We start from the raw sequence: 111,772 nt of genomic DNA, 5'->3' as shown, positions 1-111,772 counted from the left end.
GGTTCCTGACCCGCGTGCCCCGGCCGGTTCCGGCCCGGACGGGCCCCGCACATCCCCACGGTGTGCGGGGCCCGCCCCCGTTCTGCCGTACTGCCGTTCGCCGTCAAGCGCGTGCCCTGATGCGGAATCCCCTCTCCCACTTCCCTCCGGCCCGTAATCCCCTTGCCACCACTACAACCGAAGTACTAGAACTGGAGTGGTTACACCAGCGGCCGACAGCGACAGCTACGAAAAGAGACCGGCTTGCGCAAGCTCACCTACTTCATCGCCTGCTCCATCGACGGCTTCATAGGGGACCCGGACGGCGACGCCGCGGCGATGTACCCCTTCGTGGACCAGGAGTTCCTCGAGTTCCTCACCGCGGAGTACCCCGAGACCCTGCCCACCCAGGGCCGCCGCCCGCTCGGTCTCGACGACCTGCCGAACAAGCGGTTCGACACCATCATCCAGGGCCGCGCCAGCTACGAACTGGCGCTGAAGGAGGGCGTCACCAGCCCGTACGCCCACATGCGTCAGTACGTGGCCTCGCGCACCCTCGAGAAGTCGCCCGACCCCGCGGTCGCGATCGTCGCCGACGACCTGGCCGGCAGGGTCCGCGAACTGAAGGCCGAGGACGGCGAGTTCGGGATCTACCTCTGCGGCGGTTCCCAGGTCGCGGGAGAGCTGATCGACGAGATCGACGAACTCGTCGTCAAGACGTACCCGATCGTGCTGGGCAGCGGCATGCCGATGTTCGGTTCCGGCCTGGTGTGGGCCGTGGCCGTGGCGGTCGGGGGTGGGCTGACGGTGTGGCTGCAGGAGTCGGCCGAGCCGCCGGGGCCGTACCGCTGGGAGGAGGCGACTCCGACGCCGCTGCCGCGTCAGGGCCGGGAGGCCGACTGCCCCGAGGCGTCGGTGCCGCCGCGGGCCGGCGACGGCTCGTACGGCCTGCTCTGCGTCGTCAAGGCAGGCTAGGCATACCGCCCGTCTCAGGGTCCCGGCCGGTCAGGCAGTAGGTCCCGCCCGCCGGATCGCGCAGACCGTCCAGTGGGCGCCGGCGGCGACGGACCCACCACCTTGGGGGAGAACGCTGACGGGGCCCGGCCGCCAGTCGCGGCCGGGCCCCGTCGCCCGCCTCTGCGGCAGGCGGTGGCGCACCGACCGCCCGCCGTGCGCGAGGCGTCAGGCCTTCTTGGTCTCCCAGAAGATCTTGTCGATCTGGGCGATGTAGTCCAGGGCCTTCTGGCCGCTGGCGGGGTCGGTGGACGCCTTGGCGGCCGAGAGGGCCTTCAGGGTGTCGTTGACCAGTTGGTGCAGCTCCGGGTACTTCTCGAAGTGCGGCGGCTTGAAGTAGTCGCTCCAGAGCACCGAGACGTGGTGCTTGGCCAGCTCGGCGCGCTGTTCCTTGATCGTGGTGGCACGAGCCTGGAAGTGCGGGTCGTCGTTACCGGCCATCTTTTCCTGGATGGCCTTCACCGACTCCGCCTCGATGCGGGCCTGGGCAGGGTCGTACACACCGCAGGGCAGGTCGCAGTGCGCGCTGACCTTGACCTTGGGGGCAAACAGGCGGGAAAGCATGGAGCATTCCTTCCTCGTGATCGTCTTCTCAGGGGGGACATTACTCCCTGAGCGACGTGATTTCGCGAGTGCCCCCATGGGCTTAGGACAAAAGTCCGGGGTGACACTGAGACTGGTGGAGGATCGGACCGGGGAGGTGCCGGGGATGCCGGAGCTGTCGCAGGAGACCGAGCGCGGAAGGGGCGTCCCGCCCTTCGGACTGGCCGAGGTGACCGGGCCGTCCATGGTGCCGACGCTGTACCACGGCGACCGGCTCCTGCTGCGCCACGGCGTCCAGGTCAGGCCGGGTGACGTCCTCGTCCTGCGGCATCCCTTCCAGCAGGACCTGCTCGTCGTCAAGCGGGCGGCGGAGCGCCGCGAGGGCGGCTGGTGGGTGCTCGGCGACAACGCGTACGCGGGCGGGGACAGCACCGACTACGGTGTCGTGCCCGACGAGCTGGTTCTGGGCCGGGTCGTGTTCCGCTACCGCCCGCGCAAGCCGGATCAGCGTTCGCCGCTGGCCGTGCTGCGCTGGGCGCTCTCGGCGGCCAGGCCCGTCTTCGCGGGCCGGTCGGCCTCCAGGCGTTTGCGCGCCCGGTAGGCGGCCACGTTGGCGCGGGTGGCGCAGCGGTCGGAGCAGTAGCGGCGGGAGCGGTTGGTGGACGTGTCGAGGTAGGCGTTGCGGCAGGGGGCCGCCTCGCACAGGCCCAGGCGGTCCACGCCGTACTCGGTGAGGTGGAAGGCCAGGCCCATCGCCGCGATGGCCGCGTAACCCGAGGTCGCGTTCGACGGGTGGTCCGCGAGATGCATGTGCCACAGGGGGCGGCCGTCGTCGTCGCGATGGTCGTGGCCGGAGATCTGCGGGCTCACCGGGAACTCCAGCAGCAGGGAGTTCAGCAGGTCCACGGCGAGCGTCTCGTCGCCGCCGTCGGCAGCCTCGAAGACCGAGCGCAGCCGCCCCCGGACCGAGCGGAACCTGGTCACGTCCGCGTCGGTGGCGCGGCGGGCCGCCGACTGGTTGCCGCCGAAGAGCTCCCGAACGGCCTCGACCGAGGTCAGTGAGTCCTTGCCCCGGGCCGGCTCCTCGCTGTTGACGAGGCGTACGGCGTAGTCCGAGTAATAGGCCAGTTCCACTTGTAGTCCTTACAAAGGGGCTCTATGGTCATGTCTGCGGTCGCGTAACAGATGATCGTGCTTCCAGGGTATTACGCGGGTGAGTGGAGAAGGGGTTCCCATGACGACGAGCATCGGCACCGACTGGAGCGCCTGGCAGGAGAGCTGGGACCGGCAGCAGGAGTGGTACATGCCGGACCGCGAGGAGCGCTTCCGGGTCATGCTCGACATGGTCGAGGCGTTCGCCGGCACCGCCCCGCGGGTGCTCGACCTCGCCTGCGGCACCGGCACCATCACCGCCCGCCTGCTCGACCGCTTCCCCGACGCCACCAGCACCGGAATCGACCTCGACCCGGCCCTGCTCACCATCGCGCGCGGCACCTTCGACGGCGACGACCGCGTCACCCTCGTCGAGGCCGACCTGAAGGACCCCGACTGGACCGCCCGGCTGCCCCACGAGACGTACGACGCGGTCCTGACCGCCACCGCCCTGCACTGGTTCCACACCGAACCGCTTCAGGCGCTGTACGGCCGGATCGCCGGGCTCGTCCGGCACGGAGGCGTCTTCATGAACGCCGACCACATGATCGACGACACCACCCCCCGCATCAACGCCGCCGAGCGCACCCTGCGGCACGCGCGCATGGCCCGGGCACAGCAGGGGGGTGCCCTCGACTGGGCCGAGTGGTGGCAGCTCGCCGCCAAGGACCCCGCCCTCGCCGGACCCACCGCCCGCCGCTTCGAGATCTACGGCGACCACGCGGACGGCGACATGCCGTCGGCCGAGTGGCACGCGCGCGTACTGCGCGAGCAGGGGTTCGGGGAGGCGCGTCCGGTGTGGTGCTCGCCGTCGGACACGCTGCTGCTCGCGCTGAAGTAGCCCCGCGGACACGGAAAGGGGCGGTACGGAAATCCGTACCGCCCCTTCTGCGCGGGCCGTCCGCTACAGCACGTTCGACTTACAGCACCTTCGACAGGAAGGCCTGCGTCCGCTCGTGCTGCGGGTTGGTCAGGACGTCCCTCGGGTTGCCGGACTCCACGACCACGCCGCCGTCCATGAAGACCAGGCTGTCGCCCACCTCGCGGGCGAAGCCCATCTCGTGGGTGACGACGATCATCGTCATGCCGGACTCGGCGAGGTCGCGCATGACGTCGAGGACGTCACCGACGAGCTCGGGGTCGAGCGCCGAGGTCGGCTCGTCGAACAGCATCAGCTTCGGGTCCATGGCGAGGGCCCGGGCGATCGCGACGCGCTGCTGCTGGCCGCCGGAGAGCTGCGAGGGGTAGTTCCCGGCCTTGTCGGCCAGGCCGACCCGGTCCAGGAGCTCCATCGCCCGCACCCTGGCCTGGGCCCGGTTGGTGCCCTTGACCTGGATCGGCGCCTCGATGATGTTCTCCACCGCCGTCATGTGCGGGAAGAGGTTGAAGCGCTGGAAGACCATGCCGATGTCGCGCCGCTTCAGCGCGACCTCGCTGTCCTTCAGCTCGTACAGCTTGTCGCCCTTCTGGCGGTAGCCGACCAGCTCGCCGTCGACGTACAGGCGTCCGGCGTTGATCTTCTCCAGGTGGTTGATGCACCGCAGGAAGGTCGACTTGCCGGAGCCGGAGGGGCCGATCAGGCAGAAGACCTCGCCGGTCTTCACCTCCAGGTCGATGCCCTTGAGGACCTCGACGTGACCGAAGGACTTGTGGACGCCCTCCGCCTTGACCATGGGGACGGCGCTGTCCTTCACCGGGGTGCCCGTCTCCTGGACCTCGTCGGTGGTCCCGGTCGTCTCGTTCTTCTCGGTCTTCTCGGTCGTCTCGTTCTTCTCGTTCTTCTCGGTCATGCCGTGCCTCCCTTCGGGCGGCCGAGGGACAACATGTTGGCCTTGATCTTCTGCAGCGGCGTCGGCGGCAGCGAGCGGCTGGAGCCGCGGGCGTAGTACCTCTCGAGGTAGTACTGGCCGACGCTGAAGATCGAGGTCAGCAGCAGGTACCAGGCGGCCGCCAGGAACAGCATCTCGGCCGGGGCACCCGAGGTCTGGCCGATGTCCTGGGCGACGCGGAGCAGATCGGAGTACTGGACGACCGACACCAGCGAGGTCGTCTTCAGCATGTTGATGACCTCGTTGCCCGTCGGCGGCACGATCACGCGCATCGCCTGCGGGATGACGATCCGGCGCAGCGTCTTGGTGTGGCTCATGCCCAGCGCGTGCGACGCCTCGGTCTGGCCCTCGTCGACCGCGAGCAGACCGGCGCGGCAGATCTCGGCCATGTAGGCGGCCTCGTTCAGGCCGAGGCCGAGCAGTGCCGTCAGGAACGGGGTCATGAAGTCCGACCACTCGTCCCGGTAGACCGGCCCGAGGTTGATGTACTCGAAGACCAGGCCCAGGTTGAACCAGACGATGAGCTGGACCAGGACCGGGGTGCCGCGGAAGAACCAGATGTAGAACCAGGCGATCGAGGAGGTCACCGGGTTCCGCGACAGGCGCATCACCGCCAGCACGATGCCGCCGACGATGCCGATCAGCATGCACAGCACGGTCAGCAGGAGCGTGTTGCCCACGCCGCCGAGGATGCGTTCGTTGAAGAAGTAGTCCGGAATGGCCCCCCAGTTGATCCTGCCCTGGGAGAACGCGTAGATGACGCCGCCCAGCAGGGCGAGCGTGACGACGGCCGTGACGTACCGCCCGTAGTGCCGGACCGGGATGGCCTTGATGGCCTCCGGTCCGGCCGGGGGCGTGTCGGCCGGACCCGTCGTCTTGTCGATGTCAACAGTCACGGGTGTTGCCTTTCAGTGCCGCTGGTCGATGACCGCGCGGTCACTTGCCGCCGTTGATGGTGGCCTTGTCGACGGCGCCGTCCTCGACGCCCCACTTCTCTATGATCTTGTCGTACTCGCCGTTGGCGATGATCGCATCCAGGGCGGCCTGCAGGGCGTCCCGGAGCTGGGTGTTGTTCTTGGCCACGGCGATGCCGTACGGGGCGGCCTCGACCTGCTCGCCGACCAGCTCGAAGTCGTTGCCGCCACCGGAGGTCTTCACCGCGTACGCGGCGACCGGGAAGTCGGAGGAGCCGGCGTCGGCGCCGCCCGCGCGCAGGCGGGTCTGGGCCTGCTGGTCGTTGTCGAAGGCCTCGATGGAGAGCTTCTTGTTCTTCGGGCACTTCGCGGCCTCGGCCTTGGCCAGGTCCTCGGAGACCGTGCCGCGCTGCAGCACGATCTTCTTGCCGCACAGGTCGGACCAGGTCTTGATGCCCTGGTCGTCGCCCTTCTTGGTGTAGATCGAGACGCCGGCGGTGAAGTAGTCCACGAAGTCGACGCCCTCACCGACCTTCTTGCCGGTGTCGGAGTCGATGCCCTCCTGGCGGTCCTTGGTGTCGGTCATCGCGGACATGGCGATGTCGTAGCGCTTGGAGCGCAGACCGGTGAGGAGGGTGTCGAAAGTGCCGTTCTCGAACTCGAAGGTCACACCGAGCTGCTTGCCCATGGCGGCGGCGATGTCCGGGTCGATGCCGACCGTCTTGCCGGAGCTGTCCTTGAACTCGACCGGCGCGTAGGCGATGTCCGAGCCGACCTTGATGACGCCCTTGTCGCGGATCTGCTGGGGCAGCTTGTCGGCCAGCGGGGCCGCGCTCTTGGACGCGGTGTCCGTGCTGTTCGAGCCACCGCTCTCCGTCTGGTCACCGCAACCGGTGAGAAGCAGGGCGCCTGCGACCGCGATCGAGCCGACCGCTGCCAGCCTGCTGCGTGCGGCGGTCGTACGACGGGTGGAGCTTGCGGTCATGGTGGGTTCCTCCGGCGGATGGGTGAAGTGCCGATGGGCGGCAGTTGCCGATGGGTCGACGAGAACACACAGCTTCGGGTGTCGCGACCTCGTGTGATTACGGCATCTTGCCATTCGGACTGGCCCATTCAGGTGACCCGTCATGTCAAAATCGGATAACGGGTGCCCCCCGAACCGGACCACTCCGGTACATCACGACCGGAGCTTCTACGGGAATATGCGCTTCCGGCCGCAAGTCCTTCGGTGTGTCTCAGGATGTGGATGTACAGAAGCCGGTGTTTGGCGGCCATTGCGGCTTTGTCAAGGGCTTAACAGGTGCTTGTCCCCATATTCGGCCATGAGTCATGTCACTGGCATGTGATCTTCCCGTTATGGACTCGTCGGCGATGCCCTCCGTCCGGTAAGAAGGTTCTTTAACCCCTCATCCGGGGCTCAGGGCGCGTGTGCGGCGCGCCCGTCGCGTAGCTGCCCGAACGCCTCACCTCCTGGGCTCTGCGCGGTGCCCGCCCGCTCCTCACCAGGAGCGGAACCCACCCTCAAAACCATGAACACTTAAGGGGTCAGACAAAGTGGCAGCGGAGATCGTCAATCCTCGCAGCGACAGCGGCACGGAGCAGGAGGGAGGGGCCGCGGAGCCCCTCGATTCCTTCGATCCGGCGTTCGCGCTGCACCGCGGCGGCAAGATGGCCGTGCAGGCCACCGTGCCGGTCCGCGACAAGGACGACCTGTCCCTGGCGTATACGCCCGGCGTCGCGAAGGTGTGCACCGCGATCGCCGAGCAGCCGGAACTCGTGAACGACTACACGTGGAAGTCGTCCGTCGTCGCCGTCGTGACCGACGGTACGGCGGTGCTCGGACTCGGGGACATCGGGCCCGAGGCCTCCCTTCCGGTCATGGAAGGCAAGGCGATCCTGTTCAAGCAGTTCGGTGGGGTGGACGCGGTGCCGATCGCGCTCGCCTGCACGGACGTCGACGAGATCGTCGAGACCGTGGTCCGCCTCGCTCCCTCCTTCGGCGGCGTGAACCTGGAGGACATCTCGGCGCCGCGCTGCTTCGAGATCGAGCGCAGGCTCCAGGAGCGGCTGGACATCCCGGTCTTCCATGACGACCAGCACGGCACCGCGGTCGTGACGCTGGCCGCCCTGCGGAACGCCGCTCGGCTGACCGGGAAGACGCTCGCCGATCTGCGGGCGGTCATCTCGGGTGCCGGCGCGGCCGGGGTCGCGATCGCGAAGATGCTGGTCGAGGCCGGCATCGGGGACGTCGCGGTCGCCGACCGCAAGGGTGTCGTCTCCGCCGGCCGGGAGGACCTGACGCCGGTCAAGCGCGAGCTCGCCGGGTTCACCAACAAGGCCGGGCTCACCGGGACGCTGGAGGCGGCGCTGGAAGGCGCGGACGTCTTCATCGGCGTCTCCGGCGGTACGGTGCCGGAGGAGGCGGTCGCCTCCATGGCCGAGGGCGCGTTCGTGTTCGCCATGGCCAACCCGAATCCCGAGGTGCACCCCGATGTGGCGCACAAGTACGCGGCGGTCGTCGCGACGGGCCGGTCGGACTTCCCGAACCAGATCAACAACGTGCTGGCGTTCCCGGGGATCTTCGCGGGCGCGCTCCAGGTGCGGGCGTCCCGGATCACCGAGGGCATGAAGATCGCGGCGGCCGAGGCGCTCGCGGGCGTCGTCGGTGACGACCTCGCCGCTGACTACGTCATTCCGTCGCCGTTCGACGAGCGGGTGGCGCCTGCGGTGACGGCCGCTGTAGCGGCCGCGGCGCGGGCGGAGGGCGTGGCGCGCCGCTGAGGCTCGCTTGTGTGGCCCCGTCCTACTTGGGCGGGGCCATTTTTTGTCTCGTTCTCCACCGTCAGTTCGGGTCGTGGAGCGGGCGCCCAGGGTGGGGGTGGGCCGAGGGTGGGGGTCGGGGTGGGCCGCCGTTGGCGGGTGCGGGGCCGTGCGAGGGCGGTGTGGTGCGGGTGCTGGCGGGGCTGTGGGCGGGGCTGAGGGTGTGGACGGCAGTGAGGGTGTGGGCAGGGGTTGAGGGTGCGGGCGGGGCTGTGGGTGTGGGCAGGGGTTGAGGGTGCGGGCGGGGCTGTGGGTGTGGGCAGGGGTTGAGGGTGCGGGCGTCCGGGGTGGGCCGGGCGGTCTCCGGGTCGGCCGTAAGGGGTGGTCCTGGCAAGGGGGCATGTGTCACAGGGGTGTGCGGTTCCGTCCGGGCGGGGGCGGAGCCTATCGTCGGGCGCATGTTCGCTGTCTACGCCGCCCGAATCGACCGCGACCAGCCGCTCAGCGGCCTGGAGTTGGGGGAGCGCCCCGCCCCCGAGGCCAGGCCCGGCTGGAGTGTCGTCGACGTCAAGGCCGCCACCCTCAACCACCACGACCTGTGGTCCCTGCGCGGCGTGGGCCTCGCAGAGGACAAGCTGCCGATGATCCTCGGCTGTGACGCCGCCGGCGTCGACGAGGACGGCAACGAGGTCGTCCTGCACTCCGTCATCGGTCAGACAGGGCACGGGGTCGGCCCGCAGGAGCCCCGTTCCATCCTCACCGAGCGCTACCAGGGCACGTTCGCCGAACAGGTAGCCGTACCGACCTGGAACATCCTGCCCAAGCCCAAGGAGCTGTCCTTCGAGGAGGCCGCCTGTCTGCCGACGGCCTGGCTGACGGCGTACCGCATGCTGTTCACCAACGCCGGCGTGCGCCCTGGTGACTCGGTGCTCGTGCAGGGCGCCGGTGGCGGCGTGGCCACGGCCGCGATCGTGCTCGGCAAGGCCGCCGGGCTGCGCGTCTTCGCCACCAGCCGGGACGAGGCGAAGCGCAAGCGTGCCCTGGAGCTCGGTGCCGTGGAGGCGCTGGAGTCGGGGGCGCGGCTGCCGCAGCGCGTGGACGCCGTGATCGAGACGGTCGGCGCCGCCACCTGGTCCCACTCGGTGAAGTCGCTGCGCCCCGGCGGCACGCTCGTCATCACCGGTGCCACGAGCGGTGACCGCCCCGCCCACGCCGAGCTGACCCGCATCTTCTTCCTGGAGCTGAAGGTCGTCGGCTCCACGATGGGCACCAAGGACGAACTGGAGGACCTGCTGTCCTTCTGCGCCGCGACCGGTGTCCGCCCGGTCATCGACGAGGTGCTGCCGATGGACCGGGCCCGCGAGGGCTTCGAGCGGCTGGAGTCGGGCGAGCAGTTCGGCAAGATCGTGCTCACCAACGGCTGAGGCTCTCCGCCCGTCACAACGGCGGCCGGTCCGGATGCGGGCCGGCCGCCGTCTTGTCAACTTGGGTTGACAAGCATCGTCTGTCAACCTAAGTTGACACCATGACCGATGCCACGGAACTCGCCGAGCGAGCCGGTGACCGCGATCCGCGGGTGGGGCTGCGCGCCGTCGCCGCGCTGCGGAGACTGCTGGAGCAGTTGGAGGCCGTGCAGGTGCGCAGTGCGCGCCATCAGGGCTGGTCGTGGCAGGAGATCGCCGCGGAACTCGGTGTGAGCAGGCAGGCCGTGCACAAGAAGTACGGGAGGCGATGATGTTCGAGCGGTTCACGAGGGATGCGCGGGCCGTGGTGAAGGGCGCCGTCGAGCACTGCGAGGTGGCGGGGGCGCAGACCGTCGACGCGGAGCACCTGCTCCTCGCCCTGTTCGACCGCGGGACCGGCCGGGGCTCGTTCGCGCTGGCGGCGCTCGGGCTGGACCGGAGCCGGGATGCGGTCGTGCGGGCACTGGAAGAGGCTCGCCGGCGTGCCGGTCTGTCGCAGGCCGATACCGACGCGCTGGCCGGGCTCGGGATCGACGTCTCGGAGATCGTCTCGCGGGTGGAGGAGGCGCACGGTGTGGGAGCGATGGCCGGTGACCGGGAGGACCGGGGGTGGTGGAGCGGGCGGCGCACCTTCAGCCGCGGCGCCAAGGACGTGCTGGAGAAGTCCCTGCGCATCGCCGTCGCCCGCCGTGAACGGACCATCGGCGACGAGCACATCCTCCTCGCCCTGACGGCCCACCCGGGCGTCCCCGCCGAGGTGCTCGCCGAACACGGCGTCACGTACGAGTCGGTGACGCGCGTGATCGGCGGCGGAGAGGCCAGGGCGGGCTGAACCGGTGGCGCCGCCGCCCGCGACCGCGGTGCCGCCCGGCCGCAGCGCAGCGGGGCCGCGGGGATGGTGTCGGTGGCGGGTCCTACGGTGGGCGGGGTCGACGTCGTTTCCGGACGTCCTGTTGCCGAGGAGCTGCCATGACCGTGTCCGAGCCGGTGCCGCTCGCCTTCGTGCCGACGGCGGGTGCCGTACGAGAGGCGGTGACGAAGGCCGGGGGCCAGCCGGTGTGGCTGGCGGAGCCGCAGTGGCCGTTGTCGCGCGCGACCGGCGAACCCATGGAGTTCCTCGGGCAGTTCGCCCTGGGGGGCGGACGTCTGGCCTATCTCTTCATGTCGGGCGACGAGGACGACTTCGTCGACGGCACCTATGAGCCGGAGGCCGGTGAGAACGCGCTCGTGATCCAGCCCGGCGGCCGTATACCCGACTTCGTGACGGTGGACGGCCGGGCCGAGGGGCCGAGCGCGGGCGCCGACCATCTGCCGTGCGCGGCCGAAGAGGCTGATGGCGAAGAGGGGGACGACGGGCGGCCCTTTCAGTTCCTCGGCGGACCCGGCATCGAACCGAACTGGCTCCAGGGCGAGGAGCAGCCCGGTGACGGCTGGCGTCTCGTCGCCCAGCTGGATTCCTGCGACCTCCCCTTCGACGTCAACTTCGGCGACGCGGGTGTCGGGTACGCCTTCGTCTCGCCAGACGGCAAGGAGGGCCGCTTCCTCTGGCAGTGCTGCTGACCTCCGGGAGCAAGGCTGACGGTTCTCCTGGTCGTCATCGGCGCCGCGCGGTACGTACCTCGCGGCGCCGGTAGGCCTCTACGCCTTCGGTGCCCGCAGCAGCGCTCCGATCTGCGCCGCCGCCGTCGACAAATGACGCCGCGCGTCACGGAGCTGGTCCGGCGTCACCCCATGGTCGCGGGCCGCGTCGCGGATGTCGTCGCGGAAGCGGTCGAGGAGCCGGTCCAGGTCGCGGGCCGGGTCGTCGCCGGCGGAGTCCTCGTGGGCCCAGGCCGGCTGGTGTTCGGCCGGGAAGTCCTCCGGAGTCGTCGAGTACTCCGGGGCCGGCCTCGCCGCTCCACCGCGCCCGAAGCCGAGGTCCTTGCCGAACTCCTTGCCGAAGTCCTTGCCGAACTCGCCGAACTCCTTGGCGAGTTCCGTCAGCCCCTCGCGCAGCCCCGTCGGCCAGTCACCCCGCGCGAAGTGGTCCTGTACCTGCTCCTGCACCTTCCGGGCGATGCGCTGCATCTCCTCCTGGGCCTGCTCCCGGGCCCGCTCCTGCGCCTCGTTGGCCTGGCGCCGCGCCCGCTGGGCCTCCTCGCGGGCCCGGCGGCTCTCGTCCTTGGCGCGCCGGGCCTGCTCCTTCCATTCCTGCTTGACCCGCCGCATCTCCTCCTTCGCGGCGCGCCAGGCCTCCTTGTCGGTGTGATCGGTGAACTCCCCGGCCTCACCACCCGCCGTGCCGTTCCGGCGGGCCGCGGTCGCCGCCGCCCGCATCTCGCGCCGCAGATCGCCTGCCGCGCCCCGCACATCGGCACGGATCTCGGCGGCCAGCTCCGCCACCGACTCGCGGATCTCCAGCTCCAGGTCGGCCAGTTCACCACTGCGATCGGCCAGCTCGGCGCGTCCGGCGTCCGTGATGGCGTACACCTTGCGGCCGCCCTCGGTGGTGTGGGTGACCAGGCCCTCGGCCTCCAGCTTCGCCAGGCGGGGGTAGACGGTGCCCGCCGACGGGGCGTACAGCCCCTGGAAGCGTTCCTCCAGGAGGCGGATCACCTCGTAGCCGTGTCGCGGGGCCTCGTCGAGCAGCTTCAGCAGGTAGAGGCGGAGACGGCCGTGAGCGAAGACGGGGGGCATGTCAGAGCACCTTCTTGTCGGTCGTGCCATCGGCCGGGGCGCTGGTCGGCTGCACAGCCTCGCCCGGACCGGAATCCGGATTCTCCCCCGCTGCGTCGTGCCGCTCGTCCGCCGGGGCGGGCCACGGTCCGTCGTCCTCCACGGGCGGGCGGCGCAGCAGGGCGATGGAGCCCGAGACGGTCGTGGCCTTCAGCCGGCCGTTGCCCGCGCCGAGGCGGCCGGTGATGCGCTTGGCGCCCCACTGGCCGGTGACGCGGAGGTCCTCGAAGGCGTTGGAGACGGCCCCACTCGCGGTGTTGGCCTCCACCTCCGCGTCCGCGGGATGCGGGAGGCGGATCGCGATCTCGCCCGAGACGCTGGTCAGGCTGATGTCGCTGGGGCCGCCGGTCGGATCTATGTCGACGATCATCGAGCCGCTGACCGAGTCGGCCTTGACGGAGGAGCCGGCGCCCTCGACCACGGTCAGGTCGCCGGAGACGGAGTTGAACCGCAGGCCGCCGCTGAGCGCCTGGGCCTCCACGCTCCCGGAGACGGTGTCCGCGCGGACCGGTCCCGCGAGCCCGACGAGAGTGGTGTCCCCGGAGACGCCCTTGACCTCGGTGTGCCTCTCGATCCCGGAGATCACGGCGGCGGCGCTGACGGCGCCGACCTCCACGCGGGTGCCCGCGGGGACCGCCAGAGAGACCTCCGCGCTGCGGCGCCAGCCCTTGCGGTCGAGCCACTTGAGGAAGCCCTTCCAGGGCAGGTCCTCGTACGCCACCGTCAGCGTGCCGCCCTGCTGGGTGACGATCAGGGGCGGCCCCTCGATCCTGCCGATCTCCAGACGGGCGGAACCCTCGTCGGTGCCCACCACGTTCACCGTTCCGTTGACGATGCGGACGTGGAGCTCCCTCACGGGCTCGTCGAAGGTGAGCTTCCTCGGCTCGGCGACGGACCACTCGGGCATGGTGCTGACCTCCTCGAACCTGCCTGACCGCACACGGGAAGGGGCGGGCAGACCTCGACACGCCATATCGCGTCTTCCGTGATTCACGATATATCGTGGACCCGGGAAGTCAAGGCACTCTTTCCGGTGACCCGGTGCCGCTACGCGTCCCGCGAAGCGGGGCAAATTCGGACACATGCCCTACCGTGTGGGCATGCCGACGGAAGACCCCCAGGCCGGACCGCGCGCGTCAGACGCGCCCTCCACCGGCGCCCTGCTCCTCTGCCGGGCGGCCCCCGACGCCGTCGCCCCCGTCGCCCAGCTGCTCCGCGAGCGCATGGCCCTCGCCGGCGCCGGACACGACTGGAGCGTCCTCGTTCCCGAGGGCGGCCCCTGGCTGCGGGGTGCCGAACCCGTCGACCGCGTTCTCACCGGCTGGGCCACCGCCCTCGCCGTCGGCGCGCCCTGGCCCGCGCTCGCCCTGTGGTGGGACCCGCACCGCGCGGGCCTCGCCCTGGCCTGCGGCTTCCGTCGCCCTGTCGGCTACGACTGGCTGGCCGACGGCACCCCCGCGGGCGAGGACGAGGCCATGCGCACCTTCGCCGCCCGCCTGGACCTCGACACACTCCCCGGCGCGCAGGCCCTGGGCCGCCTCACGCAGCCGGACGCCGCCACCGACGCCCTCGGCCGCCTGCGCGCTCTGCTCGGACTCCTCACGCGCGCGGGCGTCGCACTGCCGCCCGGCCTCACCCCGGGTGCCGCGACGAGCCACCTCCTCGGCGCGGTCCAGGCCTCGCCGGGCACCCGCACCATCGAGGGGCCGGGGCGAGGCGGGACGGCTGCCGAGGCCGTCGCCGACGGTGGCCGCCTGATCGCCTGCCTGCCGTGGTCGGGCGACCCCAGGGCCAGTGCCCTCGCTCTCGCCCAGGTGGCCGCCGGTGTCCCGCTCACCGCCTGGGGCGTACGCCGCCACAGCCCCGGCTGGACCACCGCGGGCCTGCTGCTCCTCGCCCACGGCGGGCTGAGCCTGACGTACAACCTGGCCCACCCGCGCGACTGACGGCACGTCTCCGGCCGGGGAACCGACAGGCGCCCGCGGGCTACGCAGGTCCCCGCCCCGGCCACGGGCCCCAGATCGGCACCCCTGCCGCCCACGGGGCCTCCGGTGTCCGCCCTGTACCGGTCACGGGCCTGAAGCCGGCACACCCTCCCCGCCCCCACCGGCCGGGTCCGCCCCGCCCCGGCCGCAGGTTTCAGGTCGCCGCCCCGTGTCCGCCGCGGCCCCGAGGTGTTCGCCCCGCCCCGGCCGCAGGCCTCAGGTCGCCGCCCCGTCGGCGGGCCCCCGGCCGAGCCCTCGGCGCGGAGTCGTTCCGCCGGGCCCGTGCCCACACCCTTCCCGCCCCCACCGGCCGGGTCCGCCCCGCCCCTGCGCCCCGCCCCTACTCCTCGTCCTCGTCGTCCAGTCGCGCCAGCCATGTCGCCAGGCGTTCCACGGGCACCTCGAAGTCCGGGTTCAGGTCGACGAACGTGCGCAGTTGCTCGGCGAGCCACTCGAAGGTGACCTCCTCCTCGCCGCGCCGCTTCTCCAGCTCTTCGATGCCTCGGTCGGTGAAGTACATGCCTTCAGAATATGCGCCACCTGGCGAGTTAACGGCCTCCCCCGGGAGCGGTGCGGAAGGCTAGCCTCGTCGCACTCCAAGGGTGCGCCGGCTGTGGCCGGTTGGACGCAACGCAAGCTCGACGGGGGAACGCCGTGAGTCACATCCAGGACATCGAACTGCCCAACGGCATGGTGGTCACCGCCCGGGTCGGGAGCGCGGACGCCTACGGCGACCAGGAGGACGTCGGCTTCACGGACACCGTGCGGGCCAAGGTCGAACAACTGCACGAACTGATCACCGGTGTAGGCGCCACGGTGCTCGACGCCGCACGCGCCGCCGGACCCACCGAGGCCGCCATCACCTTCGGAGTGGAGCTGACCGCCAAGGAGGGTCTGGCCGTCGCCGTCCTCGCCCGGGGAGAGGCCAAGGCCTCACTCCAGGTCACCCTCACCTGGCAGCTCGACCGGCCGGCCGACACCCGTCAGGGACCCACCGGCGCATGACCGGGCCCAGCGAACGCCTGCACGCCCTGGCCACGGCCGCCACCGTGCACCTGCTCCCGGCCGGCGGAGAGGACAAGCCCCTGTGGGGCAGCGGCTTCTTCGTGGCCCCGGGCTGGGTGCTGACGGCGGCCCATGTGCTGCGCCAGCACCTGAGGGCGGACCGGGAGCTGGCCTTCCGGGTGCGGGGCGAGGGGATCGACGCCGCGGCGCGGCTGGCGGAGTGGCTGCTCACCGACCCCGACCGGCCCGTCGTACCGCTCGACGAGGACCTCGCGCTGGTGCGGCTGCTGGGCGACGCGGACGAGCAGCCCCACGAGTGTGTGTGGCTCGCCGACCGGGCCGTACGGCATTCCGGTCCCGTCAGGGTGTACGGCTACTACCCCGAACCTCCGCACACCCGCGCCCGCGCCGTGGACGCCGAGATCAACGGCCACGAGGACGAATACGGGCTGATCATCAGGCCCGACGTCGACTTCCCGGCCGGGGTCTCCGGCGGCCCGCTGCTCGACCCGGCCACCGGGGCCGTGGTGGGCCTGGTCAAGTCGCGGCGCAGGCAGCAGGACGGCGGCAAGGCGGTCGCGATCGCGGCGCTGCGCCGGTTCGGCGAGACCTACCGTGCCGTCGTCGCGGCCCACGACCGGTGGCACGGCACGGAGCCGGTCTCCGAGAGCGGGGACAACTGGATCGACCAGCAGTCCGGCCCGGTGGCCGACGCCGGCGCGGGGTGGACGCCGGCGGATCGCCGGGAGGCGCTGAGCCTGCTGGCCACGCTGCCCGCGCCACCGGACGCGCCCACCGTGGAGGCGCTCGCGACCCGGGCCCGCAGCGGCACCAGGCTGCCGGGCCCGCCGCCCGACCTGCGGACCTGGCGCGACGGCTACGGGCTGCTCTACGAGGGCGCGCACCCGCTCGACCCGCTCGCGTTCCTGCGTTACCTGCGGTTCGTCGACGCCTACGTGCGGGCCCGGGGTGAACCGTGCGCCCCGCTCGGCGCCTGGATCGAGCGGCGGCTGCGCCGCGATCCGCGCCGTGAGATGCACGCCTTCGTCCGTGACGTGCAACTCCCGGACGAGCTGGGCGCCGCCCCGGCTGAGCGGGCAGGGCGCGTCGTGATCCCGTATCCCGGCCCCGGCGAGGGCCCCACGGTCGCCGTCCTGCTCGACCCGGTGATCGGCTCGGAGCCCACCCGCTTCTTCTGGCAGATCTGGCTCGACGACGGCGACGGCACGGGTGATCCCGAGCTGCACGAGACCGACGACTCCGTGCACGGCCGGCTGCCCGGCGAACTCGTCCAGGCGCTGCGCAGGCCGCTCGGCGACCTGTTGCGCGCCAAGGACCGCAGGGACCGTCCGGTGCCGCTCGAAGTCGCCCTGCCCGCCGAGCACTTCGACATCGCGGTGCACCGCTGGCGGTTCGACGACATCGCCCAGCTCGACGACGCCGGGCACCTCGGGGCGCGCCGCCGGGTGGTACTGCGCTCCCTCGCGCGCCGGGGAGATCCGGACAAACTGTGGACCGACCGCTGGCAGGCCATGACCGCCCGGCAGCGCTTCGTCTCCTGGCGCACTCCGCAGCGCGGCGTCGTGACGACCGGCCGCGGCTACCGGGAGGCGGCCGTCGACCGCGTCCCCGTGATGTGCCGCCCCGCGGGCCGCGGTCCGGGGCGGGCCGCGCTGAAGCTCGCCCTGGAGAACGGGCACGGCGTCGCCCTGTGGCACATCGACGGCCATGCCACCCGCACCTGCGCAGAGGACTGCGACACCCTCCACGCCAAGGCGCAGGAACTGCTCGGCACCCTCGGTTCGCTGGCCGAACTCCCCGACCGGCTGAGGCATCTGAGGCAGGACATCAGCGAGCGGCGCGCCGGCCACACCTGGGCCGAACCGCTCGCGCTGCTCTATGACGACCCGCGCAGGCCGCTCCCGGCCGAGGAGACCGAAACCCTGGACGCGCCGCTGTGAGCACCCCGCCCGCCCGCGCCGCCGGCCGAAGGGCCCATCGTGGCGGGCGGCCGAAAAGATCGGTGCCGGGGGCCGGGCGTGGGTACATTTCCAGGGGCCCGTTGTGGGTGCGCGACGCCCCCGTCAGCCAGGACGTGGACCACCACCGACCGTCGACGAGGAGCGCAGCATGAGCGAGTGGTTCGTCTACCACGGCGACGGGCGTCCGGATCCGGACAGGATCGACCGGCTGCCCGGCCCGCCGCCGTGGCGTGCGTTCGACGCCCCGGTCGTGCCGTACGACGTCCCGGCCCTCGACTCCGCCACCCACCGCAGGCTGGGCGGCGACACCGCTCCGCTGCCGATCCAGGACTCCGGCACCCTCGAACTCGTCAACGCCGCCCTGTACCTGAGGCGCCCCCTGCTGGTCACCGGCGAGCCGGGAGTCGGCAAGTCGACGCTCGCGCACTCCGTCGCCCACGAACTCGGCCTCGGCCGGGTCCTGGAGTGGCCCATCGTGAGCCGCAGCGAGCTGCGGGACGGCCTCTACACGTACGACGCCATCGGCCGGCTCCAGGACGCCCAGCTCAGGCGGGCCGCCGAGAACCCCGCGCCGCGCCTGCGCCGCCGGAGTGCCCTCGCACCGGAGTCCGAGGACATCGGCCGGTACATCAAGCTCGGCCCGCTCGGCACCGCGCTGCTCGCCGCCGACCGCCCCCGGGTGCTCCTCATCGACGAGCTGGACAAGAGCGACATCGACCTGCCGAACGACCTGCTCCACGTGCTGGAGGAGGGCAGGTTCCCGATCCCCGAGCTGGAGCGGATCGCCGACCGGACGCCGGTGGTGCGGGTGCTCACCGACGACGGACGCAAGGTCGAGGTGACGGAGGGGCAGGTGCGCTGCCGCGCGTTCCCGTTCGTCGTCATGACCAGCAACCGCGAACGCGAGTTCCCCGCCCCGCTGCTGCGCCGCTGCATCCCGCTGGACCTCAAGGCGCCCCGCGACGAACGCCTGGCCGCGCTGGTCCAGGCGCACTTCGGCCAGGACGCCCACGAGGCCCACCACGACATCGTCGACCAGTTCACGGAGGCCGAGGCGGACGGTGCGCTGCGCCCCACCGACCAGCTGCTCAACGCCATCTTCCTGGCCCAGCACGCCGCCCGGGACGCGGTGCGGCGCGAGGAGATCGCGGAGCTGCTGATGCAGCCCCTGGACCGCGGGCCCAGGTAGCCGATGTCCGCGCGGGTCCCCGGCGTCCCGGCCGGCGCCGGGAGCGACGCGCTCGCGGCGCTGGTCGCGCGCCTGCGCGACGCGGGCGTCGCCCCCGACGTCGAGGAGCTCGCGGACGCCCTGTGGCTGGCCCGTCACCTGCCCGGCGCCGACCGGAAGCGGGATCCCGCCTCCGCCGTCCCGCCGTACGCCGCACCCGCACCCGCGGCCGGCGCGGACCGGATGTCCGCGTGGGCGGGGGCGTACGGCACCGCCACCGCCGGCGGCCCCGAACGGCAGCCCGACGGCGCCCGGCTGTTCGCCCCCGTCCCCGCCGGCGACTCCGCCGGCATCCGGACGGCACCCGTGAGCGTGCCCGCGGCACCGGTGCTGCCCGAACCCCTCGCCCTGCAACGCGGACTACGTCCCCTCCAGCGCTATCGCGCACCCGTACGCCCCGTGCCGCGCACCCTCGACGAAGGCGCCACCGCCGAACAGGCCGCCGAGTCCGGGATCGTGCTGCCCGTGCTGCGCACCGAGCGGCGCCGCGAGGCACGGCTGCTGCTCGTGATGGACGTCTCCACCTCCACCGTCGTGTGGCAGCAGGTGCTCGACGAACTGCGGCAGGTCTGTGAACGGGCCGGAGCCTTCCGCGAGGTACGGGTGCAGTACCTCCACGAGGCGCCCGGCGGGCTGCCCGGCTATGCCGCCGTCCCCGAGCGCGCCGGCCCGCTGCACGCCCCCGAGCAGCTCAGCGACCCGACCGGACGGCGTCTGACCCTCGTCCTCAGCGACTGCGCGGGCCCCATGTGGCGCAGCGGCCGGATGCAGCGGCTGCTGCACCGCTGGGCGTCGACCGCGCCCGTCGCCGTGATCCAGCCACTGCCGCAACGGATGTGGATGCGCACCCATCTGCCGGCCAGGCGCGGCATGCTGCGCCGGCGCGAAGGGCCCGCGGGAACGCTGGAGTTCCGGCCGGACAAGGGGCGCGTCGAGCGGGGCGCCCTGCCCGTCCCCGTGCTGGCGCTGCGCCGGGGCTCGGTGGAGGGCTGGGCCCGGCTGGTGTCGGGAACCACGGGGCAGTCGCTGGCCGCGGCGGCCGGCTGGGTGCACGCCGACCACCCCGAGTCCCGTGCGCCGGTGCGGGCCACGGAGGACGTCGGCGGCACCGACCGCGTCCGGGCCTTCTGGCGGGCCGCCTCCCCGGAGGCCCGCCGGCTCGCCGTGTATCTGTCGGCGGTGCCGCTGTACCTGCCGGTCATGCAGCTCGTCCAGCACGCCATGCTCGCCGGCAGCGGCCCCGAGGCGCTGTCCGAGGTGCTGCTCGGCGGGCTGCTCAGGCGCCGCGAGGACGCGGACGACCCGCGGGCCGTGCGCTACGACTTCCTGCCGGGTGTCGCGGTCGAGCTGCGGTCGCGGCTCACCCTGGACGAGGCCCAGCTCCTGTTCAAGCACTGCTCCGAGTACGTCGACCGGAAGTTCGGGCGCAGCGCCCGCAACTTCCCGGCCCTGGCCGGGGCGTTCCTGCGCGGTGCGGTGGACCCGGACGTGCAGGGGCCGCCCGTCGGGCCGGTCGAGGACGAACCGTCCGCGCTACGGGCGTTCGCCGAGGTGTCGGCCGCGGTCCTGCGGGACCTCGGGGCGCGGATCCCGGCGGCCCCCAAGCGCCCGGAACTCACCGCCGGAGAGCTCCTCGGCAAGGGCAGGAAGGCCATACGCCGGTTCGAGGGCGAGGGCCTCACCCGCGAACTGGACGCCGCCATCCGGTATCTGCACCAGGCGGTGGAGGCCTCGGCACAGGCCCCGCAGCGGCTGTCCGCCGCCGAGGAACTGGCCAACGCCCTGCTGGTGCGCTGGCGGGTGCGGCGAGTGGGCGACGACCTGCGCGACGCCTGGGAGGCGATCAGGGCCCCGGACCGCCTCGGTGCCTCCGGAAGCCTCACCCGGGGCCTGGTGTGCTGGGCGCTCGCCGGTGAGCTGAGCGGCCGCGGCCTCGACTTCGAGGGCGTCCCGCCCGGACTGCGGGAGTGGGCGCGCGGCGCGGCGGACGGCCGGTACCGGGCCGAGGAGTTCGCACGTGCCGTGCTGCTGTACGTGGCCGACCGGGACCTGTCCCTGGCGATGGGCGGGGCGGGCTCCTGCCCCGAGGGCCTGAACGGCCCTCGGACCGCCGCGGCGGCCCTGCCGTACGTGCGCCGGGCCGTCGCGGAGGCGGGCGCGGAGCACCCCGGGGCGGACGGGCCGTACCGGGCGCCCGACGCCGAGCAGTGGTACCTCGCACACCTGCACCGGGCCGTCGACGCGGCCGACGTACGGCTGGCGTTCCCCAGCCGGGAGCGCGCGCAGGTCGTACGGGGGCAGCTGCTGCTGGACCTGGCGCGGCAGTACGCCGGCGACGGGCGGGTGCGCACGGTCCGGCCGCTGCCCGAGCGGGCCGCCGAGCTGGCGGTGCGCGCCATGGACGACTTCCGGGTCGCGGCCCGCGGCAGACGTGACCTGTCGGACGAGGAGCGCTGCAGGGCCTGGCTGGCGGTGGCGTCCGCCTGCGAGCTCGCCCGGCCGGAGGACGACGAGGACCGGGAGCGGCACACGCTGTACGCCGTGGACCAGGCGCTCCGGGCCGCCGGAGAGGACCTGGCACTGCGGCGCGAGTGCTACGCGCGGGCGGCGCGCATCTACCGTGGGGTCTACGACAGGACCCGTGACGACGAGCAGCTGGACCGCGCGGTGGAGGCCTGGGCGCAGGCCGAACGGCTGCTGGACGACGACGATCCGGGCCGGGCCGGGCTGTTGTACGACTACGGCACGGCCCTGACGGACAGGAGCACGGCGCGCGGGTCGGCCGACGACGCCGTGCGGGCCGTCACCCTGCTGCGCACCGCCCTGCAGGAGACCCCGCCGGGCGATGCCGCCGTCCCGTTCCGGTGGGCCGGTCTCGCGCAGGCCCACCTCAGGCGCTACACGATCCAGCACGTGCCGTCCGACCTCCACGAGGCGGAGTGGACGATGGGCGAGGCCGTCCGCGGCTCGGAGGACCCCGCATTCCTCGCGCGCTGCTGGATGATCAGGGCCTCGATGCTCGCCCTCCTGCACGTCGAGGCGGAGGGCCCCAGCTATCTGGACCGGGCGATCGAGGCCTACGGGCACACCGCCGAGCACGCGAGGAAGGCGGGCCTGCACGAGGAGCTGGCCGAGGCACTGGAGGAACGTGCCCGCCTCGCCGGGCGCGCCGAGGACACCACCCGCCGGGTACGGCGAAGGGCCCTGCCCCCGGGGTCGTGAACCCCGGGGGCAAGGCCCTGCTAGGCGCTCGTGGAGTGCCGTGAGCCGGAGCTCACCGGCTCACGCCTCGAACACCTCACGCACCAGCTGCTCCTGCTCCGCCTGGTGCCGCTTCGCGGAGCCCACGGCGGGGGACGAGCCGTGCGGACGCGAGATGCGGCGCAGGCGCTCGTCGTGCGGGACGTCCGCGCCGACCGCCAGGTCCAGGTGGTCGATCAGGTTGAGCGCGATGAACGGCCAGGCACCCTGGTTCGCCGGCTCCTCCTGGGCCCACAGGTACTTCTCGGCGTTCGGGTACTTCTTGATCTCCGCCTGGAGCTCGGTGCCGGGCAGCGGGTACAGCCGCTCGATGCGGATGATCGCCGTGTCCGTGACGCCGCGCTTGACCCGCTCGGCCTCCAGGTCGTAGTAGACCTTGCCCGCGCAGAAGACGACCTTCTTCACGGCGGCCGGGTCCACCGAATCGTCGCCGATGACCGGGCGGAAGCCGCCCGTGGTGAACTCCTCCGCCTTCGACGCGGCGGCCTTCAGGCGCAGCATCGACTTCGGGGTGAAGACGACCAGCGGCTTGTGGTGCGGGTTGTGCACCTGCCACCGCAGGAGGTGGAAGTAGTTCGACGGCGACGTGGGCATCGCGACCGTCATGTTGTTCTGGGCGCAGAGCTGGAGGAAGCGCTCCGGACGGGCGGACGAGTGGTCCGGGCCCTGGCCTTCGTAGCCGTGGGGGAGGAGCAGCGTCACGCCGCTGGTCTGGCCCCACTTCTGCTCCGCCGACGAGATGAACTCGTCCACGACGGTCTGCGCACCGTTGACGAAGTCGCCGAACTGAGCCTCCCACAGCACGAGTGCGTCGGGGCGGGCCAGCGAGTAGCCGTACTCGAAGCCCATCGCGGCGTACTCGGACAGCAGCGAGTTGTAGACGTTCAGACGTGCCTGGTCCTCCGACAGGTACTGCAGCGGCGTGTACTCCTCGCCGGTGCTGCGGTCGATGATGACCGCGTGCCGCTGCCCGAAGGTGCCGCGCTGGGAGTCCTGGCCGGCGAGCCGGACCGGGACACCCTCCAGCAGCAGCGAGCCGAAGGCGAGGGTCTCGCCCATGCCCCAGTCGATCGTGCCGTCCTCGACCATCGACGCCCGGCGCTGCAGCTGCGGCAGCAGACGCGGGTGGACGGTGATGTGGTCGGGGATGTTGACCTGGGACTCGGCGATCCGCTTGACGATCTCCGAGGAGACGGAGGTGTTCACGGCGACCGGGAACTCGGCCTGCGCGTCCGGGGTCTGGACCGTCGCCGGCTGCGAGGTGGCCTCGCGGACCTCGGTGAAGACCTTCTCCAGCTGGCCCTGGTAGTCCTGCAGGGCCTGCTCGGCCTCTTCCAGGGTGATGTCGCCGCGACCGATCAGGGACTCGGTGTAGAGCTTGCGCACCGAGCGCTTCTTGTCGATCAGGTCGTACATCAGCGGCTGCGTGAACGCCGGGTTGTCCGACTCGTTGTGACCGCGGCGGCGGTAGCAGATGAGGTCGATCACCACGTCCTTGTTGAACGCCTGGCGGAACTCGAAGGCCAGACGGGCGACACGCACGACGGCCTCGGGGTCGTCGCCGTTCACGTGGAAGATCGGCGCCTCGATCATGCGCGCCACGTCCGTCGCGTACATGGAGGAACGCGAGGACTCGGGCGCGGCGGTGAAGCCGACCTGGTTGTTGATGACCACGTGGACCGTGCCGCCGGTGCGGTAGCCCCGCAGCTGGGACATGTTCAGCGTCTCGGCCACCACGCCCTGGCCCGCGAAGGCCGCGTCGCCGTGGATCGCCACGGGCAGGACCGTGAAGTCCGTGCCGCCCTTGTTGATGATGTCCTGCTTGGCGCGGGCGATGCCCTCCAGGACCGGGTCGACCGCCTCCAGGTGCGAGGGGTTCGCGGCCAGCGAGACCGTGATCTGCTCGCCGTCCAGGCCCGTGAAGGTGCCCTGGGCGCCCAGGTGGTACTTCACGTCGCCGGAGCCGTGCATCGACTTCGGGTCGAGGTTGCCCTCGAACTCGCGGAAGATCTGGGCGTACGACTTGCCGACGATGTTGGCCAGCACGTTCAGCCGGCCGCGGTGGGCCATGCCGATGACGACCTCGTCCAGGCGGGACTCGGCCGCGCTGTCGATGACCGCGTCCAGCAGCGGGATGACGGACTCGCCGCCCTCCAGGGAGAAGCGCTTCTGGCCGACGTACTTCGTCTGCAGGAAGGTCTCGAAGGCCTCCGCGGCGTTCAGCCGGCGCAGGATGCGCAGCTGCTCCTCGCGCTCCGGCTTGGAGTGCGGGCGCTCGATGCGGTCCTGGATCCACTTGCGCTGCTTGGGGTCCTGGATGTGCATGAACTCGACGCCGGTGGTGCGGCAGTACGAGTCGCGCAGCACGCCGAGGATGTCGCGCAGCTTCATCAGGGACTTGCCCGAGAAGCCGCCGACCGCGAACTCGCGCTCCAGGTCCCACAGGGTGAGGCCGTGCTCGGTGATGTCCAGGTCGGGGTGCTTGCGCTGGCGGTACTCCAGCGGGTCGGTGTCCGCCATGACGTGGCCGCGGACCCGGTAGGAGTGGATCAGCTCGAAGACCCGGGCGGCCTTGGTGACGTCGTCGTCGTGCGAGGCGTCGATGTCCTTGAGCCAGCGGACCGGCTCGTAGGGGATGCGCAGCGCCTCGAAGATCTCGTCGTAGAAGTTGTTCTCGCCGAGCAGCAGGTTGGCGACCTGGCGCAGGAACTCGCCGGAGGCGGCGCCCTGGATCACCCGGTGGTCGTAGGTCGACGTGAGCGTCATGACCTTGGAGATGCCGAGCTTGTTCAGGGTGTCCTGGGAGGTGCCCTGGAACTCCGCCGGGTAGTCCATGGAGCCGACGCCCATGATCACCGACTGGCCGGGCATCAGGCGCGGCACCGAGTGGACGGTGCCGAGACCGCCCGGGTTGGTCAGGGAGACCGTCACGCCGGTGAAGTCGTCCATCGTCAGCTTGCCGTCACGGGCGCGGCGGACGATGTCCTCGTAGGCCTGCCAGAACTCGAAGAAGTTCAGCGTCTCGGCCTTCTTGATCGCCGCTACGACGAGCTGGCGGTCGCCGTTGGGCTTGACCAGGTCGATGGCGAGGCCGAGGTTGATGTGCGGCGGCTTGACCAGGGTCGGCTTGCCGTCCTTCTCGCCGAACGAGTGGTTCATCGCCGGCATGGCCTTGATGGCCTGCACCATCGCGTAGCCGATCAGGTGCGTGAAGGAGATCTTCCCGCCCCGGGCGCGCTTGAGGTGGTTGTTGATGACGATGCGGTTGTCGAACAGCAGCTTCACCGGGACCGCGCGGACCGAGGTGGCCGTCGGCAGCTCCAGCGAGGCGTTCATGTTCTTCGCGACGGCGGCGGCCGGGCCGCGCAGCGTGACCAGCTCGGGGCCGTCGGCGGGGCCGGCGGCGGGCTCGGCGGCCTTGGCCTTCGGCTGCTGCGGCTTGGCGGCGGCCGGGGCGGGAGCCGGGGCCGGGGCCTTGGGCTGCGCAGGGGCCGGGGCAGGAGCGGCCGCGGCGGGCTTCGGGGCGGCAGGCGCGGCCGGAGCGGCCTGGACGGGCGCCTGAGCGGCGCCGGTGGTCTCCGCGGCCCCCGCGGCCGCGGGGGCCGCAGGCGCCGGGGTGGCAGCCGCCCCCGGCTTGTAGTCGGCGAAGAAGTCCCACCAGGCGCGGTCTACCGAATTCGGGTCCTGGAGGTACTGCTGATAGATCTCGTCGACGAGCCACTCGTTCGGACCGAACGCGGCCGCGGGATTCTTGCCCGCTTGGTCTGCGTCGGTCGAGACACTCGATGCGTTACTGGGGGACTGTGGCGACACGGCGGCAACCGCCCTCTTCCGCTTCACAAGGTGATGGACAGCGGGAATCAAGGCTACGCCTCCATGACCGGGAAGGTGAGGCCGGGCCCGTTCAACGTCGTGCAAGTCACATCGAAGGGCGTGTTTCGGGGTTTGAAATGGCGGGAAACAAGCGTGGTTCCGGTGCGAAAGGGGTGCGGCGACCCGGGCCCGGCGCGTACGCGGCGCGGGCCTCTGCCTGATCACACGTGTCCTGCTGTGCGGACGCCCGTGGATCTTGCGGCTCCGCTTCGAACTTTACGTCAACTTGGCACAGAAGGCAGACCTGGAAGAGTGATGAGAATCCGGCAACCTCGCTCGGATTCGGCCACTCCGATCCGGCCGCCGTGCAGATCCACCGCCCAGCGGGCGATCGCCAGGCCGAGGCCGGTGCCGCCGTCGCTGCCGGGGCCGTGCGGCCGGCTGACCGCACCCCGGTTGAACCGCTCGAAGACGCGATGCCACTCGGAGCGGGGGATTCCCGGGCCCTCGTCCAGGACCTCCAGCTCCAGCGACTCCGGCAGCGAGCCGCGCCGGGCCTTCACCGTCACACGGCCGTGGGGCGGGCTGTGCTTGACCGCGTTGTCGATGAGGTTGGCGACGACCTGGTGGATCCGCTCCGGGTCGGCGTGCGCGGTCAGCTCCGGCGGGGAGACGTCGAGGTGCAGATGGACGTCCGTACGGGTGTGACTGCCCGACCCGGAGGCGATGGCCGCCCGGGCGGAGGCGACCATGTTGGCCTCCTTCAGCACCCCGGACAGGTACGGCCACACCTCGAACCGCCGCTGCTTCAGCGGTACGACGCCGTTGTCCAGGCGGGACAGGTCCAGCAGCGTCTCGACCAGCCGCCCCAGCCGCTCGGTCTGCTGCAGGGCCGTGCGCATGGTCTCGGGGTCGGCACGGGTGACGCCGTCCACGATGTTCTCCAGCACGGCGCGCAGACCCGCGATCGGGGTCCTCAGCTCGTGCGAGACGTTGGCCACCAGCTCCTTGCGCTGGCGGTCCTCGGCCTCCAGGTCGTCGGCCATGCGGTTGATGGTGACGGCCAGGTCGCCCAGCTCGTCCCAGCGGTTCTCCCGCACCCGGCGGGTGTAGTCGCCGTGCGAGATCGAGCGGGCCACCGCGTTCATCTCGTCCAGGGGGGAGGTGAGCGAGTGCGCCACGAACTGCGTTATCAGCAGTGTGGCGATCATCGAGAAGACCGTGATGAAGCGCAGCTCCGTCTCGGTGCGCAGGGCGATCATCATCAGGCCGGTGGTGATCAGCACCGAGATGACGACCAGCGCACCCAGCTTGGTCTTGATCGAGAACGGGCGTACGCCGCCCCAGGGTTCCCCGGGGCTCCTCCGTGCGGCCGGCCGCCCTTCGCTCATGGCGTCGGTGTCTCCAGCGCGTAGCCCACGCCGTGCACCGTACGGATCCGCTCGGCACCGATCTTCCGGCGCAGCGCCTTGATGTGGCTGTCGACGGTCCGGGTGCCGGAGGCGTCCGCCCAGTCCCACACCTCGGCCAGCAGCTGCTCGCGGGAGAGCACCGCGCGCGGGGTGTTCGCCAGGCATACGAGCAGGTCGAACTCGGTGGGCGTGAGGTGCACGTCCTCGCTGCGCACCCGGACCCGGCGCTGCGCGTGGTCGATCTCCAGCTCGCCGAGGCGCAGGATGCCGCTGCGGGGCGTGGCGGCCGCGACCGCGGCCCGCTCCACGCGGCGCAGCAGCACGTGCACGCGTGCGGCCAGCTCACGCATGGAGAAGGGCTTCGTCATGTAGTCGTCGGCGCCGACGCCGAGTCCCACCAGCATGTCGGTCTCGTCGTCGCGCGCGGTGAGCATCAGCACCGGCACCGGCCGCTGGGCCTGCACACGCCGGCAGACCTCCAGGCCGTCGAAGCCCGGCAGCATGATGTCGAGGATCAGCAGATCGGGCTGCCATGCCTCGGCGGTGTCGACGGCGGCCGGACCGTCACCGGCGGTCTGCACGAGGAATCCCTCGGCGCGCAGGCGGGCCGCGATGGCGTCGACGATCGTCGGGTCGTCCTCGACCACCAGAACCCGGCGCTGAGCGCCCGGGGTGGCCGCCGCAGTGCCGTTGTGGGAGGTGTGTGTCTGCTCCATCGCCCGCCCCTGAAGTGTGCTTTCCGGAATCCGTGGGGTGATCCCATGACTGCGATTGACGCTTGAATGATCGGCGTCAGGCAAGCAGAGTACGGGGAGTCGCCGCAGCTCGGCTATTCAGGTCGTACGCCGAGGTGCACGACGTCGGGAACGCCCCGGGCAACCGGGATCTCTTCGGTACGCACATGCCGGAAACCGGCATTCCGCAAGGTTCCTTCAAATTCCGGGGAAGGTTTCGCCGACCATACGGCGAGCACCCCGCCGGGCCTCAACACCCGTGCGCAGCCTGCGAGTCCGGCCTTCGAGTACAGCCCCGAGTTGGCCTCCGTGACGGTCCAGTCGGGCCCGTTGTCGATGTCCAGGCACAGTGCGTCGAACGTGTCGCAAGTCTCATTGACGTAATCGATCAGATCCGCTTCGACGATCCGGGTGCGCGGGTCGGCCAGGGCTTTGCCCGAGATGATGGAAAAGGGCCCCTCGCGGTGCCAGTCGATGACCGCGCGCTCCCGCTCGACCACCGTGATCCGGCCCCAACGCGGGTTGCCCGCGGCATGTGCGAGCGAGAATCCGACGCCGAGGCCGCCGATCAGCACGTGCGGGTCGGGACGGTCGCCGAGTGCGTCGCGCGCGGCGTCGACCAGCAGGCGTTCCGAACGTCCGTCGGAGGTGTCCATCAGGAAGCAGCCGTTGGCGATGATCTGGAGCAGCGCACCGTGCCGTCGCAGTACCACCTCGCCGTAGGGGCCGTCGCGACGGTCCAGGACTTCGGGGATGTCGTGGAGGGTGGGCATCCGTCCATCCTGGCACTCCTCTGACGGAATGTTGACGGAATCACGGAGACCGGGTGGACGGAGGGTTACGGACGGGCTCGCCGGATGCCCTCCTGTCCCGCGCCGTTCCTCATCGGCCTCTCACCAGCCCTTCCTCTTGATCGCTCATAGCGAACGCGGCCGGGGGAACAATGCGTCAGGTCCGAGCATTGAGTCGGCATAGCTCAACTTGACTGCCGAAGGGAAGATCATGGCTGCTGAGTCCACGGCGTTCACTCCGCTCGTCCTGCCCGTGCTGCCGCTCGACGGCGAGGTCGTCCTGCCCGGCATGGTGGTTCCGCTGGATCTGAGCGACCCGGACGTCCGGGCCGCGGTGGAGGCCGCGCAGGCCGCCGCCCGTGCCACGCCCGGCAAGCCCCGGGTGCTGCTGGTGCCGCGCAACGACGGCAGTTACACGGCCACCGGGGTGCTCGGCACGGTCGAGCAGGTCGGACGGCTCGCCGACGGCGACCCGGGCGCCCTGATCCGGGGCCGGAGCCGGGTGCGGATCGGCGCCGGGACGACCGGGCCGGGTGCGGCGCTGTGGGTCGAGGGGACCGGCGTCGACGAGACCGTTCCGGACCCGTTGCCCGGGCACGTGACCGAACTGGTCAAGGAGTACAAGGCACTGGCCTCCGCCTGGCTGAAGAAGCGCGGCGCCTGGCAGGTCGTCGACCGGGTCCAGGCCATCGACGACGTGTCCGCGCTCGCCGACAACTCGGGGTACTCGCCCTTCCTGACCCTCGACCAGAAGATCGAGCTGCTGGAGACCGCCGACCCGGTGGCCCGGCTGAGGCTCGCCACCCAGCAGCTGCGCGACCACATCGCCGAGCAGGACGTCGCCGAGACCATCGCCAAGGACGTCCAGGAAGGCGTCGACAAGCAGCAGCGGGAGTTCCTGCTGAGGCGTCAGCTGGAAGCCGTCCGCAAGGAGCTGCGCGAGCTGAACGGCGAGCAGGAGGGTGAGGAGCCGGACGACTACCGGGCCCGCGTCGAGGCCGCCGACCTGCCCGGGAAGGTCCGTGAGGCCGCGCTCAAGGAGGTCGACAAGCTGGAGCGTTCCTCGGACCAGTCGCCCGAGGGCTCCTGGATCCGCACCTGGCTCGACACCGTGCTCGAACTGCCGTGGAACGAGCGGACCGAGGACGCCTACGACATCCAGGGCGCGAAGGCCGTGCTGGACGCCGAGCACGCCGGCCTCGAGGACGTCAAGGAGCGGATCACCGAGTACCTGGCGGTGCGCAAGCGGCGTGCCGAGCGGGGGCTCGGTGTCGTCGGCGGGCGGCGTGGCGGTGCCGTGCTGGCGCTGGTCGGCCCGCCCGGCGTCGGCAAGACGAGCCTCGGCGAGTCCGTGGCGCACGCCATGGGACGCAAGTTCGTGCGGGTCGCCCTCGGCGGCGTGCGCGACGAGGCCGAGATCCGTGGACACCGGCGCACCTACGTCGGCGCGCTGCCGGGCCGTGTCGTCCGGGCCATCAAGGAGGCCGGGTCGATGAACCCGGTCGTGCTGCTCGACGAGATCGACAAGGTGGGCTCCGACTTCCGGGGCGACCCGGCCGCCGCCCTGCTGGAGGTCCTGGACCCCGCGCAGAACCACACGTTCCGCGATCACTACCTCGAAGTCGAACTGGACCTGTCCGACGTGGTCTTCCTGGCCACCGCCAACGTGCTGGAGGCCATCCCGGAAGCGCTGCTGGACCGTATGGAGCTGGTCCGCCTCGACGGATACACGGAGGACGAGAAGGTCGTCATCGCCCGCGACCACCTGGTGCCGCGTCAGCTGGAGCGCGCCGGGCTGGAGAAGGACGAGGTGACCCTCGACGAGAGCGCGCTGCGCAAGCTGGCCGGCGAGTACACCCGCGAGGCGGGCGTGCGCAACCTGGAGCGGTCCGTCGCGCGGCTGCTGCGCAAGGTCGCCGCCCAGCACGAGCTGGGGGAGCGGAAGCTGCCCTTCACCGTCACCGACGAGCACCTGCGGGACCTGATCGGCCGGCCGCACCACGTCCCCGAGTCCGCCCAGGACCCGGCGGAGCGGCGCACGGCGGTGCCGGGTGTCGCGACCGGGCTCGCGGTCACGGGTGCCGGTGGTGACGTGCTGTACGTCGAGGCGTCGCTGGCCGACCCGGAGACGGGCGCGGCGGGCCTGACCCTGACGGGCCAGCTGGGCGACGTGATGAAGGAGAGCGCCCAGATCGCGCTGTCCTTCCTGCGCAGCCACGGCGCCGAGCTGGAGCTGCCGGTCGCCGACCTCAAGGACCGGGGCGCGCACATCCACTTCCCGGCGGGCGCGGTGCCGAAGGACGGCCCGAGCGCGGGCATCACCATGACGACCGCGCTGGCCTCGCTGCTCTCCGGGCGCCTGGTCCGCACGGACGTGGCGATGACCGGCGAGGTCTCGCTGACCGGCCGGGTGCTGCCGATCGGCGGGGTGAAGCAGAAGCTGCTCGCCGCGCACCGGGCGGGTGTCACCACCGTGATCATCCCCAAGCGCAACGAGCCCGACCTGGACGACGTCCCGGCGGAGGTGCTGGACAAGCTCGACGTCCACGCCGTCACCGATGTCCGTCAGGTCCTGGAGCTGGCGCTGTCGCCGGCCACCAACGGCGCGGCGCCGGAGGTTCCGGTCGCGGCGTGACGGACGCGATCGGAAGGGCAAGGCCCGGGTCCCGTGAGGGAGGCCCGGGCCTTTGCCGTATCCGGGATTCATAGAGGCGTCAAGTCCCGAGTCGTCGGAACGTGACCGCGTTCCGTCGTTCCTGCCTACTTGAAGTGCGGGCCACACCGGAAACACCGGAAAAGGCAAGGGCCCCTCGGAAAGGCAGGAGAAAAACCATGACTCGTACGAACGAAAACAAGCAGGAATCCCGGCAGAAGCGCGGAATCCGTATCGCGACAATAGTGGCATCGACCGTGGTGGCCGTCGGAGGTGTAATTCTGCCGGCGAGTGCGGCCTCCGCGTCCTCGACGCCCACTTCGTCGGTGACCGCGATTTCCCAGCATGACAAGCACGAGCACAAGAACAAGCACGACGACCACAAGTGGAAGGACCACAAGAAGGACAAGAAGGACCACAAGAAGGACAAGCACAAGAAGGGCGACCACAACAAGGGCGGGACCGGTGGTGCCGGTGGCAACGGCGGTGCTGGTGGTGTCCGGGGCGGTGACGGCGGCACCGGTGGCAATGGTGGGACGACCGGTGGTGCCGGTGGTAACGGCGGTGCTGGTGGCGTCGTAGGCGGCGACGGCGGTAACGGCGGCAACGCCGAGTGACCCCGAGCGGCGGGGGGGGGGGGGGGGGGGGGGCCCCCCCCAACCCCCCCCCCCCCCCCCGCCCCGTCTCACCTACCTGGAGAACCTCATGTCATTCCAGCTCCGGCGACGTTCGATCGCCCTTGCGCTGGCCGCCCTCGCCTTCGCGGCAGGCGCCGCCTGTGCCCCCCGCGCGGGCTCGGACCCCGCACCGGACCACCGGTCCACGACTACGGAGGACGCTTCCGTCTCCACCGATTCCGCGGGATGCGGCGCGGGCGGCGACGGCGGCAGGGGAGGGGACGGCGGCGACAGCGGCCGACCCGGTGAACCCGGTGAACCCGGCACCGACGAATGCACCGAGTACAGCGACCTGCCGGACAAGGCGAAAGCGGACCTCTCCGTGGCGGACAAGGTCCGAGTCGTACTCGTCCTGATCAACGACGGCGCCACCGAGGCCCAGATCGCCGATAAGTACCACATGCCGAAGAGCGAGGTCGAGGCCTGGCGAAAGGCATATCTCGAACGCGACTGGTCCGTACTGACAGGGAAGTAGCTCTCATGGAACACAAGGCTTGCGCATACACAATGACCACCGTCGCCTCCATTCTCCTCGCGGCAGCCGGCGTACTCGTACCGGCCGGCACGGTGTCCGCCGCACCCGCGGCCCCCCATCAGGTCCAGTCGATCGAATTCGGCGACCAGAAGAAGCACGGCGACCAGAAGAAGCACGGCGACGAGAAGAAGCATGACGATCACAGGGAGAAGAAGCACAAGAAGAAGCACAAGAAGAAGGACCGTCACGACCGCCACGACGACTACTGCCGCCCCGGCGACGGAGGCGACGGCGGCAACGGCGGCGACGGCACGGGCACCGTCCCGCCCGTCTGTACCGCGCCGGGCCAGAGCGGCACAGGTGGCAACGGCGGCCGCGGCGGCCGGGGCAACTGCGGCGGCCGGGACGGCCAGGACGGTCGCGGGGGCAGTGGCAGCGGTGGCGGCAACGGCCGGCCGTGCCCCGACGGCCACCCCGACGGGTCCGCCCCCGGCAAGCCGGGAGACACCGGCAGCGGCTCCACCGACACGCAGCCGGCCCCTGCTCCGGCTCCGCAGCCGGCCCCGGCCCCGGCCCCGGCCCCTGCCCCCGCTCCGGCCCCTGCCCCCGCTCCCCAGCCGGCCCCGGTGCCTCCCCCACCTGCCCCTGACGGCTCCGGCGGTGTGGTCGTCAAGTGAGCACACCCGACCGGCCTCACCGCACGGCCCCGCCGCCCCGCCGCCCCTTCCCGCCCCGGCGGGGCGGGGCGGCGCTCCCGCCGATGCCCGTCCACGGCGGTGCGGGGGTCCGGAGGCTGCCGTCGGTCCCTGGCTGCGAAATACTGACAGAGCTGCGGTGATGACCGCCGTCGGCGGCAACTTTCACGACCAGGAATACGGATCAGGTGCTGACGTGCGCGAGGGTGGAAACGACGGCAGGCAGCACGACGAGGCGGACGCCTCGCGAAGTGGTGTGGACCACGAGTTCCTGGAGCTGGAACGCGAACTGACGGTGTTCCTGCGGCGGGCCCGCGCCAACCAGGGCGAGATGGCCCGCGAGGTCCACCCCGACCTGGAATCCGCGGCGTACGGACTGCTCGTACGCCTGGACGAGTGCGGCCGGCAGCGGGCCACGGACCTCGCCGCCTACATCGGGATCGGCAAGGCCACCATGTCCCGTCAGCTGCGCGCCCTGGAGGAACTGGGCCTGGTGGCCCGCGAACCCGATCCGGCGGACGGCCGCGCCTGGCTGGTGCACCTCACCGAGGAAGGGCGCACCCGGGTGCAGCGGGTCCGGGAGGCCCGCCGTGCCCGTTACGTCAGCAAGCTGGACCACTGGGACCGCCGTGAGGTGGCGGAACTCGCCCGGCTGCTGCACCAGCTGAACTCCGGGATGGAGAAGTAGCGCCGGCGCTCACAGCTCCGCGTACACGACCGTCGCGTCGTCGTGGGTCTTGCTGCGGCCCAGGTACGTCCGTTCCTCGCGGTCGGCGGTCTCCAGCGTCCGTACCCGGTCGATCAGGGCCTCGGCGCCCTGCTTGCGGACGAAGGTGAACAGGTCCGTCCAGTCGCCCTCGCGGAACGTCTCCGTCCACCGGCTCGCGCCGTCCGTCAGGGCGGCCAGCGCCCGCACCCGGTCGCGCGGCAGCACCCCGGTCACGGCTCGCGCGGCCACCGAGGGATCCGCGGCGGCCGTGAAGAACCCGCCCTCCTTGTTGCGGACCGTGGCGTCGACCAGTGCGTCGGTCGCCAGGGTCGCCCGGGGGAGCCGGGCCAGGCGGTCGTCGAGGCAGGGCGTGACCAGGCCGTCGGGGGACTCGACCAGCAGGGCCGAGTCGGACAGCACCAGGTACTCGACGGTCTCCCGCGACCAGCGGGCGAGGACCACCGTTGCCTGTGGGGTTCGTGGGTGAGAAAGGTCACAGGTTGCCCGGTGTGCATCAGCGGTACGCGCGATGGCGCGGGCCAGGGCGTCGTACAGGGGGACATCCGGCAGTGAAACGGTCAGTTCGGTCAGGGCGCCGCCCAGGCGCGCGGTGTACCAGTGAACGGAATGCAGACAGCCGGTGCCGTCCCGTGGCGGGGTCACTCCGTCCAGCACCACGAGGGAACCGCCCTGTCCGCAGGCGGGCAGTCCGACGCCGGCGAAGTCCTCGTTGGGGTGAGCCGGGTCACCGGGCCGGGAGAGTAGTTCCGTGCGCATCAGGCCAGTCTGCACGAGCCCTTCACAGCGTGTGCAGAAGGGTGGCAAGGGTCGTCGAATCGCCGTACCGCCGCAGGTCAGGCGCCGGATTTGGGTTGGAATGGCGGACTCCGGGAAGGCGTGGCGGCGAATACTGCCAAAGCCCGCCGCAGACGTCCAACCGGCGCGCTGTCGCGGGCCGTCGCAAGCGCCGGAGGAACTTGCCCGCCAACTCCCCTCCGATGTTCACTCCTTCGGGTGGCCGGTCGGGTGATGTGCGATGACTGACCACCGGCACTGGGAGGGTCGGGGACCGTACGTACCGGGTGGTGTGCACACCAGTTGACGGGACGTCACCCGGGCCCATGGGTACACGAGTCAGGAATGTGAGCACCGGTGCAGATGACGCGGCCTCGGCGCACAGGCAAGCAGGCGGCCTCCGAGGGGGGCGCGGAGCGCACCTCTGTCGGCAGGGGCCGCCCCACCCACGTACGCAACCGGCTCATCGTGGCCGTGGCGGTCGTGGCCGCCGCCATCGCCGGTGCGGGCACACCCTCCGTGATAGCCGCCTCCGGGCAGCTGAGCGACAGCCAGGACCTGGTGACCCTGAGCGGGCAGACGCAGGACGCGCTCACGCTCGCCCACTCCCTCGCGGACGAGCGCGACGAGGTCACCTCCTACATCGCGGCGGGCCGGCCCAAGTCCAAGGCGCCCTCGGAGCAGCGCAGCGCGCGGGTCGACCGGCAGGTCGAGGAGATGCGCGCCGGCACCGACACCCCCACCCAGCTGCGTGAGGACCTGGACGGCATCGCGAGCGTGCGGCGAGCGGCGCTCACCGGACAGAGCGGCGCTCTCGAAGCGCACGAGGCCTACTCCGGCGCCATCGCCGAACTCCACCGGCTCGCCGAGGACCTGGCCGAACAGCTCCCGCCCCGCGCGGGCTCCGGCGCGTACGCCCTCGCCGAACTCGACACCGCCGTCCAGCAGGCCGCCGCCACCCGGGGCCTGCTCCTCGCCGCCCTCAGCGTGCCCAGCAGCACCGAGTCGGTCTACGACCCCGTCACCGGCCTGACCACCGAGACCAGCGTCTCCTCCGAGGCCGACGGCAAGCAGCGCGACGCCCTCACCGCCGCCGCCCAGCAGGCCCGGCTGCGCTCCGAGTCCGCGCTCGCCGACTTCCACGACACCGCCACCAAGGCGGCCCGCGCCACCTACGACTCCACGGTCACCGGCCCCGAGGTCAACAACGCCGAGACGTACCTGGCCGCCCTCACCGACCAGCCCACCCTGTCCGACCAGGACCTCGGCACCAGCGCCGAGAAGCTGAACGCCACCCTCACCGCCCGTGTCGACCTGATGCGCGGCGTCGAGTCCTCCCTCTACGAGCGCCGCACCACCGCCCTGGAGCAGCTGCGCGACGACGACGTCAGCGCCCTGGAGATCCGCATCGCGATCCTCGGCGCCCTGATGCTGCTCGCCGTCGGCGTCGCCACCGGCATGGCCCGAAGCCTCACCCGCCCGCTCGCCGTGCTGCGCCTCGGCTCCGCCCGGCTGGCGGCCGCCGAGGACCCGGCCGCCGTGGAACCGGTCAAGTTCACCGGCCGCAACGACGAGTTCGCCCAGGTCGTCCGGTCCGTCAACGCCCTGCACGCGCACGCCGTCGCCCTGCACGGGCGGATCACCACCCTGGAGTCCGACCGCAAGCACCTGGTCGGGCAGCGGCAGAAGATGGCCGACGCCCGTGAGGGGCTGCGCGCCGAACTCGCCGACTCGGCCGCCCAGCTGGAGCGCCTGCGCGGCAGCATCGGCGGCACCTTCGTCAACCTCGCGCTGCGCACCCTCGGCCTGGTGGAGCGGCAGCTCGGTGTCATCGAGGGACTGGAGGAGCGCGAGCAGGACCCCGAGCGGCTCGCCACCCTCTTCAAGCTCGACCACTTCGCCACCGTCATGCGCCGGCACAGCGAGAACCTCCTCGTGCTGGCCGGCACCGAGCACGTCCAGCAGCACGCGAACCCGGTCCCGGTGGTCGACGTCGTACGGGCCGCGGTCAGCGAGATCGAGCGGTACGAGCGGGTCCGGATCACCGCCCTGCCGCCGCACGCGCACATCGCCGGGTTCGCCGCCGACGACCTGTCCCACCTGCTGGCCGAACTCCTGGAGAACGCCACCTCGTTCTCCCCGCCCGACCTGCCCGTCGAGGTCTCCGGCTGGCTCCTGGAGAACGGCGAGGTGATGCTCTCCGTCCAGGACGAGGGCATCGGCATGACCGACGAGCGGATGACCCGGCTCAACGCCCGGCTGTCCGACTTCGACCCCGGTTCGCCGTACGACCAGGAGGGCGAGGACGGTCTGGGGCTCGGACTGTATGTCGTCGCCAGGCTCGCCCACCGGCACGGGGTGCGCGTGCAGCTGCGCGAGCAGAAGCAGGGTGGCATCGCCGCCGTCGTGGTCCTGCCGCAGTCGCTGCTCGCCGAGGCGTCGGCCGCCGCCGTTCCGGCCCCCACGCCCGCCTCCCTCTCCGAGGGCGCGCAGGGCTTCTCCCTGCCGGGTGCCGACGCGGAGGCCAACTCCAACGTCCTGCACGGCCGCTCGGAGAACGGCGACCCGCTGGTGGCGCTGGCGGAGCGCACGGTACGGGCGCAGGGGCCGGCGGCCGAGCGGGAGCTTCCCGAGTCGCCGGCCGAGACCACGATGGAACTCCTGGTACCGGAACAGCCTGGTGAGCCCGGCAAGGGCCAGGACCTGGACCGGGGCACCGGCCGGCGCCGCGCGGCACCGGACGGCCCGGAGGCGGAGACGGTGCCGCGCCAAGGGACCGGGCAGGACCGGGAGGCCGCCGCAGGGCCGGGCGGCGAGACGGACCGGGGCCGGGAGGTGCCTGGGGAGCCGGGCACGCGGACCCACCCGGGTGCGCAGGCGGACCGGCGGGACGACCGGCCGGCCCAGCCGGATCCCGAGCCGCGCCCCGACGCGGACCGGCTCCGGGACCGGCCCGCCGACCAGGACCAGGACCAAAACCAGGACCAGGACGCGGGCCGGCGTCCGGCGTGGCCGATCGTCCCGGACCCGGCCGCCGGGCACGCCCCGCAGGGCGAGCGGCCCCAGGACCCGGCGCGCCCGGCGACCGAGCCGGCCCCGGCCCCCGTCCAGCCCCCGGCGCCCCCTGCTTTCGACCCTTACGCCATCGGCCCCGACACGCACGAGCGCACCCCCGACGAGGGGGACGAGACCGAGCTCGTCACCGACAAGGGGCTGCCCAAGCGCACGCCGAAGATCAACGCGCCCGCGTCGGCGCCCCTGCCCCGCAGCGGCTCCGTCGACGCCGACGCCCTGCGCCGTCGCCTGGGCGGCTTCCGCCAGGGCGCCGAGGCCGGCCGGCGCGACGTCGAGGCCGAGATGGCCGAGCGGACGGGGGGCACGCCGGCGCCGTCCGGCGGGGCACCGGAGCGGGCGCACGAGACCACGAGCCGCGACACCGCGGAGACCGACCAAGCACACGCACATGCCGAAGAGTCCACGGGGGGCACCGTCGAGGAGGCAAGCAGTTGACCGCGCCCAGCACGTTCGGACTGAGCAGTGAGGCCCGCAATCTGCACTGGCTGCTGACGAACCTGGTCGAGGAGGTGCCCGGCATCCAGTCCGTCGCCGTCGTCTCCTCGGACGGGCTGATGCTGCTCTCCTCCGACCCCGGGGCGAACGCGGCCGCGCGTGAGGCGCGCGAGACGCGGCCCACCGGCCCGCGCGGCTCCTCCGCCGACCTGGCCACCATCGTCTCCGGCATCGGCAGCCTCACCATCGGCGCGGCCAAGGTGCTGGAGTTCGGCCCGGTGAAACACACCATGGTCGCGATGGACGAGGGCAGCCTGTTCGTGATGTCGATCAGCGACGGCTCGCTGCTCGGCGTGCACGGCTCCGCGGACTGCGACATGAGCGTGGTGGCGTACCACATGGCGCTGTTCGTGGGACGCGCCGGCCATGTCCTGACCCCCGAACTCCGCAGCGAGCTGCGCAAATCCCTGGAGTCCGAACCGACGGGGGGTACCCGATGAGCAGTACGCCCGGTACGCCGAACAAGCTCCCGGTGCGCGGCGGCGACCGCAAGCCCGCCCGCGTCCGTCCCTACTCGCTCACCGGCGGCCGTACCCGCTTCGGGCACGTGCTGCTGGTGGAGACCTTCGTCACGAGCACAGCCGCGCTGGAGGCGCCCGAGGAGCGCAAGGAACTGACGAACGGTTCCCTGCGGTCCACGGTCATGCCGGAGCTGCGGGCCATCGTCGAACTCTGCCGCCGGATGCGGACGGTGGCCGAGATCGCCGCGCTGCTGAAGATGCCGCTCGGCGTGGTCCGCGTGCTTCTGAGTGATCTCGCGGACCAGGGAAAGATCCGTGTGTACGGAACGGGAACCGGTCACGGCACGGGCCGGCCGGACCGCGCACTGCTGGAAAGGGTGCTGAGTGGACTCCGTCGTCTCTGACGCCGCTCGTGGCGTCTCCCCCCTCGTCGATCCCGACGAGAACCTGAGGTCCTGGCAGACGGACCGCACCCGTGCCCCGATCGCCACCAAGATCGTGGTGGCGGGCGGCTTCGGGGTCGGCAAGACCACAATGGTCACGTCCGTCTCGGAGATCACGCCGTTGCAGACCGAGGCGCTGATGACCGAGGCGAGCGAGGAGACCGACGACCTCACCGCCACGCCGGGCAAGCTGACCACCACGGTGGCCATGGACTTCGGCCGCATCACGCTCGACGACGACCTGGTCCTCTACCTGTTCGGCACGCCGGGCCAGCAGCGGTTCTGGTTCATGTGGGACGACCTGGTGCGCGGTGCGATCGGTGCGGTCGTGCTGGCCGACACCCGCCGGCTCAAGGACTGCTTCCCGGCGCTCGACTACTTCGAGAGCTGCGGGCTGCCGTACGTCGTGGCGGTCAACCACTTCGAAGGCAGTGAGCGCTTCGAGGTGGAGGACGTGCGGGAGGCGTTGACGATCCCGCGGCACATACCTGTCATGATCATGGATGCGCGGCGCCGGATCTCCGCGATCGAGACCCTCCTGGCTCTCGTCGGCCACGCGCTCGACGAAACACCTGAGTAGACCCGACCTAGGAGTCACCACCCGCATGCGGAAGATACTCGTCGTCGGAGCCGGCCAGTCCGGACTCCAGCTCGCCCTCGGACTCCAGTCGCACGGGTACGAGGTCACCCTGATGTCGAACCGGACGGCGGACGAGATCCGCTCGGGCCGGGTCATGTCGACGCAGTGCATGTTCCACACGGCCCTGCAGCACGAGCGCGATCTGAAGCTGAACTTCTGGGAGTCCCAGGCCCCGAAGATCGAGGGACTCGGCGTCTCGGTGGCGGCCCCCGGCTCGTTCGACCCGGGTCCCTCGCAGCGGGCGATCGACTGGGTGGGCAAGCTGGACGGCTACGCCCAGTCGGTGGACCAGCGGGTCAAGATGGCCGGCTGGATGGAGACGTTCGCGCAGCGCGGCGGCCAGCTGGTCATCCACGGCGCGGCGGTCGGCGACCTCGACTACTTCTCCCGCACCTACGACCTCGTGCTGGTCTCGGCGGGCAAGGGCGAGCTCGTGCAGATGTTCGCCCGCGACCCGGAGCGCTCCCCGTATGCCGAGCCGCAGCGCGCCCTCGCCGTCGCGTATGTGCACGGCCTCGGCCCGCGCCCGGAGCACCCGGAGTTCGACGCGGTCCGCTGCAACCTGGTGCCCGGCGTCGGCGAACTGTTCGTGATGCCGACCTTCACGACCTCCGGCCGCGCCGACATCCTGTTCTGGGAGGGCGTACCCGGCGGCCCGCTGGACGTCTTCCACGGCGTCAAGGACCCCGCGGAGCACCTCTCCCTGACCCTGGAACTCCTGGAGAAGTTCCTTCCGTGGGAGTACGCGCGGGCCACCAAGGTCGAACTGACCGACGCGAACGGCACCCTCGCCGGCCGCTACGCCCCGACCGTGCGCAACCCCGTCGGCCGGCTGCCCGGCGGCGGTCTGGTGCTCGGGGTCGCCGACGTCGTCGTCGCCAACGACCCGATCACCGGCCAGGGCTCCAACTCGGCCTCCAAGTGCGCCGCCGCCTACCTCGACGCGATCCTGGAGCACGGCGACAAGCCGTTCGACGAGGCCTGGATGCAGCAGACGTTCGACCGCTACTGGGCCACCGCCCGGCACGTCACCAAGTGGACCAACGCCATGCTGGCCCCGCCGCCCGAGCACATCCTCAACCTGATCGGCGCCGCCGGACAGCTCCAGCCGGTGGCCGACCGCTTCGCCAACGGCTTCAACGACCCCGCCGACTTCGAGGACTTCTTCTACGAGCCGGAGCGGACGGCGGCCTACCTGGCCGAGGTCACCGGCTCGGGCGCGGGGGCGTAGCCCGCGGCCGGGGCTGCTCCGGAGCCGTCGCCGCGGCGTACCCGTCGTCCTTCCCGTCCATCGCCCCCTCGGGGAGCCTCGGCGGCGTGTAGTGCCGCAGGGGCTTTCCCCGGGGGTCGGGGCGAACGGCGCCGAGGACGGGGTTGGCCGCGACCGGGGAGACCTTGACCTCGGCGCCGGGGCGCGGTGCCTGGACGACCATGCCGTCGCCCAGGTACATCGCCACGTGCGTGGCCTCGGGGAAGTACACGACCAGATCGCCGGGGCGCAGCTCCTTGAGGGGGACGCGGTTCAGCCGCGCCCACTGCTCCTGGCTGGTGCGCGGGATCGGTGTCCCGGCGTCCGCCCAGGCCTGCGAGGTCAGTCCCGAGCAGTCGTAGGACCGGGGACCCTCGGCACCCCATTCGTACGGCTTGCCCAGCTGCCGTACGGCGTAGCGCACCGCACGGTCGCCCTCCTGGGTCGGCATACGAGGGCTGCTCGGAGCGCCGGCGGCCATGAACTTCCTCTGCGCCTCGGCGATCCCCTCGTTCTCCAGTTTCGCGACCGCGGTCAGCTGCTCGGCGGTGAGCGAGGCGAGCAGCGCCTCCACCTCGCCGAGCCGCTCGCGCACCTCGTCGCGTTGCTTCTTCCGCCGCTCGGTGAGGGCGAGTTGCCGGTCCAGCGCGGCCCGCGCCTTGCGGGCCAGGTCGCCGGCCTTCTTCTCGCTGCCGGCCAGCTCCGCCACCGTCCTGGCCCGCTCCAGCGCCAGCTGCCCGATCACATGCCCCTGTTCGAGCGCGTGCTGCGGGTCACGGGCGAGCAGCAGGCGGACGTACGGCGAGATGTCGCTGCGGCCCTGGTACTGCTGCCGGGCCAGCCGGCCGGCGGCGCCCCGGCTGTCGTGCAGGGCGAGCCGGGCGCGGGCCAGCTCGGTGTCCAGCCGCCGTGCCACGGCGCGCTGCTTCTCCAGCCGCTCCTCGGTGGCGTTGTAGGCCTCGGTGGCCTTCTCCGCCTCGCGGTACAGCCGCTGAAGATCCGTCAGCAGGGCGGCGACTCCGCGCTCTTCGGGCGCGGCCGGCTCCGGTGCTGCCGCCGCCGGTACGGCTGCGAGAACGGCGTGGGCCGCCACGGTCGCCGTACACACCAGGCGCAGTAGCCTTCCTGACACGTCATCACCTCCGGTGCGGGGCGGCGGGTCCGCTCCGCACCGTGAGCATGTGACGTGCTCGCGCGGCCCGCGCGCCGACCGTGCGCGGGATGGCGTAAGGAGGTCACCCGTTCGCGTCGTCCGGCTTGCCTCCCGGCGTGGCGTGTGGCCCCCGCCACGGCCACCTGGGCCGGCCGCCGCCCTGGGCGCCGGCGGGATCGTGGACGTACTTCCAGCGCCGGGTGAGCCGGCCCTGCCCGCGGGGCTCGCGCCGGTAGACGACAACGGTGGGCGGTCCGCCGTGCGGGTCGGGGACCGGGATGCGGTACGTCTTCGGCGGGTGCCCGGTGATCCCGAGGAGCACGGGCAGGACCCGTCCGTCCATGGGCCCGCCCTCGAAGGGGGTCTCTTCGCTCTTCACGGCACCAGTCTCAGCCATCCGCCGAGGCCAGCGCGGCCACGACCGACGCGGTCCGCGGGTCCCGGGCGGCGGTGACGGTGAGTACGGCGACGAACTGGTCCACCAGCCAGTCGCGCAGTTCGCCGAGGGGTGGCTGCTTGTCCTCGTCGAGCCAGATGAGGGAGGCCGCCTCGACCGCGGTGATCCACATCCGGACGGTCATCCGCAGCCTGGGGCCCGGGTCCGTGACGCCGAGGTGGCGCAGGATGTGCACGGCCGCGGCCCGGCGTACGCCGTCCACGATGGCGGTCGTACGGGAGGTCTCGACCACGCTGCCGCCCTGGAGCAGGGCCTGGAAGCCGGCGTCGTGCTGGTCGACGAAGGCGAGGTAGCGGTCCAGGGCGCGGGACAGCCGGGGCAGGAGGGGGCCTTCGCGCGGCTCGTCGAAGCAGAGCCGCAGCTCCTCGGCGGCGGAACGCAGGGCGGCCTCGTACAGCTGCTGCTTGCCGCCCGGGAAGTACCGGTACACCAGGGGGCGGGAGACCCCGGCCGCCTCCGCCACGTCGTCGAGGGAGACGTCCTCCGGGGCCCGGTGGGCGAAGAGGGTGAGTGCGGCGTCCAGCAGCTGGCTGCGGCGTTCCTCGACGCTGAGGCGTCGATAGGCGGGGGAGGGCGCGGCAGGGGTCATATGGGGCAGGGTAGCCGGGCGGGTGCGGTCGCACCGCCGGGCGGGCACGCCCATGTGACGGGGCGCGGGAACCGCACGGCCGGCCCCGTACCACCCGCGCCCGTACGACGAGCCGCCCCTACGCCAGCAGGCCCGACGACCTCCACAGCCGCCGCCCCACCCCCCGCAGCACGCCGATGTCGTCCAGAAAGTCCGTCAGCCGCTTCGCTCCGGTCTGCATGATCTCCCGCCGGTGACCGCTCGCCTTCACCTGGGCGAGCGCCTCCCGCTTGTCCAGGCCGACGTTGGCGTAGACCTCGGGGTTGACGAAGGCGACCGAGAAGACGCGGGCGAACTCGCCGGAGGTGATCCGCGTGAACTCCTGGGACCACTTCGGAGCGGTGACCATCTGGCGCCGCAGCTCCTCACGGGCGTACCGGACGTGCCGGGCCTCCTCCACGACGTGGATGCGGGTGACCCCGCGGACCAGCGGCTGCACCCGCTCGTCGGGGAAGGTCAGCCGCTGCATCCAGTCGAGCACCTCCTCGCCGAGCAGGGTGGCGGTGAACGAGCCGGGTGTGGTGGAGATGGTCTTGAACAGGCGCCCGAGGTGCTGGTGGGCGCGGCTCACGGGGTACCAGGGCGTCTCGCCGCGCTCGATCAGCCGGGCGAACATCTTCGAGTGCCGGCACTCGTCCTCGATCTCGGTCAGCGCGTAGCGCACGTGCGCGCTCGTCGCCGCCTTGTCGTAAATGTGCCGTACCAGCAGCTGCATCAGGATGATCTCGAACCAGATGCCCAGCGAGGCCAGCGCCGCCGCCTCGTGCCGGGAGAGCAGGATCCGCTGCTCCTCGCTCATCCGCTTCCACATCGGTGTGCCGTACAGCGACACCAGCTCCGGCGGCCAGAACCACTTGCCCTCCTCGAAGGGCGCGTCCCAGTCCAGTTCCCTGTCCGGGTCGAAGGAGTGCTTGGCGGAGGACTCGAGCAACCGCTCGGCGACCTGCTCGCGATCCTTGAGCAGTCCGAGGGCGTCGCGCAGCCCTTCCAGGGCCTCGGCATCGGTGAGGGTCGTCATGCCCTTATGAGACTGCTTGTCAGCAAGCCCGTCAATCCCCTGCGCGCCACTTGTTGACCGCGCGTCTACTGCGTGTGAGCCTGCGAGCATGTCGACCTTCGACCTGTACGCCATGGACCCCGGCGAGCCCCTGTGGCCGGTCCCAGCGACCGGGGCGGCCCGGTTCAACTGGGAGTACGACGACGGACGTGACCGCCTGCTGGCCCTTTACCAGAAGGGCAAGGACAAGCAGTGGGACGGACAGAAGCGGATCGACTGGGACCTCGAGGTCGATCCGTACGACCCCCTCGGCACCCCCGACGAAACGCTCTCCCTGTACGGCACCAAACACTGGGCGAAACTCTCCGACCGGGACAAGGGTGACCTGCGCCGGCACTACACCTCCTGGCAGTTCAGCCAGTTCCTGCACGGCGAGCAGGGCGCGATGATCTGCGCGGCACGCATCGTCGAGTCGGTCCCCGACCTGGACGCCAAGTTCTACTCCGCGACCCAGACCATGGACGAGGCCCGGCACGCGGAGATCTACGCCCGCTTCCTCCAGGAGAAGATCGGGATGCTCTACCCGATCAACGACAACCTCCAGGCCCTGCTCGGCGACACACTGCGCGACAGCCGCTGGGACATGCCCTACCTCGGGATGCAGGTGCTCATCGAGGGCCTCGCGCTCGCCGCCTTCGGCATGATCCGGGACACCACCGACAAGCCGCTGCCCAAGCAGATCCTCGCCTACGTCATGCAGGACGAGGCCCGGCACGTGGCGTTCGGGCGGATGGCCCTGCGGGACTACTACCGGCAGCTCACCGACGCCGAACTGCGCGAACGCGAGGAGTTCGTGATCGAGGGCTGCTATCTGATGCGGGACCGGCTGCGCGGGGTGGAGGTGCTGGAGAACTTCGGCATCCCGCGGGCCGAGGCGCAGGAGTACAGCGAACGGTCCGAGTTCCTCGCCCTGTTCCGCAAGCTGCTGTTCAGCCGGATCGTGCCGTGCGTCAAGGACATCGGCCTGTGGGGCGAGCGCCTCCAGCAGGCCTATGTCGACATGGGGGTCCTCGACTTGGGTGACTCCAGCCTCGAGATGCTGATGGCCCAGGACGAGGAGATCGCCGAGAAGCTCGACGCCGAGCGGTTCGCGGCCGAGGAGCGCGAGCGGGTCGCGGAGGTGACGCGGGCCGTCGAGTCGGGCGCCGGCCAGGACCGCTAGGGACCGTCGTCCGGATCAGGCCGCTGGCGGCCGGCGGTGCCGACCGGCGGCGTACCCCGCGTCCGCGGCGCGGTCCGGACGACAGGACCTGGACCCCGGTCACGAGGTGAGCACCGCCCGCATCACCGCCCGGGCGATCGGTGCCGCCATGCCGCCGCCGGTGAGGTCGCGACGGTGGGCCGCCGCGTCCTCCACCACCACCGCGACCGCGACCTTCGGCACCATGTCCTGATCGTCCTGTGCCCAGGAGACGAACCAGGCGTACGGCCTGCCGGAGTTGTCGACGCCGTGCTGGGCGGTGCCGGTCTTGCCGCCGACGGTCGCGCCGCGGATCGCGGCGTTCCTGCCCGTGCCGTGCTCCACCACGTTCCGCATCAGCTCCCGCATCCGCGCCGCGGTCGAGGGGGACATGGCCTGGCGCAACGGGGGGGCGCCGGCCGTGGAGAGCGTGGCGCCGCGGCGAGTGGTGGTCCGCTCGACCAGGTACGGCTCGCGCAGCTGGCCTCCGTTGGCGACGGCCGCCGCGACCATCGCCATCTGCAAGGGCGTCGCCCGCGTGTTGTACTGCCCGATCGAGGACAGGGCCAGCTGCGCCCTGTCGACCGTGGTGTCGAAGGTGCTCGGCGCCACCGAGTAGGGGATGCGCAGGCCGGTGTTGTTGAAGCCGAACGCGCGGGCCGTCCTGGCCATGTCCGTCACCCCCACGTCCACGCCCAGCTTGGCGAACACCGTGTTGCAGGACCACTCGAAGGCCTTGCGCAGCGAGGCGTTCGCGCAGCGGCCGCCCTCGTTGCGCAGCCTCGTCGTGGTGCCGGGCAGGGTGTACGGGTCGGGTGAGTCGGTCCGCTTGTCGAGATCCTTGATCACCCCGGCGTCCAGCGCCGCCGCGGCGGTGACCACCTTGAACGTCGAACCCGGCGGATACGTCTGCCGTACCGCCCGGTTCAGCATCGGCTTGTCCGGGTCCTCGATCAGGCTCCGCCAGGACCGGGCGACCGCCGGGCCGTTCCCCGACAGCGCCGCCGGGTCGTACGACGGGGTGGAGACCAGCGCCAGGATCCGGCCCGTCGCCGGTTCGACCGCCGCGACCGCGCCCTTGCGGTCACCCAGCCCCTCGAACGCCGCCCGCTGCGCCGCCGCGTCGAGGGTGGTGACGACGTCGCCGCCGGTGTTCCCCGCGCGGGTGAAGTCCTTCCACAGGGGGAACGGCGAGAGCACCGGGTCCGCTCCGGAGAGGGTGCCGTCCTCCGCGTGCTCCAGGAACGTCGTGCCGTACACCTGCGAGGCGAAGCCGGTGACCGGTGCGTACAACGGGCCCTGCTGGTAGGTGCGTTCGTAGCGGAGGGGCTCGCCGGTGTCCTTGGAGCCGGTCACCGGGCGGCCGCCGACCAGGATGTCGCCACGCGGCTGCCCGTAACGGGCGATCTCGTGGCGGCGGTTGGCCGGGTTTGCGTCGAACTCACCGGCCTGGAAGATCTGGATGCGGGCCGCGTTGACCAGGAGCGCGGCCAGCAGCAGGGCGCAGAAGGCGGTGGCGCGGCGGATGTGCGGGGTCATGGGGCGACCTGCCCGTCGTACTGCTTGCGCGCCGAGTGGCTCACCCGGATCAGCAGGGCCACGATCGCCCAGTTGGTGACGACCGAGGAGCCGCCCTGTGCCAGGAACGGCATCGCCATGCCGGTGAGGGGGATCAGGCCGGTCACCCCCCCCGCGATCACGAAAACCTGGAGCGCCACGATCGAGGCGAGGCCCACCGCGAGCAGCCGGCCGAACGGGTCGCGCTGGGCCAGGCCCGCCCGGTAGCCGCGCTCGACCAGCAGACCGTACAGCAGGAAGATCGCGGAGAGGCCCGCCAGGCCCAGCTCCTCGCCCGCGGTCGCCAGGATGAAGTCCGACTTGGTGGCGAAGCCGATCAGGACGGAGTGGCCGAGGCCGAGACCGGTGCCGAGGACGCCGCCCGCCGCGAACGCGAACAGTGACTGGGCCAGCTGGTTGGGGCCCTGGCCCGCCTCGATGGACGCGAACGGGTGCAGCCAGTCGTGGATCCGGGCGGCCACGTGCGGCTCCGTGCGGCCGACGGCGACCGCGCCCAGCGTCGCCAGGACCAGGCCCACGGCGATCCAGCCGGTGCGGCCGGTGGCGACGTACAGCATGACGACGAACAGGCCGAAGAAGAGCAGCGAGGTGCCGAGGTCGCGTTCCAGCACCAGGACGCCGACGCTGACCAGCCAGATGGCGACGATCGGGCCGAGGACGCGGCCGGTGGGGATCTGGAGCCGCCACACGCGCCGGCCGGCGTAGGCCAGCGCGTTGCGGTTGGCGGCCAGGTACGCGGCGAAGAACACCGCCAGCAGCACCTTCGCGAACTCGCCGGGCTGGATGGAGAACCCGGCGACGCGGATCCAGATCCGGGCGCCGTTCACGGCCGGGAAGAAGATCGGCAGGGTGAGCAGGACCAGCGCGGCGGCGACGCACACGTAGGCGTAGCGCTGGAGCACCCGGTGGTCGCGCAGGGCGGCGACGACGTAGGCGAACAGGGTGACGCCCAGCGCCGACCAGACCAGCTGGGCGGGTGCCGCGCGGTCGCCCGGAGTCTCCAGGTCCAGCCGGTAGATCAGCACCAGGCCCAGCCCGTTCAGCAGGACGCCGATGGGCAGCAGCAGCGGATCGGCGTACGGGGCGCGCAGGCGGACGGCGAGATGCGCGAGCAGCGCGAGCACACCGAGCCCCGCGCCGTACCCCGCCGCGCCGGGCGGGACGGCGCCGGTCCTGGCGAGACCGGCGACACAGTAGCCGTACACGGAGAGGAGCACGGCCACGACGATGAGGGCGAGTTCGACGCCGCGGCGCCGGGGCAGGCGGGCCGCGGGGGCGGGCGCGTCCGCGGCCACGGCGGTTCCGGTTGCGGCCTTCGTCATGTCCGGAACCTACCCAAATGGTGTGGCTCGTGTGCTGTCGGCGTCAGCACCAGCGTGGCGCGGGCCCCTCGTTGTCGATGTAACGGGCCGGGCCCCAGGCCCAGGTGCGGCCCTTGAGGAGGTACCAGAGGGGGTTGCTCCGCACCCGGTCGCCCGCCGCCTTGCAGTAGATGCGCACCACGTCGCCGCGGTCGACCCGGCCGATGACCCGGCTGCGCAGGGTGGGGCGGGAGCGCACCGCGAGGTTGTCGGCGGTGACGACACCTCGATAGGTGGCCTGGTTGGCGCCGTCGTCGCCACCGATGCCGTCGTCGCCGCCGATGCCGTCGTCGAAGTCGCCGTCGTCGAAGTCGTCGTCACCGAGGTCCCAGTCGTCCCCGTCGTCGAAGTCGTCGTCGAAGTCGTCGTCGAAGTCGCCGTTCTGGTTGCCGTTGTGGTTGCCGTTGCCGTTCCCGCCGAAGCCGTCCCGGCCGTTGTGGTTGCCGTTGCCGTTCCCGCCGAAGCCGTCCCGGCCGTTGTTGCCGCGGTCGCCGCCGGCGAACACGTCGACGTTGCCGTTGCCGGCGTAGACGTCGACGTTGCCGCCGTTACGGGACCAGTCGTTGCCGTTGAATCCACCGACGCCGTTGCCGTTGCCGTTGAATCCGCCGTTGCCGTTGAACCCGCCGCGATTGCCGGCGAACACGTCGACGCCGCCGTTTCCGCTGAAGACGTTGACGCGGCCGTGGCCGCCGAAGTTGTGATAGCCGAAGCCGGGCCCGAAGCCCGGCCCGAACCCGGGTCCGAAGCCCGGCCCGTAACCACCGACACCGATGCCGGGGACGGGCACCGGGACCGGCACGGGGGCGGGGACGGGAGCGGGGACGACGGCGCCGGTGCCCGCCTCACCACCAGGGGCGGGGGCGGGGACGTTGCCGGTGCCGGGGGGCGCCGGGACGTTGCCGGTGCCGCCCCCGCCGGGGGCGGGGGCGGAGCCCTTGCCGGAGTCGTCGCCCCAGATGCCACCGGCGAACGCCGGCGAGACCGCCAACGCGGTGGCCAGGGCGCCTCCGGCCGCCGTCATGACGAGACGGCGGGTGCGGGAAGAGCGCAGGGACATGGGAGAACCTCCCGTGAGAGGGCGGGGCGAAGCTGACTAATCGCCACATTAGGAGCGTGCTTCCCGAGGCGCCCGTCACAGTGCGCCATCGGGGAGGGGTCAGCCCTCGTCCGCCGTACGCCCGTTCGGCGCAGCATGAGGCAGCGTCAACCGTGCGACCGCCCCTCCGCCTGGCGCGTTGCGGAACTCCAGGTGGGCGCCCAGGACCTCCGCCTGGCCCAGCGCGATGGTCAGGCCGAGGCCGTGCCCCTTGGCCCCGCCCTCGGTACGGAACCGCTGCGGCCCGTGCGCCACCAGGTACTCCGGATAGCCCGCCCCGTGATCCCGCACGGTCACCAGCGGCCCGTCCACCGTCACCACGACGGGCGGCCGCCCGTGCTTGTGCGCGTTGGCGACGAGGTTGCCGAGCACCCGCTCCAGCCGCCGCCGGTCGCTCTCCACCCGCGCGTCCCGCGCGATCCGCACCGCCGTGTCCGTGCCGGACGCCCGGACGACCCGCTCCGCCAGCGCGCCCAGGTCCTCGGTGTCCAGGTCCAGCTGCTCGCGCCCGGTGTCCAGCCGGGAGATCTCCAGCAGGTCCTCGGTGAGCGTGCGCAGCGCGGCCACCCGGTCGCGGACCAGCTCCGTCGGGCGCCCGGGCGGCAGCAGCTCGGCCGCCGCGTGCAGGCCGGTCAGCGGGGTGCGCAGCTCGTGTGCCACGTCCGCGGTGAACCGCTGCTCGGCGAGCAGCTTGCCCTGCAGCGACGCGGCCATGGAGTCCAGCGCGGCGGCGACCGAGGCAACCTCGTCCTGCGGTCGCGTCCGGTCCCGGGTGCGCGGGTCGTTCACACGCTCGTCCAGGTCGCCGGCGCTGATCCGCCGGGCCACCCGCGCCGTGGCGTGCAGCCGCCGGGTCACCCGGGTCACCGCGAACGCGCCCACCAGCACCGTCGCGCCGATCGCCGGCGCCGACGACCAGCCGATCGCCCGGTCCAGGCCCTCGATGGTGCGGGCCTGCTGGGAGTAGTCGACCGCCACCCCCAGGGCCCGGCCACCGTCGACCGGGCCCGCCGCCCACATCGTGGGCCGGCCGTCGTTGTCGGCGACCATCGTGCCGCGCTGCCCTGCCGCCGTGAGCGAGCGCAGCGACGCGGGCAGGCCGCCCGGGTCGACGGCCGCGCCCGGCGTCAGCGGGTCTCCGGCCTCGTAGGCCTCGGTCGCGTCCGCCAGCCGGGTGAGGGCCAGGGCGCGGGCCTGGCCGACGGTCTGGTTGGTCACCGAGACATGGACCAGGACGCCGAGCAGCGCGGCCAGGGCGCAGCACATCACCGTGATGAAGACGGCGGCCTTCACCGCGAGGGTGCCGGCCCACTGCGGCAGGGCGAGCCTCACCGGTGGCTCGCGGAGGGCGTGCCGGAGGGGCGGTGCGGTTCCGGCCGCCTGCCGGTGCGCAGCATCTCGTCGTGGGTGAGCAGCATGGCGCGCTGGTCGGTGTCCCAGCTCCACTGCAGGCGGTACTCGTACCCCGGGACCTCGGACGGCGCACGCAGGATCACCGACTGACCGGCGATCTCGATCCCGGTCAGGGCGTCGTCGTAGGCCATGACCTGCACCAGCCGGTGCTTGTCGACGGTGTAGACGCGGACGGCGGTCATCTCGCCGGGCAGCAGCCGGAAGCCCAGCGTCATCTCGGGCCGTCCGTCGCCGGTCAGATCGCGGTAGTACGGCTTCAGCACCGGGCAGCCGGTGCCTGCCCCGTCCCTGGGCGCACCGCACTGCGCCATCCGGCGTGTCACGGGTGGACTTGATCAGGCGGCGGGCTACTCCGCGAGCTCCTCCAGGAACCGCACCGTCGGCAGCCCCGTGCGCAGGTACTCCACGAACAGCTCGTTGTGCAGCGCCCACGGTGAGCGGCGGGCGCGGATCAGCCGGATCGCCGACTCGGCGGAGCGGCCCCCGCGCATCAGGGCGTGCGCGATGACCAGGCCGGAGCGGTTGTAGCCGTGGTGGCAGCGCACCAGTACCCGGCGGCCCCGGTCCAGCGCCTCGCAGGCCGCCTCGGCCAGCCGGATCACCCCGGCCAGCTGGGTGCCGTCGAGCGGGCCGTCCGGGATCGGCCAGACATGGTGGTCGACGTCCGGGTCCGGACCGTGGCCCGGCAGCCGCAGCAGGGTCTGGACGAGATCGAACTCGTCCCGGACGACGGCGAACTCCAGCTGCCCCGAACGACCCGCGAACTCGTGCCCGCCCATCCACAGACCAGGCACGATCTCGTTCCACGGCATGTCCGGGGCCGGTACGCCGGGTTGCTTCCCGAGGGTACGCAAAGCGCCTCCCCAACCGCCACTCGCGCGGGCCTGTCCCAACTCCTGTCAAAGGTAGCCGGGTTCTTGCCCCTGGAGCACCCCGCCTGTTCCCATGGTCGTGGGGTGATGTGCATGAGCGGACTGCGCGTCGTACCGACCTGGCGGCACGGTCGGGAACGGCTGTACGTCTGCCTCACGGACGGCAGGAACATCGCCTGGTACGACCGTGAGGCGGCCCGGATCAACCTGCTGAGCGAGGGCCGCAGAGAAGACGTCCTTCAGGCCCTGCGCCCCTTCCTCACCGGCCCCGTCGCGGTCGGCCCGCCCCCGGTCCCGACCCCCGCGGAACTGGCCCGGCTGAGCCTGCACCCCGACGACGACCTGGCTCCCAACCGGCCCGGTGAGGCCCTCCTGGTCGCCCTTGACCGGGACCCGGGCGGGCCCGGACCCCGGCTGCGCGCCGACCCCCGGCGCCGGGCACTGGAGGCCGAGCAGACCGTGGGGGAGGCGCTGGACCGGATGGACGGCGCGGGCTGGCACGCCCTGCACTCCGTGCCGCTGCCCGGCGGCGACCGCCTGCACCACCTGGTGATCGGCCCCGGCGGGCTCTTCGCCGTGCACGCCCTGTACGCCCGCAGGCAACGCGTCGTGATAGCCGACCCCATGGTCACGCTGGGGCGGCGGGACGGGCGCCCGCTGCTGCGCCGGGTCCGCGCGGACGCCGGCCGCGCCTCGTACGCCCTGACCGCCGAGGTCCACCCCGTCCTCGCCCTGGTCGGGCCGTCCCGTGTCTCGGTGCCCGGCCCGGTCGGCGAGGTCCGCGTCCTCCAGGACACGGACCTCGACGGCCTCACACGGCTGGGCGGCGTACTCAAACCGGCCGACGTCGAGGCCCTGCACGCGATGGCCCGGGACCGGAACACCTGGTCGGGGGTCTGAACCCCGCCGGCCCTAGCGCACCGGGCGGAAGTGGTGGTCCAGCGCGTAGTTCCCTACCGCGTGCCCCAGCCGGCTGCCCGCCTCTCCGCTGGTCCGGTACTGGATGCCGCCCCACATGCCGGCGCCCACCACGTCACGGTCGAAGTCGGCCGACTTCGTGTAGGTCCGGGTCGTGCCGGTCACCGCGGAGGAGATGCGGAAGTCGATGTTCCCGCCGGTCAGCCGGTTCAGCACGGCCATCGCGGCGCCGTCGGCCGCCGTGTGGCCGCTGACGTGGTCCGGATGTGCGGGCGTGCGCAGCAGCGGCTCCCACGCGGGCTCGCCCGCGGTCGCCGGGTTGCCGTCCGTCCCGGCCTGCCGGATCGCCGTGACCGGCCGCCACTGGGCGTGCGCGTACTTGGCGTTCCACGCGGTGATCGTCGCGTCGGCGGCCGCGGTGTTGGCCGCCGCGAAGAGCCGGGCCGCGTCCACCAGGTCCAGCCCGCGCCGCTGGACCTGGTCGCGGTAGGCGGCCTGGAGCTGCACCGGCAGCACGTCCGTGAAGAACTTCGCGGTCTCCGTCTGGCGGGCCGTGCGCACCTCGCTGTTCTTCGCCCCCAGCACGCGCACCTCGGCCAGCTCACGGGCGTAGCGCCGGGTGTCCGTGGCGGGCGGCGCGCCCGGCAGGAACCGCTCGGCGGAGTCCAGCACCATCGGCTTCACCTTCGCCAGCCACGGCACGCGGAAGGGCGTGTTGTCCGGCGGGGTGGGGCGCCACACGCCGGGCGCGGGCGACTTGGTGAACGCCACCGCCGTGCCGCGGCCGTCCCCCACCCGCAGCTGGATCACACGATCGGCGGCCTGCCTGCCGAAGGCGGCGCCCTGGTCCTCGGCCTTCCCGTCGGGGACGTTCTTCAGCGACTTGGCGTAGGCGGCGTCCAGCCGGGCCTTCGACTTCGGGAAGTACGTCAGCAGCACCCGGTGCGCGGCGGCAGCGGCGGCCGCCTCGGGGGAGGCGCCGGCGGGGCCGCGCACGTCCCACTGGTACGGCGCGTAGCGGCCCTCGATGCCGACGACGGCGTTGTACACGGCGGCCGAGACGAAACCGTGCCAGACGTTCTGCTCGGGCGCGTACCGCTTGGCGTCGGCGTTGACCGTGGCGACGGCGACCTCGTTCCAGTCGAGGAGCACCTGGGCCTTGGGGGCGGCGGCCGGGGCGTGGCCGGCGGCGGTGACGGTGGTGGCCGACGTGGCGCCCAGGGCGAGCGCGGTCAGGCCGACGACGAGCGTGCGGCAGCGGAGTGTGCCGGGGCGGAGGGTACGGAGGCGGAGGGTACGGGGGCGGGTCGTTTCCATGCTGGTCCCTTGCTGTGAGGTGCCCGCGCTGTGCGGGCGCTGTGGCTCACGGCAGTGGACTGGCCCGCTCCTCGTCGAGCAGCGGGGCCAGCACATCGCCGTAGTCCTGCACCCGCGGGGCGATGTCGGCCGCCAGGAAGGTGAGTTGGCCGACGGCTCGGCACGCCTCGACTTCCTCCCAGGTCACCGGTGCCGAAACGGTCGGCGTCGCCCGCGCGCGCAGGGTGTACGGAGTCGCCGTCGTCTTACGGGCGGCGTTCTGACTCCAGTCGACGAAAACCTTTCCGGGCCGCAGACTCCGCGTCATCCGGTGTACGACCAGTCGGGGCATCGCCCGTTCCGCCTCCACCGCGAGCCCTTTGGCGTACTCCGTCACCTGGTCGGAGGGTGTCGGCCGGACCGCCGCCAGCAGATGCAGCCCCTTCGAGCCGGACGTCTTCGGATACGCCTCGATCCCGTCCGCCGCCAGCCGCTCCCGCAGCCACAGGGCGACCTCGCAGCAGTGCACGACGGTCGCCGGCGGACCCGGGTCCAGGTCGAAGACGATCCGGTCGGCGACCGCCGGCGCGGAGATCACCCATTGGTGGGTGTGGAACTCGGCCACCAGGTTGGCCGCCCACATCAGGCTCGCGAGGTCCTGCACCAGCACCATCCGGGCCGGACCCTCCGCCCGCGGCACCTCGGCGGTGGCGACCCACTCGGGTGTACCCGGCGGCACGTTCTTGGTGAAGAACACCTGCCCGTCGGGGCCGTCCGGATAGCGCAGGAAGGACACCGGCCGATCCCGCAGATGAGGCAGGAGCACGCCGGCGGCCGTCGCGTAGTAGTGCAGCAACTCGCCCTTGGTGAAGCCGGTCGCCGGGTGCAGCACCTTCTCCAGATTGCTGAGCGCGACCCGTCGCCCCTCCACCTCTGTGATCGGCGTCATACGATGAGAATCACACGAAATTCATGAGAACCGTACGAACACTGCTGATATCGCCTCGAAAGGTGCTGAATGTGCGATCCATATGGAACGGCGCCATCTCGTTCGGCCTGGTCAGCATCCCGATCAAGCTGGTGAACGCCACCGAGAGCCACACGATCTCGTTCCGCCAGATCCACACCGAGGACGGCGGCAGGATCCGCTACCGCAAGTTCTGCGAGCTGGAGGACCGAGAGGTCAGCGGGGCCGAGATCGGCAAGGGGTACGAGGACGCGGACGGCTCGATCATCCCGATCACCGACGAGGACCTGGCCCATCTGCCCCTCCCGACCGCCAAGACGATCGAGATCGTGGCCTTCGTGCCCGGTGACCGGATCGACCCGCTCCAGATGGACGCGGCCTACTACCTCGCCGCGAGCGGCGCCCCCGCCGCCAAGCCGTACACGCTGCTGCGCGAGGCGCTCAAGCGCAGCAACAAGGTCGCCATCGCCAAGTTCGCGCTGCGCGGCCGGGAGCGGCTGGGCATGCTGCGGGTGGTCGGCGACGCCATCGCCATGCACGGGCTGCTGTGGCCGGACGAGGTCCGCGCGCCCGAAGGCGTCGCCCCCGACACCGGCGTCACCGTCCGCGACAAGGAACTCGACCTCGCGGACGCCCTGATGGACACCCTCGGCGAGGTCGACCTGGAGGATCTGCACGACGAGTACCGCGAGGCCGTCGAGGAGGTCATCGCCGCGAAGGCGGCCGGCGAGGCGCCCCCCGAGGCGCCCGAACCCGCGGCGGGCGGCAAGGTGCTCGACCTGATGGCGGCCCTGGAGAGCAGCGTCCGCGCGGCGCGGGAGTCGCGCGGCGAGGCACCGGCCGAGGAAGCCGACGTCCACGCGCTCCCGCAGCGCAGGAGCAGCCGCGCCGCACCCAAGGAACCGTCCGGCAAGAAGTCCACGGCGAAGAAGACGGCCGCCAGGAAGACATCCGCGTCCGCGAAGAAGTCCGCGGGCAAGTCGGCGCAGGGGACGAAGAAGACGGCGTCCTCGAAGAGCACGGCGGGCACGGCGAAGAGCACCGCGAAGAAGACGACGGCGAAGAAGACGGCGTCCCGCAAGCGTTCGGCCTGACCCGGCGACCGGGCACTCGACCTCGACCCCCGTGCCGAACCCGACGTCTGTGTCACAGACTCCAGGACGCGGTCGATCATCCACCGGTCGGTCGGGTAAGCAGGTGAGGTGAAGACACGACCGGCGAATCGGGGCGCGGCGCGATGCGATCCGAGCAGCGGCAGAACGAGACGCGGGACCAGGAGGTCCCCGGCGACGCGTGGTGGGCGGGCCTCGGCCCGGTCGGGGGCGTGGTCCTGCTGCTGACCGGCCTCGGCGTGCTCCTCTGGATCTTCCTGGACCTGCCCGGTGCCCGTGGCCCGCACCTGTCCTACGAGGCGGCCAAGATCGTGGCGATCGGCGCGGTGGTCGCGGGTACGACGCTGCTCGCCCGGCGCAGGAAGGACCGGGACGCGGCGGAGGACTGACGGCCCCGGCGCCCGGCGGCTCTCAGCCGCGCGGCCCCGCACGCTCCGCCGCCAGCGCCGCCAGCTCCTCCGCCGTACGCGGACCGGTCGCCGTACCGTCCAGCAGTCCCTGGCCGCGCAGCAGTTCCGCCGCCGCGACTCCCCACGGCAGGCGCAGACCCGCCTCCCTCAGGAGCTCCGCGCGGGCCAGGTTCTCGGAAGCGGGGCCGGTGCGCACACCGGACGGCGTGAGCAGGGCCGCGTCGTCGGCCCAGCGCAGGGCGAGGTCGACGTCGTGGGTGGCCATCACGACCGTCGTGCCGCCCGCCCGCAGCCCGTCGAGGGTGGCCAGCAGCCGTTCCTGACCGTCGGGATCAAGGCCGGCCGTCGGCTCGTCGAGGATCAGCACCCGCGGCCGCATGGCGACGGCACCGGCGATCGCGGTCCGCTTGCGCTGCCCGTACGACAGCAGATGCGTGGGCCGGTCGGCCAGTGCGGCGATGTCCAGCGCGGCCAGCGCCTGAGCCACCCGCGCCCGCACCTCGGCGTCCGGCAGCCCCAGGTTGAGCGGCCCGAACGAGACGTCCTGCGCCACCGAGGCGGCGAACAACTGGTCGTCCGGATCCTGCACCACCAGCTGGACGGTGGTCCGCAACCGGGTCAGCCCCTTCCGGTCGTACGACACCGCGGTGCCGTCCACCGTCAACTCCCCGCCCCGCACCCTGAGTCCCCCGCTGAGCAGCCGCATCAGCGTGGTCTTGCCGCTGCCGTTGCGGCCGAGGAGCGCCAGCGCACGGCCCTCGCGCACCTCGAAGTCGAGCCCGCTGAGCACGGCGGGGCCGTCCTCGTAGGCGAACGACGCGCCCCTCAGGGCGACCAGGGGGGCGGCCTCGCTCATGACAGCGGCCTTTCGAGTACGTAGGTCAGGGCGGCCAGCGCCCCGAGCAGCGCGACGCTCACGGCCGTGAACGGCACGGAGACGCGGGCCTCGGGCACCAGCACCCGAAGCGTGCCGTCGTAGCCGCGCCCGGCGAGCCCGGCCTGCAGGCGCGTGGCCCGGTCGAAGGCGCGCACGAAGGCGGTGGCGCCGAGCCCGGCCAGCGACCGCCACCGGGCGGCGCGCGTGGTGTGCCCCAGCCGGGCCGCCTGAGCGTCACGGATCCGGCGCACGGAGTCCAGGAGCAGAAAGCTCATGCGGTACGTCACCAGCGCCACGTCGACGACAGGGGCGGGGACGCCGGCCCGGACCAGGCGGGGCAGCAGGTCGGACATCGGGGTGGTGAACGCGAACAGCAGCACACCGAGGGAGGCGGCCGAGGTACGCAGCAGCAGTTCCCCGGCGCGCACCGCGCCGCCGTCGGCGAGACCGGCGAACCCGTCCGGGCCGCCGACCCGCACCAGCAGCGGCAGCGCGCCGGTGACGCAGAAACCCAGCGGCACCCGGTAGGCCCGCCACAGCCGCCGCCCGGGCACGCCCGCCGGTCCCAGCAGCACGGCCAGCGCCGTCACCAGCACCAGCGCCGCCCCCGGCCAGGGCGGCAACGAGATCGCCAGCACCGTGAGCCCCAGCCCGAGCACGGCCTTGTCCACGGGATGACGGCGGCGCCAGCGGCTGCTGTGCGCCGCCGCGTCGATCGGCAGCACGAGGCTCAGGCCCCTTCGGCTCCGTCGTGCCCGGGGACCCGCACCGCGCCCTGCCGTTCCCTGGCGCGGGCCTCGCCCTGACGACGGCCCCGCCGGACCCCGAAGTAGTACGCGAGCGCGCCCGCGCCGACGGCCGCCTGGAGGGCGAACAGACCTGACTCGATCTCACCGGACGGGGGCTCGTACAGCGGCGAGAACCAGGGCTCGTAGTCCGGGTCCAGCTCGGTGATCGCCGTCTCCGCCTCGCCGTCGGCGCCGGCGAACGGTTCCTCCTTGTGGTCGCCGAGCCCGAGCACCAGCGGCAGCACCGCGAGGGTCGCGACGGCGAGCACCAGCAGCAGGTTGATCCTTGTGTTGCGCTTCATCGGGCCACCGCCTCCGAGCCGTTGTCCCGGGCGCCGGTCTTCCCCGTGAGCAGCACGCCCAGCCTGGTCAGTTCACCCTTGCTGGACTGCACGAGCAGTCGCATCACCAGTACCGTCAGCAGGCCCTCGCTCACCGCGAGCGGGATCTGCGTGACCGCGAAGATGGAGCCGAACTTGCCGAGCGCGCCGAGGAATCCGCTGCTCGGGTCGGGGAAGGCGAGCGCCAGCTGGACGCTGGTCACGCAGTAGGTGGACAGGTCGGCGACGAACGCCCCGAAGAACACGGCGACCATCAGCGGCACGTCGAACCGCCGCAGCAGCCGGTAGATTCCGTAGCCCGCCCACGGCCCGACGACCGCCATCGAGAAGACGTTGGCGCCGAGCGTGGTCAGCCCGCCGTGCGCGAGCAGCAGCGCCTGGAACAGCAGCGTGATGGTGCCCAGCACCGCCATGACCGGCGGCCGGAACAGGATGGCCCCCAGTCCCGTGCCGGTGGGATGCGAGCAACTCCCGGTCACGGACGGCAACTTCAGCGCCGACAGCACGAAGGTGAAGGCGCCCGAGGCGCCGAGGAGCAGGGTGCTCTCGGGATGTTCCCTGACCTCACGGGTGAGGGACCGGACTCCGTGGACGACGAACGGCGCGGACGCGGCACCCCAGGCGATCGCGTGCGCCGGAGGCAGAAAACCCTCGGCTATGTGCATGGCTTCAGCAGACCCTCTCCAGCACCTCGTGGATGGTGTACGACGCGCCTCGGCCGGTCTCCTGGCTGACGGGTGACACCGCCCGTGCTCCGCCTTCCCGGGTCACAAGGACCCAGTGGCCGCCCCTGAGGGCCGGAGCCGGACTTCCCGATCACAGTGGCGAGGGCCGCACCGGCATCACACCGGATTTCCCGTTCACCAAGGCGTGGTGACAGTAGTGCGCCCCCGGGGGTGGTGACAAGCGGTGCACCGGGGGCGCGAAGGCGCTGGTCACGCGACGCACCACGGCAACGGAGGCGGCCGCCCCGGCGCCTTCGCGAGAAGGTCCCGCGCAACCACGTCAAGGCGGAGGCGACCGACAAGCACCCGGCGCAGGTCGAGGTGTACTACGAGGACGTGCCGATCGGATACTGGACGACGGTGAGGTTCTCGGGTGCCCTCCCGGCGCGACGGGTCAACGAACTGGTGGAGCGCGTCGAGAAGCTCCAGCAGGCCGTCAAGTTCGCCCGCGAGGAGGCCAACGGCGCCGAGGTCACCGACCAGCGCGTCGGTGACGCGGTGTTCGGCTACCTGTTCGGCTGACCTGGCCGCGGGTAGCATCCATGATCGCCCCCGCGTGCGAGCGCGGGGGTGCGCACAAGGCGCGGGCCGGATTGAGGACCGGTTCGCGTGATGAGCGCAAGCTGACACTGAAGTTCAGCCTGAAGAAGCGGTGACAGTGAAGGTTCGAGTCCTCCCCCCGGCACAGTGTCCAACGGGCCGGGGTAGCCCAACATGGCAGAGGCAGCCGCGGTCAATCTCAGACTCTCGCTCCAGTCTCAGCATCGCCGCCGATCGCCGGATCGACCGATGCCGGACGGACGCCGTCGGATGCGAGTTCGACTCTCGCCTGCACCTCTCGCACGGTGCGGTAGTTCAAAGGAAGAACACGACGGCATGATGACTGATCCGTCCTCTTGAACGCCGCCGGCGTGCGCAATTGGGTGGCACCCCAGGGGCCCGGGAGCTGGATACGACTCCCGGGCTCCGCCACGCCCGCCCGCACCGGGCCTGTCGAAGCAGACCGACGTGTAGCGATCGCTGATCACGCGCGCCCTTGCCGTGACGGGCAGTCCGATCCCGCTGGTCGCGCAGGACATGGCCGTCTGGCGCGCAGTCAACGCGCTCACCCGAAGGAGGTCGATATGACCCGTTTGATCCTCGATCTGAGCCCTGGAACCTCCGGATGGCTTCCCCGATGAGCGCTCCGCGCGATGTCGCTCTAGCCTCCGGAATGAGCGCCAAATGGATCTTCTGATGGCGCACTCCATTCGGTGCAAGGAGGAGATATGCGCAGGATTCGCACGATCGCTGCCGCGACCGCCGTCATAGCCGGCATCGGTTTCATGGGTATCCCGGCCACCGCCCAGGCGTCCGAAGGCGGCCATGGCGGCGGGTGCAGGTCCCATGACATGAACATCGACATCCTCGGCCAGGTGGGCATCCTGAACGGTCTGGGTGCAAACCTGCTGAACGGCGAGGGTAGTCCTGGTGCGCAGTTCACTGACATCGGTTCGGAATGCGGTCACGGCCGATAGCCGTCTCGCACATCTCACCGAATGGGGCAGGGGCGCCGGGCCGACAGGCCCAGCGCCCGCCCATCAGTTGGCTGCTTGTGCTCATCTCAAGGGTGGATACCGAAGGCCCCGGACCGCGACAGGCGACAGGTCCGGGGCCTTCGTGCGGGCTGGCTACCCACGCACGACGGGATCCGGCCCACCTGCCGCTCACCCCACCACGCCCGGCGCTCACCAGGACGTCACACTCCGCCCGCGGCTCGGGGCCGTGGACGGTGGTGCACGAGCGCCGCCGCGAAACACCACCACGGGAACTCCGACGGCGGGTACGGTCCACCACGCGATGCCGATCCACACGGCCGGAAGCCCCACCCCGAAGCAGGTGGCGACGCTGGTGATGAGCAGCCGCTTGCCGTACGGATTCCAGGTGAACGGCTCGAAGCCACGGGGCCTGACCAGCCGTACCGCACCGAACACGAATCGCCTGAGCCGCGACGAGCGCGGCGCATGCCGAGGGCGGCGAGCGGCCCCAACTCTTGCTGAGTCGGTGCGCAAAACGCATCGACGGGCAGGAAGTCGTCAGCCGCAAGATCGAAGACGTCCCCGGACAGCACACTTAGCACCACAGCCTTGCCCTCTACCACAAGGCCGCAGGCCACCGCCTCACCACCGAGGCAAGCCCCGGCTCCCCTCTGGAGATGCACATGCTTCCCGCAGTTGCCGCTTTCGGGATCGCCTTCCTCTGCCTCATCCTGTGGTGCTCCGTCACAGTTGCCCGGATGCGGGAACTACCGCTGTGGCGCAGGTTCCTGCCACTCACGCTGCTCCTGACAGCCGCCGGAGCGAGCTTCTTGCGCGCCTTCGGCATTCCGGAGGTGGCGAACGCAATCGCCTTCCCCATGAACCTGGCGGTCCTCGTCCTGGCGCTCAAGGAGATCCGCGGCCAACGGCACCGACACGAGGCCGGCCGCCCCGCACAGTAGAGGTCCAAACTGATTGCGGAGCGCGGCCGTAGCAGTCGCCGGCGGGACCGGGCGTGGGACGCGGGCGTTCCTCGTCGCAGCCGTGGCCATCGGCGCCGCGGCCCCGTGCGCGAAGGGCGCGCTGGCCAGCATCCCGACGTCCGTACTCAGCGACATCGTGGCCGGCAAAGCTTCTAGCAAGAAGACCTATGTGCGCAACGCCGTCATCGGCTGCCTCGGCGGTGAGATCGGCGGCTGGGCCGGGAAGGTTCTGCCGGGCTGGGTGAAGAACAAGGCCGTCAACATGGTCATCGCCTTCATCGCCTTCATCGCCTTCATCGTCAAGTCCGTCCGCTGGGGTCGCCCGGCACGACGAGACCCAGAGGTACCCATGGCGTACATGTTCATCTTCGGCTGCTTCTGCGTGCTGGGTGTGGCCAGTCTGCTGGCGGCACGCGTCGGATACCGAGGCGAGGTCTGCGACAAATCCATCGGGTACGACGTCCCGGCGGAGGTCGAGGCCGTTCCCGCGCTCCGAAGGCGAGCCAATCAACTGGTGGCCTTCTGGTGCACCGGCGCAGCCGTGCTCAGTGTGGCGCCGCTCGTGCCGATCGGCAGCGTCATCCTGAGCGGCGGCGGTAAGTCGGTCTCCACCTGGGGGCTGGTGCTCTTCGCGCTCTACGGTATGGCCGTGGTGATCGTGGGGGCCTACCCGTTCGAGAAGATCAAGCATCTCGGCGGCGACTGACCGCAGCGCCGGCGCCCTGACCAGCCCTCGGGGACGGAGACAATCCGTCCCCGAGGGCTTCGCCGTGCTCATCCGTCCCACCAGGCCTCTGCTCACTCGTCTGTTGATCGCGTAGCGAAGAGCCGGCGCAGCGGGCCCCTCTTCAGCCAACGCCGCCTGCCCGCCCCCACAAGCACAGAAGCCAGGCCCAACGTCCCACCAAAACCCGCGGGTTCGTGCAGCACCGCCGGCGCCGGCCCCACATCGTCGCAGCCTTCTGCCGCAGGCGGGGCACGAGGTCCTATGGATCCGGGCGCTGAATTCGTTCAGGTCCGTGCTCTCGACGGTCTTGCCGCGTTGGCACACTCGGTCACGATGGCGTCGAGGACGGCGACGGAGGAGTCGTCCAGAGGTGGGCGGTGGTGAGGTCGCTGACGACCTGGTCGGCTTCGGCGGCGTAGACGAACTGGCCGAGGAGGCATGTGACCCGGTGGGCAAGGTGGTGTGCTCGGCATCGTGACGGGCGGTGACCTCGACGGGGCGGGCACCTCCTTGGCGAAGATGACCACCGCGGTCATCGAGCCGACGTCGACGCCGACAGCGAGGTTGTGTGTGGGGCGACCACGCACGCGAAGGCGACCACCATGACGGTTTCAGCACTGCCACCTGCAGGGAGTACGGCCGGACGACGGAGGCAGGCCGAATGGGCGGCGACCCACCAGACCACTCGCGCTTCTGTATGGCATCAGCCACATCAACACAGGTCACGCGGGAAGCGCGTGCGAGGAAGCGGCGCTCTGATGTCCACGGCGAGGTGCGGCCCATACGCGTGGACGGGCAGACGGCCAAACGCCCCACCGCGACCGCTGTGACCTGCGGAACTCTGCCAGTCGAAGAGGTCACCCACGGCATGTGGAACGGCACCCGCGTCGAAAGCGGCACGTCAGAAGACCGAATGCGTCTGGCCTGAACGCAAAAACTCCCAACCTGCATTTCTGCAGGTCAGGAGATCTTCCCGGAGTGCCCCCGGCAGGATTCGAACCTGCGCACACGGCTCCGGAGGCCAGGTAAGTGCGAAGGCTGCCGGGGCTCTGACCTGCGGGGGAGTGGCGCCGGAGGTCGGACCCAGCCAAGATCATCACGCCTCTATTACGTGAGTGCCCTGTCCGGGGGTGGGGCCGCGTCGTATCGTCGGAGGCATGATCTCGGGCACTGGCGGCGAAGCGCACGGCGACGGCACGGAGTTCACGGCGGAGGGCGTGGAAGCCGTCATGCGTGAGGCGTGCGAGGCGGCCGGCCTCGACTCCACGGGGGCAGAACTTCTACGCCTGGGCTCCAACGCGGTGTACCGGCTGGCGTCCTTACCGATCATCGTCCGCATCGCACGTGACCCTGCCGTCCTGGCGGAGATGGAACGGGCCGTGGGTGTCGCCCGATGGCTGGGGACGATCGACTTCCCGGCCACACGTGTGCCGACCGCCATCACGCAACCCGTCCTCGTCCGCGGCCTGGTGGTGACCTTCTGGGAGAGCGTCCAGGAGCGAGAGGAGTACGCGACGGTCGGCGAGCTGGCCGACCTGCTCCGTCGCCTTCACTGGCTGGAAGAACCCGAGTCGCTGGGTCTGCCTTACTTCGATCCCCTGGCCAAGCTGTCGGCCTCGCTGGACGGCTTGCACGCTGTCTCTCCGGAGGACCGGTCTTTCCTGGAGGAGCGGGCGGCCAAGCTTGCCAAGGAGTACGACCGGCTGGACTTCGCGTTGCCCTTCGGCCTGATCCACGGAGACGCCAACATCGGGAACATCCTCCGCCACCGGGACGGTCATGCGGTCCTGATCGACCTCGACGGATGCGCCCTCGCCCCGCGCGAGTGGGACCTGATCCTGACCGCCCTCTACTACGACCGGTACGGCTGGCACACCAGGGCGGAGTACGCGGAGTTCGTCCACCGCTACGGCTTCGACCTCATGAACTGGCCCGGATACGAGACCTTGGCCGATCTGCGGGAGCTGATGATGGTGGCGTGGCTCGGTCACCAAGTCGACGCGAGTGAGCGCTCTGCGACCGAGTTCGCCCGGCGGATGAGGTCGTTGCGGACGGGCGAGGGACGCGACTCGTGGAGTGCCTTCTAGGAACTGGCAGCCCAGCACTGGCTAGCTCCGTGACCCTGGAGCCTGCCGAGAAGACCTACGTCCCCGCGGCGATCCACAGCCTGTGCTCGCTTGCCTCGTCTGCGAGGTCGCGTGCGGCGGCACTGTGGCCGGCGGCGCTGAGGTTCCGGCGGAACTCGGCGAGGTAGCTGACACACCGTGCTGACTTGAGCTGCTCGCCGAGATCCAGAGCATCCAAGGCTACGCGGCATGCCTCCTCGACGTCCCCTGCGCGCAAGTGGGCGTCGGCGAGGACCATCGTCGCGAAGAAGTCGCTTCGTACGTGGCTGCCGCTCATGGCGTTCTCGGCGTGGGCCACCGCCCGGCGAGCGCTGTTGACGTCGCGGAAGCAGTGGGCGGCTTCGGCGGCAAGCTCAGCTTCGTCGAAGTAGCTGATCCACTCTGGCTCGTCGTCGCTGTTTCGGCCTTCGAGGGCCTTGGTCGCCGCGCTGAGCGCAGCCTCGCAGGCGGCGACGTCTCCGGTGCGAGCAAGGGCGCGGGCCTCCATCGCGTGGAACTGAGCCCGCAGCGTCGGTGTGGCCACCGGAGAAATACCCATGAGCGCTGCACGGGCAAGAGTCGCGGCCTGCGTGTACCGCCCCAAAAAGGTCGCCTGGTGGCTCATCGCTGACAGGATGCTGCCTGCGAGCCGGCGGTCGTTGGCGTCCTGGGCGAGGCGGAGGGCCTGGAGGAAGTACCTCTGGGCGAGTCCGTGGTGGCAGGCGTCGTAGGACATCCAACCGGCAAGAAGCGTCGCTTCCGCCACGGTCGAGAACAGGGCCCTGCCCACCTGCTCGGTGTACCGGCCTTGCAGGAGTGGGGCCACATCGTTGTTGAGGTATTGGATGACCGAGTGGCGTGCGTGGTCACCGCCGAACTGATCGTCGAGCTGGGCGAACATGTCCGCGGTGGTCTTGATCGCTGCCACGTCGCCGAGACCGACGCGCACCCCCTCAGCACGCGGCCGGGGAATGCTCGGCTCGGGAGCAACGAGCCACCGGAGGGACGCTTCGTTCCATGCCGGCTCGGACGGTTCCGCGGTGAGTAGCGGGTCGTAGCGGTTGAGGTCCGCGCGCCACAACTGGCCGACCGTCTGAATGGCGTCATCAGGGCTGGCGGGGTATGAGGCGTCGAGTACCGAAGCATCTTTCGCCTCTCCGTAGTCCAGGCCGAGTTCTGCCGGGCCTGTCGCGAAGGCATCGCAGAGAAGCGGTCCGTAGAAGTCGTCGGGCGCGCTGTGCCCGTTCTCCCAACTCGCGATACGACGCTTCACACTGGCGTCCGAAGGAAGTTGATGCCCGCGCTGGGCTGCCGCTTGGCGTAACTCCCTGACTAACCGCGGCTGACTCCAGCCCCGGCCGGTGCGGGCTTCCCGTAAGCGGGCACTGGTCGGCTTCATAAGGACGTAGCCCTTCATTCCCTGTGCGTACGCCGGCGCGAACACTCGGTCTGCCCGACCGAATGTACGCGCTGGTGATTGCTTCTTGCACGTAGTAATCGGAGATCGCTCGCAAGGAACAGGTGACGGGGGATGACGCGACGGGCGTGGACGCGTCATCCCCCGTCACCCCTCGTCATCTGCCCTGGCCAGGTGCCGGGCCGGGAGTGTGGACCCACGGCGGCACCAAGGCCGCACCGCAGTCCGACCAAGGGTGAGATGACGTGCAGAGGATGACCAGGCGGGGCATGGAGTGGCTGTCTGCGGCAGCGGACGACCCGACCGAGTGCCGACAGGTTTGGGCGGATGACCCGCGGAGGCCGTGCCTCCTGCCGACCGGCCGCTTCTTCGACGTGGTGAGCGTGGAACAGCGCCTCGGGATGGAGATGTTCGACCGCCTCCAGCGCAGCGGGATGCCGATGGGGCCTTCGGCCATCGACCGCAAGGCGCAGCGAGTCGGGTTCTTCCTGGGGTCGCAGAGCCGGGAAACCTTCACGTACTACCTCGACCGTGAAACCTCGTCTCCGCCTCCGTACCGATACCTCAGCGATGGTTCTGCCGTCGTCGTGCCCGGCCCCATTCCGCTGTCCGAGGAGCGCTACCAGTGGCTCCGGGCACCGACGCGCCGGCCGGAGGCCAACCCGTTGCGGCCGGTGGCTCTCGCGACTGCGCTGGTCGCCTCCGCGGAACTCTTGGCGAGGATCGACCGCTTCGACGAGCAGTACCCGAATCCTTACGTGGCGGTTGCTGCGCTCCCCGAGGAGACGACCACCGATGCCGGATGAGCCGACCGTCGGGCGCGACGCTGCCGCGTGGTCACCTCTCGACAGCGACGGCTGGTACGCGGCTCGAAACGCCACCACCGCATTGCGGGACGTCCTCGTGCGCGCGGGCCTGGAGAAGGACTTCCCCTATCTGCGTGCGGACTTGAACGCCTTCGGACACGGCCTCGTCGAGCTGGGACGTGTCTCACCCGACACGGCCGAGCGACTCGCCGAGCTCCTACGCCTGGCACTGGCAAGCGGATACGGCGGCGACCGTGACGGCGACGGTCACGCGTCAACCACAGCCGAAGAACACAAGGGAAGGGCCTGACGTCATGACGGACCGGCGAGGAGTGGTGGCCAAACGGGCGGAGGACCTGGTGCCAGGCGTGCCCTACGTCCGAGGCTGGAACCGTGCGCGCCGAAGCGCCGGCACCTTGGCCGACCAACTCGTGCTGCTCGGGTTGGACTCCGATTTCCCCGGCGTGATGGCCGACGTGAATGTCCTCGGCGACGGATTGGTGCAGCTGGGCACCGTGCGCCCTGGCGCGGCCGAAATGCTGGCGAAGCTCCTTGCGGCAGGACTCCAAGCAGAGCTGCACGGCACGACGACCGAGACATCCACCGTCTGAACCGCTCCTCGAACGCTGGTCGGCGGCGGTTCGAGCGTGCTCCTGCGGTCGACTGGTCTGGCCCCGTACGACATCGTTCTCTCAGCGTTGTCGGACGGGGCCATTTGCTGTCCCGGCGAACATGGCTGGTCTGCCGCTCGGCCGGGACCGGCGCCCCAGCGCCGCAGCCCGGACGAAGCGGCAGACCAGCGGTGTCATCAGCTTGGGAAGCTGCGATCACTGGAGGCTGGTTTGGGCGCTGACCCGGGCGAAGGGCTGAGGCGGGGCTATGCAGGCTGGGTCTGTTCCACCGCAGTTCCCCGCGGTTCCCCGTCGTTTCTGGTGCGGCAGTGGTGCGCCTCGCGACGTCGCTCCTACTCGTCATCGGTGTCAGAGGCGGGAAGGATGCCCGCCAGCTCCTCTGAAAGCTCAAACTTGTAGCGGGCAGCGATGACACCAAGCTGAATACCGAAAACCGCGCGTAGCTCGCCAAGCGCCGCACCGAACGTGGCGTTCTGGAAGCGTCCCCGAACGTGTCCCGAGTGATTGGGGCCTACGGCATCCAGGAACCGCCGGCAAGCGGCTCGCATCGCCTTGAGGTTCTCCGCGAGGTCGTCTCCAGTGTCAGGCTCCATCAAGATCTGGGTTAAGGTCTCCCTGATATGCAGCACCGATGCGACGCAGTGGTCTGGCTCCTCGACTGCGTGCATAACAGCACGCGACCTCGTCAGGACTCTGCGGTCTTCCAGGTAGACGACGACCTTCTCGGCGACGGCTCGCTGGGGAAGCGGCAAATCCCAGTCCACGCCGCCGAGCGGCGTGCTGAAGCCTTTGATTCGTCGCATGATCTCCAGACCCTTCACGCTCGGCATCCTAGGCAGGCGCGTGAGCGGCTGGGCTCGAAACAGGTGGCATGGCTTGAATTGGTAGGCGCACTCTTTCCAACTGTGGTGGTGGGGTTGTGGGCGTTGTTCGGGGGCGTTCACCTGGGTTCATGGGTGGTCGGCGGTCTCTGCCGCGCCCACTGTCGAACGCTCCTGAACGCCCCCGGACGCCGACGAATGAGACGGAAACTGAGACGGGCCTCAGCGACCTGACCTCTCACCATGGTGGAGTGTCACCAGTCCCGCCACTGGTCCGTGAGCTCGTGCCGGCCGAGCCCGCGGCTGGCGGTCACGGCTGTGACGTCGACGCCTTGCTCAGTGAGGGCCTCGTCGATGTAGAGGCAGAGCTGCTCGCGCTCATCGGTCTCGAAGGCGCGCTCGTCGTTGGCTTCATTCACCGCGTTTAGGGCTAGGACAACGCGCTCGACTGCGGCGAAGACCTGCTCGTCGTCACCTTCGGTGAGAGTGGGCAGCTCGGCCTCGAAGGCGTCCAGGACGGCATCGGTTGCGGACAGAAGCTCATCCGGGAACAGGTCGACCATGCATGCACAGTCGGGATCCAGGGTGCCGGCGGCAAGCTCCGCGGCTTCCCGAGCTATGCCCCTACGCCAGTTCGTCGTCGGTCTCTCAGCCATGAGACCGGACCGAACAGCGCGCGTCTGACATCGAGGTCGCCGCCCGCGTCTAGCCGGGCAGCGATATGAGCTTGGGAAGCTTGGGTCTTCTGGGGGCGACTACCGCACTGACCTGTGTCGGAGCGCCGTCGGCACCTTGGTGGGCGGTCGACTGGTTCCCCGGTGTTCCCCGCGGTTCCCTGCACGATCTGGCACGGGTCTGGCACGGACTTCGTCGCCCCGAAGCCTTGGCTGAAGGGTTGCTGTTCGAGGATTACTCCTCGTGAGGATTCATGTGGATCCAGCGTCCGCCACCCTCGTGTCGCATCTCCATGCCCGCATAGGGCTGCCCGCGTCTGGCTGGGCGGACGGGGGCCGTGCTGATTTCCCTCACCACGATCGCGCCGCTTGGGTGCACGGAATAAGTGACCGTCAGACGCCGATTGTTTGCGTGCCGCCACACTCCGCTGCGGTTTTCCTCCTGAATGATCTTCAGTAACGCCTCGCTGACATCGACCTGGTGTCGCTTGGTCAACGCATCGAACTGCGCACGCGCCGTCTCGACGAAGATCAGATCTCTAATCACGCACTCTCCCCCATACGTGAAGTGCCCGCCCTAACTCGCGAGCATGAATGAACGTTAGGGGACGAAGTCGCGGAGCACCACGGGTTGTGGAAGTTGGCGGTCGTGCACTAAACACCAAGGCGTATGGATGGTGCCGCTGGCTCGGGGACCCCTTCGTCCCGAAGCAACTCGGGCAGGCGCCTAGCCTTGGGCTGGTGTGGCGCTCACCTGCACTGACGATCCGTAGACGTTCGTGCTCGTCCGCCGTTGTTCGTCGGCGTTGTCACGCAGTTAGACACTCACCACTTCTGGGCTACCTACGAGTCAGCTCTTCGAGTAGTCCCTGTGGTCGCGGACGGACTCGTAGGCGGCCTCGTCCATTCGGTGACACCAAGGCGCGTGTTCTCCGGAAAAGCGGATCCTGGAAGCGCCTTCCCAGCTTGCAGTTTCCACGTGGGCAAGACGTCGGGAGCGCACGATCTCAAGAGCCGGCGTGAGGTCTGTGTCGCGGCTTGCGATGATCACGGCGTCGACTTGATGCGTCATTGCCTCTGTGATCACATCGCAGGCCAACTGCACGTCGATGCCCTTTTCGCGCGCAGGAAGATCAGGCCAGTCATGGGGATAGCGCAGTGGTCTGCGGCAGACGATCGCACCCCCACGCTGCCAGACAGCTGCCTGGCGGTCGTTCGCCGCGGCGGCATCAGGTTCGTTGCGCGGGTCAGGGCGGCCTCTATAGACGCGGACACTCAAGAGGCGTGATGGCCTCTTCCGCATGGCGACCAGTGCTCGTGCGAACGCGCACGGGTCGATGTGTCCCTCTTTCGTGGGCGATCCCCAAGGCAGGAAGGCTTCGCGTGCCGAAAGATGGACGTTTTGGTAGTCGATGAAGACTGCGACGCGCTCAAGCGGTGGGGCAGGCAGCGGGCCCCTCGGCGCCGGCGTAGGAGACTCCTCCACTACAACCTCCCCCGAGATAAAAAAGCCCCGCCAATCCCGAAGGAGGGCGGGGAGCAATGGCTCTAAGGTACAGCGCTTGCTCTGCTCTAGCAACGCGCTCGGCACTGGAGCGACCATGTGAGGGACCGGCGTAGCTTGCGATCAAGGGCGCAGGTAGCAGACATCCGATCTTGCCTGACCGCCACCCCTGGGGGAAATCCATATGGTTGGTGGGATCTGACCTGGGGTTTCGCGGCTGGCGGCTGCGGCTCGTCTGTCACTGTCGGCCGTCTTCGGTCGGCCTCAGGGGACCTCGGACGGCCCGGAGACGTCCCAGGATTGAGCTCGCTCGCGATCGGCACCCCGAGCAGGGATGACCCCTCCGGGCCGGTCATGTGCCAGTGGTCGACGTCTCAGGCCCTGTCACGGAGGACTCTCCCTGTCTCAACGGGACCTGTTTAAGGACTTCGGGCCCAGTAGGCGCCACGTACCAGGGAAGTTCATTTGTGTCCAGCAATGGGATCTTGAACTTCTTGGCTATTCGCAGGTCGAAGTCGCCAACTATGCGCTTAGTGCATTTCATCACCTCGGGAATCATGGAAGGGGGCGGCGTGTATCGCTCGCCTTTATTGAACGACGCCTCTACGCCTGCCATGCTTCGAATAAAACGGTCATCAATTCGCGACCTGCGATGGACGATCAGGTTGCGAACTGCGACGGCGCGCTTAACCGCATCCCAGTCGTCTCGGTTGGTGTAAATGGACAATCCCAGGCGCTTCTCGATGTATTCGGCAATTGCTGGGAGCCCCTTGAATGAAAGCCGCGCGACATGCTGCTCTGCCGCCCAGTGAGTGAACTCCTCAATGGAGGAGTGCTCTAAAATGTCCGCCATAGCCACCTGCTCCTGCGACTTAAGGATTTGGGGGCAGGTGATCATGGCCTGGGTCAACACGTCTGCGACGTAGCAGAGGAAGTTGTCCACCGTCCTCGTGATTGCCACTTCGAAGCGAGCTGCCTGCGTCTCGTCAATGTGCTCCCTGTAGACAAGCGCCTTAGATAAGTGCCTGAAAAGGATGTTGTGATCGATTCCATTTTGAGTCAACTTTTCATGCGACTCGGCGAAGAAGCGCTCGTGATGCCGAGCGAGAAGATCACTGACACTGATTAGCATCATGTCGGAGAGGTGCTGTTTATGAAACTCCGAAGAGGATTCCGTGACGTGGTCAGGGAAAATGAGAAGTTCATTCTCGGGCAAGTTCGCCTCCGTCGCTACATTGACTGGTGTCGATGCTAGATGAGGAGTCCGTCCTGCGGGTGACTTTTTTCATTTGAGTGAGGTATAGACCGTCGTTGAGGCCCCTAGGTCGGCGGAGCGGCTTTGGGCTGGAGCTGCTTTGGGGCGAGTGATCATGGCCCCGTAAGCTTCCGGCGCGTCGGGCAGTCTGTGGACCTGCCCGGTAAAGCACGACGTTGGGGCCATGATCTTAGAGGCTCGCCCCAAAGTGGCTGCCTAAAGCCGTGGAGCCGACCGCCCCAGCCACAGAGGGTTTCTCTACCTCAGCCCGCATGCACGCAGCGCGCCGCAGAGGCGGCGCGCACCCGCGCCGTGCGCGGGCCTTGATGACGTAGAGAAAGTCTGAGCCAACTCGGCCGTGCTACAGCCGGAACGACAGCTCCAACTCGTCGCCCGGAAGGTGGAACTCCTCCAGAGCGAGGGGCCTGTCCGACTCGGTGAGGGTCACGCGGATGACGTGGAGCATCGGAACCCCGTCGGCGAGCCGTAGTGCCTGAGCCTGGTCGGGTAGGGGCATGCGGGTGCGGATGTACTCCGTGAAGTGGAGTTCGTGGCCCAGGCCGGCGAGCGCCGTGTAGAGCTCCGGCGCCGGCGGTGGGGCCTCCTCCTCGTACTTGGTGTCGATGAGCACCGAGAACGGGACGTACGTCCGGTGGAGTTGACGGAGGTGGCCGTGGTCCGCGGTTTGCAGCGCGGCGTACGTGAACATCGGCTCGCCCGGCGGGATGCGGAGTAGGTCCGCCAGGGCAAGTGGGGCGTCGGTGCGGGTGGCTACCGGCGGCTCGGCGTCCGTCCAGCGGATGCCGTCGGCCTCGATGTAGCGGCCGTCCGTGGTCCGGCGTACGCCGCGCGGGCGCGTGTGGCTGGGGCGACTGTGGGGGGAGCGGGCGAAGGTGCCGCGGCCCATGATGGCTTCGACGAGACCTGATGCCCGGAGTTCGCTCAGGCCTTGGCGGACCGTGGGGCGCGTCACGCCGAACTGCTTCGCCAACGCCTCCTCGGAAGGCAGTGGTTGGCCAGCGGGGAAGGTGCCGTCCAGGATGCCTTCGCGCAGGTAGTCGGCGATCTGCCGGTACTTCGGCTGCGTGTTCTTCGGCGGCATACGGGCCCTCCACGGCCGTGGTCACTGCTTCTTCCGTCCGTGGGTGGAAAGTAGCCGCCCGCGGACGGAACCTAGCTTCTCCCACGCGAAGGCGGTTGACAACCCGTACTACGGGTGGCCAACCTTGTTCCCGTCACCCGTACTACGGGTGGTCTAGCAACCCGGAGGAACGGCCTTCGGGCGCCTGAGATGAGGAGATCCGAAAAGTGGCAACCCTTCCGATCGACACCGCGAAGTACACGGGGATCATCTGTGCCGTGCCCCCGGCTCCGCGGGTCGCCAACCGTGAGACCGGTCAGCTTCGTATTGACCGCGACACGGGCAAGACCGTGTACCAGGTCGGCCTCTGCCTGATGGCGGGTGCGTCGGCCGACGTCGTGAACGTGAGCGTGGCCGGCGAGCCGGCCGGTGTGCAGCTCGGCATGCCGGTGGCCGTGCGGGACCTGGTCGCCACGCCGTGGGAGAACGAGGGGCGGCACGGGATCGCGTTCCGCGCGGCGGAGATTCGGCCCCTGAGCGCTCCCGCCACCCCGGCGGGCAAGGGGGCCGGGCAGTGATGAAACTGGCCTCCGCCACTTCGGCCGGTGAGACCTGGCCGAGCTGGGTTCTGGTGGTGGCCGCAGTGCTGGTGTCGGGTCTGCTTCTGGCAGGCCCGGCCCTGCGCCGCCGCTACCCCGTCGCCTGGTGGCTGTTATGCGGCTTCCCGGCCGTGGCCTTCCGGGTCGTGCAGACCTGGCGGCCCTTGATGGCCGGCTGCGGGCTCGCCGTGAGTCGTCGGCCGGCGCTGACCGTGGTGTCCGGGCTCGTCGGCAAGGGGGCGCCTCCGCCGCAGCCGCGGGAGCCCCGGAGGGGGCTCATACGCCCGACCTCCGGCGGTTTCGCGCTCCTCGTGCGGTTGTTGCCGGGGCAGGTGCCGGAGCACTTCGTCAAGGCTGCGCCCGCCATGGCGGAGAACTGGCAGGTGCACGCGGTGCGGGTGACCTCCTGGAAGCCGGGGATCGTGCGCATCGTCGCCTCGGCGGCCGACCCGCTGGCCGATCCTCGGGTGCCGAAGCAGCGGGGGCCCGGCCATCTGCTCCGCGTGACCGTGGGCGCCCTGGAGACCGGGGCCGCGTGGGTGGTCGACCTGCGGCGCGTGCCTCACTGGCTGATAGTCGGCGCCACCCGCTCCGGCAAATCGACCCTGATCAACGCCCTCGTGGCGGGCCTCGCCCCACAACCCGTCGCACTGGTCGGGATCGACTGCAAGGGCGGCATGGAACTGTCCCTCTACGAGCCGCGGTTGTCCGCCCTGGCGACGAACCGAGAGCAAGCCGTCCGGCTGCTGGCCGCTCTCGTCGACCTGACCCTCGACCGGATGACCCTCTGCCGGGCGGCCCGAGTCCGGAACATCTGGGGCCTGCCCGACAAGGAACGCCCGGTCCCAGTCGTCGTCATCGTCGACGAGATCGCGGAACTCTTCCTCGTGGCGAGCCGGAGCGAGAAGGACGAAGCGCATGCAGCCGGCACGGCGCTGATCCGACTGGCCCAACTCGGGGCGGCACTCGGTGTCTTCCTCGTCGTGGCCGGACAGCGCGTCGGCTCCGACCTCGGACCCGGTGTCACGGCTCTGCGGGCACAGCTCGGCGGCCGGGTGTGTCACCGCGTGGCCGACCCCGGTACGGCAGAGATGGCGCTCGGCGACCTCAACCCCGACGCGCTCAAGGCGGCGCAGGCCATCGCCCCGGAACAGGCCGGTACGGCAGTCCTCGCCTCTGGCGACGGCTGGGAACGCGCCCGGTCCCACCTGATCACGGAAGCGGAGGCGGAAGCCGTCGCCGTGGAGTACGCGCACCTGACTCCCGTTCTGCCCGAGCTCCACGTCGAAGCGCTGTGAGAGGGGACTGCCGTGCTGGTGTCCATGTCGGCCGTGCTGCTGCTCGGCCTGCTGATCTGGTTCCTCCTGCGCATCCGGTACCTCAGGTGGGCCGACGCGCTGCTCTGCGGAGCCTTCGGCTTCCTGCTCGCCAGGACCGTGGCCGCGCCGTTCGTTCAAGCGCTCCTCGACGGCGTGAACGGCTTCCTCGGCCAGCTCCGGTTCTGAAACGCCTCACCACCGACCCGACAAGGGGACTTCCTGTGACCGACTACGTCATCCGCTCCGGTGACCGCGCCGCCTTCCTGGCCGGTCTGCGGGAGCTGGTCGACTTCCTGACCGCCAATCCCGCCGTCGTCGTACCGCGTCACGCGTCCGTCGTCGTCCTGGTCGACGCCTCCGACCCGACCGCTCGCCGCGACGGTGTGGAGTCCGTCGCCGCTCCGCTCGGCGTGCCGGCGGAGGACATCGGCCGGGGCTACTTCGACGCACGCCGCGACTTCGGCCCGATCTCGTACGGCGTCGTCGGGATCCCTCCCGAGGAACGGCAGTGATCGCCCGTACGAAGGGCTCCCGACGGGGCGCGAAGTCGCCAAACCCGACCCCGTCAGGAACCCACTCCATCCGCCACATGAGCAGTGAAAGGAGCACCCACACTTTGTCCACCGCGCATCATTCGCGCAAATCCCCGTCGCTCGACTGCGACCTCAGGCAGCACGACGCGCAGGTCTCGACCTGTGCCGGACGGGAACAGATCGTCCTCGTCGAACTCGACGGAACCGAGCAGTGGCTGTGTCCCGCACATGCGGCCGCCGTCTGGCTCACCGACCCGACACTCCGCTTCAGCGCCAAGACTCGGCCGGAAGGGATCTCGGCCGTGATGGGGCAGGCGTTCGGCGACGGGGGTGGTCGCTGATGACTACCGCCCTTCCACAGAGGGTCGTCGCTCTCGTCGCCAGGGCGTCGGAGCCGGAGTTCGCGGCCTGGCGCCGGAACATCGTCCGCCTCGGCGGCTGTACCAACCCGATTCACCTGGTCGGCGCGGCCACCGTCTACGACACGGCGACCGGCGCCGCCCTGCTCTCCTACGGCTCGGACGTCTACGGTGGTCGCCTGCTCACCGCGTGCGGCAACCGGCGGGCGACGGTCTGCCCGGCCTGCTCGGCCGTGTACCGGGCGGACACGTACCAACTCGTCCGTGCCGGCCTCGTCGGCGGCAAGAACGTCCCGGAGGCGGTGAGCGGCCACCCGCGGGTGTTCGCCACGCTCACCGCCCCCGGGTTCGGTCCAGTCCACACCCGCCGTGAACGTGACGGACGCGTGCCACCCTGTCGGCCCCGTCGGGCAGGGGACCGCTGCCCGCACGGAACTCCGGCCGGCTGCCGGAAGCGGCATTCGGCGGACGATCCTCGCCTCGGCGAACCCCTCTGCCCGCGCTGCTACGACTACGCAGGAGCCGTCCTCTGGCACGCGTTCGCCGGTCGTCTCTGGCACCGCTTCGGACTAGAGCTGCGACGGGAGGCCGCACGCCGAGCCGGTCTGTCCCGTACCGAGTTCGGGGAGGCCGCCCGACTCTCGTACGCGAAAGTCGCCGAGTACCAACGCCGGGGCCTGGTCCACTTCCACGCCGTGATCCGCCTCGACGGGCCGGACGGACCCGACTCGCATCCGCCCTGCTGGGCAACCGTCCCGCTCCTGGTCGACTCCGTACGGGCCGTGGCCGGACGCGTGGGCCTGAACGCCCCTGGCGCGGGCGTCATCGGTCCGCGGGCACTGCGCTTCGGCGCCCAAGTCGACGTACGTCCGGTCACCTCGTACCGGCGGGACGTGGGGGAGCGGCCTGCTTCCCCGGCCTCCGTTGCGGGTTACATCGCCAAGTACGCCACCAAGGGAGCGGAGTCCGCCGGCGCGGTGGACGGCCGTATCCATCAGGCGCGGGACATGGTCATGCTGCCGGTGCGGGCGCACGTGCTCCGCATGATCGCCACGTGCTGGTGGCTCGGCGGCTTACCGGAGTTCGCGCCGCTCGGCCTGCGCCGCTGGGCCCACATGCTCGGATACGGCGGTCACTTCTCCACCAAGTCCCGCCGTTACTCGACCACGTTGACCGCCCTCCGGCAGGCGCGTACCGATCACCGGGCGGACCAGCAACGGGCCTCCCTCGGCCTGGCCGGCCACCCGACGGTCACGGTCGGCCGGTGGCGCTACGCGGGGCGCGGCTACTCGCCGGAAGCGGCGCTCCTCGCTGCCTCGGTGCGGGAGGGCGGTGCTTCCCATGGCGCGTGACACCCGTACGAAGGCTGCCGAACTGCTCACCGTGCGGCAGGTCCTCGACGAACTGGGCGGCATCTCCCGGCGCACCTTCTACCGCTGGCGGGAACTGCGCCTCGCGCCGACCTGCATCCGGTTGCCGAACGGTGAGCTCCGGGTCCGGCGTGACGTGCTCGACGACTGGTTGGAGGAACGGGCGGAGGGGGCGGCGTCGTGAAGTCCTACAAGGCTTCCGTGTGGAAGCTCTCGGTCAACAAGACCACCAAGAAACCGACCTACCTCGTGCGCTGGGTGGTCGACGGACAACCCTTCAGCGAGTCGCACAAGACCAAGGCACTGGCCGACCGCTTCCGCGCGCAGCTCGTGCGGGCGCTCGACAAGGGCGAGCCGTTCGACACGGTGACCGGACTGCCTGACTCCCTGCGTGGCGGTAAGGCGGCGCTGTCCTTCCTCGACCTGGCGACCAAGTACGTCGATGCCCGCTGGGCTGAGGCGTCGGCCAAACAGCGGGACAGCATGACGGACGCCTTGGCGACGGTCGTTCCTGTCCTGGTCAAACCGGGACGGGGGCGGCCCGCTCCAGAGGTGCTGCGTCGGGCGCTGCGCTCGTACGTCCTGCCCGTGCCGCGCAGGGAGCGGGAGCGTCCGGAGGAGATCGCCTCTGCCGTCCGGTGGATCGAAAAGGCTTCGCTTCCGGTGGGGGAGCTGCAGGAGATCAGCCGTGTGCACGAGCTGATCGACGGGCTGAGCCGGAGGCTGGACGGCAAGCCTGCGGCCACCCAGACCTACCGGCGTCGGCGGGCCGTCGTCTTCAACGCACTGGAATTCGCGGTGGAGCTGGAACACCTCACCTCCAACCCGCTGAGCCGCGTCCGGCGCAAGCGAGGCAAGCGGGCGGTGCAGGAAGTCGACCGCCGGGTGGTGGTCAACCCGCGTCAGGCCCGAGAGCTGCTCACCGCACTCACCTACGTGGGCGGCTACGAGCGGGCGAGCGGCCGGCGACTGCGGGCCTTCTTCGGGTGCCTGTACTACGCGGCCATGCGGCCGGGCGAGGCACTCGGCCTCCGCCGCGCCGACTGCACGCTCCCGGCACAGGGCTGGGGCCGCATCGAACTGGCGGAGACCCGCCCGACGGCCGGTAAGGCGTGGACCGACTCCGGCGAGGCGCACGATCGGCGAGGACTGAAGCAGCGGGCCCAGGGAGAGGTACGCATCGTGCCGATTCCGCCCCCGCTCGTGCGGCTGCTCCTCGACCACCTGGACGAGTTCGGCTCGGCGGAGGACGGGCGGCTGTTCTCCAGCGAGCGGGGCAACGTGATCGCTGCCTCGTCTTACTCCCGCGCGTGGAAGCAGGCTCGGCAACTGGCGCTCGTCCCCGATCAGGTGTCGTCGGTCCTGGCCTTCCGGCCGTACGACCTCCGGCACGCGGGCGTCTCCCAGTGGCTCAACTCGGGGGTGCCTGCTCCGGAGGTCGCCGCTCGCGCCGGCCACTCGGTGGACGTCCTCCTGAAGATCTACGCCAAGTGCATCGACGGCCAGGAGCAGGAGATGAACGACCGGATCATGCAAGGGCTAGGGGAGGGGGACGGCCCTGCGGACTGATACCCGAGCATGAAGGGCTGACGGAAGCCCCGGACTGCAGTAGTCCGGGGCTTCATCTGGTCAGAGACCCGTAGTGGCGAGGCGGAAGACCGCCGCAGGCGTAGGTCTCGAAAGAAGAATGTTGCTACCTGGCGAGATGGCGGGGCGCAACCCGCCTAGAAGAGCCCTGCAAGCCTTGCCGCAATCAACACGCCTACGAGTGCGGCACCGCATGCGACACCTGCGGCCATCAAGAACACGAGGCGAAGTGTCCCGTCACCACTTTTCAACGCCTCGCTAATGATTCGAAGCCAAATTTTGCGCATCAAATTTTTTCCTTCCAAAGCCAAGACCAAGAAGAGTTTATTTAGGTTAACTAACTAATTTGAGGCCATAGTCGACCTCGCTCCTTGCTGGGTAGTTCTACTGGCCAACTAGGCGGCCCATGTGGCCATTTAGAGTTCTTGTTGCCGATATGTGATACGCCAGTGTCCGCTGCCTTAGCTTTGGCTGGGCCGGGCGTGTTTGCGTGAGGGGCGTGCCGAGGTCAACTTGCGTTGCCTCTCCTTCGCGTTCATCCCTTTGCGGGGCGGGTGGACCTAATGCGCCTTGCGAAGGGATCCGATGATCACGTCGTCGCGCTCGCGCCTCCATGCGGTCCAGCCGTCAGCCTGCGAGCCGGCCGCGGCCACCGCTGCGCCAGAAGGGGTTCGGTAGGGTCTGCCCTCGAACGAGAGCCAGCCGTTCGGTAGCACCGTTGCCTCGTGCCGGACGCCCAGGCGAGGGCGTGACCAGTAGAGAACCTCCCCAACCTTCAGCTCCCCAGCCTCGATCATGGGCGCCAGCCCTCCCGGGGTTGTCTGGGTTGCGGTGCCGCTGGTCCCTTCGTTCAGGGTGACGTCGATGTGCGTGTCATCGCCGACCGTCCTGGTTGTGACGGTGGCGCCAGGGATGTTGATGCGGATGACCACGCCCACAAGGATTCCCCTCAGGTTGGTTGATCTGACACATCTGAGATTAGCGTACCTCGACGGGTGTTTTGAACTCACCGGGATTTTCGGTGAGTTGGGGATCAAGGGCTGCGTCGCGCGAGGCGACGACTGAGCGTGTGAGTGGCGAAAGGTGGCCGCGGCATGCAGGGGTGCGACATGTGGAGGCACTGCCGGGATCGCCTGACCGGGCCTGTCCACGGACGGTCCACGGGACTACTCTCAAGGGCCTGCGAAACGGCCTCTGACCTGCCGCTCGGCCCTCCAGGATCAACACGCTATTACAACGTGATCACTGACAAACGGCTGCTTCCGGCGGCATCCGCCTGCACATACGCGAAGACCCCGTCCTCAGCGTTCTTGCTGATGGCGGGGTCTTGGGCACTTCATGCGAAGTGCCCCCGGCAGGATTCGAACCTGCGCACACGGCTCCGGAGGCCGTTGCTCTATCCCCTGAGCTACGGGGGCGTGTCTGTCGCGGTGATGTTTCTCGCGGCGACGGGTAGAACACTACCAGCTCCGTCGGGGTGTTCATGAACGGGATTCCTCGTGGTCGTGCCGTGGTCAGTGGGGGTGTGGGTCGCCCGGACGGGGCGGAAGTGGGGAAAACCCGGACGCGGTGGCCGGTGCCGACCTACTCTCGAAGTTGTGCCAGGCGCGTCGGGCCGGGTGCTTGTTGTCGACGACAACAAGGTCATCCGGCAGCTGATCAGGGTCAACCTCGAGCTGGAGGGCTTCGAGGTCGTGACCGCGGCCGACGGTGCCGAGTGTCTGGATGTCGTTCATCAGGTGCGGCCCGACGTCGTCACGCTCGACGTCGTGATGCCGCGGCTGGACGGGCTGCGGACCGCCGCCGGGCTGCGCGCGGATCCCCTGACCCGGCATCTGCCCATCGCCATCGTCAGCGCATGTACGCAATATGAGGTCGACAGCGGTCTTGATCTCGGCGTCGACGCCTTCCTTGCCAAGCCGTTCGAGCCTGCGGAACTGGTCGAGCTGGTGCGGCAGTTGGTCGAGCGAGGGGCGGAGCGGCGTTCTGACGAGGGTGACGCCGGCTTGGGGGAGTGGCTCGGGGCCGCCGAGGCCGGGCGGCCGGGCGGGTGAGTGGTGGGTGGCTCATCCCGGTGCCGATTCGCCCCTGTGCGATCCCGGTACCGAGTCGCTCGGGTGCCATCCCGGTGCCGATTCGCCACGGTGCCCGTTCGCCCCACGTCGACTCACCTCGCCCACGTTCGCCCACGGTGACGCTCACCCACGCTGACGCTCACCCGAGGTGACGTCCCTCCGTCGTGACCCGGGTCCCGTCCCCCCATGCCGTGCGTCTGGCCTCGTCCACATCCCGGAACAGCGCCCAAACCGGCTCGCATACCCACCCCCCTCCTCCCCTACGCTTGTCCCGTGACCCCCGTCGAGCTCTCCCGCACCGTGCTGCACGCGGTGCGTCGTGCCGTCGATCAGGGGGAGCTGACAGCGGTTGTGCCTACGCGAGCCGTGGTGACGCCGCCCGGTCCGGGGGGATGGGGCGACTACGCGACCAACATCGCCCTTCAGCTCGCGCGCTCGGCCGGGCAGCCGCCGTTGCGGGTCGCCGAAGTGCTGCGGACGTACATCTCGGGTACGGAGGGAATCCGCGGAGTCGAGATCACCGGGCCGGGCTTCCTGAACATCGCCCTCGAAGGTGCCGCTGCCGTCGACGTCGTCCAGCGGATTTTGCGCGGCGGTGACCGGTACGGGCACAGTGACGCCCTTGCCGGGCAGGTCGTGCGCCTGCACGCTCCCCAGGAGGTGCGCGCCCTCGTCGTACTGGACGCCTCCGCCCGCATCCTTCGTACGCAGGGCGCCCTTGTCCGTACCAGCTGCGGTGCCCGGCCCGAGCCGGAGTGGGAGGCCGTGCTCGGCGTCCACGTCGACGCCTGCGGCACGGATGCCTGCGGCACGGACGCGTCCCCCGGCCGCCGTGCCGGCAACGCCGTCCACGTCGACACGTACGGCACTGACACGCCCCCGGGTGAGAGCGCCCCCGTCGTCATCCGGCCCACCGCATCGCCCGCCGACCCCGCCCCCCTCGGCCGGGACGCCGCCCGCTGGGCGCTGCTGCATCCCGCCGCCCACGACCGGCCCCGTATCAATCCCGGCCATCTGGTGCAGCGCGAGAGCAATCCCCTGTTCCGTGTGCGTTACGCCCATGCCCGCACCCGCGCCCTCGTCCGCAACGCCGCCGACCTGGGTTTCAGCGCCGAGCCCGGCCACCTCGGCGGTGCCGGTGCTTTCCCCACCCTCCCCACCCTCCCCACCCTCGTCACCCTTCTCGCCGACCACCCCCGCATCCTCGCCGCCGCCGCCACCCAGCACGCCCCCGACCGGCTCGCCCGGCACCTCGTCAGCGTTGCCGATGCCGTGCTGCCCCTGCTCCACAGCGTTCTGCCGCGTGGTGCGGAGAAACCCTCGGCCGCCCACCGGGCCCGGCTCGCGCTCGCCGAAGCCGCCGGGACGGTGCTGGCCGGTGGCCTGTCCTTGCTCGGCGTCGACGCACCCGAACACCTCTGAGAGAGCCGAAAGAGAATGAGCCGTTCCGCACATCCCGCCGGGCCCCGTCACGCCGACGTCCTCACCGAAGGGCACTACAGCGCCCCGCCCGCCGATCTCAACGCCCTCGACGGCAAGGTGTGGGCGCAGACCGTCACCCGCGACGCCGACGGTGTGGTGGCCGTGGGCGGTGTGCCCGTGACGCGGCTGGCCGAGGAGTTCGGCACCCCCGCCTACTTCCTCGACGAGGCCGACTTCCGGGCCCGCGCCCGCGCCTGGCGCACCGCGTTCGGGCAGGACGCCGACGTCTTCTACGCCGGGAAGGCGTTCCTGTCGCGCGCCGTCGTGCGGTGGCTGCACGAGGAAGGGCTGAACCTGGACGTGTGTTCCGGGGGCGAGCTCGCCACCGCGCTGTCCGCCGGGATGCCCGCCGACCGCATCGCCTTCCACGGCAACAACAAGTCGACGGACGAGATCAGGCGGGCCGTGGAGGCCGGCGTGGGGCGGATCGTGCTCGACTCGTTCCAGGAGATCGTGCGCGTCGCCCACATCGCCCAGGAGCTGGGCAGGCGGCAGCGGGTGCAGATTCGTGTCACCGTCGGCGTCGAGGCGCACACGCACGAGTTCATCGCCACCGCGCACGAGGACCAGAAGTTCGGGATCCCGCTCGCGGGCGGGCAGGCCGCCGAAGCCGTCCGCCGTGCCCTGCAGCTCGACGGGCTGGAACTCATCGGCATTCACAGCCACATCGGGTCGCAGATCTTCGACATGTCCGGGTTCGAGGTCGCCGCGCACCGCGTCGTCGGGCTGCTGAAGGCCATCCGTGACGAGCACGGCGTCGAGCTGCCGGAGATCGATCTCGGCGGTGGGCTCGGCATCGCCTACACCAGCGACGACGACCCGCGCGAGCCGCACGAGATCGCCAAGGCCCTCACCGAGATCGTGACCCGTGAGTGCGAGTCCGCCAGGCTGCGGACGCCGCGCATCTCCGTCGAACCGGGGCGGGCCATCGTCGGGCCCACCGCCTTCACGCTCTACGAGGTCGGCACCGTCAAGCCGCTCGACGGGCTGCGGACGTATGTCTCGGTCGACGGCGGGATGTCGGACAACATCCGTACCGCGCTGTACGACGCCGAGTACAGCGTGGCGCTGGTCTCCCGCGCCTCCGACGCCGGGCCGATGCTCGCCCGTGTCGTCGGCAAGCACTGCGAGAGCGGCGACATCGTGGTGAAGGACGCGTTCCTGCCGGCCGACCTGGCGCCGGGCGACCTGATCGCCGTACCGGCCACGGGTGCCTACTGCCGGTCCATGGCCAGCAACTACAACCACGTGACCCGCCCGCCGGTCGTCGCCGTGCGGGACGGCGAGGCGCGCGTCATCGTCCGCCGCGAGACGGAGGAGGACCTCCTGCGTCTCGATGTCGGATGAAGCGTCCCGTGCGCCGGAGGTCCGCCTCGGAGCCCGGACGGTCGCCCCGGAGCCCCGGAGCCCCGGAGCCCCGGAGCCCCGGAGCCCCGGAGCCCCGGAGCCCGGGTGCCCGGGTGCCGGGGCTGCGGCGAGGCCCGTGGAGTCCGTGGAGTCCGTGGAAGCGGAAGATCTCCTTCTTCGGCCTCCGGAAAAATGAAATAAACGTCTCACGATCCGGACGAAGGGCAGAAACCACCGTCCGGTGAGTGAGACTGGTCCCACCGTAGACGGTAAGAGGAAACGAGGTCGGATGATGCGTACGCGTCCGCTGAAGGTGGCGCTGCTGGGCTGTGGAGTGGTCGGCTCAGAGGTGGCTCGCATCATGACGACGCACGCCGACGACCTCACCGCCCGCATCGGCGCCCCCGTGGAGCTCGCGGGCGTCGCGGTCCGCCGGCCCGACAAGGTGCGCGAGGGCATCGACGCGGCCCTCGTCACCACCGACGCCACCGCCCTCGTCAAACGCGGCGACATCGACGTCGTGGTGGAGGTCATCGGCGGGATCGAGCCCGCGCGGACTCTCATCACCACGGCCTTCGCGCACGGCGCCTCCGTCGTCTCCGCCAACAAGGCCCTCCTCGCCCAGGACGGCGCCGCCCTGCACGCCGCCGCAGAGGAGCACGGCAGGGACCTCTACTACGAGGCCGCCGTCGCCGGTGCCATCCCGCTGATCCGCCCGCTGCGCGAGTCCCTCGCCGGCGACAAGGTCAACCGGGTGCTCGGAATCGTCAACGGCACCACCAACTTCATCCTCGACGCCATGGACTCGACCGGCGCCGGCTACCAGGAGGCCCTCGACGAGGCCACCGCCCTGGGGTACGCCGAGGCCGACCCCACCGCCGACGTGGAGGGCTTCGACGCCGCCGCCAAGGCCGCGATCCTCGCCGGTATCGCCTTCCACACGCGCGTGCGCCTCGACGACGTCTACCGCGAGGGCATGACCGAGGTGACGGCGGCCGACTTCGCCTCCGCCAAGGAGATGGGGTGCACCATCAAGCTGCTCGCCATCTGCGAGCGGGCCGCGGACGGCGGATCCGTCACCGCGCGCGTGCATCCGGCGATGATCCCCCTGACCCACCCGCTGGCCTCCGTGCGCGGCGCGTACAACGCCGTGTTCGTGGAGTCCGACGCCGCCGGGCAGCTGATGTTCTACGGCCCCGGTGCCGGCGGTTCCCCGACCGCGTCCGCCGTCCTCGGCGACCTGGTCGCCGTCTGCCGCAACCGGCTGAGCAACGCCACGGGGCCCGGCGAGTCCGCGTACGCCGCGCTGCCCGTCTCACCCATGGGCGAGGTCGTCACGCGGTACCACATCAGCCTCGACGTCGCCGACAAACCGGGTGTTCTCGCCCAGGTGGCCACCGTGTTCGCGGAGCACGGGGTGTCCATCGATACGGTTCGGCAGCAGGGCAAGGACGGCGAGGCCTCCCTCGTCGTCGTCACGCACCGTGCCTCCGACGCCTCCCTCACCGGGACCGTCGAGGCGCTGCGCAAGCTCGACACCGTGCGGGGTGTCGCCAGCATCATGCGGGTTGAAGGAGAGTAACCAGCAATGACCCACCAGTGGCGCGGAATCATCGAGGAGTACCGGGACCGGCTGCCCGTCTCCGACACCACGCCGGTCGTGACGCTCCGCGAGGGTGGCACGCCCCTCGTGCCCGCGCAGGTGCTCTCCGAGCGCACGGGCTGCGAGGTCCACCTCAAGGTGGAAGGCGCCAACCCGACCGGGTCCTTCAAGGACCGCGGCATGACGATGGCGATCAGCAAGGCCAAGGAGGAGGGCGCCAAGGCCGTCATCTGTGCCTCCACGGGCAACACCTCTGCCTCCGCCGCCGCGTACGGGGTGCGCGCGGGGATGGTCTCGGCGGTGCTCGTGCCGCAGGGCAAGATCGCGCTCGGCAAGATGGGCCAGGCCCTGGTGCACGGCGCGAAGATCCTCCAGGTCGACGGCAACTTCGACGACTGCCTCACGCTCGCCCGCGCGCTCAGCGACAACTACCCGGTCGCGCTGGTCAATTCGGTCAACCCGGTACGCATCGAGGGCCAGAAGACCGCCGCGTTCGAGGTCGTCGACATGCTCGGCGACGCCCCCGACATCCACGTCCTGCCGGTGGGCAACGCGGGCAACATCACGGCGTACTGGAAGGGGTACAGGGAGTACGCCGCCGACGGCGTCGCCACCCGGACGCCCCGGATGTGGGGCTTCCAGGCCTCCGGCTCCGCGCCCATCGTGCGCGGCGAGGTGGTCAAGGACCCGTCGACCATCGCCACCGCGATCCGGATCGGCAACCCCGCCTCGTGGCAGCACGCCCTCGACGCGCGCGACGCCTCCGGCGGCCTCATCGACGAGGTGACGGACCGTGAAATCCTGCGCGCCTACCGCCTTTTGGCCGCGCAGGAGGGTGTCTTCGTCGAGCCCGCCTCCGCCGCGTCTGTGGCCGGCCTGCTGAAGGCCGCCGAACTCGGCAAGGTCGACCCCGGGCAGCGCATCGTGTGCACGGTCACCGGAAACGGCCTCAAGGACCCCGACTGGGCCGTCGCCGGCGCACCGCAGCCGGTCACCGTTCCGGTGGACGCGGCGACCGCCGCCGAGCGCCTCGGACTGGTCTGACGTACCGCTTGACCCGGGCCATGGCCCGGCAGGGGTGCACAGGGGGCATACGACACGCATCGTGCGCCTCCTGTGCGCCCTATGTCGCCACAGAACCTTCCTTCGATAGGCTGTACCGAACCCGCCCCCCGCATATGCCTCGCATAGGCAGGGCGCAGCGCCGTCGCCGTGATCCCCGGAGCGACCGGAGGCATCCGGCAACGGCCCGAAGGGTCCGTCGTACGTCCTCGAATGTCTTCGACAGTCACCGATCACGCAGCTCAAGGAGAGTCATCGAGCGATGGCCGGTCCAGCGTTCCGCGCCGCCGCCGTACGGGTGCGCGTCCCCGCCACCAGCGCCAACCTCGGCCCGGGCTTCGACGCCCTCGGCCTCGCGCTGGGGCTCTACGACGACGTCGTCGTCCGGGTGGCCGACTCCGGGCTGCACGTCGACATCGCCGGTGAGGGCAGCGGGACGCTGCCACGTGACGAAAGCCACCTTCTCGTACGCTCTCTCCGCATCGCCTTCGATTCCCTGGGCGGGCAGCCGCGTGGCCTGGAAATCGTCTGCGCGAACCGCATTCCGCACGGCCGTGGACTGGGCTCCTCCTCCGCCGCCATCTGCGCCGGAATCGTCGCCGCCCGGGCCGTGACCATAGGCGGTGAGGCCCGGCTGGACGACAGGGCCCTGCTGGAACTGGCCACCGAGATCGAGGGCCACCCGGACAACGTCGCGGCCTGCCTGCTCGGCGGTTTCACGCTCTCCTGGATGGAGGCCGGCGCCGCGCGCGCGATCAGGATGGACCCCGCCGATTCCGTCGTTCCGGTGGTTTTCGTGCCAGGGAAGCCGGTTCTGACGGAGACCGCGCGCGGACTGCTCCCGCGCACCGTGCCGCATGTCGACGCCGCCACCAACGCGGGCCGTGCCGCGCTGCTCGTCGAGGCCCTGACCAGGCGCCCGGAGCTGCTGCTGCCCGCCACCGAGGACCGGCTGCACCAGGAGTACCGCGCCCCGGCCATGCCCGAGAGCGCGGCCCTGGTGGAGCGGCTGCGGGCGGACGGCATCCCCGCGGTCATCTCCGGCGCCGGACCCACCGTCCTCGCCCTGGCCGACGAGGGCACGGCCGACAAGGTGGAACAGCTGGCCGGCCCGGGCTGGGCGGCGAACCGGCTGGCCCTGGACGTACCCGGAGCGAGCGTGCTGCCGCTCGCGACGAGCGGCGCCGACGTGGCGAGCGTCGAGTAAAAGCACGCGATTGCCGGATTTCGAGAGGGGGAATGTTTGTTGGATCCGGTAGTGTTAACCTCAAGTCTGCACCCGACCCCACCATGGCGAGGTGCCTCGTGTCCCAGTTCGGGACAGACATTCTTCCGGGAGCTCCCCAAGCCGCACTGTGTTTCGTACCTCGTACGCGGGCAGTACGTCGTACGTCGACACTGAGCGGTCCGACGGGCACGCTCCGGAACCGGTGCGACCACGCCACGTGACACTGGGTGCCACGGCTCAAGGAAGCGCCATCACCAGATATTTCCTCCGCCGCTTTGGCGGACCACCGCCCCGGCACGGTTCGGTCAGCAAGAACCGAAGCCGGACAGCACAACCGGTCGCCGAGCCAGACAGGCCGACGTCCGCTCCAGGGAAGGACCCTTCGTGAGCGACACCACCGATCTGATGGGCGCACGTGTCGAGGAGACCGCTGCCGCGCCCGCCACGGACGCCTCCGCGCCTGCCACCGGTGCCGGCTCCCGGCGGCGCCGCGGTACCGGCCTCGAGGGCATGGTGCTGGCCGAGCTGCAGCAGGTCGCATCCGGCCTCGGCATCAGGGGCACCGCGCGGATGCGCAAGAGCCAGCTGATCGAGGTCATCAAGGAGGCGCAGGCGGGAGGGGGAGCCCCGGCGAAGAACGCCGAGGCCGCCACCGAGACCAAGCCGAAGCGCCGCGCCACCTCCAAGGCGCGCACCGGCGAGGACGCACCCGCCGAGAAGGCCGCGGGGCCGGCCGAGGCGCCCGCCGAGAAGGCCGCGGCCCAGCAGCAGATCGAGATTCCCGGCCAGCCGGCTGGGGGCACCCCCCGCTCGAGCGAAGCCGAGAGTGGGGGAGATGACGCTCCCGCGGAGCGCCGCCGTCGCCGGGCCACCGCCGATGCCGGCAGCCCCGAGACGGTCGCCGCCGAGGCCAAGAGCGAGCCGAAGGCCGAGACGCCCGCGCAGCAGCCGCAGGGCGAGGCCAAGGGCGACGCCGGTGACGGCGGCGAGGGCCGTCGCCGCGACCGCCGTGAGCGCGGCCGAGACCGCGACCGCGATCGTGACCGCGACCGCCGCGGCAAGGGCGACGAGCAGCAGCAGGGCCAGGGCCAGGGCCAGCAGCGTCAGCAGCAGGGCGGCGGACAGGGCCAGAACGAGGACGACTTCGACGGTGGCCGGCGTGGCCGCCGCGGCCGCTACCGGGACCGGCGTGGCCGCCGGGGCCGTGACGAGATGGGCAGCAGCGAGCCGCAGATCGCCGAGGACGACGTCCTGATTCCGGTCGCGGGCATTCTGGACATCCTCGACAACTACGCCTTCATCCGCACCTCCGGCTACCTGCCGGGCCCGAACGACGTGTACGTCTCCCTCGCCCAGGTCCGCAAGAACGGCCTGCGCAAGGGCGATCACATCACCGGTGCGGTCCGTCAGCCCAAGGAAGGCGAGCGGCGCGAGAAGTTCAACGCCCTCGTGCGCCTGGACTCCGTCAACGGCATGGCACCCGAACACGGCCGTGGCCGCCCGGAGTTCAACAAGCTCACCCCGCTCTACCCGCAGGACCGGCTCCGTCTGGAGACGGACCCCGGCGTCCTCACCACCCGGATCATCGACCTGGTCTCGCCGATCGGTAAGGGCCAGCGTGGTCTGATCGTGGCCCCGCCGAAGACCGGCAAGACCATGATCATGCAGGCGATCGCCAACGCGATCACGCACAACAACCCCGAGTGCCACCTGATGGTCGTCCTGGTCGACGAGCGTCCGGAAGAGGTCACCGACATGCAGCGGTCGGTGAAGGGCGAGGTCATCTCCTCGACCTTCGACCGTCCGGCCGAGGACCACACCACGGTCGCCGAGCTGGCCATCGAGCGTGCCAAGCGCCTGGTGGAGCTGGGCCACGACGTCGTCGTGCTGCTCGACTCGATCACGCGTCTGGGCCGTGCGTACAACCTGGCCGCCCCGGCCTCCGGCCGCATCCTGTCCGGTGGTGTCGACTCGACCGCCCTGTACCCGCCGAAGCGCTTCTTCGGTGCGGCCCGCAACATCGAGGACGGCGGCTCGCTGACGATCCTCGCCACCGCCCTGGTGGACACCGGGTCCCGCATGGACGAGGTGATCTTCGAGGAGTTCAAGGGCACCGGCAACATGGAGCTCAAGCTCGACCGGAAGCTCGCCGACAAGCGCATCTTCCCGGCGGTGGACGTCGACGCGTCCGGCACCCGCAAGGAGGAGATCCTGCTCGGCTCCGAGGAGCTGGGCATCGTCTGGAAGCTGCGCCGGGTGCTGCACGCGCTGGACCAGCAGCAGGCGATCGAGCTGCTCCTCGACAAGATGAAGCAGACGAAGTCGAACGTCGAGTTCCTGATGCAGATCCAGAAGACGACGCCGACCCCCGGCAACGGCGACTGACCCTGCCCGGTCACAGCAGGCCGAGTCCGGCCCGCTGTGACCGGCCCGCTGTGACCGGCCTGCTGAAGGGCCGCATCCGTCACCTCCATGACGGATGCGGCCCTTCACAGCTTCATGTGCGACCGTGCCCCGAGTTTCGCCGTCCGACCGGACGGAGTGACGATGGTGTGGTGCAGCGCATGACCATTCCTGATCGCATTCCTGATCTCAGGGGGTACCCGCCATCCGACGAGAGCTGAGGAGCACATGCCTGCCGACAGCACGCCGGAGCCCGGTATACCGGGTGAGCCCGGCACACACGGCCCGCGCCGACGGTCCAGGGGCCCACGCCGCAAGCCCGGGGCGAAGGGCCGTAGAGGGCTGCTGATCGCGGCGTGGACGACGGCGGGCGTCGTCGTCCTCGGCGGCACCGGCTTCGGCTACGTCTACTTCACGCTCAACGGAAACCTCAGGAGCGTCGACATCGACCAGGTCCTGGGCACCGACCGGCCCGGCAAGGTCGACAACGGCTCCGAGAACATCCTGGTGCTCGGCTCCGACACCCGCGCGGGCGCCAACGACGAGCTCGGCGGCGGCGCCGACGACGGCAGCGCCCGCTCGGACACCGCGATGATCGTGCACGTCCACGAGGGCCGGAAGACGGCCAGCGTGGTCTCCATCCCGCGCGACACCCTCATCGACCGCCCCGCCTGCACGGACGCCGACGGCGGCACGCACGAAGCGGCCTCCCAGGTGATGTTCAACTCCGCGTACAGCACCGGCGGCGCCTCCTGCGCGGTGAAGACCGTCGAGTCCCTCACCGGCATCCGCATGGACCACTACCTGGAGGCCGACTTCGCCGGCTTCCAGCAGCTCATCGACGAGCTGGGCGGCGTCGAGGTGACCACGACGAAGGACATCGAGGACCCCGAGAGCCACCTCGACCTCGAGGCGGGCACCCACCGGCTCACCGGCGAGCAGGCCCTCGGCCTGGTCCGCACCCGGCACGGCGTGGGCGACGGCTCCGACCTCGGCCGCATCCAGCTCCAGCAGGCCTTCGTCAAGGCACTGGTCGAGCAGGTCGAGGACATCGGCCTGCTCACCAGCCCCAAGAAGCTGTACGACCTCGCCGACACGGCCACCAACACGGTCACGACCGACTCCGCCCTGGGCTCGGTCGACGCCCTGATGTCCTTCGCGAGCGGCCTCAAGGGCATCAGCGCCTCGAAGATGGACATGGTCACGATGCCGGTCCAGTACGACCCCGCCGACCCCAACCGTGTCCTCCTCGACGAGACCAGGGCCCGGCAGGTCTGGACGGCCCTGAAGAACGACAGGCCGATCCCGGAGTCGGCCACCGAGGGAACGGCGACGGGCGAGGCGAAGGGCGTGGTCAGCGCCCCGTGAGGGGCGCGGTGACTGCGCGATCAGCCACAACGCAACGAGCAGCCGCAGGCGGCGATCGATCGCCGGCCCGAGCCGCGCACCCACCCCTCACGCGCACGGAATAGAACACACCAACCCCCGGTTTTGGGGGATGGCCCCAGTCCTGGCAGACTGGTACGTCGGCTCCGGTTCACGCTCCCGCATCCCGCGGCTGCGACCCGGCGCCCTCCCGAACCATAGGAGACACCTTGAAGCGCGACATCCACCCCGAGTACGTCGAGACGCAGGTCAGCTGCACCTGCGGCGCGTCGTTCACCACCCGCAGCACCATCGAGTCCGGCACCATCCGGGCCGAGGTCTGCTCCGAGTGCCACCCGTTCTACACGGGCAAGCAGAAGATCCTCGACACCGGTGGCCGTGTGGCCCGCTTCGAGGCCCGCTTCGGCAAGGCCTCCGGCTCCAAGAAGTAGCGAGCCTCCTTTCGCCGGTCCACGGCCGCGCCCCTCCACGGGCGCGCCGGGACCGGCGTTTTTGGTCGCCCGCCCACTTCACCCCGTACGTATTCACAGGAGCCAAGATGTTCGAGGCCGTCGAGGAGCTCGTCGCCGAGCACGCCGACCTGGAGAAGCAGCTCGCCGACCCGTCGGTCCACTCCGACCAGGCAGGCGCGCGCAAGCTGAACAAGCGCTACGCCGAACTCACCCCGATCGTCGCCACGTACCGCTCCTGGAAGCAGTCGGGTGACGACCTCGAGACGGCCCGCGAACTGGGCGCCGACGACCCCGAGTTCGCCGCCGAGGTCAAGGTGCTGGAGCAGCAGCGCGAGGACCTCACCGAGAAGCTCCGGCTGCTGCTGGTCCCGCGCGACCCCAGCGACGACAAGGACGTCATCCTGGAGATCAAGGCGGGCGCAGGCGGCGACGAGTCCGCGCTGTTCGCCGGCGACCTGCTGCGCATGTATCTGCGCTACGCCGAGCGGGTCGGCTGGAAGACCGAGATCATCGACGCCACCGAGTCCGAGCTGGGCGGCTACAAGGACGTCCAGGTCGCCGTGAAGACCAAGGGCGGCCAGGGTGCCACCGAGCCGGGGCAGGGCGTGTGGGCACGGCTGAAGTACGAGGGCGGTGTGCACCGCGTGCAGCGCGTGCCCGCCACCGAGTCCCAGGGGCGCATCCACACCTCCGCCGCCGGCGTGCTCGTCACGCCGGAGGCCGAGGAGATCGACGTCGAGATCAACCCGGGCGATCTGCGCATCGACGTCTACCGGTCCTCCGGTCCGGGCGGGCAGTCGGTGAACACCACCGACTCCGCCGTGCGCATCACGCACATTCCGACCGGAGTCGTCGCCTCCTGCCAGAACGAGAAGAGCCAGCTGCAGAACAAGGAGCAGGCACTGCGTATCCTGCGCTCCAGGCTGCTCGCAGCGGCGCAGGAGGAGGCGGAGAAGGAGGCCGCCGACGCCCGCCGCAGCCAGGTCCGCACGGTCGACCGCTCCGAGAAGATCCGTACGTACAACTTCCCGGAGAACCGCATCTCGGACCACCGCGTCGGCTTCAAGGCGTACAACCTGGACCAGGTCCTTGACGGCGAGCTCGACGCGGTGATCCAGGCCTGCGTCGACGCGGACTCGGCCGCCAAGCTCGCAGCCGCGTAAGGCACTTACGAGTACGACGGAGGACCAGCGTGCAGCCATCTTTTGGGGGGCGACCCCCAGGCCCCCGCAGTCTGCTGCTCGCGGAGGTGGCCCAGGCCACCCAGCGGCTGGCCGACGCCGGCGTGCCCTCGCCGCGCACCGACGCGGAGGAGCTCGCCGCGTTCGTGCACGGCGTGAAGCGGGGCGAGTTGCACTCCGTGAAGGACTCCGACTTCGACGCCCGCTACTGGGAGGTCATCGCGCGCCGCGAGCAGCGCGAACCGCTCCAGCACATCACCGGCCGGGCCTTCTTCCGGTACCTGGAACTCCAGGTCGGGCCGGGCGTGTTCGTGCCGCGCCCGGAGACCGAGTCCGTGGTCGGCTGGGCCATAGACGCCGTGCGCGCCATGGACGTGGTCGAGCCGCTGATCGTCGACCTGTGCACCGGCTCCGGCGCCATCGCGCTGGCGCTCGCCCAGGAGGTGCCGCGCTCCCGTGTGCACGCCGTGGAGCTGTCCGAGGACGCGCTGCGCTGGACCCGTAAGAACGTCGAGGGGTCGCGGGTGGACCTGCGGCAGGGGAACGCCCTGACCGCCTTCCCCGACCTCGACGGCCAGGTCGACCTCGTCATCTCCAACCCGCCGTACATCCCGCTCACGGAGTGGGAGTACGTCGCTCCCGAGGCCCGGGACTACGACCCCGAGCTGGCGCTGTTCTCCGGCGAGGACGGCCTCGACCTCATCCGCGGCCTGGAGCGCACCGCGCACCGGCTGCTGCGCCCCGGCGGCGTCGTCGTCATCGAGCACGCCGACACCCAGGGCGGCCAGGTGCCGTGGATCTTCACCGAGGAGCGGGGCTGGGCCGACGCCGCCGACCACCCCGACCTGAACAACCGCCCGCGCTTCGCCACCGCCCGTAAGGCGCTGCCGTGAGCACCCACCAGACTTCACCCCCGCAGTACGGGCACGAGGAGGACCGCTGAAATGGCACGGCGATACGACACCAACGACGCCACCGACCGCGTGACCGGTCTGCGTGAGGCCGCGTCCGCGGTCCGCCGTGGCGAGCTGGTGGTCCTCCCCACCGACACCGTGTACGGCATCGGTGCCGACGCGTTCTCCTCCGAGGCCGTCTCCGACCTGCTGGCGGCCAAGGGCCGGGGCCGGAACATGCCCACCCCCGTCCTCATCGGCTCCCCGAACACCCTGCACGGCCTGGTCACCGACTTCTCCGAGCTGGCCTGGGAGCTGGTCGACGCGTTCTGGCCGGGCGCGCTGACGCTCGTCGCCAAGCACCAGCCGTCGCTCCAGTGGGACCTCGGCGACACCCGGGGCACGGTCGCCGTGCGCATGCCCCTGCACCCCGTCGCCATCGAGCTGCTCACCGAGGTCGGCCCGATGGCCGTGTCGTCGGCGAACCTCACCGGCCACCCGGCGCCGGAGGACTGCGACGCCGCCCAGCAGATGCTCGGCGACTCCGTCTCCGTCTACCTCGACGGCGGCCCGACCCCCGGCAACGTGCCGTCCTCCATCGTCGACGTCACCGGCCCGGTGCCCGTCCTGCTGCGGGAGGGCGCCCTCTCGCCGGACGAGCTGCGCAAGGTCGTACCCGACCTTGAGGTGGCCAATTGACAGCCCCTGACTCCAAGCTCTCGGCTCCGCTCGAGCAGGGGGCACCCCCATGCGTGGCATAGGCAACCGGGAAAGCGCGGCGGAGATCACGACGACCTTCGTCGGGCTGCCGCGCGACAGCTTCCGCATCCTCCACGTCAGCACCGGAAACGTGTGCCGCTCGCCCATCACCGAGCGGCTGACCCGGCATTTCGTGTCGGAGCGGCTCGGGGTTCTCGGCGGCGGGCTGATCGTGGAGAGCGCCGGCACCTGGGGCCACGAGGGGGCGCCCATGGAGGCCAACGCCGAGACGGTGCTGGCCGACTTCGGCGCGGACGCCTCCGGCTTCGTGGGCCGGGAGCTGCTGGACGAGCATGTGATCCGCGCCGACCTGGTACTCACCGCCACCCGTGACCACCGCGCCCAGGTGATCTCGATGGGGCACTCGGCGGGGCTGCGCACCTTCACGCTGAAGGAGTTCACCCGGCTGGTGAAGGCCATCGACCCGGCGACGCTGCCGCCGCTGGAGGACGGGGTGGTCGCCCGGGCCCGCGCGCTGGTGCGGGCCGCCGCCGCGCTGCGCGGCTGGCTGCTGGCGCCCACCGCCGAGGCCGACGAGGTGTACGACCCGTACGGGGCGCCGCTGACGTTCTTCCGGTCGGTCGGCGACGAGATACACCAGGCGCTGGACCCCGTGGTGACGGCGCTGACGGGGGTGGCGGCCCGGACCTGAGTCCCCGCCGCCACCGCGCCGTACGACAGCGGGCGCCTGCGACCGCCCCGGCCTACATTGGACCTACGTCATCGTCGACGCCCGGAGTCCACCATGCCGGTCACCCATGCCCCAGGGGCCGATCTGCTGCGCCGGCAGGATCCCGCCCTCGCCGAGATCCTGCTCGGGGAACTGGACCGGCAGTCCACCACGCTCCAGCTGACCGCCGCCGAGAACTTCGCCTCGCCGGCCGTGCTGGCCGCCCTCGGCTCGCCCCTGGCCAACAAGTACGCGGAAGGGTATCCCGGCGCCCGCCACCACGGGGGCTGCGAGATCGTCGACGTCGCCGAGGGGCTCGCCGTCCGGCGCGCCCAGGCCCTGTTCGGCGCCGAGCACGCCAACGTCCAGTCGCACTCGGGCAGTTCGGCCGTCCTGGCCGCCTACGCCGCCCTGCTGCGCCCCGGTGACACGGTCCTCGCCCTGGGCCTGCCGTACGGCGGCCACCTCACGCACGGCTCGCCCGCCAACTTCTCCGGCCGCTGGTTCGACTTCGTCGGCTACGGCGTCGACGAGGAGACCGGCCTGATCGCCTACGACCAGGTGCGCACCCTGGCCCGCGCCCACCGCCCCAAGGCGATCGTGTGCGGCTCGATCTCCTACCCACGGCACATGGACTACGCCTACTTCCGCGAGGTGGCCGACGAGGTGGGCGCCTACCTCATCGCCGACGCGGCCCATCCCATCGGGCTCGTCGCCGGAGGAGCGGCGCCGAGCCCGGTGCCCTACGCCGACGTCGTGTGCGCCACCACACACAAGGTGCTGCGCGGTCCGCGCGGCGGCATGCTCCTGTGCGGCGCCGATCTCGCCGAACGCGTCGACCGGGCGGTCTTCCCCTTCACCCAGGGCGGCGCCCAGATGCACACCATCGCCGCCAAGGCCGTGGCCTTCGGCGAGGCGGCAACACCGGCCTTCCAGGCGTACGCCCATCAGGTGGTCGCCAACGCCCGGTTCCTGGCCGCCGCGCTCGCCGCCGAGGGGCTCGCCGTCACCACCGGCGGCACGGACACCCACCTGATCACCGCGGATCCGGCCCCGCTCGGCGTCGACGGCCGCGCCGCCCGCGGCAGGCTCGCCGCCGCCGGGATGGTCCTCGACTGCTGCGCCCTGCCGCACGACGCCCGTGGCCTGCGGCTGGGCACCGCCGCCGTCACCACGCAGGGGATGGGGGAGGGTGAGATGGCTCGCATCGCCAAGCTGCTGGCGGAGGTGGTGCGGGACCAGGCCGACAGCCGGCAGGTGCGTGAAGAAGTGCGGGATCTCGCCGGGGGATTTCCGCCCTATCCGCGGTGAGACGGAGCAGCCGGACATCCGTACACAGCCACGCATGCAACCATCGTCGCTACCCGGAAGTCCCCACTGATATGCGTCCCTCGCTAGGGTGTGGGGCTGAGATGGCCAGCGAGACCTGTGGGGAAGCCCGTGCGTGAATACCTGCTGACGCTCTGCATCACGGCCGCGGTGACGTACCTGCTGACAGGGCCGGTGCGGAAGTTCGCGATCGTGGCCGGGGCGATGCCGGAGATCCGGGCACGTGACGTGCACCGGGAGCCCACTCCACGGCTCGGCGGGATCGCGATGTTCTTCGGCCTGTGCGCGGGCCTGCTGGTCGCCGACCACCTCACCAACCTCAGCGAGGTCTTCGAGAAGTCCAACGAGCCACGCGCCCTGCTCTCCGGGGCGGCGCTGATCTGGCTCATCGGTGTCCTGGACGACAAGTTCGAGATCGACGCCCTGATCAAGCTGGGCGGCCAGATGATCGCCGCGGGCGTCATGGTGATGCAGGGTCTGACGATCCTGTGGCTGCCGGTGCCGGGCGTCGGCACGGTCGCGCTGACCCAGTGGCAGGGCACGCTGCTGACGGTGGCGCTGGTCGTCATCACGATCAACGCGGTCAACTTCGTCGACGGTCTGGACGGGCTGGCCGCGGGCATGGTGTGCATCGCGGCCTGCGCGTTCTTCATGTACACCTACCGGATCTGGTACTCGTACGGCATCGAGGCCGCCGCCCCCGCCACCCTCTTCGCCGCGGTGCTGATGGGTATGTGCCTGGGCTTCCTGCCGCACAACATGCACCCGGCCCGCATCTTCATGGGCGACTCCGGCTCGATGCTCATCGGCCTGGTGCTGGCGGCGGGTGCGATCTCGGTCACGGGGCAGGTCGACCCGGACCTGATGAACCTGTTCACCGGCTCGGAGCGCAACGCCGTGCACCAGATGGTGCCCGTCTACATCCCGCTGCTGATGCCGCTGACCATCATCGCCATCCCGGCGGCGGACCTGATCCTCGCGATCGTGCGCCGCACCTGGCGGGGCCAGTCGCCGTTCGCCGCGGACCGGGGGCACCTGCACCACCGGCTGCTGGAGATCGGTCACTCGCACAGCCGGGCCGTGCTCATCATGTACTTCTGGTCGGCGCTGATCGCCTTCGGCGCCCTCGGCTACTCCGTGAACTCGGCGTCCATGTGGATCGTGCTGGGCGTGGTCCTGCTCAGCGCCATCGGCCTGATCCTCCTGCTGCTGCCCCGCTTCACCCCGCGCGCCCCGTTGTGGGCCGAACACTTCGTGCCGCCGCGCTACCGCAGGCGCCGGGTCGGGCCGCAGCCCGTGACCGGCGTCCCCGCCGAGGCTCCGGCCGAGGAGGAGGAACGGGAGCGCACTCCGGTGGCCGTGGGGGTCTCGGGTGTCAACGGAGCGACGGCGGTCGGCTCCCGCTCGCGCTTCACAAGGTAAGAATCTGACTAATGCATTGCCATGCCGTGGGGGAGCGAACGCCCCAATACCAGACAACTCGCCCCGGATTCTGCACAGACGCGCACCATCACTCTCATGTGTGACAGTGCGCACACCCCCAGGTAAAGACCTCATCAAATAGTTTGTGATACGGTTCACGAGAACCCCCGGACAGAGCCGCCGGACCGTGGTGCGACGGTCCACCGGCATGAGGTTCTCTCTCAGCCCGGGACTACGCTCGTCCATGACGACACCCTGCCCCCTGTGAAAGCGGAGTTGCCGCCATGCCGTCCAATGACGCCCGGAACCTTCTGCAGACAGCTGTGCCCGCAGCGGCTGTCGGTGTGGTCACGGTCGCGGTCAGTGGTGTGGTCGCCGGCGGCAAGGGGGCGCTCGGTGCCGGCGTCGGCGCACTGCTCGCCATCCTCTTCATGGGGATCGGTCTGTTCGTCCTGCAGTGGACGGCGAAAACGCTCCCCCAGCTGTTCCAGGCCATGGGGATGATGCTCTACGTCGCCCAGCTCCTGCTGCTCCTGATCTTCGTCGCCCTCTTCAAGGACACCTCTCTCTTCAATCCGAAGACGTTCGCCGTCGGTCTCGTCGTCGCGACCGTGGTGTGGATGGCCGCGCAGGCCCGTGCGCACATGAAGGCCAAGATCTTCTACGTCGATCCGGACGCCGTGAAGAGCGAGAAGCCCGAGAAGACAGGGCCTTCGTCGTGAGGGGTAGGGGCGGGATAAGGGCCAGTGAGATCTCCTGCTATCGTCCGGTGCCAACTGCGGCATCGCGGGCGCGGGCATCCGAGCTGACGCCTGCTCGATCGCGAGGCTTGATGTCCCCCAGCCGCCCCCACATCCGTAACACCTGTCCGGTGCCGACCCGCGGCCTTGTGCCGCGCCGACACAACGAGGTTGCCGTACCCATGCGTCACGCCGAAGGAGCCCGTGGTGAGTGCTGACCAGACCCAGCTCGCCTTTGACTGGAGTTGTCGGATCATGTCCGACAACGGGTGTGGCTTTCCGGCTCCGGGCCTGCACTCGTTCCTCTTCCAGCCGATCGCCACGGTGGGAGGGTACGAGTTCAACAAGGTGATGCTGCTCGCGCTCATCACCACCGTTCTTGTCGTCGGCTTCTTCTGGGCGGCCTTCGGCAAGGCGAAGGTGGTTCCGGGCAAGCTCCAGATGATCGGCGAGGCCGGCTACGACTTCGTGCGCCGCGGCATCGTCTACGAGACCCTCGGCAAGCGAGAGGGCGAGAAGTACGTCCCGCTCATGGTCTCGCTGTTCTTCTTCATCTGGATCATGAACATCTGGTCCGTGATCCCCCTGGCACAGTTCCCGGTGTCGTCGATCATCGCGTACCCGATGGTGCTGGCCGCGATCGTCTACTTCACCTGGGTCGGACTGACCTTCAAGCGCCACGGGTTCGTCGGCTTCTTCAAGAACGTCACCGGCTACGACAAGTCGCTCGGCCCGGTGCTGCCGCTCGTCATGATCATCGAGTTCTTCTCGAACCTGCTGGTCCGCCCGTTCACGCACGCCGTGCGACTGTTCGCCAACATGTTCGCCGGCCACCTGATGCTGGTCATGTTCACCGTCGCCTCCTGGTACCTGCTGAACAGCTGGCTGATCCCGGCGGCGGGCGTCTCGTTCCTCATGACGATCGCGATGATCCTCTTCGAGCTCTTCGTGCAGGCCGTCCAGGCGTACGTCTTCGTACTGCTGGCCTGCACCTACATCCAGGGCGCTCTGGCCGAGCACCACTGAGCCCCTACCGCCCGCAAGCCCCAGAACGTCCGGTGGCCAACCCCCGCCGGTCCATGAAAGAGAAGGAAGATTCAGCATGGCTGCCACTGAGACCCTCGCCGCTGTCTCCGGTTCGCTCGGCTCCATCGGCTACGGCCTCGCCGCCATCGGCCCCGGCATCGGCGTCGGCATCATCTTCGGCAACGGCACCCAGGCCCTGGCCCGTCAGCCCGAGGCTGCCGGCCTGATCCGCGCCAACCAGATCCTGGGCTTCGCCTTCTGTGAGGCGCTCGCCCTGATCGGCATCGTTATGCCGTTCGTGTTCGGTGTGTAAGTAGTCACCGCTTACCCGACACGATTCGACGAAAGGCACTGATGTGATCGCCAACCTGGTGCAGCTGGCGGCCGAGGAGGAGCAGAGCCCGCTCATCCCGCCGGGCCCCGAGCTGCTCGTCGGCACCATCGCCTTCGCCGTCGTCTTCTTCTTCTTCTGGAAGAAGCTGCTTCCGAACATCAACAAGGTTCTGGAGGAGCGCCGCGCGGCGATCGAAGGCGGTATTGAAGAGGCCGAGACCATGAAGGTCGAGGCTCAGAGCGTCCTTGAGCAGTACAAGGCCCAGCTCGCCGAGGCCCGGCACGAGGCCGCGCGGCTGCGCCAGGAGGCTCAGGAGCAGGGTGCCGCGCTCATCGCCGAGATGCGCGCGGAAGGCCAGCGGCAGCGCGAGGAGATCGTCGCCGCCGGTCACACCCAGATCGAGGCCGACCGCAAGGCCGCCTCGTCCGCGCTCCGTCAGGACGTCGGCAAGCTGGCCACCGAGCTGGCCGGCAAGCTGGTCGGTGAGTCCCTCGAGGACCACGCCCGCCAGAGCCGCGTGATCGACCGCTTCCTCGACGACCTCGAGGAGAAGGCCGAGGCGTCGCGATGAACGGAGCGAGCCGCGAGGCCCTGGCAGCCGCACGTGAGCGTCTCGACGCGCTGACGGACGCCACGTCCGTGGACACGGCGCGGCTCGCCGACGAGCTGGCCGCGGTGACCGCGCTGCTCGACCGCGAGGTCGGCCTGCGCCGGGTCCTCACCGACCCGGCGCAGGCCGGTGAGAACAAGGCCGAGCTGGTCCAGCGCCTGCTGGGTGCCCAGATCGGCGGCGAGACCGCGGACCTGGTGTCCGGCATGGTGCGCTCCCGCTGGTCGCAGTCGCGTGACCTGGTGGACGCGCTGGAGGAGTTGGCGAGCACCGCCGACCTCACCGCCGCACAGCAGGGCGGCACGCTCGACAGCGTGGAGGACGAACTGTTCCGGTTCGGCCGGATCGTCGCCTCCAGCACCGAGCTGCGCGCCGCGCTGACCGACCGCAAGGCCACCACCGCTGCCAAGAGCGAGCTGCTGCGCAGCCTGCTCGGCGGGCGGGCGGCCCCGGCCACCGAGCGTCTGGTGACGCGCCTTGTGACCGCGCCGCGGGGACGTAGCCTGGAAGCGGGACTGGAGTCCCTGTCCAAGCTCGCCGCCGAGCGGCGGGACCGCATGGTGGCCGTCGTCACCTCGGCGGTGCCGCTGAGCGACGTGCAGAAGCAGCGCCTCGGCGCCGCCCTCGCGAAGCTCTACGGCCGTCAGATGCACCTCAACCTCGACCTGGACCCCGAGGTCCTGGGCGGGATCCGGGTGCAGGTCGGTGACGAGGTCATCAACGGCTCCCTCGCGGACCGCATCGCGGACGCCGAGCGCCGGCTGGCGAGCTAGCCGCAACTGAACACGCAAGTCGTACTTACGGCCCGGTTGGGCCGTGCAGAGGATTCACCTCTCTTAGGGGGGAGTCCCCATCCCCCCAAAGTGAAACTTCGGGCCCAACAAGGAGAGCAGGGAACCCAGATGGCGGAGCTCACGATCCGGCCGGAGGAGATCCGGGACGCACTGGAGACCTTCGTCCAGTCGTACAAGCCGGACGCGGCCTCGCGCGAGGAGGTCGGTACGGTCACCCTTGCCGGCGACGGCATCGCGAAGGTCGAGGGTCTGCCCTCGGCCATGGCCAACGAACTGCTGAAGTTCGAGGACGGCACCCTCGGCCTCGCCCTCAACCTCGAGGAGCGCGAGATCGGTGCCATCGTCCTCGGTGAGTTCAGCGGTATCGAGGAGGGGCAGCCGGTCACCCGCACCGGTGAGGTCCTCTCCGTCGCGGTCGGCGAGGGCTACCTCGGCCGCGTGGTCGACCCCCTCGGCAACCCGATCGACGGCCTCGGCGAGATCGAGACCTCGGGCCGCCGCGCCCTTGAGCTGCAGGCCCCCACGGTCATGCAGCGCAAGTCGGTGCACGAGCCGATGGAGACCGGCTACAAGGCCGTCGACGCGATGACCCCGATCGGCCGTGGTCAGCGTCAGCTGATCATCGGTGACCGCCAGACCGGCAAGACCGCCCTGGCCGTCGACACGATCATCAACCAGCGCGACAACTGGCGCACCGGCGACCCGAACAAGCAGGTCCGCTGCATCTACGTCGCCATCGGCCAGAAGGGCTCCACCATCGCGTCGGTCCGCCGCGCGCTGGAGGAGAACGGCGCGCTGGAGTACACGACCATCGTCGCCGCCCCGGCGTCCGACCCGGCCGGCTTCAAGTACCTGGCGCCGTACACCGGTTCGGCCATCGGCCAGCAGTGGATGTACGAGGGCAAGCACGTCCTCATCATCTTCGACGACCTGTCGAAGCAGGCCGACGCCTACCGTGCCGTGTCCCTGCTGCTGCGCCGCCCGCCGGGCCGTGAGGCCTACCCGGGTGACGTCTTCTACCTGCACTCCCGCCTGCTGGAGCGCTGCGCGAAGCTCTCCGACGAGATGGGTGCCGGCTCGATGACCGGTCTGCCGATCGTCGAGACCAAGGCCAACGACGTCTCGGCGTTCATCCCGACCAACGTCATCTCCATCACCGACGGCCAGTGCTTCCTGGAGTCGGACCTGTTCAACGCCGGTCAGCGCCCCGCGCTGAACGTCGGTATCTCCGTCTCCCGAGTCGGTGGTTCCGCGCAGCACAAGGCGATGAAGCAGGTCTCCGGCCGTCTGCGCGTGGACCTGGCCCAGTTCCGTGAGCTGGAGGCGTTCGCCGCCTTCGGTTCCGACCTGGACGCCGCGTCGAAGTCGCAGCTGGAGCGCGGTCAGCGGATGGTCGAGCTGCTGAAGCAGGCTCAGTACCAGCCGATGTCCACCGAGGACCAGGTCGTCTCCGTCTGGGCCGGCACCACCGGCAAGATGGACGAGGTGCCGGTCGCCGACATCCGCCGCTTCGAGAAGGAGCTCCTGGAGTACCTGCACCGCAAGGAGCAGGGCCTCATGACCTCCATCAAGGAGGGCGGCAAGATGTCGGACGACACCCTCACGGCCGTCGCCGACGCCATCGCCGAGTTCAAGAAGCAGTTCGAGACCTCGGACGGCAAGCTGCTCGGCGAGGACGCTCCGTCCGCCGCCAAGTGACGTAAGGAAGGGACCTGACTCATGGGAGCCCAGCTCCGGGTCTACAAGCGTCGCATCCGATCCGTCACCGCGACCAAGAAGATCACCAAGGCGATGGAGATGATCGCCGCCTCGCGTGTCGTCAAGGCGCAGCGCAAGGTGGCGGCCTCCACGCCGTACGCGCAGGAACTGACCCGCGCGGTCACGGCGGTCGGCACCGGGTCGAACACCAAGCACCCGCTGACCACCCAGGCCGAGAGGGTCACCCGGTCCGCGGTGCTGCTGCTGACCAGCGACCGGGGTCTGGCCGGTGCGTTCAACTCCAACGCCATCAAGGCGGCGGAGCAGCTCACCGAGCAGCTGGAGCGGGAGGGCAAGCAGGTCGACACGTACATCGTCGGCCGGCGCGGTGTCGCCCACTACAACTTCCGTGAGCGCAGGATCGCGGAGTCGTGGAGCGGCTTCACCGACGAGCCCTCGTACGTGGATGCCAAGAAGGTCGCGGCGCCGCTGATCGAGGCCATCGAGAAGGAGACGGCCGACGGCGGCGTGGACGAGCTCCACATCGTCTTCACCGAGTTCGTCTCGATGATGACGCAGACCGCGCAGGGCGCGCGGCTGTTGCCGCTCAGCCTCGAAGAGGTCGCCGCGGAGGCCAGGCCCAAGGGCGAGATCCTCCCGCTGTACGACTTCGAGCCGTCGGCGGAGGACGTTCTGGACGCCCTGCTGCCGCGGTACGTCGAGAGCCGGATCTACAACGCGCTGCTCCAGTCGGCCGCTTCGAAGCACGCCGCCACCCGGCGTGCGATGAAGTCGGCCACCGACAACGCGGGCGAGCTGATCAACACGCTCTCCCGTCTTGCCAACGCGGCCCGCCAGGCCGAAATCACCCAGGAAATCAGCGAGATCGTCGGTGGCGCGAGCGCCCTGGCCGACGCGACCGCGGGGAGTGACAACTAATGACCACCACTGTTGAGCCGACCGCTGCGTCGGGCGTGGCCACCGGCCGCGTCGCGCGGGTCATCGGCCCGGTCGTCGACGTGGAGTTCCCCGTCGACGCGATGCCGGACATCTACAACGCCCTTCACGTCGAGGTGGCCGACCCGGCCAACGCCGGCGAGAAGAAGACGCTGACCCTGGAGGTCGCCCAGCACCTGGGTGACGGCCTGGTCCGGACCATCTCCATGCAGCCCACCGACGGTCTGGTCCGCCAGGCCGCGGTCACCGACACCGGCACGGGCATCACCGTCCCGGTCGGCGACTTCACCAAGGGCAAGGTGTTCAACACCCTCGGTGAGGTGCTGAACGTCGACGAGACCTACGACGGTGAGCGCTGGTCCATCCACCGCAAGGCGCCGAACTTCGACGAGCTCGAGTCGAAGACCGAGATGTTCGAGACCGGCGTCAAGGTCATCGACCTTCTCACCCCGTACGTCAAGGGTGGAAAGATCGGTCTGTTCGGTGGTGCCGGCGTCGGCAAGACGGTGCTCATCCAGGAGATGATCTACCGCGTCGCCAACAACCACGACGGTGTCTCCGTGTTCGCCGGTGTCGGTGAGCGCACCCGTGAGGGCAACGACCTCATCGAGGAGATGTCGGAGTCGGGCGTCATCGACAAGACCGCGCTGGTCTTCGGTCAGATGGACGAGCCCCCGGGCACCCGTCTGCGCGTCGCGCTGGCCGGCCTGACCATGGCCGAGTACTTCCGTGACGTCCAGAAGCAGGACGTGCTGTTCTTCATCGACAACATCTTCCGCTTCACGCAGGCCGGTTCCGAGGTGTCGACCCTGCTCGGCCGTATGCCCTCCGCGGTGGGCTACCAGCCGAACCTGGCCGACGAGATGGGTCTCCTCCAGGAGCGCATCACCTCGACCCGTGGTCACTCGATCACCTCGATGCAGGCGATCTACGTCCCCGCGGACGACCTGACCGACCCGGCCCCGGCCACCACGTTCGCCCACCTCGACGCGACTACGGTGCTCTCCCGTCCGATCTCCGAGAAGGGCATCTACCCGGCCGTGGACCCGCTGGACTCCACGTCCCGCATCCTGGACCCGCGGTACATCGCGCAGGAACACTACGACGCCGCGATGCGCGTCAAGAACATCCTGCAGAAGTACAAGGACCTCCAGGACATCATCGCGATCCTCGGTATCGACGAGCTCGGCGAGGAGGACAAGCTCGTCGTCCACCGTGCCCGTCGCGTGGAGCGCTTCCTGTCCCAGAACACCCACGTCGCCAAGCAGTTCACCGGCGTGGACGGCTCGGACGTGCCGCTGGACGAGTCGATCGCCGCGTTCAACGCGATCTGCGACGGCGAGTACGACCACTTCCCCGAGCAGGCCTTCTTCATGTGCGGTGGTCTTGAGGACCTCAAGAAGAACGCCAAGGAGCTGGGCGTCTCCTGACCCGGGCCTCGTCGCTCGTGTCGTGAGGGGGCGGGGTCGTCCCGCCCCCTCTGTCACGCCTATTAGACTTGTAACCAACACCCGGCAGAACCGCCGGGTGGTGACCCGAGGAGCCACCCTTGGCTGCTGAGCTGCACGTCGAGCTGGTCGCTGCCGACCGCCAGGTCTGGTCCGGCGAGGCCACCCTGGTCGTCGCGCGCACCACGTCCGGCGACATCGGCGTCATGCCCGGTCACCAGCCGCTGCTCGGTGTGCTGGAATCGGGCCCGGTGACCATCCGTACGAGTGATGGTGCAACGGTCGTCGCCGCGGTGCACGGCGGTTTCATCTCGTTCGCGGACAACAAGCTGTCGCTGCTGGCCGAGGTCGCCGAACTGGCCGACGAGATCGACGTCAAGCGTGTCGAGCAGGACCTGGAGCGCGCGAAGGCGGAGGACGACGCGGAGGCCAGGCGCCGCGCGGACGTCCGGCTTCGTGCGGCGACGGCGGCGCGTTGATCCAGCCCGCCGTGCGATGACGCCCCTCAGCCGCGGTCAGCACCGGAGCAATCCGGCGCTGACCGCGGCTGAGGCAGATCTGGGTGTTTTTACGTTCCGTTACCTAGGAGACGAGGAGGTCGGTGCCGATGGTCCTCGCTCTGACTGTGTGCGGAGTGGTCGTCGCCCTGGTGGTGCTGGGGCTGTTCGTCTTCGGCCTGCGCCGCAGGCTCATCCAGCGCTCCGGCGGCACCTTCGACTGCAGCCTGCGCTGGGACGTCCCCGAGAAGCCCGACACCGGGGGCAAGGGCTGGGCCTACGGTGTGGCCCGCTACAACGGCGACCGTGTCGAGTGGTTCCGCGTCTTCTCCTACGCCCCCCGCCCGCGCCGCACCCTGGAGCGCTCCGCGATCGAGGTGGCCGGCCGTCGTCCTCCCGAGGGCGAGGAGGAGCTGGCGCTGCTCTCCGACTCGGTGATCCTCACCTGTCTGCACCGGGGCACGCGTGTGGAACTCGCGATGAGCGAAGACGCGCTGACCGGTTTCCTCGCGTGGCTTGAGGCAGCCCCGCCCGGTCAGCGCGTCAACGTTGCTTAGGACTTATGTGGCTCGGGCTACTTCAGCCCGTTGCTGATGGCGGTCACCAGCTCACCGTTGCTGGTGTCGCCGCTGAACTCCCAGGAGAACGCGCCGCCCAGACCCTGGCTCTTGGCCCAGGCCATCTTCCCGGCGATCGTCGACGGGGTGTCGTACGACCACCAGTTGCTGCCGCAGTGCGCGTAGGCCGTGCCGGCGATGGTGCCGTTCGACGGGCAGGAGTTCTTGAGGACCTTGTAGTCCTCGATGCCGGGCTCGTAGGTGCCCGGTGCCGCGCCGGTGGCCGAGCCGCCGGGGGCGGACTGGGTGACGCCCGTCCAGCCGCGGCCGTAGAAGCCGATGCCGAGCAGCAGCTTGGCGGACGGGACTCCCTTCGCCTTCAGCTTGGCGATCGCGTCGGCTGAGTTGAAGCCCGCCGCGGGGATGCCGGGGTACGAGGTGAGCGGGGAGTGCGGGGCGGTCGGGCCGTCCGCGTCGAAGGCGCCGAAGTAGTCGTACGTCATCACGTTGTACCAGTCGAGGTACTGGGCGGCGCCGCCGTAGTCGGCCGCGTCGATCTTGCCGCCGTTGGAGCCGTCGGCGGTGATGGCCGCGGTGACCAGGTAGTTGGAGCCGAACTCGGTGCGCAGCGCCGACATCAGGTTCCTGAACGCCGCCGGGCCGGAGGTGTCGCAGGTCAGACCGCAGGCGTTCGGGTACTCCCAGTCGATGTCGATGCCGTCGAAGACGTCGGCCCAGCGCGGGTCCTCCACGACGGCCTTGCAGGACTTGGCGAACGCGGTAGCGTTCTGCGCGGCCTGGCCGAAGCCGCCGGAGTAGGTCCAGCCGCCGAAGGAGTACAGCACCTTGATGTGCGGGTACTTCGCCTTCAGCTGGCGCAGCTGGTTGAAGTTGCCGCGCAGCGGCTGGTCCCAGGTGTCGGCGGTGCCGCTGACGGACTGGTCGGCGGTGTAGGCCTTGTCGTAGGCGGCGTAGGTGTCGTCGACGGTGCACTGACCGTTCCTGACGTTGCCGAACGCGTAGTTGATGTGGGTGATCTTCGAGGCGGAGCCCGAGGTCACCAGGTTCTTCACGTGGTAGTTGCGGCCGTAGACGCCCCACTCGGTGAAGTAGCCGAGGTTGATCTTCGTGCCGGGGCCGGGACCCGGGTCGGTGCCGCCGCCGGTGGTGCGCACCGCGCGGGCGCCGGAGACCGGGCCGGTCTGGTCGGCGGTGTCACGGGCCTGGACGGTGTAGGAGTAGTCGGTGCCGGCGGTGAGGCCGGTGTCCGTCCAGCTGGTTCCGGTGACGGTGGCGACCTTGGTGCCGCCCCGCAGGACGTCGTAGTTCTTGATGCCCTTGTCGTCGGTGGCCGCGCTCCAGCTCAGCTTCACCGAGGTGTTGGTGATGTCGGAGGCCGAGGGGGTGCCGGGGGCACTCGGCGGGTTGTCGCCGGGGACCGAGCCGCCGTCGCAGCTGCCGCCGTTGAGCTTGCAGTTGGCCGGGGCGCCGGAGCCTGTGCCGTTGAACCCGAAGGAGACGGAGGCGCCGGGGGCGAGGGTGCCGTTCCAGGACTTGTTCTTGGCCGTCCAGTGGTTGCCCGAGGAGGTGATGTCGGCGTCCCAGCCGGAGGTGACGGACGTGCCGGAGGGGAAGTCCCACTCCACGGTCCAGGAGTTGATGGTGGTGGTGCCGGTGTTCTTGACCGTCCACTTGCCCTCGAAGCCGGAGCCCCAGTCCTGGGTCTTGGCGTAGGTGGCGGTGGCTTGGGTGGCTGCCTGGGCGGGGGCGGCGAGGCCGACCAGGCCGGCGAAGGGGAGCAGCAGGGTCGCGAACCCTGCCGCGGCTCTGTGTCTGAAGCGCATGCTGCGCCTCCTTATGGGGTTGTCGGGGGCATGACTGAGCCATCAGACCCTCAGTGCCCGCGAGAATAGAAAGGTCTGTACCATAGGTCAATAGGTCTGGACCACTGTTCCCCAGGTGACCGCTAGATTCCCAACTCCTGTGCCAGGACGGCGGCTTGGACCCGGCTGCGCAGCTCCAGCTTCCCCAACAGCCGACTGACGTGCGTCTTCACCGTCGCCTCGGCCATGTCGAGGCGAGCCGCGACATCGGCGTTGGACATGCCCTCGCCGAGACAGGAGAGCACCTCGCGCTCGCGCCGGGTCAGGCAGTCCAGCACGGAGGGGTCGGCCTTCGGCTCCCGCACCGGCTTGGCCGCGAACTCGGCGATCAGCCGGCGGGTGACCGCCGGTGCGATCAGGCCCTCCCCGCGCGCCACCGTGCGCACCGCCTCCAGCAGATCCCTCGCCTCCGTGTTCTTCAGCAGGAACCCCGAGGCGCCCGCGCGCAGCGCGCCGAACACGTACTCGTCGAGGTCGAAGGTGGTCAGCACGAGGACGTCGGCCAGGCCCTCCGCCACCACCTGCCGGGTCGCAGACACCCCGTCAAGGCACGGCATCTGAACGTCCATCAGCACCAGATCGGGCCGGAGCTCACGGGCCAGCGTGACGGCCTGCTCGCCGTCGCAGGCCTCGCCGGCCACCTCGATGTCGGGCGCGCTGCCCAGGATGAGCACGAGCCCGGCGCGCACGGCGGACTGGTCCTCGGCGACGAGCACGCGGATCATGGGGTTCTCTCCTTCGGCGGATGTGTCGCGGCTGCGCCGCCACGACGGCGCGGGGGCGGACACGCGGCGGCGGCATGGCGGCCTCATGACACGCCCCCGTCCTCCCCCACGGGCAGCGTCGCCCGTACGGCCCAGATCCTGCTCTCGGGGGAGTCCTGCGGCCCGGCCTCGAAGGTGCCGTCCAGGAGGGCGGCGCGTTCCCGCATGCCGACCAGGCCGGCGCCGGACCCGGGCGCCCGTGGCCCGTCGCGGTCGCCGTACGGGCTGGTCACGGTGATGTCCAGCGAGCCGTTGTGCCGCAGCAGCGCGACCGTGACCCGGCCGGGACCGGCGTGCTTGAGGGCGTTGGTGAGGGACTCCTGCACGATCCGGTACGCGGCCAGCTCGACCGGTGCCGGCAGTGCCTCGCCGTGCCCGGCGTCGAGGGTGACGTCGAGGCCGTTGGCCCGGGCGGTCCTGACGAGCGCGCCGAGGCCGTCGAGGGTGGGTGCGACGGGGCTGCCCCCCTGCCCGAGCGAGGCGGAGAGCCCGGTGCGCGGTTCGGTGTCGCCGCTGTCGTCCCGCAGGATGCCGATCAGCCGTCGCATCTCCGCGAGCCCCGCGACGCTGTTCTCGCGGATGACGCCGAGGGCCTGCCGGGTGGTCTGCGGTTCGTCGAGGGAGAGCGCGGCCGTGGAGTGGATGGCGATCGCGGAGAGGTGGTTGGCGACCATGTCGTGCAACTCCCGTGCCACCCGGGCGCGTTCGGCCGTGACGGCCTGGACGCGGTCCATCTCGGCCAGCAGCGCCGTCTGCTCGGCACGCAGCCGGGCGGACTCGGCGGCCTCCCGGTGGTTGCGCACGATAAGACCGGTGGAGGCGGGCGCGAAGGCGACGATGCCGGTGGCCACGCCGATGAGCAGGGCTTCCGGCTCCCGCCACATCGCGAACGGCACGATCGTCCCGGCCACCGTGAGCAGGCCGGTGATCCAGGGGATGCGGCGGGCCGAGGCGGGAGTGCCGTACAGGACGGCCGCGTACATCACGTCGGTGTACATCAGGACGGTGACCAGATTGCCCTGCGTGACGGTATCCGTGATCAACGCGGCCGTGGCGGTCAGCAGGGCGGTGCGCGGGGCGGCCCGGCGCAGCACCTCGCAGCCCGCCATGACGACGAGCGGCACCAGCAGGGGCCAGGCGCCGGGCAGCAGCACCATGGGCTGGCCGGCCGGGCGGAGCCCGAGGCCGATGCCCCACAGCAGCAGGCCGCCGAGCAGGCCGGTCAGCCCGACGTACAGGTCGAAGCGGTGCGGGCGGGGGAGTCGTACGGCCATGGCTCCATCCAACACGGCGGACACCGCCGGTGCCTGATCCCCTGGACGGGTCCGCGAGTACATCGAAGGATGCAGTGGCGGTTCGTCACCGGCGACGACGAATCCGGCGGATCCTGGCGGGAGCCTTGAACGGTGACCGAGGGGAGTGAGCCGTGATCGTCACGCTGATCATCGTCTGCGAGGTCGGCTTCTGGGTGCTGCTGGCCGCGGGGCTGTTCTTCCGCTACGTGCTGCGGATGCGCCGTACGGGGCTGGGCCTGCTGTTGCTCGAACCGCTGCTGGAGGTGGTCCTGCTGGCCGCCACCGCGATCGACCTCGACAACGGCGCCGACCCGAGCTGGAAGCACGGTCTGGCGGCCCTCTACATCGGATACACCGCCGGGCACGGCCACCGCACGGTGAAGTGGCTCGACGGCCACGCCGCCCACCGCTTCGGGGGTGCCGCGCCACCCGTGAAGCCGCCGCGCTTCGGGATGGCCCGGGCCCGCCACGAGGGCAAGGTGTGGCTCGGCACGGTCGTGGCCGCCTCGGTGGCCAGCGTCCTGCTGCTGATCGCCATCTGGTACGTGGACGACCCGGGCCGCACCGGCTCCCTGGAGAGCTGGATCTTCATCGCCTGGCGCACGGCAGGCATCCACGGCCTGATCGCCCTGTCGTACGCCCTCTGGCCGAAGAAGGCACCCCGCGAGGAGGGCTCAGCGCTCCCCGCCCGGGACCCAGAGAACGTCACCGACGTCCTTGTTGGCCGACCGGGCGAGAATGAAGAGCAGGTCCGATAGCCGGTTGAGATAGGTCGCGGTGAGGGGGTTCATCGTCTCGCCGTGGGCCTCCAGCGCGGCCCAGGTGGAGCGCTCGGCCCGCCGTACCACGGTGCAGGCCTGGTGCAGCAGGGCGGCGCCCGGGGTGCCGCCCGGGAGGATGAAGGAGCGCAGCTTCTCCAGCGGCTCCAGGAAGCGGTCGCAGTCCGCCTCCAGCTTGTCGACGTAGGACTGCTCGACCCGCAGGGGCGGGAACTTGGGGTTCTCCACCACCGGCGTGCACAGGTCCGCACCCACGTCGAACAGGTCGTTCTGGACGCGGGTGAGGACCTTGACGATCTCCTCGTCCAGGTTGCCCAGCGCGATCGCCGTGCCGAGCACCGCGTTGGCCTCGTTGGCGTCGGCGTAGGCCGAGATCCGCGGATCGGTCTTGGCGACCCGGCTCATGTCTCCGAGGGCGGTGGTGCCCTGGTCGCCGGTACGGGTGTAGATGCGCGTCAGATTGACCATGAGGCCAGCGTAGTTACGCCCCGGCGGTTCGGAACACGCGTGTGCCCACCGTCACGGACGGCGCGGCGAGGCCGACGGCCACCGGGTCGCCGTACAGCACGGCCGGTCCGGCGTGGTCGCCGGCGTACGCGGCGCGCACCGCGTCCACCGGACAGCGGAACG

At 70.5% G+C, this 111,772-nt stretch carries 107 protein-coding genes, 1 tRNA gene, 5 pseudogenes and 1 riboswitch (1 of these 114 only partly in view); of the genes and pseudogenes, 69 read left to right on the top strand and 44 right to left on the bottom strand.

Translation table 11 applies throughout. From position 1 onward, the window contains the following. Positions 1–243: 243 nt before the first annotated feature. Positions 244–744: pseudogene (locus tag ACGF8A_RS08050) on the top strand (dihydrofolate reductase family protein); the annotation flags it as partial. A gap of 196 nt (positions 745–940) precedes the next feature. On the opposite strand, the pseudogene ACGF8A_RS08045 reads toward ACGF8A_RS08050, so the two are convergent. Further along, positions 941–1,044 (bottom strand): annotated as a pseudogene (locus ACGF8A_RS08045) (VOC family protein); the annotation flags it as partial. A 117-nt stretch (positions 1,045–1,161) separates the two neighbouring features. Beyond that, the gene (gene sodN, locus ACGF8A_RS08040) at positions 1,162–1,557 is read right to left on the bottom strand and encodes a superoxide dismutase, Ni (protein ID WP_393105439.1); all 396 of its coding nucleotides are present in this window, start codon (positions 1,555–1,557) and stop codon (positions 1,162–1,164) included. Between the two features lie 145 nt (positions 1,558–1,702). On the opposite strand from sodN, the gene sodX reads away from it, so the two are divergent. Next, positions 1,703–2,137, top strand: coding sequence for a nickel-type superoxide dismutase maturation protease (sodX, locus tag ACGF8A_RS08035; protein ID WP_393105711.1), 435 nt, complete (start codon positions 1,703–1,705; stop codon positions 2,135–2,137). Here the strand turns inward: sodX and ACGF8A_RS08030 are convergent. Then, positions 2,041–2,670 carry a CGNR zinc finger domain-containing protein gene (locus tag ACGF8A_RS08030; RefSeq protein WP_393105437.1) on the bottom strand — a complete coding sequence of 210 codons (630 nt, stop codon included), beginning with the start codon at positions 2,668–2,670 and terminating at the stop codon, positions 2,041–2,043. The genes sodX and ACGF8A_RS08030 overlap by 97 nt on opposite strands. Before the next feature lie 100 nt (positions 2,671–2,770). On the opposite strand from ACGF8A_RS08030, the gene ACGF8A_RS08025 reads away from it, so the two are divergent. Next, on the top strand, positions 2,771–3,529 hold the full coding sequence (locus tag ACGF8A_RS08025; RefSeq protein ID WP_393105435.1) for a class I SAM-dependent methyltransferase: 759 nt from the start codon (positions 2,771–2,773) through the stop codon (positions 3,527–3,529). A gap of 79 nt (positions 3,530–3,608) precedes the next feature. On the opposite strand, the gene ACGF8A_RS08020 is transcribed toward ACGF8A_RS08025, so the two are convergent. The 3 genes from ACGF8A_RS08020 to ACGF8A_RS08010 all read right to left on the bottom strand — a co-directional run bounded on the left by ACGF8A_RS08020 (position 3,609) and on the right by ACGF8A_RS08010 (position 6,416). Beyond that, the gene (locus tag ACGF8A_RS08020; RefSeq protein WP_393105709.1) at positions 3,609–4,361 is read right to left on the bottom strand and encodes an amino acid ABC transporter ATP-binding protein; all 753 of its coding nucleotides are present in this window, start codon (positions 4,359–4,361) and stop codon (positions 3,609–3,611) included. A 113-nt stretch (positions 4,362–4,474) separates the two neighbouring features. Then, the gene (locus tag ACGF8A_RS08015) at positions 4,475–5,413 is read right to left on the bottom strand and encodes an amino acid ABC transporter permease (RefSeq protein ID WP_393105433.1); all 939 of its coding nucleotides are present in this window, start codon (positions 5,411–5,413) and stop codon (positions 4,475–4,477) included. A 40-nt stretch (positions 5,414–5,453) separates the two neighbouring features. Further along, on the bottom strand, positions 5,454–6,416 hold the full coding sequence (locus tag ACGF8A_RS08010; protein WP_393105431.1) for an ABC transporter substrate-binding protein: 963 nt from the start codon (positions 6,414–6,416) through the stop codon (positions 5,454–5,456). A gap of 569 nt (positions 6,417–6,985) precedes the next feature. On the opposite strand from ACGF8A_RS08010, the gene ACGF8A_RS08005 reads away from it, so the two are divergent. The 5 genes from ACGF8A_RS08005 (at position 6,986) to ACGF8A_RS07985 (ending at position 11,214) form a co-directional block, all read left to right on the top strand. Next, positions 6,986–8,212: an NADP-dependent malic enzyme gene (locus ACGF8A_RS08005; protein ID WP_393105429.1), complete on the top strand. Its 1,227-nt coding sequence runs from the start codon at positions 6,986–6,988 to the stop codon at positions 8,210–8,212. 437 nt (positions 8,213–8,649) lie between these two features. Beyond that, a complete protein-coding gene (locus ACGF8A_RS08000) occupies positions 8,650–9,615 on the top strand; it encodes a zinc-binding dehydrogenase (protein ID WP_393105427.1) in 966 nt (321 codons plus the stop codon). Between the two features lie 101 nt (positions 9,616–9,716). Beyond that, complete coding sequence (locus tag ACGF8A_RS07995) at positions 9,717–9,926, top strand: helix-turn-helix domain-containing protein (protein ID WP_393105425.1); 210 nt, start codon at positions 9,717–9,719, stop codon at positions 9,924–9,926. Then, complete coding sequence (locus ACGF8A_RS07990; RefSeq protein WP_393105707.1) at positions 9,926–10,486, top strand: Clp protease N-terminal domain-containing protein; 561 nt, start codon at positions 9,926–9,928, stop codon at positions 10,484–10,486. The genes ACGF8A_RS07995 and ACGF8A_RS07990 overlap by 1 nt, the downstream gene beginning before the upstream one ends. A 137-nt stretch (positions 10,487–10,623) precedes the next feature. Beyond that, positions 10,624–11,214, top strand: coding sequence for a hypothetical protein (locus ACGF8A_RS07985; protein WP_393105423.1), 591 nt, complete (start codon positions 10,624–10,626; stop codon positions 11,212–11,214). Between the two features lie 78 nt (positions 11,215–11,292). Here the strand turns inward: ACGF8A_RS07985 and ACGF8A_RS07980 are convergent, their stop codons facing one another. Continuing rightward, positions 11,293–12,330: a helix-turn-helix transcriptional regulator gene (locus tag ACGF8A_RS07980; protein ID WP_393105421.1), complete on the bottom strand. Its 1,038-nt coding sequence runs from the start codon at positions 12,328–12,330 to the stop codon at positions 11,293–11,295. A 1-nt stretch (position 12,331) separates the two neighbouring features. Further along, positions 12,332–13,276: a DUF4097 domain-containing protein gene (locus ACGF8A_RS07975; RefSeq protein WP_393105419.1), complete on the bottom strand. Its 945-nt coding sequence runs from the start codon at positions 13,274–13,276 to the stop codon at positions 12,332–12,334. A gap of 193 nt (positions 13,277–13,469) precedes the next feature. On the opposite strand from ACGF8A_RS07975, the gene ACGF8A_RS07970 reads away from it, so the two are divergent. Continuing rightward, positions 13,470–14,315 carry a hypothetical protein gene (locus tag ACGF8A_RS07970; protein WP_393105417.1) on the top strand — a complete coding sequence of 282 codons (846 nt, stop codon included), beginning with the start codon at positions 13,470–13,472 and terminating at the stop codon, positions 14,313–14,315. Between the two features lie 379 nt (positions 14,316–14,694). Here the strand turns inward: ACGF8A_RS07970 and ACGF8A_RS07965 are convergent, their stop codons facing one another. Next, entirely contained in the window at positions 14,695–14,874 is a 180-nt protein-coding gene (locus ACGF8A_RS07965; RefSeq protein WP_023586593.1) for a DUF6104 family protein, read from the bottom strand. A gap of 134 nt (positions 14,875–15,008) precedes the next feature. On the opposite strand from ACGF8A_RS07965, the gene ACGF8A_RS07960 reads away from it, so the two are divergent. The 4 genes from ACGF8A_RS07960 (at position 15,009) to ACGF8A_RS07945 (ending at position 21,791) form a co-directional block, all read left to right on the top strand. Further along, a complete protein-coding gene (locus ACGF8A_RS07960; protein WP_393105415.1) occupies positions 15,009–15,359 on the top strand; it encodes a CU044_2847 family protein in 351 nt (116 codons plus the stop codon). Continuing rightward, on the top strand, positions 15,356–17,320 hold the full coding sequence (locus ACGF8A_RS07955) for a trypsin-like peptidase domain-containing protein (RefSeq protein ID WP_393105413.1): 1,965 nt from the start codon (positions 15,356–15,358) through the stop codon (positions 17,318–17,320). The genes ACGF8A_RS07960 and ACGF8A_RS07955 overlap by 4 nt, the downstream gene beginning before the upstream one ends. 169 nt (positions 17,321–17,489) lie before the next feature. Continuing rightward, entirely contained in the window at positions 17,490–18,530 is a 1,041-nt protein-coding gene (locus ACGF8A_RS07950) for an AAA family ATPase (protein WP_393105411.1), read from the top strand. A gap of 3 nt (positions 18,531–18,533) precedes the next feature. Beyond that, on the top strand, positions 18,534–21,791 hold the full coding sequence (locus ACGF8A_RS07945; protein ID WP_393105409.1) for an SAV_2336 N-terminal domain-related protein: 3,258 nt from the start codon (positions 18,534–18,536) through the stop codon (positions 21,789–21,791). 60 nt (positions 21,792–21,851) lie between these two features. Here ACGF8A_RS07945 and ACGF8A_RS07940 read toward each other — a convergent pair whose 3' ends face one another. The 4 genes from ACGF8A_RS07940 to ACGF8A_RS07925 all read right to left on the bottom strand — a co-directional run bounded on the left by ACGF8A_RS07940 (position 21,852) and on the right by ACGF8A_RS07925 (position 28,562). Further along, positions 21,852–25,643 carry a multifunctional oxoglutarate decarboxylase/oxoglutarate dehydrogenase thiamine pyrophosphate-binding subunit/dihydrolipoyllysine-residue succinyltransferase subunit gene (locus ACGF8A_RS07940; RefSeq protein ID WP_393105407.1) on the bottom strand — a complete coding sequence of 1,264 codons (3,792 nt, stop codon included), beginning with the start codon at positions 25,641–25,643 and terminating at the stop codon, positions 21,852–21,854. 281 nt (positions 25,644–25,924) lie between these two features. Next, positions 25,925–27,034 carry an ATP-binding protein gene (locus ACGF8A_RS07935; protein WP_393105405.1) on the bottom strand — a complete coding sequence of 370 codons (1,110 nt, stop codon included), beginning with the start codon at positions 27,032–27,034 and terminating at the stop codon, positions 25,925–25,927. Beyond that, complete coding sequence (locus tag ACGF8A_RS07930) at positions 27,031–27,771, bottom strand: response regulator transcription factor (RefSeq protein ID WP_393105403.1); 741 nt, start codon at positions 27,769–27,771, stop codon at positions 27,031–27,033. Before ACGF8A_RS07930 ends, ACGF8A_RS07935 begins: the two co-directional genes overlap by 4 nt. A 113-nt stretch (positions 27,772–27,884) precedes the next feature. Then, positions 27,885–28,562, bottom strand: coding sequence for a spermidine synthase (locus ACGF8A_RS07925; RefSeq protein ID WP_393105401.1), 678 nt, complete (start codon positions 28,560–28,562; stop codon positions 27,885–27,887). A gap of 229 nt (positions 28,563–28,791) precedes the next feature. Between ACGF8A_RS07925 and lon the strand changes: the two genes are divergently transcribed. From lon to ACGF8A_RS07900, 5 genes are all read left to right on the top strand, one after another. Continuing rightward, positions 28,792–31,215: an endopeptidase La gene (lon, locus tag ACGF8A_RS07920; protein WP_393105399.1), complete on the top strand. Its 2,424-nt coding sequence runs from the start codon at positions 28,792–28,794 to the stop codon at positions 31,213–31,215. Positions 31,216–31,412: 197 nt separating this feature from the next. Beyond that, positions 31,413–31,850 (top strand): hypothetical protein, encoded by a 438-nt coding sequence (locus ACGF8A_RS07915; protein ID WP_393105397.1) that lies wholly within the window; start codon positions 31,413–31,415, stop codon positions 31,848–31,850. Between the two features lie 88 nt (positions 31,851–31,938). Next, a complete protein-coding gene (locus ACGF8A_RS07910; RefSeq protein ID WP_393105395.1) occupies positions 31,939–32,385 on the top strand; it encodes a helix-turn-helix domain-containing protein in 447 nt (148 codons plus the stop codon). Positions 32,386–32,417: 32 nt separating this feature from the next. Next, the gene (locus ACGF8A_RS07905) at positions 32,418–33,062 is read left to right on the top strand and encodes a hypothetical protein (protein WP_393105393.1); all 645 of its coding nucleotides are present in this window, start codon (positions 32,418–32,420) and stop codon (positions 33,060–33,062) included. Between the two features lie 214 nt (positions 33,063–33,276). Further along, on the top strand, positions 33,277–33,768 hold the full coding sequence (locus ACGF8A_RS07900; protein ID WP_393105391.1) for a MarR family winged helix-turn-helix transcriptional regulator: 492 nt from the start codon (positions 33,277–33,279) through the stop codon (positions 33,766–33,768). 9 nt (positions 33,769–33,777) lie between these two features. Here ACGF8A_RS07900 and ACGF8A_RS07895 read toward each other — a convergent pair whose 3' ends face one another. Next, positions 33,778–34,566, bottom strand: a complete 789-nt coding sequence (locus ACGF8A_RS07895; protein ID WP_393105389.1) for a hypothetical protein — start codon at positions 34,564–34,566, stop codon at positions 33,778–33,780. Between the two features lie 381 nt (positions 34,567–34,947). Between ACGF8A_RS07895 and ACGF8A_RS07890 the strand changes: the two genes are divergently transcribed. From ACGF8A_RS07890 to ACGF8A_RS07870, 5 genes are read left to right on the top strand one after another with little or no spacing between them, the layout of a single operon-like run. Continuing rightward, positions 34,948–38,094, top strand: coding sequence for a nitrate- and nitrite sensing domain-containing protein (locus ACGF8A_RS07890; RefSeq protein WP_393105705.1), 3,147 nt, complete (start codon positions 34,948–34,950; stop codon positions 38,092–38,094). Beyond that, a complete protein-coding gene (locus ACGF8A_RS07885; RefSeq protein ID WP_393105387.1) occupies positions 38,091–38,594 on the top strand; it encodes a roadblock/LC7 domain-containing protein in 504 nt (167 codons plus the stop codon). The genes ACGF8A_RS07890 and ACGF8A_RS07885 overlap by 4 nt, the downstream gene beginning before the upstream one ends. After that, positions 38,591–39,019 (top strand): DUF742 domain-containing protein, encoded by a 429-nt coding sequence (locus ACGF8A_RS07880; protein WP_393105385.1) that lies wholly within the window; start codon positions 38,591–38,593, stop codon positions 39,017–39,019. Before ACGF8A_RS07885 ends, ACGF8A_RS07880 begins: the two co-directional genes overlap by 4 nt. Continuing rightward, the gene (locus tag ACGF8A_RS07875) at positions 39,000–39,638 is read left to right on the top strand and encodes an ATP/GTP-binding protein (RefSeq protein WP_393105383.1); all 639 of its coding nucleotides are present in this window, start codon (positions 39,000–39,002) and stop codon (positions 39,636–39,638) included. Before ACGF8A_RS07880 ends, ACGF8A_RS07875 begins: the two co-directional genes overlap by 20 nt. A 25-nt stretch (positions 39,639–39,663) precedes the next feature. Then, a complete protein-coding gene (locus tag ACGF8A_RS07870) occupies positions 39,664–40,929 on the top strand; it encodes a styrene monooxygenase/indole monooxygenase family protein (RefSeq protein WP_393105381.1) in 1,266 nt (421 codons plus the stop codon). Here the strand turns inward: ACGF8A_RS07870 and ACGF8A_RS07865 are convergent. The 4 genes from ACGF8A_RS07865 to ACGF8A_RS07850 form a co-directional block, all read right to left on the bottom strand. After that, positions 40,904–42,079: an NlpC/P60 family protein gene (locus ACGF8A_RS07865; RefSeq protein WP_393105379.1), complete on the bottom strand. Its 1,176-nt coding sequence runs from the start codon at positions 42,077–42,079 to the stop codon at positions 40,904–40,906. The genes ACGF8A_RS07870 and ACGF8A_RS07865 overlap by 26 nt on opposite strands. 103 nt (positions 42,080–42,182) lie before the next feature. Further along, on the bottom strand, positions 42,183–42,479 hold the full coding sequence (locus tag ACGF8A_RS07860) for a hypothetical protein (protein WP_393105377.1): 297 nt from the start codon (positions 42,477–42,479) through the stop codon (positions 42,183–42,185). Between the two features lie 10 nt (positions 42,480–42,489). After that, a complete protein-coding gene (locus ACGF8A_RS07855) occupies positions 42,490–43,146 on the bottom strand; it encodes a TetR/AcrR family transcriptional regulator (protein WP_393105375.1) in 657 nt (218 codons plus the stop codon). Positions 43,147–43,264: 118 nt separating this feature from the next. After that, complete coding sequence (locus tag ACGF8A_RS07850; protein ID WP_393105373.1) at positions 43,265–44,203, bottom strand: diiron oxygenase; 939 nt, start codon at positions 44,201–44,203, stop codon at positions 43,265–43,267. Between the two features lie 88 nt (positions 44,204–44,291). Here ACGF8A_RS07850 and ACGF8A_RS07845 point away from each other — a divergent pair, with 88 nt between their 5' ends. Then, the gene (locus ACGF8A_RS07845; RefSeq protein WP_393105371.1) at positions 44,292–45,404 is read left to right on the top strand and encodes a ferritin-like domain-containing protein; all 1,113 of its coding nucleotides are present in this window, start codon (positions 44,292–44,294) and stop codon (positions 45,402–45,404) included. 99 nt (positions 45,405–45,503) lie between these two features. Here ACGF8A_RS07845 and ACGF8A_RS07840 read toward each other — a convergent pair whose 3' ends face one another. The 6 genes from ACGF8A_RS07840 to ACGF8A_RS07815 all read right to left on the bottom strand — a co-directional run bounded on the left by ACGF8A_RS07840 (position 45,504) and on the right by ACGF8A_RS07815 (position 51,727). After that, entirely contained in the window at positions 45,504–46,961 is a 1,458-nt protein-coding gene (locus ACGF8A_RS07840) for a penicillin-binding transpeptidase domain-containing protein (protein WP_393105369.1), read from the bottom strand. After that, positions 46,958–48,322 carry an FtsW/RodA/SpoVE family cell cycle protein gene (locus ACGF8A_RS07835; protein ID WP_393105367.1) on the bottom strand — a complete coding sequence of 455 codons (1,365 nt, stop codon included), beginning with the start codon at positions 48,320–48,322 and terminating at the stop codon, positions 46,958–46,960. Before ACGF8A_RS07835 ends, ACGF8A_RS07840 begins: the two co-directional genes overlap by 4 nt. A gap of 43 nt (positions 48,323–48,365) precedes the next feature. Further along, positions 48,366–49,421, bottom strand: a complete 1,056-nt coding sequence (locus tag ACGF8A_RS07830; RefSeq protein WP_393105365.1) for an SH3 domain-containing protein — start codon at positions 49,419–49,421, stop codon at positions 48,366–48,368. A gap of 99 nt (positions 49,422–49,520) precedes the next feature. Then, positions 49,521–50,792, bottom strand: coding sequence for an ATP-binding protein (locus ACGF8A_RS07825; RefSeq protein ID WP_393105363.1), 1,272 nt, complete (start codon positions 50,790–50,792; stop codon positions 49,521–49,523). After that, positions 50,789–51,196: a hypothetical protein gene (locus ACGF8A_RS07820; RefSeq protein ID WP_393105361.1), complete on the bottom strand. Its 408-nt coding sequence runs from the start codon at positions 51,194–51,196 to the stop codon at positions 50,789–50,791. The genes ACGF8A_RS07825 and ACGF8A_RS07820 overlap by 4 nt, the downstream gene beginning before the upstream one ends. Before the next feature lie 24 nt (positions 51,197–51,220). Continuing rightward, positions 51,221–51,727, bottom strand: coding sequence for a dual specificity protein phosphatase family protein (locus tag ACGF8A_RS07815; RefSeq protein ID WP_393105359.1), 507 nt, complete (start codon positions 51,725–51,727; stop codon positions 51,221–51,223). 111 nt (positions 51,728–51,838) lie between these two features. On the opposite strand from ACGF8A_RS07815, the gene ACGF8A_RS07810 reads away from it, so the two are divergent. After that, positions 51,839–52,645: a nuclease-related domain-containing protein gene (locus tag ACGF8A_RS07810; RefSeq protein ID WP_393105357.1), complete on the top strand. Its 807-nt coding sequence runs from the start codon at positions 51,839–51,841 to the stop codon at positions 52,643–52,645. A 12-nt stretch (positions 52,646–52,657) separates the two neighbouring features. On the opposite strand, the gene ACGF8A_RS07805 is transcribed toward ACGF8A_RS07810, so the two are convergent. Both ACGF8A_RS07805 and ligD read right to left on the bottom strand, forming a co-directional pair. Next, positions 52,658–53,980 carry a vanadium-dependent haloperoxidase gene (locus ACGF8A_RS07805; protein ID WP_393105355.1) on the bottom strand — a complete coding sequence of 441 codons (1,323 nt, stop codon included), beginning with the start codon at positions 53,978–53,980 and terminating at the stop codon, positions 52,658–52,660. A 46-nt stretch (positions 53,981–54,026) separates the two neighbouring features. Beyond that, positions 54,027–54,908: a non-homologous end-joining DNA ligase gene (ligD, locus tag ACGF8A_RS07800; RefSeq protein WP_393105353.1), complete on the bottom strand. Its 882-nt coding sequence runs from the start codon at positions 54,906–54,908 to the stop codon at positions 54,027–54,029. A gap of 62 nt (positions 54,909–54,970) precedes the next feature. Here ligD and ACGF8A_RS07795 point away from each other — a divergent pair, with 62 nt between their 5' ends. Both ACGF8A_RS07795 and ACGF8A_RS07790 read left to right on the top strand, forming a co-directional pair. After that, positions 54,971–56,020, top strand: a complete 1,050-nt coding sequence (locus tag ACGF8A_RS07795; RefSeq protein ID WP_393105351.1) for a Ku protein — start codon at positions 54,971–54,973, stop codon at positions 56,018–56,020. Between the two features lie 143 nt (positions 56,021–56,163). Further along, positions 56,164–56,427, top strand: coding sequence for a hypothetical protein (locus ACGF8A_RS07790; RefSeq protein WP_393105349.1), 264 nt, complete (start codon positions 56,164–56,166; stop codon positions 56,425–56,427). 22 nt (positions 56,428–56,449) lie between these two features. Here ACGF8A_RS07790 and ACGF8A_RS07785 read toward each other — a convergent pair whose 3' ends face one another. From ACGF8A_RS07785 to ACGF8A_RS07770, 4 genes are read right to left on the bottom strand one after another with little or no spacing between them, the layout of a single operon-like run. Beyond that, positions 56,450–57,304, bottom strand: coding sequence for an ATP-binding cassette domain-containing protein (locus ACGF8A_RS07785; protein WP_393105347.1), 855 nt, complete (start codon positions 57,302–57,304; stop codon positions 56,450–56,452). After that, entirely contained in the window at positions 57,301–58,050 is a 750-nt protein-coding gene (gene cbiQ, locus ACGF8A_RS07780) for a cobalt ECF transporter T component CbiQ (protein ID WP_393105345.1), read from the bottom strand. Before cbiQ ends, ACGF8A_RS07785 begins: the two co-directional genes overlap by 4 nt. Positions 58,051–58,055: 5 nt before the next feature. Then, positions 58,056–58,415 (bottom strand): energy-coupling factor ABC transporter substrate-binding protein, encoded by a 360-nt coding sequence (locus ACGF8A_RS07775; RefSeq protein WP_393105343.1) that lies wholly within the window; start codon positions 58,413–58,415, stop codon positions 58,056–58,058. Then, entirely contained in the window at positions 58,412–59,119 is a 708-nt protein-coding gene (locus tag ACGF8A_RS07770) for an energy-coupling factor ABC transporter permease (protein ID WP_393105341.1), read from the bottom strand. Before ACGF8A_RS07770 ends, ACGF8A_RS07775 begins: the two co-directional genes overlap by 4 nt. Positions 59,120–59,152: 33 nt before the next feature. Then, positions 59,153–59,337: riboswitch (cobalamin riboswitch) on the bottom strand. A gap of 82 nt (positions 59,338–59,419) precedes the next feature. On the opposite strand from ACGF8A_RS07770, the pseudogene ACGF8A_RS07765 reads away from it, so the two are divergent. The 5 genes and pseudogenes from ACGF8A_RS07765 to ACGF8A_RS07745 all read left to right on the top strand — a co-directional run. Then, a pseudogene (locus tag ACGF8A_RS07765) lies at positions 59,420–59,701 on the top strand (hypothetical protein); the annotation flags it as partial. 746 nt (positions 59,702–60,447) lie between these two features. After that, entirely contained in the window at positions 60,448–60,696 is a 249-nt protein-coding gene (locus ACGF8A_RS07760) for a hypothetical protein (RefSeq protein ID WP_393105339.1), read from the top strand. Between the two features lie 758 nt (positions 60,697–61,454). Further along, complete coding sequence (locus ACGF8A_RS07755; protein ID WP_393105337.1) at positions 61,455–61,658, top strand: hypothetical protein; 204 nt, start codon at positions 61,455–61,457, stop codon at positions 61,656–61,658. A gap of 82 nt (positions 61,659–61,740) precedes the next feature. Then, on the top strand, positions 61,741–62,385 hold the full coding sequence (locus ACGF8A_RS07750) for a hypothetical protein (protein ID WP_393105335.1): 645 nt from the start codon (positions 61,741–61,743) through the stop codon (positions 62,383–62,385). Between the two features lie 1,178 nt (positions 62,386–63,563). Then, positions 63,564–64,493, top strand: coding sequence for a phosphotransferase family protein (locus ACGF8A_RS07745; protein WP_393105333.1), 930 nt, complete (start codon positions 63,564–63,566; stop codon positions 64,491–64,493). A gap of 55 nt (positions 64,494–64,548) precedes the next feature. On the opposite strand, the gene ACGF8A_RS07740 is transcribed toward ACGF8A_RS07745, so the two are convergent. Further along, positions 64,549–65,784 (bottom strand): hypothetical protein, encoded by a 1,236-nt coding sequence (locus ACGF8A_RS07740; protein ID WP_393105331.1) that lies wholly within the window; start codon positions 65,782–65,784, stop codon positions 64,549–64,551. A gap of 389 nt (positions 65,785–66,173) precedes the next feature. Here ACGF8A_RS07740 and ACGF8A_RS07735 point away from each other — a divergent pair, with 389 nt between their 5' ends. Genes ACGF8A_RS07735 through ACGF8A_RS07725 form a run of 3 tightly spaced genes read left to right on the top strand, consistent with a single transcriptional unit; the run spans position 66,174 to position 67,345 of the window. Further along, positions 66,174–66,734, top strand: a complete 561-nt coding sequence (locus ACGF8A_RS07735; protein WP_393105329.1) for a bifunctional DNA primase/polymerase — start codon at positions 66,174–66,176, stop codon at positions 66,732–66,734. Further along, on the top strand, positions 66,724–67,044 hold the full coding sequence (locus ACGF8A_RS07730) for a hypothetical protein (protein ID WP_393105327.1): 321 nt from the start codon (positions 66,724–66,726) through the stop codon (positions 67,042–67,044). The genes ACGF8A_RS07735 and ACGF8A_RS07730 overlap by 11 nt, the downstream gene beginning before the upstream one ends. 4 nt (positions 67,045–67,048) lie before the next feature. Beyond that, positions 67,049–67,345 (top strand): hypothetical protein, encoded by a 297-nt coding sequence (locus ACGF8A_RS07725; RefSeq protein ID WP_393105325.1) that lies wholly within the window; start codon positions 67,049–67,051, stop codon positions 67,343–67,345. 353 nt (positions 67,346–67,698) lie between these two features. On the opposite strand, the gene ACGF8A_RS07720 is transcribed toward ACGF8A_RS07725, so the two are convergent. The 6 genes from ACGF8A_RS07720 to ACGF8A_RS07695 form a co-directional block, all read right to left on the bottom strand. Then, on the bottom strand, positions 67,699–68,187 hold the full coding sequence (locus tag ACGF8A_RS07720; RefSeq protein ID WP_393105323.1) for a DUF6650 family protein: 489 nt from the start codon (positions 68,185–68,187) through the stop codon (positions 67,699–67,701). Between the two features lie 254 nt (positions 68,188–68,441). Next, a complete protein-coding gene (locus tag ACGF8A_RS07715; RefSeq protein ID WP_393105321.1) occupies positions 68,442–68,843 on the bottom strand; it encodes a hypothetical protein in 402 nt (133 codons plus the stop codon). A 253-nt stretch (positions 68,844–69,096) separates the two neighbouring features. After that, positions 69,097–69,408, bottom strand: coding sequence for a hypothetical protein (locus ACGF8A_RS07710; RefSeq protein WP_393105319.1), 312 nt, complete (start codon positions 69,406–69,408; stop codon positions 69,097–69,099). A 303-nt stretch (positions 69,409–69,711) separates the two neighbouring features. Further along, positions 69,712–70,347 (bottom strand): NYN domain-containing protein, encoded by a 636-nt coding sequence (locus ACGF8A_RS07705; RefSeq protein WP_352177014.1) that lies wholly within the window; start codon positions 70,345–70,347, stop codon positions 69,712–69,714. A 370-nt stretch (positions 70,348–70,717) separates the two neighbouring features. After that, positions 70,718–71,581, bottom strand: coding sequence for a hypothetical protein (locus ACGF8A_RS07700; RefSeq protein ID WP_393105316.1), 864 nt, complete (start codon positions 71,579–71,581; stop codon positions 70,718–70,720). Between the two features lie 400 nt (positions 71,582–71,981). Then, complete coding sequence (locus tag ACGF8A_RS07695; RefSeq protein WP_393105314.1) at positions 71,982–72,722, bottom strand: GntR family transcriptional regulator; 741 nt, start codon at positions 72,720–72,722, stop codon at positions 71,982–71,984. A 206-nt stretch (positions 72,723–72,928) separates the two neighbouring features. On the opposite strand from ACGF8A_RS07695, the gene ACGF8A_RS07690 reads away from it, so the two are divergent. The 8 genes from ACGF8A_RS07690 to ACGF8A_RS07655 all read left to right on the top strand — a co-directional run bounded on the left by ACGF8A_RS07690 (position 72,929) and on the right by ACGF8A_RS07655 (position 78,450). Further along, entirely contained in the window at positions 72,929–73,279 is a 351-nt protein-coding gene (locus ACGF8A_RS07690; RefSeq protein WP_393105313.1) for a hypothetical protein, read from the top strand. Next, positions 73,279–74,598: an FtsK/SpoIIIE domain-containing protein gene (locus ACGF8A_RS07685; protein ID WP_393105312.1), complete on the top strand. Its 1,320-nt coding sequence runs from the start codon at positions 73,279–73,281 to the stop codon at positions 74,596–74,598. The genes ACGF8A_RS07690 and ACGF8A_RS07685 overlap by 1 nt, the downstream gene beginning before the upstream one ends. Before the next feature lie 12 nt (positions 74,599–74,610). Then, the gene (locus tag ACGF8A_RS07680) at positions 74,611–74,805 is read left to right on the top strand and encodes a hypothetical protein (protein WP_358748553.1); all 195 of its coding nucleotides are present in this window, start codon (positions 74,611–74,613) and stop codon (positions 74,803–74,805) included. A 35-nt stretch (positions 74,806–74,840) separates the two neighbouring features. Then, positions 74,841–75,131: a hypothetical protein gene (locus ACGF8A_RS07675; protein WP_393105309.1), complete on the top strand. Its 291-nt coding sequence runs from the start codon at positions 74,841–74,843 to the stop codon at positions 75,129–75,131. A gap of 104 nt (positions 75,132–75,235) precedes the next feature. Continuing rightward, positions 75,236–75,493 carry a hypothetical protein gene (locus tag ACGF8A_RS07670; protein ID WP_360556958.1) on the top strand — a complete coding sequence of 86 codons (258 nt, stop codon included), beginning with the start codon at positions 75,236–75,238 and terminating at the stop codon, positions 75,491–75,493. Further along, positions 75,493–76,863 (top strand): replication initiator, encoded by a 1,371-nt coding sequence (locus tag ACGF8A_RS07665; RefSeq protein WP_393105307.1) that lies wholly within the window; start codon positions 75,493–75,495, stop codon positions 76,861–76,863. Before ACGF8A_RS07670 ends, ACGF8A_RS07665 begins: the two co-directional genes overlap by 1 nt. After that, positions 76,853–77,065, top strand: a complete 213-nt coding sequence (locus ACGF8A_RS07660; RefSeq protein ID WP_360556954.1) for a helix-turn-helix domain-containing protein — start codon at positions 76,853–76,855, stop codon at positions 77,063–77,065. Before ACGF8A_RS07665 ends, ACGF8A_RS07660 begins: the two co-directional genes overlap by 11 nt. Continuing rightward, a complete protein-coding gene (locus ACGF8A_RS07655) occupies positions 77,062–78,450 on the top strand; it encodes a tyrosine-type recombinase/integrase (RefSeq protein ID WP_393105305.1) in 1,389 nt (462 codons plus the stop codon). Before ACGF8A_RS07660 ends, ACGF8A_RS07655 begins: the two co-directional genes overlap by 4 nt. Before the next feature lie 578 nt (positions 78,451–79,028). Here the strand turns inward: ACGF8A_RS07655 and ACGF8A_RS07650 are convergent. Next, positions 79,029–79,400 (bottom strand): hypothetical protein, encoded by a 372-nt coding sequence (locus ACGF8A_RS07650; protein WP_360556950.1) that lies wholly within the window; start codon positions 79,398–79,400, stop codon positions 79,029–79,031. 414 nt (positions 79,401–79,814) lie between these two features. Next, positions 79,815–79,886: transfer RNA gene (locus ACGF8A_RS07645), tRNA-Arg, on the bottom strand. 65 nt (positions 79,887–79,951) lie between these two features. On the opposite strand from ACGF8A_RS07645, the pseudogene ACGF8A_RS07640 reads away from it, so the two are divergent. From ACGF8A_RS07640 to ACGF8A_RS07520, 25 genes and pseudogenes are all read left to right on the top strand, one after another. After that, positions 79,952–80,522: pseudogene (locus ACGF8A_RS07640) on the top strand (response regulator). Positions 80,523–80,816: 294 nt separating this feature from the next. After that, entirely contained in the window at positions 80,817–81,965 is a 1,149-nt protein-coding gene (gene nrtL, locus ACGF8A_RS07635; RefSeq protein ID WP_393105303.1) for an ArgS-related anticodon-binding protein NrtL, read from the top strand. A 15-nt stretch (positions 81,966–81,980) separates the two neighbouring features. Continuing rightward, the gene (lysA, locus tag ACGF8A_RS07630; RefSeq protein ID WP_393105301.1) at positions 81,981–83,372 is read left to right on the top strand and encodes a diaminopimelate decarboxylase; all 1,392 of its coding nucleotides are present in this window, start codon (positions 81,981–81,983) and stop codon (positions 83,370–83,372) included. A 289-nt stretch (positions 83,373–83,661) separates the two neighbouring features. After that, entirely contained in the window at positions 83,662–84,954 is a 1,293-nt protein-coding gene (locus tag ACGF8A_RS07625) for a homoserine dehydrogenase (protein WP_393105299.1), read from the top strand. A 6-nt stretch (positions 84,955–84,960) separates the two neighbouring features. Then, positions 84,961–86,019, top strand: a complete 1,059-nt coding sequence (thrC, locus tag ACGF8A_RS07620) for a threonine synthase (protein WP_393105297.1) — start codon at positions 84,961–84,963, stop codon at positions 86,017–86,019. A 280-nt stretch (positions 86,020–86,299) separates the two neighbouring features. Beyond that, positions 86,300–87,244: a homoserine kinase gene (gene thrB, locus ACGF8A_RS07615; protein ID WP_393105295.1), complete on the top strand. Its 945-nt coding sequence runs from the start codon at positions 86,300–86,302 to the stop codon at positions 87,242–87,244. Between the two features lie 405 nt (positions 87,245–87,649). Next, positions 87,650–89,650: a transcription termination factor Rho gene (gene rho, locus ACGF8A_RS07610; protein ID WP_393105293.1), complete on the top strand. Its 2,001-nt coding sequence runs from the start codon at positions 87,650–87,652 to the stop codon at positions 89,648–89,650. 246 nt (positions 89,651–89,896) lie between these two features. Beyond that, the gene (locus ACGF8A_RS07605; protein WP_393105291.1) at positions 89,897–91,036 is read left to right on the top strand and encodes an LCP family protein; all 1,140 of its coding nucleotides are present in this window, start codon (positions 89,897–89,899) and stop codon (positions 91,034–91,036) included. A 227-nt stretch (positions 91,037–91,263) separates the two neighbouring features. Then, on the top strand, positions 91,264–91,485 hold the full coding sequence (gene rpmE / locus ACGF8A_RS07600; RefSeq protein ID WP_393105289.1) for a 50S ribosomal protein L31: 222 nt from the start codon (positions 91,264–91,266) through the stop codon (positions 91,483–91,485). A gap of 107 nt (positions 91,486–91,592) precedes the next feature. Further along, on the top strand, positions 91,593–92,669 hold the full coding sequence (prfA, locus tag ACGF8A_RS07595) for a peptide chain release factor 1 (protein WP_393105287.1): 1,077 nt from the start codon (positions 91,593–91,595) through the stop codon (positions 92,667–92,669). A gap of 71 nt (positions 92,670–92,740) precedes the next feature. Continuing rightward, a complete protein-coding gene (gene prmC, locus ACGF8A_RS07590; protein ID WP_385376874.1) occupies positions 92,741–93,580 on the top strand; it encodes a peptide chain release factor N(5)-glutamine methyltransferase in 840 nt (279 codons plus the stop codon). A gap of 51 nt (positions 93,581–93,631) precedes the next feature. Then, the gene (locus tag ACGF8A_RS07585; protein WP_393105285.1) at positions 93,632–94,279 is read left to right on the top strand and encodes an L-threonylcarbamoyladenylate synthase; all 648 of its coding nucleotides are present in this window, start codon (positions 93,632–93,634) and stop codon (positions 94,277–94,279) included. A gap of 49 nt (positions 94,280–94,328) precedes the next feature. Continuing rightward, positions 94,329–94,991, top strand: coding sequence for a protein-tyrosine-phosphatase (locus ACGF8A_RS07580; RefSeq protein ID WP_393105283.1), 663 nt, complete (start codon positions 94,329–94,331; stop codon positions 94,989–94,991). A 93-nt stretch (positions 94,992–95,084) separates the two neighbouring features. Further along, positions 95,085–96,320: a serine hydroxymethyltransferase gene (gene glyA / locus ACGF8A_RS07575; RefSeq protein WP_393105281.1), complete on the top strand. Its 1,236-nt coding sequence runs from the start codon at positions 95,085–95,087 to the stop codon at positions 96,318–96,320. Between the two features lie 129 nt (positions 96,321–96,449). Beyond that, positions 96,450–97,760: an MraY family glycosyltransferase gene (locus ACGF8A_RS07570; protein ID WP_393105279.1), complete on the top strand. Its 1,311-nt coding sequence runs from the start codon at positions 96,450–96,452 to the stop codon at positions 97,758–97,760. A 284-nt stretch (positions 97,761–98,044) separates the two neighbouring features. Next, on the top strand, positions 98,045–98,482 hold the full coding sequence (locus ACGF8A_RS07565) for a hypothetical protein (protein WP_393105277.1): 438 nt from the start codon (positions 98,045–98,047) through the stop codon (positions 98,480–98,482). A gap of 273 nt (positions 98,483–98,755) precedes the next feature. Then, positions 98,756–99,526: a F0F1 ATP synthase subunit A gene (gene atpB / locus ACGF8A_RS07560; protein ID WP_393105703.1), complete on the top strand. Its 771-nt coding sequence runs from the start codon at positions 98,756–98,758 to the stop codon at positions 99,524–99,526. A 76-nt stretch (positions 99,527–99,602) separates the two neighbouring features. Continuing rightward, positions 99,603–99,839, top strand: coding sequence for an ATP synthase F0 subunit C (gene atpE, locus ACGF8A_RS07555; RefSeq protein ID WP_189701479.1), 237 nt, complete (start codon positions 99,603–99,605; stop codon positions 99,837–99,839). Positions 99,840–99,882: 43 nt separating this feature from the next. Beyond that, positions 99,883–100,431 (top strand): F0F1 ATP synthase subunit B, encoded by a 549-nt coding sequence (locus ACGF8A_RS07550; protein ID WP_393105274.1) that lies wholly within the window; start codon positions 99,883–99,885, stop codon positions 100,429–100,431. Further along, a complete protein-coding gene (locus ACGF8A_RS07545) occupies positions 100,428–101,243 on the top strand; it encodes a F0F1 ATP synthase subunit delta (RefSeq protein WP_393105272.1) in 816 nt (271 codons plus the stop codon). The genes ACGF8A_RS07550 and ACGF8A_RS07545 overlap by 4 nt, the downstream gene beginning before the upstream one ends. A gap of 129 nt (positions 101,244–101,372) precedes the next feature. Next, on the top strand, positions 101,373–102,962 hold the full coding sequence (gene atpA, locus ACGF8A_RS07540; RefSeq protein WP_393105270.1) for a F0F1 ATP synthase subunit alpha: 1,590 nt from the start codon (positions 101,373–101,375) through the stop codon (positions 102,960–102,962). Between the two features lie 21 nt (positions 102,963–102,983). Further along, a complete protein-coding gene (locus ACGF8A_RS07535) occupies positions 102,984–103,901 on the top strand; it encodes a F0F1 ATP synthase subunit gamma (RefSeq protein ID WP_393105268.1) in 918 nt (305 codons plus the stop codon). Continuing rightward, a complete protein-coding gene (atpD, locus tag ACGF8A_RS07530; RefSeq protein ID WP_393105266.1) occupies positions 103,901–105,349 on the top strand; it encodes a F0F1 ATP synthase subunit beta in 1,449 nt (482 codons plus the stop codon). Before ACGF8A_RS07535 ends, atpD begins: the two co-directional genes overlap by 1 nt. Before the next feature lie 119 nt (positions 105,350–105,468). Then, the gene (locus ACGF8A_RS07525) at positions 105,469–105,846 is read left to right on the top strand and encodes a F0F1 ATP synthase subunit epsilon (RefSeq protein WP_393105264.1); all 378 of its coding nucleotides are present in this window, start codon (positions 105,469–105,471) and stop codon (positions 105,844–105,846) included. Between the two features lie 128 nt (positions 105,847–105,974). Then, the gene (locus tag ACGF8A_RS07520) at positions 105,975–106,421 is read left to right on the top strand and encodes a DUF2550 domain-containing protein (RefSeq protein ID WP_393105262.1); all 447 of its coding nucleotides are present in this window, start codon (positions 105,975–105,977) and stop codon (positions 106,419–106,421) included. A 17-nt stretch (positions 106,422–106,438) separates the two neighbouring features. Here ACGF8A_RS07520 and ACGF8A_RS07515 read toward each other — a convergent pair whose 3' ends face one another. The 3 genes from ACGF8A_RS07515 to ACGF8A_RS07505 all read right to left on the bottom strand — a co-directional run bounded on the left by ACGF8A_RS07515 (position 106,439) and on the right by ACGF8A_RS07505 (position 110,342). Beyond that, positions 106,439–108,265, bottom strand: a complete 1,827-nt coding sequence (locus ACGF8A_RS07515; protein WP_393105260.1) for a glycosyl hydrolase family 18 protein — start codon at positions 108,263–108,265, stop codon at positions 106,439–106,441. Positions 108,266–108,387: 122 nt separating this feature from the next. After that, a complete protein-coding gene (locus tag ACGF8A_RS07510; protein WP_393105258.1) occupies positions 108,388–109,029 on the bottom strand; it encodes a response regulator in 642 nt (213 codons plus the stop codon). Between the two features lie 83 nt (positions 109,030–109,112). After that, positions 109,113–110,342, bottom strand: a complete 1,230-nt coding sequence (locus ACGF8A_RS07505; RefSeq protein ID WP_393105256.1) for a sensor histidine kinase — start codon at positions 110,340–110,342, stop codon at positions 109,113–109,115. 152 nt (positions 110,343–110,494) lie between these two features. Between ACGF8A_RS07505 and ACGF8A_RS07500 the strand changes: the two genes are divergently transcribed. After that, complete coding sequence (locus tag ACGF8A_RS07500; RefSeq protein ID WP_393105254.1) at positions 110,495–111,121, top strand: hypothetical protein; 627 nt, start codon at positions 110,495–110,497, stop codon at positions 111,119–111,121. Here the strand turns inward: ACGF8A_RS07500 and ACGF8A_RS07495 are convergent. After that, the gene (locus ACGF8A_RS07495) at positions 111,038–111,610 is read right to left on the bottom strand and encodes a cob(I)yrinic acid a,c-diamide adenosyltransferase (protein ID WP_393105252.1); all 573 of its coding nucleotides are present in this window, start codon (positions 111,608–111,610) and stop codon (positions 111,038–111,040) included. The two genes, ACGF8A_RS07500 and ACGF8A_RS07495, sit on opposite strands and share 84 nt — an antisense overlap. A 13-nt stretch (positions 111,611–111,623) precedes the next feature. Continuing rightward, positions 111,624–111,772 (bottom strand): annotated as a pseudogene (locus tag ACGF8A_RS07490) (ABC transporter permease); its annotated part runs 115 nt beyond the window's last position; the annotation flags it as partial.

Source organism: Streptomyces sp. NPDC047706, assembly GCF_043204795.1.
Taxonomy (GTDB): Bacteria; Actinomycetota; Actinomycetes; order Streptomycetales; family Streptomycetaceae; genus Streptomyces.
This window is presented reverse-complemented; position numbering and strand designations above follow the sequence as displayed.

What these genes read in the sequence shown, in the direction of transcription:
- sodN (WP_393105439.1), bottom strand. Translation starts at nt 1,557, where the DNA reads ATGCTTTCCCGCCTGTTTGCCCCCAAGGTCAAGGTCAGCGCGCACTGC.
- sodX (WP_393105711.1), top strand. Translation starts at nt 1,703, where the DNA reads ATGCCGGAGCTGTCGCAGGAGACCGAGCGCGGAAGGGGCGTCCCGCCC.
- ACGF8A_RS08025 (WP_393105435.1), top strand. Translation starts at nt 2,771, where the DNA reads ATGACGACGAGCATCGGCACCGACTGGAGCGCCTGGCAGGAGAGCTGG.
- ACGF8A_RS08020 (WP_393105709.1), bottom strand. Translation starts at nt 4,361, where the DNA reads ATGGTCAAGGCGGAGGGCGTCCACAAGTCCTTCGGTCACGTCGAGGTC.
- ACGF8A_RS08010 (WP_393105431.1), bottom strand. Translation starts at nt 6,416, where the DNA reads ATGACCGCAAGCTCCACCCGTCGTACGACCGCCGCACGCAGCAGGCTG.
- ACGF8A_RS08000 (WP_393105427.1), top strand. Translation starts at nt 8,650, where the DNA reads ATGTTCGCTGTCTACGCCGCCCGAATCGACCGCGACCAGCCGCTCAGC.
- ACGF8A_RS07995 (WP_393105425.1), top strand. Translation starts at nt 9,717, where the DNA reads ATGACCGATGCCACGGAACTCGCCGAGCGAGCCGGTGACCGCGATCCG.
- ACGF8A_RS07990 (WP_393105707.1), top strand. Translation starts at nt 9,926, where the DNA reads ATGTTCGAGCGGTTCACGAGGGATGCGCGGGCCGTGGTGAAGGGCGCC.
- ACGF8A_RS07985 (WP_393105423.1), top strand. Translation starts at nt 10,624, where the DNA reads ATGACCGTGTCCGAGCCGGTGCCGCTCGCCTTCGTGCCGACGGCGGGT.
- ACGF8A_RS07980 (WP_393105421.1), bottom strand. Translation starts at nt 12,330, where the DNA reads ATGCCCCCCGTCTTCGCTCACGGCCGTCTCCGCCTCTACCTGCTGAAG.
- ACGF8A_RS07975 (WP_393105419.1), bottom strand. Translation starts at nt 13,276, where the DNA reads ATGCCCGAGTGGTCCGTCGCCGAGCCGAGGAAGCTCACCTTCGACGAG.
- ACGF8A_RS07970 (WP_393105417.1), top strand. Translation starts at nt 13,470, where the DNA reads ATGCCGACGGAAGACCCCCAGGCCGGACCGCGCGCGTCAGACGCGCCC.
- ACGF8A_RS07965 (WP_023586593.1), bottom strand. Translation starts at nt 14,874, where the DNA reads ATGTACTTCACCGACCGAGGCATCGAAGAGCTGGAGAAGCGGCGCGGC.
- ACGF8A_RS07955 (WP_393105413.1), top strand. Translation starts at nt 15,356, where the DNA reads ATGACCGGGCCCAGCGAACGCCTGCACGCCCTGGCCACGGCCGCCACC.
- ACGF8A_RS07950 (WP_393105411.1), top strand. Translation starts at nt 17,490, where the DNA reads ATGAGCGAGTGGTTCGTCTACCACGGCGACGGGCGTCCGGATCCGGAC.
- ACGF8A_RS07945 (WP_393105409.1), top strand. Translation starts at nt 18,534, where the DNA reads ATGTCCGCGCGGGTCCCCGGCGTCCCGGCCGGCGCCGGGAGCGACGCG.
- ACGF8A_RS07935 (WP_393105405.1), bottom strand. Translation starts at nt 27,034, where the DNA reads ATGAGCGAAGGGCGGCCGGCCGCACGGAGGAGCCCCGGGGAACCCTGG.
- ACGF8A_RS07930 (WP_393105403.1), bottom strand. Translation starts at nt 27,771, where the DNA reads ATGGAGCAGACACACACCTCCCACAACGGCACTGCGGCGGCCACCCCG.
- ACGF8A_RS07925 (WP_393105401.1), bottom strand. Translation starts at nt 28,562, where the DNA reads ATGCCCACCCTCCACGACATCCCCGAAGTCCTGGACCGTCGCGACGGC.
- lon (WP_393105399.1), top strand. Translation starts at nt 28,792, where the DNA reads ATGGCTGCTGAGTCCACGGCGTTCACTCCGCTCGTCCTGCCCGTGCTG.
- ACGF8A_RS07915 (WP_393105397.1), top strand. Translation starts at nt 31,413, where the DNA reads ATGACTCGTACGAACGAAAACAAGCAGGAATCCCGGCAGAAGCGCGGA.
- ACGF8A_RS07910 (WP_393105395.1), top strand. Translation starts at nt 31,939, where the DNA reads ATGTCATTCCAGCTCCGGCGACGTTCGATCGCCCTTGCGCTGGCCGCC.
- ACGF8A_RS07905 (WP_393105393.1), top strand. Translation starts at nt 32,418, where the DNA reads ATGACCACCGTCGCCTCCATTCTCCTCGCGGCAGCCGGCGTACTCGTA.
- ACGF8A_RS07895 (WP_393105389.1), bottom strand. Translation starts at nt 34,566, where the DNA reads ATGCGCACGGAACTACTCTCCCGGCCCGGTGACCCGGCTCACCCCAAC.
- ACGF8A_RS07890 (WP_393105705.1), top strand. Translation starts at nt 34,948, where the DNA reads ATGACGCGGCCTCGGCGCACAGGCAAGCAGGCGGCCTCCGAGGGGGGC.
- ACGF8A_RS07880 (WP_393105385.1), top strand. Translation starts at nt 38,591, where the DNA reads ATGAGCAGTACGCCCGGTACGCCGAACAAGCTCCCGGTGCGCGGCGGC.
- ACGF8A_RS07870 (WP_393105381.1), top strand. Translation starts at nt 39,664, where the DNA reads ATGCGGAAGATACTCGTCGTCGGAGCCGGCCAGTCCGGACTCCAGCTC.
- ACGF8A_RS07855 (WP_393105375.1), bottom strand. Translation starts at nt 43,146, where the DNA reads ATGACCCCTGCCGCGCCCTCCCCCGCCTATCGACGCCTCAGCGTCGAG.
- ACGF8A_RS07850 (WP_393105373.1), bottom strand. Translation starts at nt 44,203, where the DNA reads ATGACGACCCTCACCGATGCCGAGGCCCTGGAAGGGCTGCGCGACGCC.
- ACGF8A_RS07845 (WP_393105371.1), top strand. Translation starts at nt 44,292, where the DNA reads ATGTCGACCTTCGACCTGTACGCCATGGACCCCGGCGAGCCCCTGTGG.
- ACGF8A_RS07840 (WP_393105369.1), bottom strand. Translation starts at nt 46,961, where the DNA reads ATGACCCCGCACATCCGCCGCGCCACCGCCTTCTGCGCCCTGCTGCTG.
- ACGF8A_RS07835 (WP_393105367.1), bottom strand. Translation starts at nt 48,322, where the DNA reads ATGACGAAGGCCGCAACCGGAACCGCCGTGGCCGCGGACGCGCCCGCC.
- ACGF8A_RS07830 (WP_393105365.1), bottom strand. Translation starts at nt 49,421, where the DNA reads ATGTCCCTGCGCTCTTCCCGCACCCGCCGTCTCGTCATGACGGCGGCC.
- ACGF8A_RS07810 (WP_393105357.1), top strand. Translation starts at nt 51,839, where the DNA reads ATGAGCGGACTGCGCGTCGTACCGACCTGGCGGCACGGTCGGGAACGG.
- ACGF8A_RS07805 (WP_393105355.1), bottom strand. Translation starts at nt 53,980, where the DNA reads ATGGAAACGACCCGCCCCCGTACCCTCCGCCTCCGTACCCTCCGCCCC.
- ligD (WP_393105353.1), bottom strand. Translation starts at nt 54,908, where the DNA reads ATGACGCCGATCACAGAGGTGGAGGGGCGACGGGTCGCGCTCAGCAAT.
- ACGF8A_RS07790 (WP_393105349.1), top strand. Translation starts at nt 56,164, where the DNA reads ATGCGATCCGAGCAGCGGCAGAACGAGACGCGGGACCAGGAGGTCCCC.
- ACGF8A_RS07785 (WP_393105347.1), bottom strand. Translation starts at nt 57,304, where the DNA reads ATGAGCGAGGCCGCCCCCCTGGTCGCCCTGAGGGGCGCGTCGTTCGCC.
- ACGF8A_RS07775 (WP_393105343.1), bottom strand. Translation starts at nt 58,415, where the DNA reads ATGAAGCGCAACACAAGGATCAACCTGCTGCTGGTGCTCGCCGTCGCG.
- ACGF8A_RS07770 (WP_393105341.1), bottom strand. Translation starts at nt 59,119, where the DNA reads ATGCACATAGCCGAGGGTTTTCTGCCTCCGGCGCACGCGATCGCCTGG.
- ACGF8A_RS07760 (WP_393105339.1), top strand. Translation starts at nt 60,448, where the DNA reads ATGCGCAGGATTCGCACGATCGCTGCCGCGACCGCCGTCATAGCCGGC.
- ACGF8A_RS07755 (WP_393105337.1), top strand. Translation starts at nt 61,455, where the DNA reads ATGCGGGAACTACCGCTGTGGCGCAGGTTCCTGCCACTCACGCTGCTC.
- ACGF8A_RS07745 (WP_393105333.1), top strand. Translation starts at nt 63,564, where the DNA reads ATGATCTCGGGCACTGGCGGCGAAGCGCACGGCGACGGCACGGAGTTC.
- ACGF8A_RS07730 (WP_393105327.1), top strand. Translation starts at nt 66,724, where the DNA reads ATGCCGGATGAGCCGACCGTCGGGCGCGACGCTGCCGCGTGGTCACCT.
- ACGF8A_RS07725 (WP_393105325.1), top strand. Translation starts at nt 67,049, where the DNA reads ATGACGGACCGGCGAGGAGTGGTGGCCAAACGGGCGGAGGACCTGGTG.
- ACGF8A_RS07715 (WP_393105321.1), bottom strand. Translation starts at nt 68,843, where the DNA reads ATGGCTGAGAGACCGACGACGAACTGGCGTAGGGGCATAGCTCGGGAA.
- ACGF8A_RS07695 (WP_393105314.1), bottom strand. Translation starts at nt 72,722, where the DNA reads ATGCCGCCGAAGAACACGCAGCCGAAGTACCGGCAGATCGCCGACTAC.
- ACGF8A_RS07685 (WP_393105312.1), top strand. Translation starts at nt 73,279, where the DNA reads ATGAAACTGGCCTCCGCCACTTCGGCCGGTGAGACCTGGCCGAGCTGG.
- ACGF8A_RS07665 (WP_393105307.1), top strand. Translation starts at nt 75,493, where the DNA reads ATGACTACCGCCCTTCCACAGAGGGTCGTCGCTCTCGTCGCCAGGGCG.
- ACGF8A_RS07660 (WP_360556954.1), top strand. Translation starts at nt 76,853, where the DNA reads ATGGCGCGTGACACCCGTACGAAGGCTGCCGAACTGCTCACCGTGCGG.
- lysA (WP_393105301.1), top strand. Translation starts at nt 81,981, where the DNA reads ATGAGCCGTTCCGCACATCCCGCCGGGCCCCGTCACGCCGACGTCCTC.
- ACGF8A_RS07625 (WP_393105299.1), top strand. Translation starts at nt 83,662, where the DNA reads ATGATGCGTACGCGTCCGCTGAAGGTGGCGCTGCTGGGCTGTGGAGTG.
- thrC (WP_393105297.1), top strand. Translation starts at nt 84,961, where the DNA reads ATGACCCACCAGTGGCGCGGAATCATCGAGGAGTACCGGGACCGGCTG.
- thrB (WP_393105295.1), top strand. Translation starts at nt 86,300, where the DNA reads ATGGCCGGTCCAGCGTTCCGCGCCGCCGCCGTACGGGTGCGCGTCCCC.
- ACGF8A_RS07605 (WP_393105291.1), top strand. Translation starts at nt 89,897, where the DNA reads ATGCCTGCCGACAGCACGCCGGAGCCCGGTATACCGGGTGAGCCCGGC.
- prfA (WP_393105287.1), top strand. Translation starts at nt 91,593, where the DNA reads ATGTTCGAGGCCGTCGAGGAGCTCGTCGCCGAGCACGCCGACCTGGAG.
- ACGF8A_RS07585 (WP_393105285.1), top strand. Translation starts at nt 93,632, where the DNA reads ATGGCACGGCGATACGACACCAACGACGCCACCGACCGCGTGACCGGT.
- ACGF8A_RS07580 (WP_393105283.1), top strand. Translation starts at nt 94,329, where the DNA reads ATGCGTGGCATAGGCAACCGGGAAAGCGCGGCGGAGATCACGACGACC.
- glyA (WP_393105281.1), top strand. Translation starts at nt 95,085, where the DNA reads ATGCCGGTCACCCATGCCCCAGGGGCCGATCTGCTGCGCCGGCAGGAT.
- ACGF8A_RS07565 (WP_393105277.1), top strand. Translation starts at nt 98,045, where the DNA reads ATGCCGTCCAATGACGCCCGGAACCTTCTGCAGACAGCTGTGCCCGCA.
- atpB (WP_393105703.1), top strand. Translation starts at nt 98,756, where the DNA reads ATGTCCGACAACGGGTGTGGCTTTCCGGCTCCGGGCCTGCACTCGTTC.
- atpE (WP_189701479.1), top strand. Translation starts at nt 99,603, where the DNA reads ATGGCTGCCACTGAGACCCTCGCCGCTGTCTCCGGTTCGCTCGGCTCC.
- ACGF8A_RS07545 (WP_393105272.1), top strand. Translation starts at nt 100,428, where the DNA reads ATGAACGGAGCGAGCCGCGAGGCCCTGGCAGCCGCACGTGAGCGTCTC.
- atpA (WP_393105270.1), top strand. Translation starts at nt 101,373, where the DNA reads ATGGCGGAGCTCACGATCCGGCCGGAGGAGATCCGGGACGCACTGGAG.
- ACGF8A_RS07535 (WP_393105268.1), top strand. Translation starts at nt 102,984, where the DNA reads ATGGGAGCCCAGCTCCGGGTCTACAAGCGTCGCATCCGATCCGTCACC.
- atpD (WP_393105266.1), top strand. Translation starts at nt 103,901, where the DNA reads ATGACCACCACTGTTGAGCCGACCGCTGCGTCGGGCGTGGCCACCGGC.
- ACGF8A_RS07520 (WP_393105262.1), top strand. Translation starts at nt 105,975, where the DNA reads ATGGTCCTCGCTCTGACTGTGTGCGGAGTGGTCGTCGCCCTGGTGGTG.
- ACGF8A_RS07515 (WP_393105260.1), bottom strand. Translation starts at nt 108,265, where the DNA reads ATGCGCTTCAGACACAGAGCCGCGGCAGGGTTCGCGACCCTGCTGCTC.
- ACGF8A_RS07510 (WP_393105258.1), bottom strand. Translation starts at nt 109,029, where the DNA reads ATGATCCGCGTGCTCGTCGCCGAGGACCAGTCCGCCGTGCGCGCCGGG.
- ACGF8A_RS07505 (WP_393105256.1), bottom strand. Translation starts at nt 110,342, where the DNA reads ATGGCCGTACGACTCCCCCGCCCGCACCGCTTCGACCTGTACGTCGGG.
- ACGF8A_RS07495 (WP_393105252.1), bottom strand. Translation starts at nt 111,610, where the DNA reads ATGGTCAATCTGACGCGCATCTACACCCGTACCGGCGACCAGGGCACC.